This window comes from Pseudemcibacter aquimaris (assembly GCF_028869115.1).
Taxonomy (GTDB): domain Bacteria; phylum Pseudomonadota; class Alphaproteobacteria; order Sphingomonadales; family Emcibacteraceae; genus Pseudemcibacter; species Pseudemcibacter aquimaris.
The window spans coordinates 2,248,003-2,363,345 of sequence record NZ_CP079800.1 but is presented as its reverse complement, the minus strand read 5'-3'; the positions used below and the strand labels follow the sequence as shown (position 1 = coordinate 2,363,345).

The 115,343-nt window shown below is 42.2% G+C and carries 103 protein-coding genes and 2 pseudogenes (2 of these 105 only partly in view); 60 read left to right on the top strand and 45 right to left on the bottom strand.

Annotated elements, in window-relative coordinates:
• Nucleotides 1–616: the 5' portion of a 3-keto-disaccharide hydrolase gene (locus KW060_RS11105; protein ID WP_249034897.1), read on the bottom strand. Its footprint begins 113 nt before the window's first position; 616 of the gene's 729 nt are visible here — the first part of the coding sequence; its start codon is at nucleotides 614–616; its stop codon lies off the left edge, out of view.
• A gap of 114 nt (nucleotides 617–730) precedes the next feature.
• Between KW060_RS11105 and KW060_RS11100 the strand changes: the two genes are divergently transcribed.
• Both KW060_RS11100 and KW060_RS11095 read left to right on the top strand, forming a co-directional pair.
• Nucleotides 731–2,416, top strand: a complete 1,686-nt coding sequence (locus KW060_RS11100) for a GMC family oxidoreductase (RefSeq protein ID WP_249034896.1) — start codon at nucleotides 731–733, stop codon at nucleotides 2,414–2,416.
• Nucleotides 2,409–3,122, top strand: coding sequence for a gluconate 2-dehydrogenase subunit 3 family protein (locus tag KW060_RS11095; protein WP_249034895.1), 714 nt, complete (start codon nucleotides 2,409–2,411; stop codon nucleotides 3,120–3,122). The genes KW060_RS11100 and KW060_RS11095 overlap by 8 nt, the downstream gene beginning before the upstream one ends.
• 72 nt (nucleotides 3,123–3,194) lie before the next feature.
• On the opposite strand, the gene KW060_RS11090 is transcribed toward KW060_RS11095, so the two are convergent.
• From KW060_RS11090 to KW060_RS11080, 3 genes are all read right to left on the bottom strand, one after another.
• Nucleotides 3,195–4,835 (bottom strand): amidohydrolase family protein, encoded by a 1,641-nt coding sequence (locus KW060_RS11090; RefSeq protein WP_249034894.1) that lies wholly within the window; start codon nucleotides 4,833–4,835, stop codon nucleotides 3,195–3,197.
• Nucleotides 4,836–4,996: 161 nt separating this feature from the next.
• Nucleotides 4,997–5,929 carry a carbon-nitrogen hydrolase family protein gene (locus tag KW060_RS11085; RefSeq protein ID WP_249034893.1) on the bottom strand — a complete coding sequence of 311 codons (933 nt, stop codon included), beginning with the start codon at nucleotides 5,927–5,929 and terminating at the stop codon, nucleotides 4,997–4,999.
• Nucleotide 5,930: 1 nt separating this feature from the next.
• Nucleotides 5,931–6,737: a beta-keto acid cleavage family enzyme gene (locus tag KW060_RS11080; protein WP_249034892.1), complete on the bottom strand. Its 807-nt coding sequence runs from the start codon at nucleotides 6,735–6,737 to the stop codon at nucleotides 5,931–5,933.
• A gap of 124 nt (nucleotides 6,738–6,861) precedes the next feature.
• Here KW060_RS11080 and KW060_RS11075 point away from each other — a divergent pair, with 124 nt between their 5' ends.
• Entirely contained in the window at nucleotides 6,862–7,497 is a 636-nt protein-coding gene (locus tag KW060_RS11075) for an OmpW/AlkL family protein (RefSeq protein ID WP_249034891.1), read from the top strand.
• Nucleotides 7,498–7,565: 68 nt separating this feature from the next.
• Here KW060_RS11075 and KW060_RS11070 read toward each other — a convergent pair whose 3' ends face one another.
• Entirely contained in the window at nucleotides 7,566–8,789 is a 1,224-nt protein-coding gene (locus KW060_RS11070; RefSeq protein WP_249034890.1) for a methionine gamma-lyase, read from the bottom strand.
• 119 nt (nucleotides 8,790–8,908) lie between these two features.
• Between KW060_RS11070 and KW060_RS11065 the strand changes: the two genes are divergently transcribed.
• The 3 genes from KW060_RS11065 to KW060_RS11055 all read left to right on the top strand — a co-directional run bounded on the left by KW060_RS11065 (nucleotide 8,909) and on the right by KW060_RS11055 (nucleotide 13,471).
• Nucleotides 8,909–9,364 (top strand): Lrp/AsnC family transcriptional regulator, encoded by a 456-nt coding sequence (locus KW060_RS11065; protein ID WP_249034889.1) that lies wholly within the window; start codon nucleotides 8,909–8,911, stop codon nucleotides 9,362–9,364.
• 121 nt (nucleotides 9,365–9,485) lie between these two features.
• A complete protein-coding gene (locus KW060_RS11060) occupies nucleotides 9,486–11,537 on the top strand; it encodes an alpha/beta hydrolase family protein (protein ID WP_249034888.1) in 2,052 nt (683 codons plus the stop codon).
• A gap of 8 nt (nucleotides 11,538–11,545) precedes the next feature.
• Nucleotides 11,546–13,471, top strand: a complete 1,926-nt coding sequence (locus KW060_RS11055) for an alpha/beta hydrolase family protein (protein WP_249034887.1) — start codon at nucleotides 11,546–11,548, stop codon at nucleotides 13,469–13,471.
• 17 nt (nucleotides 13,472–13,488) lie between these two features.
• Here KW060_RS11055 and KW060_RS11050 read toward each other — a convergent pair whose 3' ends face one another.
• Nucleotides 13,489–14,541, bottom strand: coding sequence for an aromatic ring-hydroxylating oxygenase subunit alpha (locus tag KW060_RS11050; RefSeq protein WP_249034886.1), 1,053 nt, complete (start codon nucleotides 14,539–14,541; stop codon nucleotides 13,489–13,491).
• Nucleotides 14,542–14,630: 89 nt separating this feature from the next.
• Between KW060_RS11050 and KW060_RS11045 the strand changes: the two genes are divergently transcribed.
• The gene (locus tag KW060_RS11045; RefSeq protein WP_249034885.1) at nucleotides 14,631–15,554 is read left to right on the top strand and encodes a DMT family transporter; all 924 of its coding nucleotides are present in this window, start codon (nucleotides 14,631–14,633) and stop codon (nucleotides 15,552–15,554) included.
• Here the strand turns inward: KW060_RS11045 and KW060_RS11040 are convergent, their stop codons facing one another.
• Both KW060_RS11040 and KW060_RS11035 read right to left on the bottom strand, forming a co-directional pair.
• On the bottom strand, nucleotides 15,555–17,441 hold the full coding sequence (locus KW060_RS11040) for a sensor histidine kinase (RefSeq protein ID WP_249034884.1): 1,887 nt from the start codon (nucleotides 17,439–17,441) through the stop codon (nucleotides 15,555–15,557).
• Between the two features lie 125 nt (nucleotides 17,442–17,566).
• Nucleotides 17,567–18,472 (bottom strand): hypothetical protein, encoded by a 906-nt coding sequence (locus tag KW060_RS11035; protein WP_249034883.1) that lies wholly within the window; start codon nucleotides 18,470–18,472, stop codon nucleotides 17,567–17,569.
• Nucleotides 18,473–18,538: 66 nt separating this feature from the next.
• Between KW060_RS11035 and KW060_RS11030 the strand changes: the two genes are divergently transcribed.
• Both KW060_RS11030 and mnmC2 read left to right on the top strand, forming a co-directional pair.
• Nucleotides 18,539–19,045 (top strand): GNAT family N-acetyltransferase, encoded by a 507-nt coding sequence (locus KW060_RS11030; RefSeq protein ID WP_249034882.1) that lies wholly within the window; start codon nucleotides 18,539–18,541, stop codon nucleotides 19,043–19,045.
• Nucleotides 19,042–19,698 (top strand): tRNA (5-methylaminomethyl-2-thiouridine)(34)-methyltransferase MnmC2, encoded by a 657-nt coding sequence (gene mnmC2, locus KW060_RS11025; protein WP_249034881.1) that lies wholly within the window; start codon nucleotides 19,042–19,044, stop codon nucleotides 19,696–19,698. The genes KW060_RS11030 and mnmC2 overlap by 4 nt, the downstream gene beginning before the upstream one ends.
• 28 nt (nucleotides 19,699–19,726) lie before the next feature.
• On the opposite strand, the gene KW060_RS11020 is transcribed toward mnmC2, so the two are convergent.
• Both KW060_RS11020 and pseC read right to left on the bottom strand, forming a co-directional pair.
• Entirely contained in the window at nucleotides 19,727–22,870 is a 3,144-nt protein-coding gene (locus KW060_RS11020; RefSeq protein ID WP_249034880.1) for a WD40/YVTN/BNR-like repeat-containing protein, read from the bottom strand.
• Between the two features lie 85 nt (nucleotides 22,871–22,955).
• Nucleotides 22,956–24,104, bottom strand: a complete 1,149-nt coding sequence (gene pseC, locus KW060_RS11015; RefSeq protein ID WP_420833189.1) for a UDP-4-amino-4,6-dideoxy-N-acetyl-beta-L-altrosamine transaminase — start codon at nucleotides 24,102–24,104, stop codon at nucleotides 22,956–22,958.
• Between the two features lie 122 nt (nucleotides 24,105–24,226).
• Here pseC and KW060_RS11010 point away from each other — a divergent pair, with 122 nt between their 5' ends.
• Entirely contained in the window at nucleotides 24,227–24,526 is a 300-nt protein-coding gene (locus KW060_RS11010; protein ID WP_249034878.1) for a hypothetical protein, read from the top strand.
• Between the two features lie 41 nt (nucleotides 24,527–24,567).
• Here KW060_RS11010 and KW060_RS11005 read toward each other — a convergent pair whose 3' ends face one another.
• Together KW060_RS11005 and KW060_RS11000 are read right to left on the bottom strand one after the other, a co-directional pair.
• Nucleotides 24,568–25,332, bottom strand: coding sequence for a MipA/OmpV family protein (locus KW060_RS11005; protein WP_249034877.1), 765 nt, complete (start codon nucleotides 25,330–25,332; stop codon nucleotides 24,568–24,570).
• 110 nt (nucleotides 25,333–25,442) lie between these two features.
• Nucleotides 25,443–26,510: a helix-turn-helix domain-containing protein gene (locus tag KW060_RS11000; RefSeq protein WP_274757247.1), complete on the bottom strand. Its 1,068-nt coding sequence runs from the start codon at nucleotides 26,508–26,510 to the stop codon at nucleotides 25,443–25,445.
• A gap of 228 nt (nucleotides 26,511–26,738) precedes the next feature.
• Between KW060_RS11000 and KW060_RS10995 the strand changes: the two genes are divergently transcribed.
• A complete protein-coding gene (locus tag KW060_RS10995) occupies nucleotides 26,739–27,131 on the top strand; it encodes a hypothetical protein (protein WP_249034875.1) in 393 nt (130 codons plus the stop codon).
• A 62-nt stretch (nucleotides 27,132–27,193) separates the two neighbouring features.
• On the opposite strand, the gene KW060_RS10990 is transcribed toward KW060_RS10995, so the two are convergent.
• The 5 genes from KW060_RS10990 to KW060_RS10970 all read right to left on the bottom strand — a co-directional run bounded on the left by KW060_RS10990 (nucleotide 27,194) and on the right by KW060_RS10970 (nucleotide 32,702).
• On the bottom strand, nucleotides 27,194–28,363 hold the full coding sequence (locus KW060_RS10990; protein ID WP_249034874.1) for a hypothetical protein: 1,170 nt from the start codon (nucleotides 28,361–28,363) through the stop codon (nucleotides 27,194–27,196).
• Nucleotides 28,364–28,498: 135 nt separating this feature from the next.
• A complete protein-coding gene (locus KW060_RS10985; protein ID WP_249034873.1) occupies nucleotides 28,499–28,642 on the bottom strand; it encodes a hypothetical protein in 144 nt (47 codons plus the stop codon).
• A gap of 5 nt (nucleotides 28,643–28,647) precedes the next feature.
• Nucleotides 28,648–29,634 (bottom strand): FAD binding domain-containing protein, encoded by a 987-nt coding sequence (locus tag KW060_RS10980; RefSeq protein WP_249034872.1) that lies wholly within the window; start codon nucleotides 29,632–29,634, stop codon nucleotides 28,648–28,650.
• A 12-nt stretch (nucleotides 29,635–29,646) separates the two neighbouring features.
• Nucleotides 29,647–32,052, bottom strand: coding sequence for a xanthine dehydrogenase family protein molybdopterin-binding subunit (locus KW060_RS10975; RefSeq protein ID WP_249034871.1), 2,406 nt, complete (start codon nucleotides 32,050–32,052; stop codon nucleotides 29,647–29,649).
• A 2-nt stretch (nucleotides 32,053–32,054) separates the two neighbouring features.
• On the bottom strand, nucleotides 32,055–32,702 hold the full coding sequence (locus KW060_RS10970) for a (2Fe-2S)-binding protein (protein WP_249034870.1): 648 nt from the start codon (nucleotides 32,700–32,702) through the stop codon (nucleotides 32,055–32,057).
• 294 nt (nucleotides 32,703–32,996) lie between these two features.
• Between KW060_RS10970 and KW060_RS10965 the strand changes: the two genes are divergently transcribed.
• The 4 genes from KW060_RS10965 to KW060_RS10950 all read left to right on the top strand — a co-directional run bounded on the left by KW060_RS10965 (nucleotide 32,997) and on the right by KW060_RS10950 (nucleotide 36,344).
• Entirely contained in the window at nucleotides 32,997–33,602 is a 606-nt protein-coding gene (locus KW060_RS10965) for a cytochrome b/b6 domain-containing protein (RefSeq protein ID WP_274757246.1), read from the top strand.
• A 26-nt stretch (nucleotides 33,603–33,628) separates the two neighbouring features.
• Nucleotides 33,629–34,051: a hypothetical protein gene (locus tag KW060_RS10960; protein ID WP_249034868.1), complete on the top strand. Its 423-nt coding sequence runs from the start codon at nucleotides 33,629–33,631 to the stop codon at nucleotides 34,049–34,051.
• 61 nt (nucleotides 34,052–34,112) lie between these two features.
• Nucleotides 34,113–35,426 (top strand): hypothetical protein, encoded by a 1,314-nt coding sequence (locus KW060_RS10955; RefSeq protein WP_249034867.1) that lies wholly within the window; start codon nucleotides 34,113–34,115, stop codon nucleotides 35,424–35,426.
• Between the two features lie 18 nt (nucleotides 35,427–35,444).
• Nucleotides 35,445–36,344, top strand: a complete 900-nt coding sequence (locus tag KW060_RS10950) for an alpha/beta hydrolase (RefSeq protein ID WP_249034866.1) — start codon at nucleotides 35,445–35,447, stop codon at nucleotides 36,342–36,344.
• 1 nt (nucleotide 36,345) lies between these two features.
• On the opposite strand, the gene KW060_RS10945 is transcribed toward KW060_RS10950, so the two are convergent.
• The 3 genes from KW060_RS10945 to KW060_RS10935 are packed head-to-tail and all read right to left on the bottom strand — an operon-like array spanning nucleotide 36,346 to nucleotide 39,061.
• The gene (locus KW060_RS10945; RefSeq protein ID WP_249034865.1) at nucleotides 36,346–37,155 is read right to left on the bottom strand and encodes an undecaprenyl-diphosphate phosphatase; all 810 of its coding nucleotides are present in this window, start codon (nucleotides 37,153–37,155) and stop codon (nucleotides 36,346–36,348) included.
• A 19-nt stretch (nucleotides 37,156–37,174) separates the two neighbouring features.
• Nucleotides 37,175–37,720, bottom strand: a complete 546-nt coding sequence (locus KW060_RS10940; protein WP_249034864.1) for an FMN-binding protein — start codon at nucleotides 37,718–37,720, stop codon at nucleotides 37,175–37,177.
• A 12-nt stretch (nucleotides 37,721–37,732) separates the two neighbouring features.
• Nucleotides 37,733–39,061 carry a hypothetical protein gene (locus tag KW060_RS10935; RefSeq protein WP_249034863.1) on the bottom strand — a complete coding sequence of 443 codons (1,329 nt, stop codon included), beginning with the start codon at nucleotides 39,059–39,061 and terminating at the stop codon, nucleotides 37,733–37,735.
• A gap of 158 nt (nucleotides 39,062–39,219) precedes the next feature.
• Between KW060_RS10935 and KW060_RS10930 the strand changes: the two genes are divergently transcribed.
• The 8 genes from KW060_RS10930 (at nucleotide 39,220) to KW060_RS10895 (ending at nucleotide 48,422) form a co-directional block, all read left to right on the top strand.
• Nucleotides 39,220–40,194: an FAD:protein FMN transferase gene (locus tag KW060_RS10930; RefSeq protein ID WP_249034862.1), complete on the top strand. Its 975-nt coding sequence runs from the start codon at nucleotides 39,220–39,222 to the stop codon at nucleotides 40,192–40,194.
• A 156-nt stretch (nucleotides 40,195–40,350) separates the two neighbouring features.
• Entirely contained in the window at nucleotides 40,351–41,178 is an 828-nt protein-coding gene (locus KW060_RS10925) for a flagellin (protein ID WP_249034861.1), read from the top strand.
• A gap of 116 nt (nucleotides 41,179–41,294) precedes the next feature.
• A complete protein-coding gene (locus KW060_RS10920; RefSeq protein WP_249034860.1) occupies nucleotides 41,295–42,587 on the top strand; it encodes an NTP/NDP exchange transporter in 1,293 nt (430 codons plus the stop codon).
• A 26-nt stretch (nucleotides 42,588–42,613) separates the two neighbouring features.
• A complete protein-coding gene (locus tag KW060_RS10915; protein WP_249034859.1) occupies nucleotides 42,614–43,552 on the top strand; it encodes an aldo/keto reductase in 939 nt (312 codons plus the stop codon).
• A gap of 75 nt (nucleotides 43,553–43,627) precedes the next feature.
• Entirely contained in the window at nucleotides 43,628–45,445 is a 1,818-nt protein-coding gene (pabB, locus tag KW060_RS10910) for an aminodeoxychorismate synthase component I (protein ID WP_249034858.1), read from the top strand.
• A gap of 221 nt (nucleotides 45,446–45,666) precedes the next feature.
• Nucleotides 45,667–46,380 (top strand): ParA family protein, encoded by a 714-nt coding sequence (locus KW060_RS10905; RefSeq protein ID WP_249034857.1) that lies wholly within the window; start codon nucleotides 45,667–45,669, stop codon nucleotides 46,378–46,380.
• A 16-nt stretch (nucleotides 46,381–46,396) separates the two neighbouring features.
• Nucleotides 46,397–46,921 carry a hypothetical protein gene (locus tag KW060_RS10900; protein WP_249034856.1) on the top strand — a complete coding sequence of 175 codons (525 nt, stop codon included), beginning with the start codon at nucleotides 46,397–46,399 and terminating at the stop codon, nucleotides 46,919–46,921.
• Between the two features lie 40 nt (nucleotides 46,922–46,961).
• Nucleotides 46,962–48,422, top strand: coding sequence for an SPOR domain-containing protein (locus tag KW060_RS10895; protein WP_249034855.1), 1,461 nt, complete (start codon nucleotides 46,962–46,964; stop codon nucleotides 48,420–48,422).
• Between the two features lie 82 nt (nucleotides 48,423–48,504).
• Here the strand turns inward: KW060_RS10895 and ptsN are convergent, their stop codons facing one another.
• The 7 genes from ptsN to KW060_RS10860 form a co-directional block, all read right to left on the bottom strand.
• Nucleotides 48,505–48,954 (bottom strand): PTS IIA-like nitrogen regulatory protein PtsN, encoded by a 450-nt coding sequence (gene ptsN, locus KW060_RS10890; RefSeq protein WP_249034854.1) that lies wholly within the window; start codon nucleotides 48,952–48,954, stop codon nucleotides 48,505–48,507.
• A gap of 31 nt (nucleotides 48,955–48,985) precedes the next feature.
• Nucleotides 48,986–49,570 carry a ribosome hibernation-promoting factor, HPF/YfiA family gene (hpf, locus tag KW060_RS10885; protein WP_249034853.1) on the bottom strand — a complete coding sequence of 195 codons (585 nt, stop codon included), beginning with the start codon at nucleotides 49,568–49,570 and terminating at the stop codon, nucleotides 48,986–48,988.
• A gap of 208 nt (nucleotides 49,571–49,778) precedes the next feature.
• Entirely contained in the window at nucleotides 49,779–51,317 is a 1,539-nt protein-coding gene (gene rpoN, locus KW060_RS10880) for an RNA polymerase factor sigma-54 (protein WP_249034852.1), read from the bottom strand.
• Nucleotides 51,318–51,332: 15 nt separating this feature from the next.
• Nucleotides 51,333–52,106, bottom strand: a complete 774-nt coding sequence (gene lptB, locus KW060_RS10875) for an LPS export ABC transporter ATP-binding protein (protein WP_249034851.1) — start codon at nucleotides 52,104–52,106, stop codon at nucleotides 51,333–51,335.
• A gap of 77 nt (nucleotides 52,107–52,183) precedes the next feature.
• Nucleotides 52,184–52,711: an LptA/OstA family protein gene (locus tag KW060_RS10870; protein WP_249034850.1), complete on the bottom strand. Its 528-nt coding sequence runs from the start codon at nucleotides 52,709–52,711 to the stop codon at nucleotides 52,184–52,186.
• A 15-nt stretch (nucleotides 52,712–52,726) separates the two neighbouring features.
• Entirely contained in the window at nucleotides 52,727–53,386 is a 660-nt protein-coding gene (lptC, locus tag KW060_RS10865; protein WP_249034849.1) for an LPS export ABC transporter periplasmic protein LptC, read from the bottom strand.
• A 168-nt stretch (nucleotides 53,387–53,554) separates the two neighbouring features.
• Nucleotides 53,555–54,169: a ribonuclease D gene (locus KW060_RS10860; protein ID WP_249034848.1), complete on the bottom strand. Its 615-nt coding sequence runs from the start codon at nucleotides 54,167–54,169 to the stop codon at nucleotides 53,555–53,557.
• A gap of 144 nt (nucleotides 54,170–54,313) precedes the next feature.
• Here KW060_RS10860 and KW060_RS10855 point away from each other — a divergent pair, with 144 nt between their 5' ends.
• The 6 genes from KW060_RS10855 (at nucleotide 54,314) to glk (ending at nucleotide 60,872) form a co-directional block, all read left to right on the top strand.
• On the top strand, nucleotides 54,314–55,579 hold the full coding sequence (locus KW060_RS10855) for a PQQ-dependent sugar dehydrogenase (protein ID WP_249034847.1): 1,266 nt from the start codon (nucleotides 54,314–54,316) through the stop codon (nucleotides 55,577–55,579).
• A 120-nt stretch (nucleotides 55,580–55,699) separates the two neighbouring features.
• On the top strand, nucleotides 55,700–56,056 hold the full coding sequence (locus KW060_RS10850) for a group I truncated hemoglobin (protein WP_249034846.1): 357 nt from the start codon (nucleotides 55,700–55,702) through the stop codon (nucleotides 56,054–56,056).
• 88 nt (nucleotides 56,057–56,144) lie between these two features.
• Complete coding sequence (locus tag KW060_RS10845) at nucleotides 56,145–57,704, top strand: sodium/sugar symporter (RefSeq protein ID WP_249034845.1); 1,560 nt, start codon at nucleotides 56,145–56,147, stop codon at nucleotides 57,702–57,704.
• A gap of 88 nt (nucleotides 57,705–57,792) precedes the next feature.
• Nucleotides 57,793–59,139, top strand: coding sequence for a glucose-6-phosphate dehydrogenase (NADP(+)) (locus KW060_RS10840; protein ID WP_249034844.1), 1,347 nt, complete (start codon nucleotides 57,793–57,795; stop codon nucleotides 59,137–59,139).
• A gap of 2 nt (nucleotides 59,140–59,141) precedes the next feature.
• Nucleotides 59,142–59,840 (top strand): 6-phosphogluconolactonase, encoded by a 699-nt coding sequence (pgl, locus tag KW060_RS10835; RefSeq protein WP_249034843.1) that lies wholly within the window; start codon nucleotides 59,142–59,144, stop codon nucleotides 59,838–59,840.
• Between the two features lie 69 nt (nucleotides 59,841–59,909).
• Nucleotides 59,910–60,872: a glucokinase gene (gene glk, locus KW060_RS10830; protein ID WP_249034842.1), complete on the top strand. Its 963-nt coding sequence runs from the start codon at nucleotides 59,910–59,912 to the stop codon at nucleotides 60,870–60,872.
• Here the strand turns inward: glk and KW060_RS10825 are convergent.
• Together KW060_RS10825 and KW060_RS10820 are read right to left on the bottom strand one after the other, a co-directional pair.
• Complete coding sequence (locus KW060_RS10825) at nucleotides 60,869–61,645, bottom strand: 3-keto-disaccharide hydrolase (protein WP_249034841.1); 777 nt, start codon at nucleotides 61,643–61,645, stop codon at nucleotides 60,869–60,871. The genes glk and KW060_RS10825 overlap by 4 nt on opposite strands.
• Nucleotides 61,642–62,634: a LacI family DNA-binding transcriptional regulator gene (locus KW060_RS10820; protein ID WP_249034840.1), complete on the bottom strand. Its 993-nt coding sequence runs from the start codon at nucleotides 62,632–62,634 to the stop codon at nucleotides 61,642–61,644. Before KW060_RS10820 ends, KW060_RS10825 begins: the two co-directional genes overlap by 4 nt.
• A gap of 131 nt (nucleotides 62,635–62,765) precedes the next feature.
• Between KW060_RS10820 and KW060_RS10815 the strand changes: the two genes are divergently transcribed.
• The 13 genes from KW060_RS10815 (at nucleotide 62,766) to KW060_RS10755 (ending at nucleotide 78,288) form a co-directional block, all read left to right on the top strand.
• Complete coding sequence (locus tag KW060_RS10815; protein WP_249034839.1) at nucleotides 62,766–63,947, top strand: Gfo/Idh/MocA family protein; 1,182 nt, start codon at nucleotides 62,766–62,768, stop codon at nucleotides 63,945–63,947.
• Nucleotides 63,948–63,951: 4 nt separating this feature from the next.
• A complete protein-coding gene (locus KW060_RS10810) occupies nucleotides 63,952–65,007 on the top strand; it encodes a sugar phosphate isomerase/epimerase family protein (RefSeq protein ID WP_249034838.1) in 1,056 nt (351 codons plus the stop codon).
• A complete protein-coding gene (locus KW060_RS10805; protein WP_249034837.1) occupies nucleotides 65,007–65,546 on the top strand; it encodes a gluconate 2-dehydrogenase subunit 3 family protein in 540 nt (179 codons plus the stop codon). Before KW060_RS10810 ends, KW060_RS10805 begins: the two co-directional genes overlap by 1 nt.
• Nucleotides 65,547–65,555: 9 nt before the next feature.
• Nucleotides 65,556–67,253 carry a GMC oxidoreductase gene (locus tag KW060_RS10800; protein ID WP_249034836.1) on the top strand — a complete coding sequence of 566 codons (1,698 nt, stop codon included), beginning with the start codon at nucleotides 65,556–65,558 and terminating at the stop codon, nucleotides 67,251–67,253.
• The gene (locus tag KW060_RS10795; protein WP_249034835.1) at nucleotides 67,253–68,950 is read left to right on the top strand and encodes a GMC oxidoreductase; all 1,698 of its coding nucleotides are present in this window, start codon (nucleotides 67,253–67,255) and stop codon (nucleotides 68,948–68,950) included. The genes KW060_RS10800 and KW060_RS10795 overlap by 1 nt, the downstream gene beginning before the upstream one ends.
• Nucleotides 68,951–68,961: 11 nt before the next feature.
• A complete protein-coding gene (locus KW060_RS10790; protein WP_249034834.1) occupies nucleotides 68,962–69,792 on the top strand; it encodes a TIM barrel protein in 831 nt (276 codons plus the stop codon).
• Nucleotides 69,793–69,836: 44 nt separating this feature from the next.
• Nucleotides 69,837–70,625, top strand: a complete 789-nt coding sequence (locus KW060_RS10785; RefSeq protein WP_249034833.1) for an enoyl-CoA hydratase/isomerase family protein — start codon at nucleotides 69,837–69,839, stop codon at nucleotides 70,623–70,625.
• Nucleotide 70,626: 1 nt separating this feature from the next.
• Nucleotides 70,627–72,204 carry a class I adenylate-forming enzyme family protein gene (locus KW060_RS10780; RefSeq protein WP_249034832.1) on the top strand — a complete coding sequence of 526 codons (1,578 nt, stop codon included), beginning with the start codon at nucleotides 70,627–70,629 and terminating at the stop codon, nucleotides 72,202–72,204.
• 6 nt (nucleotides 72,205–72,210) lie between these two features.
• Nucleotides 72,211–72,750, top strand: coding sequence for a hypothetical protein (locus KW060_RS10775; protein ID WP_249034831.1), 540 nt, complete (start codon nucleotides 72,211–72,213; stop codon nucleotides 72,748–72,750).
• A gap of 82 nt (nucleotides 72,751–72,832) precedes the next feature.
• Complete coding sequence (locus KW060_RS10770; protein ID WP_249034830.1) at nucleotides 72,833–73,222, top strand: BlaI/MecI/CopY family transcriptional regulator; 390 nt, start codon at nucleotides 72,833–72,835, stop codon at nucleotides 73,220–73,222.
• A gap of 4 nt (nucleotides 73,223–73,226) precedes the next feature.
• Complete coding sequence (locus KW060_RS10765; RefSeq protein ID WP_249034829.1) at nucleotides 73,227–75,077, top strand: M56 family metallopeptidase; 1,851 nt, start codon at nucleotides 73,227–73,229, stop codon at nucleotides 75,075–75,077.
• 96 nt (nucleotides 75,078–75,173) lie between these two features.
• Nucleotides 75,174–76,115: a complex I NDUFA9 subunit family protein gene (locus KW060_RS10760; RefSeq protein WP_249034828.1), complete on the top strand. Its 942-nt coding sequence runs from the start codon at nucleotides 75,174–75,176 to the stop codon at nucleotides 76,113–76,115.
• Nucleotides 76,116–76,209: 94 nt separating this feature from the next.
• Nucleotides 76,210–78,288, top strand: coding sequence for a protein-disulfide reductase DsbD family protein (locus tag KW060_RS10755; protein WP_249034827.1), 2,079 nt, complete (start codon nucleotides 76,210–76,212; stop codon nucleotides 78,286–78,288).
• Here the strand turns inward: KW060_RS10755 and KW060_RS10750 are convergent.
• Complete coding sequence (locus KW060_RS10750; RefSeq protein WP_249034826.1) at nucleotides 78,285–79,715, bottom strand: pyridoxal phosphate-dependent decarboxylase family protein; 1,431 nt, start codon at nucleotides 79,713–79,715, stop codon at nucleotides 78,285–78,287. The genes KW060_RS10755 and KW060_RS10750 overlap by 4 nt on opposite strands.
• A 5-nt stretch (nucleotides 79,716–79,720) precedes the next feature.
• A complete protein-coding gene (locus KW060_RS10745; protein ID WP_249034825.1) occupies nucleotides 79,721–81,148 on the bottom strand; it encodes a pyridoxal phosphate-dependent decarboxylase family protein in 1,428 nt (475 codons plus the stop codon).
• A gap of 288 nt (nucleotides 81,149–81,436) precedes the next feature.
• Here KW060_RS10745 and KW060_RS10740 point away from each other — a divergent pair, with 288 nt between their 5' ends.
• The gene (locus KW060_RS10740; RefSeq protein WP_249034824.1) at nucleotides 81,437–81,910 is read left to right on the top strand and encodes a MarR family winged helix-turn-helix transcriptional regulator; all 474 of its coding nucleotides are present in this window, start codon (nucleotides 81,437–81,439) and stop codon (nucleotides 81,908–81,910) included.
• A gap of 59 nt (nucleotides 81,911–81,969) precedes the next feature.
• Here the strand turns inward: KW060_RS10740 and dnaJ are convergent, their stop codons facing one another.
• Nucleotides 81,970–83,103, bottom strand: a complete 1,134-nt coding sequence (gene dnaJ / locus KW060_RS10735; protein WP_249034823.1) for a molecular chaperone DnaJ — start codon at nucleotides 83,101–83,103, stop codon at nucleotides 81,970–81,972.
• 77 nt (nucleotides 83,104–83,180) lie between these two features.
• Nucleotides 83,181–85,097, bottom strand: a complete 1,917-nt coding sequence (dnaK, locus tag KW060_RS10730) for a molecular chaperone DnaK (protein WP_249034822.1) — start codon at nucleotides 85,095–85,097, stop codon at nucleotides 83,181–83,183.
• Between the two features lie 255 nt (nucleotides 85,098–85,352).
• On the opposite strand from dnaK, the gene KW060_RS10725 reads away from it, so the two are divergent.
• From KW060_RS10725 to hflK, 4 genes are all read left to right on the top strand, one after another.
• Complete coding sequence (locus tag KW060_RS10725; protein ID WP_249034821.1) at nucleotides 85,353–85,787, top strand: copper chaperone PCu(A)C; 435 nt, start codon at nucleotides 85,353–85,355, stop codon at nucleotides 85,785–85,787.
• A 287-nt stretch (nucleotides 85,788–86,074) separates the two neighbouring features.
• Nucleotides 86,075–88,240 carry an SO_0444 family Cu/Zn efflux transporter gene (locus KW060_RS10720; RefSeq protein ID WP_274757244.1) on the top strand — a complete coding sequence of 722 codons (2,166 nt, stop codon included), beginning with the start codon at nucleotides 86,075–86,077 and terminating at the stop codon, nucleotides 88,238–88,240.
• A gap of 16 nt (nucleotides 88,241–88,256) precedes the next feature.
• Nucleotides 88,257–89,180 carry a protease modulator HflC gene (gene hflC, locus KW060_RS10715; protein WP_249034819.1) on the top strand — a complete coding sequence of 308 codons (924 nt, stop codon included), beginning with the start codon at nucleotides 88,257–88,259 and terminating at the stop codon, nucleotides 89,178–89,180.
• Nucleotides 89,180–90,076 (top strand): protease modulator HflK, encoded by an 897-nt coding sequence (hflK, locus tag KW060_RS10710; RefSeq protein WP_249034818.1) that lies wholly within the window; start codon nucleotides 89,180–89,182, stop codon nucleotides 90,074–90,076. Before hflC ends, hflK begins: the two co-directional genes overlap by 1 nt.
• Before the next feature lie 92 nt (nucleotides 90,077–90,168).
• Here the strand turns inward: hflK and grpE are convergent, their stop codons facing one another.
• Together grpE and hrcA are read right to left on the bottom strand one after the other, a co-directional pair.
• Nucleotides 90,169–90,768 (bottom strand): nucleotide exchange factor GrpE, encoded by a 600-nt coding sequence (gene grpE, locus KW060_RS10705; protein WP_249034817.1) that lies wholly within the window; start codon nucleotides 90,766–90,768, stop codon nucleotides 90,169–90,171.
• Nucleotides 90,768–91,811, bottom strand: a complete 1,044-nt coding sequence (gene hrcA, locus KW060_RS10700; RefSeq protein WP_249034816.1) for a heat-inducible transcriptional repressor HrcA — start codon at nucleotides 91,809–91,811, stop codon at nucleotides 90,768–90,770. The genes grpE and hrcA overlap by 1 nt, the downstream gene beginning before the upstream one ends.
• A gap of 127 nt (nucleotides 91,812–91,938) precedes the next feature.
• On the opposite strand from hrcA, the gene rph reads away from it, so the two are divergent.
• Genes rph through hemW form a run of 3 tightly spaced genes read left to right on the top strand, consistent with a single transcriptional unit; the run spans nucleotide 91,939 to nucleotide 94,413 of the window.
• Entirely contained in the window at nucleotides 91,939–92,655 is a 717-nt protein-coding gene (rph, locus tag KW060_RS10695; protein ID WP_249034815.1) for a ribonuclease PH, read from the top strand.
• A gap of 2 nt (nucleotides 92,656–92,657) precedes the next feature.
• Nucleotides 92,658–93,266 carry an RdgB/HAM1 family non-canonical purine NTP pyrophosphatase gene (gene rdgB / locus KW060_RS10690; RefSeq protein WP_420833115.1) on the top strand — a complete coding sequence of 203 codons (609 nt, stop codon included), beginning with the start codon at nucleotides 92,658–92,660 and terminating at the stop codon, nucleotides 93,264–93,266.
• The gene (gene hemW / locus KW060_RS10685) at nucleotides 93,247–94,413 is read left to right on the top strand and encodes a radical SAM family heme chaperone HemW (RefSeq protein ID WP_249034814.1); all 1,167 of its coding nucleotides are present in this window, start codon (nucleotides 93,247–93,249) and stop codon (nucleotides 94,411–94,413) included. Before rdgB ends, hemW begins: the two co-directional genes overlap by 20 nt.
• 736 nt (nucleotides 94,414–95,149) lie before the next feature.
• Here the strand turns inward: hemW and KW060_RS15860 are convergent.
• A pseudogene (locus KW060_RS15860) lies at nucleotides 95,150–95,836 on the bottom strand (penicillin-binding protein activator); the annotation flags it as partial.
• A 93-nt stretch (nucleotides 95,837–95,929) separates the two neighbouring features.
• Between KW060_RS15860 and rsmI the strand changes: the two are divergent.
• From rsmI to gshB, 4 genes are read left to right on the top strand one after another with little or no spacing between them, the layout of a single operon-like run.
• Nucleotides 95,930–96,793, top strand: a complete 864-nt coding sequence (rsmI, locus tag KW060_RS10675; RefSeq protein ID WP_249034813.1) for a 16S rRNA (cytidine(1402)-2'-O)-methyltransferase — start codon at nucleotides 95,930–95,932, stop codon at nucleotides 96,791–96,793.
• Nucleotides 96,777–97,151: a YraN family protein gene (locus tag KW060_RS10670; RefSeq protein ID WP_249034812.1), complete on the top strand. Its 375-nt coding sequence runs from the start codon at nucleotides 96,777–96,779 to the stop codon at nucleotides 97,149–97,151. The genes rsmI and KW060_RS10670 overlap by 17 nt, the downstream gene beginning before the upstream one ends.
• Nucleotides 97,152–97,153: 2 nt before the next feature.
• Nucleotides 97,154–98,053: a SirB1 family protein gene (locus tag KW060_RS10665; RefSeq protein ID WP_249034811.1), complete on the top strand. Its 900-nt coding sequence runs from the start codon at nucleotides 97,154–97,156 to the stop codon at nucleotides 98,051–98,053.
• On the top strand, nucleotides 98,054–98,995 hold the full coding sequence (gene gshB / locus KW060_RS10660) for a glutathione synthase (RefSeq protein ID WP_249034810.1): 942 nt from the start codon (nucleotides 98,054–98,056) through the stop codon (nucleotides 98,993–98,995). It begins immediately after the preceding gene.
• Between the two features lie 71 nt (nucleotides 98,996–99,066).
• Here gshB and KW060_RS10655 read toward each other — a convergent pair.
• The 3 genes and pseudogenes from KW060_RS10655 to KW060_RS10645 form a co-directional block, all read right to left on the bottom strand.
• Nucleotides 99,067–99,894: pseudogene (locus KW060_RS10655) on the bottom strand (HlyD family type I secretion periplasmic adaptor subunit); the annotation flags it as partial.
• A 21-nt stretch (nucleotides 99,895–99,915) separates the two neighbouring features.
• On the bottom strand, nucleotides 99,916–100,527 hold the full coding sequence (locus tag KW060_RS10650) for a putative HlyD family type I secretion protein (RefSeq protein ID WP_249034809.1): 612 nt from the start codon (nucleotides 100,525–100,527) through the stop codon (nucleotides 99,916–99,918).
• Nucleotides 100,527–101,318, bottom strand: coding sequence for an ATP-binding cassette domain-containing protein (locus KW060_RS10645; RefSeq protein ID WP_249034808.1), 792 nt, complete (start codon nucleotides 101,316–101,318; stop codon nucleotides 100,527–100,529). Before KW060_RS10645 ends, KW060_RS10650 begins: the two co-directional genes overlap by 1 nt.
• A 19-nt stretch (nucleotides 101,319–101,337) precedes the next feature.
• Here KW060_RS10645 and KW060_RS10640 point away from each other — a divergent pair, with 19 nt between their 5' ends.
• Nucleotides 101,338–101,994 (top strand): calcium-binding protein, encoded by a 657-nt coding sequence (locus tag KW060_RS10640; protein ID WP_249034807.1) that lies wholly within the window; start codon nucleotides 101,338–101,340, stop codon nucleotides 101,992–101,994.
• 86 nt (nucleotides 101,995–102,080) lie between these two features.
• Here the strand turns inward: KW060_RS10640 and KW060_RS10635 are convergent, their stop codons facing one another.
• The 5 genes from KW060_RS10635 to KW060_RS10615 form a co-directional block, all read right to left on the bottom strand.
• On the bottom strand, nucleotides 102,081–103,928 hold the full coding sequence (locus KW060_RS10635; protein WP_249034806.1) for an FAD-dependent oxidoreductase: 1,848 nt from the start codon (nucleotides 103,926–103,928) through the stop codon (nucleotides 102,081–102,083).
• Nucleotides 103,929–103,993: 65 nt separating this feature from the next.
• The gene (locus tag KW060_RS10630) at nucleotides 103,994–104,812 is read right to left on the bottom strand and encodes a PfkB family carbohydrate kinase (RefSeq protein ID WP_249034805.1); all 819 of its coding nucleotides are present in this window, start codon (nucleotides 104,810–104,812) and stop codon (nucleotides 103,994–103,996) included.
• Nucleotides 104,809–105,597, bottom strand: coding sequence for a BtpA/SgcQ family protein (locus KW060_RS10625; protein WP_249034804.1), 789 nt, complete (start codon nucleotides 105,595–105,597; stop codon nucleotides 104,809–104,811). The genes KW060_RS10630 and KW060_RS10625 overlap by 4 nt, the downstream gene beginning before the upstream one ends.
• Nucleotides 105,594–106,949 carry an APC family permease gene (locus KW060_RS10620; RefSeq protein ID WP_249034803.1) on the bottom strand — a complete coding sequence of 452 codons (1,356 nt, stop codon included), beginning with the start codon at nucleotides 106,947–106,949 and terminating at the stop codon, nucleotides 105,594–105,596. The genes KW060_RS10625 and KW060_RS10620 overlap by 4 nt, the downstream gene beginning before the upstream one ends.
• A gap of 45 nt (nucleotides 106,950–106,994) precedes the next feature.
• Entirely contained in the window at nucleotides 106,995–107,801 is an 807-nt protein-coding gene (locus tag KW060_RS10615) for a phytanoyl-CoA dioxygenase family protein (protein WP_249034802.1), read from the bottom strand.
• A 91-nt stretch (nucleotides 107,802–107,892) separates the two neighbouring features.
• Between KW060_RS10615 and KW060_RS10610 the strand changes: the two genes are divergently transcribed.
• The 5 genes from KW060_RS10610 to KW060_RS10590 all read left to right on the top strand — a co-directional run bounded on the left by KW060_RS10610 (nucleotide 107,893) and on the right by KW060_RS10590 (nucleotide 114,963).
• Nucleotides 107,893–108,789 (top strand): LysR family transcriptional regulator, encoded by an 897-nt coding sequence (locus KW060_RS10610; protein WP_249034801.1) that lies wholly within the window; start codon nucleotides 107,893–107,895, stop codon nucleotides 108,787–108,789.
• Between the two features lie 82 nt (nucleotides 108,790–108,871).
• Nucleotides 108,872–109,858 (top strand): amidohydrolase family protein, encoded by a 987-nt coding sequence (locus KW060_RS10605; RefSeq protein ID WP_249034800.1) that lies wholly within the window; start codon nucleotides 108,872–108,874, stop codon nucleotides 109,856–109,858.
• 11 nt (nucleotides 109,859–109,869) lie between these two features.
• Nucleotides 109,870–110,850, top strand: a complete 981-nt coding sequence (locus KW060_RS10600) for an amidohydrolase family protein (protein WP_249034799.1) — start codon at nucleotides 109,870–109,872, stop codon at nucleotides 110,848–110,850.
• Between the two features lie 96 nt (nucleotides 110,851–110,946).
• A complete protein-coding gene (locus tag KW060_RS10595; RefSeq protein WP_249034798.1) occupies nucleotides 110,947–113,364 on the top strand; it encodes a transporter substrate-binding domain-containing protein in 2,418 nt (805 codons plus the stop codon).
• An 87-nt stretch (nucleotides 113,365–113,451) separates the two neighbouring features.
• Nucleotides 113,452–114,963, top strand: coding sequence for a YifB family Mg chelatase-like AAA ATPase (locus KW060_RS10590; protein ID WP_249034797.1), 1,512 nt, complete (start codon nucleotides 113,452–113,454; stop codon nucleotides 114,961–114,963).
• 6 nt (nucleotides 114,964–114,969) lie between these two features.
• On the opposite strand, the gene KW060_RS10585 is transcribed toward KW060_RS10590, so the two are convergent.
• Nucleotides 114,970–115,343, bottom strand: the final stretch of a protein-coding gene (locus tag KW060_RS10585) for a histidine kinase dimerization/phospho-acceptor domain-containing protein (RefSeq protein WP_249034796.1). 1,159 nt of this gene lie beyond the right edge of the window; the window shows 374 of its 1,533 coding nt (coding positions 1,160–1,533); its start codon lies off the right edge, out of view; it ends in the stop codon at nucleotides 114,970–114,972.

The following is a 115,343-nucleotide window of genomic DNA, read 5'->3' as shown; positions in this document are numbered from 1 at the left end:
GTCCGGTTAATGAGACATTATTTTGGATAAGTACACCATTATGAATAACGGTCATGCGGGCTTGTGAAATCACGTTGCCGTTTTTACCAAAACGTGGTGCTGTGTAAATAATATCGTATGTCTGCCACTGCATTGCTGGTTTGGTGGCGTTAACAAGCGGGATATGTTGTTTATAAAGGGATCCTGCCTGTCCGTTATTATAAGTTTTATTTTCATAACTATCCAAAACCTGCACTTCATAAAATTGCTGCAAGAATACGCCGCTGTTGCCGCGGTCCTGATCAACAAATTTTGCGTCCAGTTCAGGAATGCGCCATTCCACATGAAGCTGCACATCACCAAATGACCTTTTGGTGCGGATATCTTTTGTTCCCGGTTTTACGGTCATAACACCATTTTCATTGGTCCATGGGTTATCCCCGCCCAAAACACTTTCCCATTCAGCATGATTAAGTTTAATTGCATCCGATGGGGCAGCACCTTGTTCACCTGGTGTTACTTTTACCGGTTCTTTTCCCCAAACTTCTGTGGCCTTTGGTTCAGGGACCATTTGGGCGAAAGTTAATGACAAGCTAGTGGACAGAATAGCGGTGATGGTGATGGCGGATCTGATCAATTTAATGCTCCAGAATGATTTGGTTTTGAAGAACAGTAAAGTTTCAAAATAGGGCTGTCAATTAAGTTAAGATCAGTTATAGTTTTTAAAAATTTAGAATAAGGGAAGTAAATAATGGCATCATTTGATGGTTTTGAATATGACGTATTGATCGTCGGTTCGGGGGCAGGGGGCGGCATGGCCGCACATATCCTGACGGAAGCAGGAATTAAAGTATTAATGCTGGAAGCGGGTCGCGATTATGACCCCGTTGAAGAAACCCCGATGTTTCAAATGAACCACGAAGCACCACTTCGCGGCGAAAGCACATCAGATAAAAATTTCGGATATTTCGATGCCACCGTTGATGGCGGCTGGGAAGTGCCGGGTGAGCCATATACAAATGCAGAAGGCACCACATTCAGATGGTGGCGCGCCCGTATGCTTGGCGGTAGAACAAACCATTTCGGCCGTTATGTGCCGCGTTTTAATGATCGTGATTTTAAGCCATTCACGCATGATGGTTTGGGTGTTGATTGGCCGCTTGATTACGATGAAATGCAGCCGTGGTATGATAAAACAGAAAAGTTAGTTGGCGTTTCCGGAAATAATCCGGGCGTTTATGATGTGCCGGATAGCGGTGAAGGGGTATTGCAGCCACATGCAAAACCACGTGTTTATGAATTGCTTGTGGAGGCCGCCTGTAAAAAACTGGGTCTTCCTATTGTGCCGATGCGCCGGGCCGTTTTAACGCGTGCGCAAGATACCCGTGAGGCATGTTTTAACGCGACCGATTGTGGGCGTGGCTGTTCCATTGGGGCGGCGTTTCAAACAACGACATCTGTTATTCCGTGGGCGAAAGACACCGGGAACCTTAAGGTCGTGACTGACGCCATGGTGAAAGAAGTACATCTGAGTGATGATGGAAAAGCATCCGGCGTCACATTCGTGAACCGTAAAAATATGCAAGACGTGCGCGTGGATGCGGATTATGTCATCCTCGCGGCGAGTGCCTGTGAAACGGCGCGTTTGATGCTAAACTCAACCAGTGAAAAATTCCCGAACGGCCTTGCTAATTCCAGTGGGCAAGTTGGTCGAAATCTTATGGATAGTACAGGGGCGGATTTTACCGGATATATCCCTGCGCTGGAAGGGCGACCGAAATATAACGAAGACGGCCTTGCTGGAAATCACCTTTATATCCCGTGGTGGGATTACGAAGGACAGGATGATGGAAGCGTTAAATTTAAGCGTGGTTATCATCTTGAAATTGGTGGTGGTTTTGGTGAACCGGGTATGGGAACCGGAAATGGTGCCGATGGGTACGGCAAATCAGCCAAGGACCAAATCCGTAAAAAATACGGAAGTGGTATTTATTTTGCCCTTCGTGGTGAAATGGTCGTGAATGAAAATTGTTACTGCGAAATTGATCCGGACGTTAAGGACAAATGGGGAATTCCGGTGCTGAAATTCCATTGGAAATGGTCGGATGAAGAATATAATCAAGTTGCCCACGGCATGGAATGGACGGAAAAACTGATCAAGGCCATGGGTGGTTATGTCACATCACCAAAACGCACACCAGAAGAGGCGCTTTTACCCGGTGGATTAATCATTCATGAAGTCGGCACCACAAGAATGGGTGATGATCCGGCAACATCGGTTACCAATAAATGGGGCCAGACATGGGACGTTGATAATTTATACATTATGGATGGTGGCGTGTTTGCATCGAACCCGCATAAAAACTGTACGATTACAATTCTGACCCTTGCGATGAAGAATGCGACAAAACTGGCTGAGGAGATTAAAAATGCATAAGAGTTATTCACCAAAAGTCAGCCGCCGCGACAGTTTAAAATGGATCGGGAAAATGAGCACGACTGTGCTAATTGGTGGCGTCGTTGTTGCCTGTGATACGGCTGATCAACCAATGCCGGAAGTTAAGGGAACCAGTCACTGGCCGAATTTAACCTTTGATCCGATAATGGGACCAAAATATGGTCAGGATCCAGATATGACCAATCCGACAACACCGTGGGCAAGAACGCTTACGCAGGACCAATTAAACTTGATTGCGCATCTATCCGATATCATCTGCCCTGCGGACGAGGGTGGGCCATCAGCCACAGTAGTTGGTGTTCCGGATGTGATTGATGAATGGGTAAGTGCCCCATATGAAGCACAGCAAAATGACCGTGTTTTAATCTTAAACGGCCTTCAATGGCTTGATGATGAAGCGAATATGCGAAATGGTAGTTCATTTATGAACAGCAGCAGTGATCAGCAAATAGCAATCATTGATGATATTGCTTATGAAAAACAGGCAGAAATCGCTGAATTTGAACATGCGGTTATGTTCTTTGCAAGACTTCGTTCATTGGTATTTGGTGCTTATTTCAGTAGTCCGGAAGGCATAGAGGATATTGGCTATATCGGTAACGAACCAATCATTGGCGATTACCCTGGCCCGACAGAAGAAGCCATGGCCCATTTGAATGAGGTCATTGCAAATCTTCCGGCTTGAGGGTAATCGATATTAGGAATAAAAAAGGCCCGGATTTACCGGGCCTTTTCTTTTTAGTTCATCTAAACAGAATTATTCTTCGCCAGTTGTAATAATTGGCATTGGTCCTGGTGGAATACCAAGTTTGTCTTTTTCTGCTTTAACCATTGCGCGAATATCAGCCAGCATTTTTGTTGTGTCATAAATGATGCCATCTTTGATGGTATATTTAATGCCGCCAACACGCTCAACTTCGCGGGTTTCGTCATTCAACCTGATGTGTCCTGTACCAAGTAACACATGAAGGTTGGCAAGCGGATTTTCCTTTGTCACAACAAAGTCGGCTTTTTTTCCAACTTGTATGGAACCAACCTCGTCATCAATGCCGAGTGCTTTTGCGCCAACAAGTGTCGCTGCATGCAGTACTTCAAGTGATGAGAAACCAGCTTCCTGAAGCAGTTCCATTTCCTGAATATAACCAAAACCGTAAAGGTTATAAATATAACCGGCATCAGCACCGACGATTACCTTGCCGCCACGGTTTTTATATTCATTGACGAATGTCATCCACAGACGGTAATTGTTTTTCCACTCGATCTCATCTTCAAGTGTCCAGTCAAACCAGTATGAACCATGCGCGTTTCTGTTAGGGCGGTAAAATTCCCAAAGATTTGGCATGGTGTACTCTTCGTGCCATTTGGCGCGGCTCATGCGCATAAAGTCACGGCTTGTTTGGTAAGCGGTGAATGTTGGTGATAGAACGAAATCACGATCAAGCAGAGTTTGCATGACTTCGTTCCATTTGGCACTGCCTGGTTTTGCAGCCTGTTTCCAAAGACGACCTGCTTCGCTGAAACGATCCTGTTCATCGTGATAAATGTAATCGTTAGGATAGCGTTGAATTTGTTTGTCTTCAAACATCGCTTCCGGAAGGCCATACCAATGTTCCATGGATTTAAGACCGTGTTCTGAAGTTGTCAGTACGTTTGCATGGTTTACGTCAAGCTGGGCATGGTGCATGGTGCTTGAAAGGCTTTGTTTATCGGCCTCGTCAAGTGCTGCCCACATAATTTCGGCAGGGGCACCAAAGAACTTAATACCTGAACCGCCCGCCTTTTTAATTTCGCGGATACGTGCACGTGCTTGTTCTGGCGTGTTAATTGGACCAGCTTCACTTGAATCAAAAACAGGATAAACCAGAATACGAGGTCCGGTAATTTCATTGTTTTCCAATCTTTTCTTCTGTTCCAGTTCCCACATCATACCTTCGCCGCCAAGTGTACGGCCGCTTGTGATGCCATGTGATAACCACAATTTTAGAACATATTCCGGTGGGACATTTTGACCGGATGCCGGTGTATGTAAATGAAGATGTGAATCAACAAAACCCGGCATAATATACATGCCTGTCAGATCAATTTCTGTTCCACCATTTAGCGGTGGACGGTTTTCCGGTTTAATCGGAAGTAATGGATAACCAACCGTTTTAATTTCCGTGATCCGGTCGTTCTCAACAACAATGTCCACTGGGCCGCGTGTTGGCGCGCCAGTTCCATCAATCAAATACGCCCCGCGTAAGATCAGGCGGTTATATGGGCCTTGTCCTTCTTTTCTTGGTTCAATGACCAGACCGTCCTGCGAAAGCGCAGAACTTGCTGTTGCAAACATGAATAATGATAATCCTGTTGCCGCAAGCAGAACATTGGTCATGACCTGCTTTAATCTGAATGCCATGATTTCCTCTCCTTCTTCAGATTTATTGTCCCTATATTTTTTGGATATTTAGCAGAAAAATTCTGCTTTAGAATCCAATATGCATGTGCATGGTAGTATATAATATACAATTTTTAAAATGATAATTTACGTGATATTTGATTAATGCCTAAATGTGATGATTAATCATCTGTTTCAACAAATGTCGTGACACTTTGACGTGGTGTTTCATTAACCCGTAATTCAAAAATATCGGGTCTGCCATAATGACCAATGACATCAAGGTCATATTTCCCGCGCGCAATATCATCCAGATCAATTTCAGCGCTGATCAGCCCTTCTTTTTCATGGAGCGGTCCAGCGAGGACATCACCAAGTGGCCCGATAATCACGCTGCCACCGGGGATCAGCGCATCATCAGAGACCCAATTTTCAACATTTACACCGAGTGCATTTGGTGATGGTTGATATTGGCAAGCGCTTGCGACGAAACAACGGCCTTCTAATGCAATATGTTGCATGGTTGATTGCCAGACGGGGCGGGCATCAACTGTTGGCGCGCACCAAATTTCAACACCTTTGGAATACATGGTTGTGCGTAATAGCGGCATATAATTTTCCCAGCAAATGGCAGCACCTGCCTTACCCGCATTGGTTTCAACGATCGGTAATGTTGATCCATCCCCTTGACCCCAAATCAGCCTTTCTGAACCCGTAGGCATTAATTTGCGGTGCTTATGGGTAAGTCCGTCTTTTGGATCAATGAATATGGCTGTGCAATAAAGCGTACCACCCGCACGTTCAATCACGCCAATAACGATATTGGCATTAATTCGTGAGGATAGGTCACAAAGTGTTTTTACTTCTTTGCCGGAAAGGTCAATTGCTGCATCATAATAATTTTTAAAAGTATCACGGCCGCTTTCCAATCTAAAACCCAATTGTGTTCCAAAGCTTTCGCCCTTCGGATATCCGCCGAGGGTCGCTTCCGGCATCACAAGAATGTCGGGGTTGGCGTCTTTAATTTCATTTTCAAAGGATAATATTTTGTCCAGCGTTGCTTGGGTACCTTCTGGGGATGATCCGATTTGAAGGACCGATACTTTTTTTGTCATGTTAATCTCTTAAATTAAAAATATTTCGCACATCGTCTGCGGATGCAATAGACCTTGTTGAGCGATCCGCGGCATATTTGATCATTTCGCCATTGTTTTCAAGCAATGTGCCATCTTCGCGCCAGATGTTATTTTCAAAACCAATTCTGATATGGCCGCCATTATTGATGCTATGTTCAATGCATTCTTTTTCATTGTCAGCAAAGCCACATGATGCCCATGGACCGTTATGGGATGTTGCACATTCAAATGTTTTTGCAGTTTCCGGTGTTGGCCCGGCATAGCTTCCCATGACGAACAGGATAAATGGATTGTCTTGATGGAAAACGCCTTGTTTCTGGTAACTCATGAACCTTTTATAATCGGCCTCGTTATATAGGATATATTGTGGGAAAATATGTTCTTTTATTAACCATTCATTGAATGCTGCGAATTCTGACATTTCTTGATCAGTCGGGCATAGTTCCCGAAGGGCGAGTGATACGGCCTCTGGCTTTAAATCGTGGACAATTTCCATTTGTTGTTCGCGGTTATATATGCCGACGGCTTCTGTGGTTGCCTGAATGATCATATTCTTGCCCACTCGTTCACGGACCGTTTTTATGGACGCGCGGTACCGGTCCGGATCAAGGGAATGACCACCATTATCATCACGCACATGCAGATGAAGAATGCTTGCGCCATTTTCAAGAATCAGTTCAGCACAATCCGCCATTTCAGAAGGGGTGATGGGGATTTCAGGATGATCTTTTTTAACTCTACGGGCGCCGTTTGGGGCACACATAATAATAAAAGGATGGTCGTTCAAATTAATAAATCTCGTTAATTTTTATTTTGTTTGATTATTGCAACTTCTTTGACCGGGGTCAAAGATTTTTGGCGCTTTCAGGGTGTAAGGATGGGGCATCAAATTAAATTGACAGGAGGAAAACATGTCAAAAAAATTAGTGGCCACATTGGGTCTTTTATCTGCATCACTTTTCGCTGGTGAAGTTGCAAATGCGCAGCAAGCTGGTGATTTACTTGTTCGTGGTCGCGTGCTTTATGTTGCACCGGATGCAAGCGCAACAACAACAATTGGCGGTACTGCTGATATTGACAGTAAAGTCGTACCGGAAATTGATTTCACATACTTTATTGCTGACAATATCGGTCTTGAACTGATTGCAGCGACAACAAAGCATAACGCAACAGCAATCGGCACAGATGTGGGTGACGTTCCACTAGGTAGTGCATGGTTATTACCACCAACACTATCGCTTCAGTATCATATGCCAATGTCTGAAACACTTAAGCCATATTTTGGTGCAGGTGTGAACTACACATTCTTCTATAGCGAAGAAGCAGCCGGTACACCGGTTAATGATTTTAACCTGAATGATACATTTGGTTTCTCATTACAGGCGGGTGTTGATATCGAGCTTAATGAAAGTATGTTCTTGAACGTTGATGTTAAGAAATTGTTCCTAAGCACAGATGCGACAATCCCAACTGATCTTGGTCTTGTAACTGCTGATGTACAAATCGACCCATGGATCATCGGTGTTGGTATCGGTACAAAGTTCTAATTGAATAATTAGAGTTAAGATGAATTTAAGGCCCGCGAAATTCGCGGGCCTTTTTTTGTTTTTTAGATTTAAGCTGCGTTTGCAGGGCTATTTGTTATCTCAAGTGTATTGAGTGCCTCGATCAAATCATCGATCAGGTCTTGCGGTGTTTCAAGACCGATTGAAAGTCTTACCAGTCCGTCAGAAATGCCATGTTCCAGACGTTCTTCTTCGGTGTATGTTGAATGGGTCATACTTGCTGGATGCTGGATGAGCGTGTCCACATCACCAAGGCTTACGGCGCGTTTAATCAGTTTTAATTCATTCATGAAACGAATACCGCTTTCAATGCCGCCTCTTAGTTCAAATGCGATCATGCCGCCCGGTTTTAACATTTGACGCTTGGCAAGTTCATGTTGTTCATAACTTTCAAGACCCGGGAAATAAACCTTTTCGATCATGGCGTGGTCTTCCAGAACCTGTGCGATCATTTCTGCGCTGCTGCAATGACGGTCCATACGAATTTCTAATGTCTTAAGGCCGCGCATGATTTGAAATGCGGTAAGGGGTGCCATCACGGCGCCTGTCATATCCTTTACACCTTCAAGGCGGATACGGGTCAGCAGTTCTTCTGAACCGGCGACCATACCGGCGACAAGATCACCATGACCACCAAGGTATTTTGTCGCAGAATGCACAACAACATCAGCACCCAGGCTGATCGGTTGGCACAGGTACGGTGTTGCATATGTGTTATCAACAACTGTTGTAATATCATGCTCTTTTGCAATGGCGGACACCGCAGCAATATCAACAAGGCGCATGTTCGGGTTTGCCGGTGTTTCGAAATAGATCACTTTGGTTTTGTCGGTAATGGCCGCACGTACATTTTCAGGGTCACGCATATCCACATGTTTGATAGTGACGCCGAATTTGGTAAGGCCGTGGCTGAAGAAAGTAAATGTACAGCCATAAAGCGTTTTATCAACGATCATTTCATCGCCCTGTGCAAGAAGTGTCCACATCGTAGATGTGATCGCGCCCATGCCGGATGCAGTTGCCATGGCTGCTTCTGTGCCTTCTAGATCAGCAATGCGTTCTTCAAGTAATGATAATGTCGGATTTGAAATACGGGTGTAAAAATGACCTTGCTCTTCACCTGCGAATAGGGCGGCGCCCTGTTCCGCATTATCAAATGTGAAGGTTGACGTCATATAAACTGGTGGGACAAGTGCGTTATTTTCTGCGCTTCCCTCTACGCCTTTATGAATGGCGCGGGTGGCGAAACCGTAATCTTTATTTTCTGTGGACATAATCTTACTCCGAATAATTTCAACATATACTAAAATCTTGCCATAAATATGACGCAATGTGCTTGCGTATTTATGCGTTATTTGTTTAAATATTGGCAGAAAATGCTAAGGAAATAATAATGGACGCAATTGATAGGAAAATTATCCGTGCTTTGCAGCAGAATGGACGACTAACCAATCAGGAGCTCGCGGATAATGTCGGCTTGTCGCCATCCCCGTGTTTAAGGCGGGTCAGGAATCTTGAAAAACAAGGTGTTTTGACGGGATATACAGCACTTGTTGATCAGGAACAATATGGATTGCCGCTCACTGTGTTTGTGCATATCCGGCTTGAACGCCATTCCGATGAATGTATCCGTACTTTTGAAGAGGGGATAGGGAGATTGGATCAGGTCATGGAATGTTACCTGATGACCGGACGTTCTGATTATTTACTGCATGTTGTTGCGCGTGATTTAAAAGATTACGAAGGGTTCGTACGCGACAAAATTTCCACGATCCCTGGTATCGCTGGCATCGACAGTAGTTTCGTATTCGGCCGCGTAAAAAGAAAGACCGATTTTCCACTCGTATGATGCACTTTCAGAAAATTTTAAGATATGATTAATGGATGACCTAAGCTTGACAAATGACTAAAGTGTTCATTTAATACGGAATGTAAAAATCTAAAATACAGAACCATTGGGGGAAGGTATATTGTACTTTAAGCATAAAAGTTTTTTATTCATTTTAATTGGTTTACTTACTTCAGTTGGGCTTACAAGCTATGCACAAGAAGTTGCACCTGGAATGGATTATTTTAAATATGACAAAGCCAGCGACATACCAGTTTTACTTTTTGCCCAAGAGCCTGAATTTAATGACATATCCCTTTCGCCAGATGGTCAACATATTCTTTATGTTTATCCAAATGACGATAAATATATTTTTAGAGTTGATCCTGTTGATGATGATGACCTTGAGCAGCATTATGTTGGAGCTGTATCGAAAGGTTTATTAGGTAAAATATTTTGGGTTAATGATACTAGAGTACTTCTAACAATAAATAGTATAGATAATATTGATTTTGGTTTTGATGGTCGAAACCTGACTTTTTCTTTCATTTTGAAAAAGACTGTTTATGGATTTGATGTCAATGGCTCGGGATTAGAAAAAATTTACGAATATAAATATGATTTTAATCCACTGTTTTTGAATAACTTGCAAGCGATTAACAATTTTGAAATCGACATGCTTTGGAACGATGAATCCAAAATACTAATTTCAACAACCGAAAATGAAGAACAATTTCCTACTGTAAAATATCTAAATGTTTATAACGGTGAAACGAGTATAGCGCAGGCAGCTGCTGATAAAATAACACAATGGATTACGGATCATGATGGTAATGTCAGGTTTGGTGTAGGGGCAGAAGATGGGCGATTAATTATGATTGCCAGAAAAGCAGGCGAAACGGATTGGGTAAATTTACACGATCAAGAAATTTTTCAGGATGACAGATTTCGGCCAGTTAATTTTGGTGAAACTGAAAACAGTATTCTTGTGATTTCACCTGCCTCAAACGGCAGATATGCAATTTATGAATTTGACTTAGTAAATGAAGTTCTGACGAATAAACTTTATGAGCATCCGAATGTTGATGTAAATGGTCTGGAGTTTTCTGAAATAAATAAAAAAATTCTAGCAGTGACCTATCAGGAAGATAAGCTTGAAAGATACTATTTAGACGAAGATTATAAAAAACTAATGACTGCGATTAATTCAGCATTACCTGATAGAAACAATCATTTGGTCAGTATTACAAATAATAATAAATTTATGCTTATTAAGTCAGATAGCGATGTTTTTCCCGGCGCTTTTTACAGAATGGATATTGAAAATAAACAGTTACAGTTGCTAGGAGAACTGAATTATAGACTTGATCCAAAATATTTAACCAAACAAGAAAGTATTACTTATTTTTCAAGAGATGGGCTTGAAATTCCAGCGCTTATATCCTTGCCAAAAGATCGTAATGAAAATGATAAGTTACCTTTGATTGTTATGCCTCATACCAATCCAGATGGAAGAGATGTTAATGAGTATAATTACATAATTCAATTTCTAGTCAGTAGAGGTTACGCAGTATTTCAGCCTAATTACAGAGGTTCGTCTGGGTATGGATTGCAATACCAGATGATGGGGTATGGTGAATGGGGCGGTAATATTCAAAACGACATTATTGATGGTATTGAATACTTGGTTTCTGAAGGTATGGTCGATAAAAGCAAAGTATGCATAATGGGAAAAAATTTTGCTGGCTATATTGCTCTAATGGGTAGTATTCAAAATCCTGAACTTTTCAACTGTGTGATTGCTGAAGCTCCAATCGCTGATTTGTATCAATTAGTGAAAAATATAAAATCAGCATTAGGAAAAAATATTGCTGAACGAATGATTGGTAAGAAAAAGAATAAAGCAATTAGAAAAATTTCTCCTCAGCATAATGTAAGAGATATTAAAACTCCTTTGCTATTATTTCATGGAGAACTTAATAATTCGGTGCCGAAAGATTCCACAGATAATTTTGTTGAAGCATTAAATAAGTATAATATTCCGCATAATTATGTTGTGATTGAAGGGGCAGGGAATGATTTCACGACTTATGAGCAACGTAAATCCTTTTTGTTAGAGTTAGAAAAATTTTTACAAGAGCATAATGACGTAGCAACTATAGATAATATTGCGTCAGCAACAGGTATTGAATGAATTTGAGAATGAAGAAACTTGCTCTGATTTTGGTGTTATTAATAATTAGTCCCTGGGTAGTGATAAGTAGTACTTTTTCACAAGAAATCCCTATTGATAATTTAATTGAAACTTCAAAATATAATGCTGTGTCTATTTCACCGGATCAGGAGAAATATTTCATTTTATCGCTATCGTCTGGCCAGCCTAAAGTATGGATAAAAGGAAACCCTTTTAAGACAAATGATATAAACTTGGAATATAGTTTGCCTATTTCATTATTATCCAACATTGCATGGATAAATAATGATCAGTTAATTGTTGCTTATACCGTGCTTGAAAAAAACTCTAGAGGAACGGTTAAAAAATATTTTAGAGAATGGGCGTTAATTGACACTAACATCAATAATATAAATGTTTTTCTTAAATATGAAGTTAATAGGGTGGTTGCTAACCAGCCTGCTACTTTACTTCATGCACTTCCGGAAGATGATGACCACATCTTAATTTCGCATCCGGTAAAAAAGAAACTTTATCCGAGTTTGCATAAGGTTAATATAATTACTGGTGATAGCGAATTGGTTTTAAAAGAACGTGAGCCAGTATTATCTTGGGTCGTAGATAAAGATGGAACGCCGCTTTTGGGTTATGGTAATGATGATGAAAAGCAAGTACTTTTAATATACGATCATGATGCTGAAAAATTTAGAGATTATAGTGACCAACCATTGTTTGAAAGTGGTAATTTTGCGCCATTAACGAATGGTGTAACAAATGAAACAATGTTTGTTAGTTCTTCTGTCAGTCACGGCAGAAAGAAAATTTATCACTATGATTATAAGAGGAAAAGAATTCTCTCCAAAGTATTTGAGCATCCTAAGGTCGATGCTCAGGATATTATATATTCTTATCAGCAAGAAAAAGTTGTCGCTGCATTATATGTAGACAATACAATGCAATATGAATTTTTTGATGAAAATCTTGAGAATCTTCATAATAAATTATCTGAAATGATTAACGGAAAAAATATATTTCTTTCAAGTTATGGTGAAAATCAGGATTATGTTGTTGTTTCAGCTAGTAATGAAGTGTCACCGATTGATTTTTATATTTATGAAAGAAAAACCGAAGGGTTAAAATTAGTAGCTTCAAATTCAATAGCAGTTGAGAATTATGAATTGGCTGACGTCAATCCGATAACCTATTTTTCCCGGGATGGTCTTGAAATACATTCATACTTGACAAGGCCAAAGACAAAAACTGATGAGCTTTTACCTGCTGTAATTTTACCTCATGGAGGACCTTGGGTCAGGGATACTCAAGATTATAATGAATGGGTGCAATTACTCGCAAACCGAGGATATGTTGTTTTGCAGCCAAATTTTAGGGGATCAACAGGCTATGGCAATATTTTTGTCAATATGAGCCAAGGTGAGTGGGGAGGAAAAATGCAAGATGACCTTACTGACGGCGTAAAGTGGTTGGTAAGAAACGAAAATGTTGATCCTGAAAAAATATGTATTGTTGGTGGCAGTTATGGTGGGTATGCAGCATTAATGGGGGTTGTTAAAGATCCAGATCTTTATAAGTGCGCCATTTCATTTGCACCAGTTACTGATCTTAAATCTTATTTTGACACTTTTAAAATATTACCGGAAAAAGGGATGATTAAAAACAGGGTTGTCGGAAACCCTTCTAAAGGCAACATTAATGAAAAATCACCTAATAAGCAGGCAAAAAAAATTAAGGTTCCAATTTTTCTGGTGCATGGAAATAGTGACATTCGAGTAGAGATCAAGCATAGCCATATGATGGACCGCGCCTTAAAGAAAGCAAAGAAAGATTATGAATTTCTCGAACTTGAAAGTGGTACACATTTTTTATTGCAAAAACATCATAAGAAAATATTTTTTGAAAAAATGATCACCTTTTTGCAAACTCATATTGGAGAATGAGATTTAATTCATTTTGATCATTTGCTTACTAAATTCTTAATAATTCGACGCATGGCAATGCCGGGTTTGTCAGCTTTGATGCTGATTTCTTTGTAATCGTGGCCATCACGATCGAATATGCCTTGTAGGTATTTGATAGCATCGCGGTCTTCGTCGAAGCCGTGTTGCACCATGGTGCCTTGTTTTTCACTATATTCTTCATCATCAAGGGCGTAATTGCGGGCAATGAACCAGAAATAATGACAGCGATCTTCGCTTTCTGGTGTCAGATAGTGACTGACGTAATGGCCGGTCGGTTGTTCCGGGTTTCCATTTTCATCTAACGGGAAAAGCAGGCCGTATCCTTTATTGGTCGCTGGGGTCATATAATGACCGCCGGATTTATAAAGTACTTGTTTATTGCCGAAATCCAGTCCCGGATGGAAGAACGGTTTTAACAGGTTCCAATCCCCGAGTTCACGGTAAAAAATAACTTCGTCGCCGTCCTGCTCGATCTTAATCGGGGCGGATGTATATTCCTTCGGGAATTTAAATGTGTCTTCGTGCAGAAACGGTAAGTGGCTTAAATCACATAAATTTTCATGAAGCAGTATGTAACTGCCTTCCATATAATTATATTTGCCAACAACATGGGTCCATTTATCCATATCGTGAACCGGTAATTCGGGGATGTCGTCCTCGTTGGCTTTGTCATCATCACCCATCCAGACCCAAACCACGGGGCCGATTTCCTTGGTGATGTATTTTCTGATTTTGGTTTTCGGGCATTTATCCTGACAAGGCACATCGGTGATATTGCCGTCATGGTCATATTTAATGCCGTGATACCGGCAACGAATGCCACCCTGTTCAAGTTTGCTTTCTGAAAGGGGGAATGATCTGTGTGCACATCGGTTTTGCAGGATAACAACATCGCCGTCTTCGTCACGGTACATCACAATGCTTCTGTTTAAAATTGTGCGCTCTTTTAGATCACGTGTGAATTCCGTGGCAAGACCCGCCACGTACCAGTAATCATACAATAACGGTGTGTGAATATCGGCAAGGTCATCGTTGCAATAAGACTTCATGGATGGCTCATTTTTTTACTATTAAAATTTACAAAAACAGACTATCACAGAAGCGTTATTGTTCAAGTCTCTAATCAGTGGAAAATAGTATGTCAGAGCAAGTCATAGAGGAAAAGCAAGAAAGTCATTTCAATGTTATGGCTTTCACTCTTTTAGTGCTAGGTGGTATTGCAATCGGTACATCGCCCATTTTTATGCGTTTTGCTGATGTGACGCCGTCATCGTCTGCGTTCTGGCGTCTTGCCTTAAGTATTCCATTATTGGTTATATGGCAATTTATCGATATTAAGAAAAATACTGGGCAGCCCATGCCCGGGGCGAATAAAAAAGATATTAAAACATTCATCATCGTTGGGTTTTTATTTGCGCTTGATTTAACGCTTTGGCATTGGTCGGTGCAATTGACATCGGTTACCAATTCAACATTGCTTGCCAATATGGCGGCTGTGTTTACCGCCATTGGTGGCTTTCTGTTTTTCGGGGAAAGGTTTAATAAAACCTTTATTGGTGGTATGGCGCTTGCGTTATTTGGGGCCGTATCCTTAATGGGGCATAGTTTTGAACTGGAACCGGAAAATTTGCCGGGTGATTTATTGTCTCTGGTGACGGCAGTGGCCTACGCCAGCTATATTATATATAGCGCCAATGCGCGCAAGAAATTTTCAACCGTATCCATTATGCTTGCGACCAGCCTTTTTGGGAGTTTGTTTTTAATGCCGATCGCGTTAAGCGAAACGGGTAATTTTATCCCAACGACATTGGTTGATTGGTGGCCACTTTTTGGGCTTGCGTGGTTTACAAATGTCATCGGTCAAAGCATGATTGTTTATGCGCTCGCGCATTTGCCGGCGGCTTTTGGTTCGGTAACATTATTAATTCAGCCGCTCGTCGCCGCAATTCTTGCATGGATACTCTTTAGTGAAATTTTAAGCATGTATCACTTCATTGGTGCAGCACTTATCATCAGTGGCATTATCGTTTGCAAGTCGGGCGTTAAGAAAAAGAAAAAATAATCAAACGACAGCTTTGTAGAATGTCATGATTATTTTTGTGCCTTGGCCAGCTTCTGTTTCGATGCAGAATTTACCATCATTTTTTTGACACAGGCTTTTCGCAAGCGGAAGACCAAGTCCCATACCGCTATTTGCTTTGGTAAGCACGTTTTCACCAATATTAAAGGGGTCAAGCTGGCTTGATGTGATTTCATATGGCATACCAGGGCCGTTATCAAATACGATAATATCCACTTTGGATTTTCTTGTGGTAACTTCTATACCGATGGTGTCGCCGTTAAAGGAAAACTGACAAGCGTTTTTAATCAGTTGCCGCAAGGCATTCTGCAGATCGATTTTATCACAGGCAAGATGCGGCAATTTGCCAGGCAGGCGTGTGACAATTTTTTGTTTCTTTTCCCGTGCGGAATTTTCGGCAAAGGGGATAATATCGGATACCAGCAAATCAATCAGGTCGACTTGGGCATTCTGTTCTTGTTCCAGTGACTGGCTTTTTACCAGTTTTAAGACGTTTTCTACTTTTGATAATAATTCATCACCAGCGTTTCTGATGATATCAAGATTTTCTTCAAGCGCGGGATCGTTATTCATTGATTGCACAATTTCAGTAAACCCAATGATATGGTTTAAAGGGGTTCTTAATTCATGGGACATATTGGCAATGAATTTTGTTTTGGCATCACTGGCGGCAAGTGCCTCGACATATAATTGATCCAGTTTGCTTTGTGTCTCTTTTAATTGGGTGATATCTGTATGCACTGAAATAAATTGTTCGGGTTTACCGGTTTTTCTATTGGTAAAGGGTACAATCGTTGATGAAACCCAATAGTTATCGCCATTTTTCTTAAGGTTGCAGATTTCCCCCTGCCAGGTTTGGCTTGATTTAATTGTGTGCCATAGTTCATCATAAAATGCTTTATCATGGCGACCTGATTTAACGATGTTATGGGTGTTACCGATTAACTCGTCTGTAGAATATCCGCTGATGTCGCAAAATTTTGAATTGGCATATTGGATTTTACCAAATTCATCTGTCGCCGATACAATGGCATGTTCATCAAGCGTGCGGCGAAGGTGTGATGAAATGTTTTTTAAGTTAGACAGATTTTCCCGTGTCTGTTCATGGCTTTCTTCGATAAGTACCGTTTGGGTGCGATCTTTAAATGTGCCGCTAATAGCAATAATATTGTTATCGTTGTCAAATTCCGGTTTACCGATTGATTCAACATATGACGTGTGACTTGATGATGTAATGATCCTAAGTTGTACGGAAAATGGCTCACCAGTTTCAATACATTTTTCGACCCGTTCTGTGATGATGGGAATGTCATCTTCATGATAAAAATTAATGGCCGTTTCCACGGTCGGCGTATATTCCGATTTTTTAACCCCGTGAATGTCATAAATTTCATCAGACCAATATAAGGATTGTTCAATCAAATCCACGCGCCAGAAACCAATTTTTGCGTGATCATTGATTTTTAAAATAATTTGTGCGGCTTGCTCTGACTCCGTGATGTCAAAACCGAATTTTACAGTGTATTTTTGGCCACCGATTTCCGTAGGGTAATTATGCCATTGAACCCAGATATAGCGGCCATCGTTCTTTTGTAAGTTTTGTTTGTCGGTATCTTTATTTTTGGCGAAAAAATATGTGGGCGCATATGACCTGTGTTTAATATCCGCAGACCATTTTTGATCATGATCACTGCTATTTTTAAAATCATCGATAAATTTGCGGTTGGCTTTGATGATATTGTGATCTTCATCGATGATCAGCAAATAAAAATCTTCGGCAATCAGGGATAGGTCGCTTTTATTGATATCGAAAAAGTTACTTCGATTTACAAGGATGTCTAAAATGTCATCATCATTGTCAATTGACATTGAATTCCACTTCTAAATTTTCCCGTACCACCTATTCACTGGATTTTATTTTATGTGTTTAGTAAAAAAATGCAAGCGATTATTTTTCTTAAAAGCCGCTTAAATATTTATATTTATTGCATTATTTATTTTGAAACATGTTCTTTCCAAAGTTTTGCGAAATCTTCATTCGGTAGCCATGTTGTATCTTCTTTGCGTGCTTCTTCGACACGTCCAACGGTATGATTATAAATGTTGCCGACTGTTCCCATTTCTTCGGTGACAGGTTTTAAGGATTTATAACCGATGGCGCCGTCAACCATTCTCATTTCCATAATGGCTTCATAATATGCGACTGCAAGATCTCTGCTGCCGGCGACTTCATGGGCGACACCTTTTTCTTCTGCCAGTGTCCAAAGCGCACCTGCACGACGATTGGTAAGGTACATACCTTTAATCATTAAATTACGTGATGGAAGATCATCAAGGCCAATTGAATAAAGGCCCGGTGTTTTTCGTGTGGCTTCGGGTGGGACGGATGAATAGTAATAACCGCCCTTATTTACAACATAGGCAATAACACGTTCCGGCACCCAGCTGGCGATTTCATGGTTGATTTCACCGCCGGCAGACATGCCCCATAACAGGAATGGTGCGTATGAAAGTTCTTCATGGCCGCTTTCTTTGGCGAAATGATCGATGGCGTTCATGATGGCTTTGCCGCTGTCATCCCATACTTTGATGTAATGTTCAATCATCATGTTTTCATGAAGGTGGTCTTGCAGAAAAGTTGCCATTAATGCGAAATTATGCTTTCTGGCAAAATCACGCCAATAATCATCAGCCACCATGTCGCGACCATCGCTGTTTGATCCGGGATTAAGCATTAAAATACCGCGGTATTTATCCACGCCTTCTGGTGTCCACATACGGAAAGCGGCCATATTATAAACATTGCCGGGTTCAATGGTGACATCATAAGTTTCCGCAGATGCCAAATTTGTGAACGAAAAAGAAAGGCAAACAAGAAGAAATAAATTAAATGCTTTCATAATGATAATCCCTATTTTATTTTAAAATCATAATAACCGCTGATGATAAAATTACCAGATTGATAAATGAAAATTAGAAAAGAAGAAATTCAGGACCACGTCCTTGTTGAAGACATATTGAAAATGGCGTTCGAGAGCGACGGCGAAGCAAGGTTGGTGAAAGCGTTACGTGATCAAGCATCACCAATAATTTCACTTGTTGCGGAAAATGATGAATGCGCCATCGTTGGGCAAATTATGTTTACGCCCGTAACGATTGACGGATGTGAAGATGTTAAAATCATGGGACTTGCGCCCGTATCCGTCACACCAGAAGAACAAGGCAAAGGATATGGCGGCGCCCTTATCAAAGCAGGACTTCATGAATGCCGAAAATTAGGCATGGATGGTGTGGTTCTGCTGGGGCATCCTGATTATTATCCAAAGTTTGGTTTTAAAACATCAACTGAATATGATCTGGCTTGCGAATATGATGTTCCAGCCGAAGCCTTTATGGCGATGGAATTATCCGCAGGGGCGTTTGATAAAGTATCCGGCACGGTAAAGTATCATAAGGTTTTTTCTGAATTATGAGGGAGAAAGCGCCATATTCCACAGAATTTGATGATATTTATTTTTATCCTGAAGATGGCATTGGGGAAAGTACAGCCGTTTTTTTGGATGGAGTGGATGCGCCGGAAATTTGGCAGGGTCAAGACGAATTTATCACCGCGGAACTTGGTTTCGGTACGGGGCTTAATTTTTTGCTGACTGCGAAATTGTGGCTGGAAACGGCGGAGGATGATCAAAAGCTAATTTATTATTCCACAGAAAAATATCCTTTAAAAGCGACGGAAATTGATGACGCCATCCATTGGCCAGAATTGCAGGATGTTAAAGCTGAAATGTTAAATGCTTATCCTGATGGCGGACAGTTATTTGATGGCAGAATTGAGCTTAACATTCTGCTGGGGGATAGCCTTGAAGAATTAAGAAAGCATAGCTTCAAAGCGAATGCGTGGTACCTGGATGGTTTTGCGCCAAGCAAAAACCCTGATATGTGGTTGGATGACATTTTTTCTGAAGTGGCAAGGCTTTCCGCATCTGAAGCAAGGCTCGCGACATTTACCGCGGCGGGCTTTGTCAGAAGAGGGCTGATGGAAAAAGGATATGATATGTCCAAGAGGCCCGGATTTGGCAATAAGCGTGAAATGCTATCGGGGGTTTTTAAAAATAAAGGCGGCTGAATATTTATCCAGCCGCCTTTTGATTTATTTATGGGGAAACAACATGGCGGACACCATTTTGTTCCGCCCATGCGTTAATTGGATCAAGATGATCACGCTTGATCGCATCAAGTTCTGCTTTACGTGCCATCCACTGGCCTTGAAGGTCAGATAGACGATCAAGCGCACCACGTGCAACAGGGGCGCCCGCACCATCCATCACATCAACAACATGTTTTACTTGTACATCAAGCATACTTGGCCATGCGTCCTCGTCTTCAAGAACCTGGAAATAAACCTGATCGATTAATTTTTCCCAAGTATCAATTTGCTCAATAGCCGCATTGCCGCGTGACATTAAATCTGCATGATCTTTCATCAGTGCTTTAACCTGTGCGCGTGCTTTACGGGTGTTATCAAGGGCAACAATGATTTCATTGAATAGGTTGGTTCCTTCAACAAGCTTTGTTTCCAGAAATTCATATTCAGTGGTTGTTGCATTGTCCCTTGGGTCAGGAAGAAGTTCAAATGGAACGGTCTCGCTCGCATCACCTATGGAAATGCGGGCCTGATATTCACCAGGCATAACCTTGGCGCCATTCCAGCCCGAGAACATAAACACGTTATCAATACAAATAAGTCCATGACGACGCATGTCCCAATTCCAAAGGTTCATTCCTTTTTTCTTGGACGGATAGGAAAGTGATCTTTTTTGACGTGGTGACATATTGCCAATCACGCAGCGATCACGATCGCTTTCCTCGCTTGAATAACTGCGAACCAGATTGCCCATTTTATCCATGATGTCGATGGAAAGCGGGCCTTCATGGTCATCCTTAATATGATAACTAAGGATCACACCATTTGGTGGGTTTTTGCCCTCGTTGGCGCCACCACCACGGCGACCCGTGATCATCATAGTTGGGCTTGGTGAAATCACATGGATTTCTTTTTCGGCCTGATCATTTGAAATCTGGCTGAAGATTGAAATGTCATCCATGACATAAAACCCGCGTCCCTGTGTTGCGACCACAAGGTCACCTTGACGGATCATCAAATCAGTGATCGGTACAATCGGTAAATTCATCTTAAGAGATTGCCAATTTTCACCATCATCAAATGAAATAAACATTCCGCCTTCTGTGCCAGCGTATAATAATCCTTGCTTGTTTTTGTCTTCACGGACAACACGAACAAAATTCCCATCCGGAAGGTCGCCATCAAGACGTTCCCAGCTATCGCCATAATTTGATGTTTTATAAATGTATGGCTCAGGATCATTCATTTTGTATGCTGAAACAACCACATACGCCGTCGCCGGATCATGTGGGCTGACCTCAATCGCGTTGATCATGCCTTCTGGTGCATTGCGTGGGGTTACATTTTCCCAATTTGCTGCGTTATCGCGGGTTATATATACAAGCCCGTCATCACTGCCTGACCAAATGACACCGCGTTCATGCGGACTTTCCACAATGGTATAAACATTGCCGTAAAATTCCGCGCCGACATTTTCAACTGTTAATGGGCCACCGTTTAAGCGTTGTTTTTCTTTTTCATTGCGGGTTAGGTCCGGGCTGATCTCTTCCCATGTAACGCCGCGGTCGGAACTGCGTAATATTAGTTGCGCGCCGTAATATATGATGCTCGGATCATGGGGGGATGCTGAAACCGGTGCGTTCCAATTTGCACGGTATTTCAAATCTTCAGCATTTTCACCGAAAACATATTGTGGATACGGTTTAATCGGGCGTGTTCGTCTGTTTTCCGTATCAATTTCAGTGAGTGTCCCGTTAATGGTTGTTGCATAAACATATTTTGGATTGTTTTCATCAAAGGCAACATGGGCACTTTCACCGCCACCAACGGAATAATAATCATCAACACCGATACCACCTGTGAAAGATTCAGATGTGATGGCCACAGTTGAATTGTCCTGCTGACCACCGTAAATGCGATATGGCATCATATTATCCGTATTCACGCGGTAAAATTGCGCGGTTGGCTGGTTCATAATTGATGACCATGATTTGCCGCCGTCGAATGTGATTTCTGCGCCACCATCATCGGCAAGCGCCATGTTTAAGCTATTTTCCGGGTTAATCCATAGGTCGTGCGTATCACCATGTCCAACTTCAACGATTTCATATGAATTACCACCGTCAATGGATTTTAAGAATGGCACATTCATCACATAAATGGTGTTGTCATCATTAGGATCGGCCTTAAGGTGATTGTAATACCATGCACGTGTATGGGTCAGACGGTTTGAATTAATGTTGGTCCAGTTTTTGCCACCATCTTCACTGCGATATACACCACCGTCATCCGTGTACATGTCGCCTTCGACAACAGCGTAAACGCGATCCGGATTTGATGCGGCCACATCAATGCCGACTTTACCGATTTTTTCCGGTAAGCCACCAGCCAGTTTTTCCCATGTGTCCCCACCATCTGATGTTTTCCAGATGCCGCCTTTTACACCGCCGGAAAGGATATACCACGGTGTGCGTCCATTTTCCCACATGGCCGCATACAAAATTCTTGGGTTTGTTGGATCCATCACAAGGTCGCCACCACCGACCTGTGGGTCAATTTTTAATACATGTTCCCACGTTTTACCGCCGTCCTCGGAACGGTAAATGCCGCGTTCTTCGTTCGGGCCCCAGATGTTGCCTTGTGCGGCGACATAAACGATATCAGGGTTGGTCGGATGGACGCGAACCTTTGGGATTTGTCCGGCATTCGGTAAACCGATATGTTTCCATGTTTTACCGGCATCTGTGGATTTATACATACCATCGCCACTTGCAGTGGTTACGCCGCGAATTGGCCCTTCGCCGGTGCCAACATAAACCACATTAGGGTCAGACTGTGATACGGCAATGGCACCGATTGTCCCCGATGTAAAATAACCATCAGAAACGTTGAACCATGATGTGCCGGCATTGGTGGTTTTCCATACACCACCACCAGCAGCGCCCATATAATAAGTCAGGGGATCACCGATAACACCGCTAATGGCTGCGGCGCGTCCACCACGCCATGGGCCGATTAGACGGTATTCTTTTCCGGCATATAATGACGGATTAACCGTTTCGGTGGCCATTGCGCCAGTAAAAAATGAGGTAATAATAAAAGCTGTTCCAACTAATGCGGAAACAATCATTTTATGAATGCGAGATATGGTCATTTAATCTCCCCTTATGTTTATTTTGTGAAAGGAATAGCCTGCCTGATAAAGGATGATTTGTACAGGGTTAAATAGGTTTTTGCCCCTATTTTAGGGCGTTTAGTAAGGTCTCAACCACATGATCTTGATCGTCTTCAGAAAGCGTTGGGTAAAGTGGTAATGTGATCGCTTTGCTGTAATAATCTTCTGCCGCGGGGAAGTCACCCTGATTAAATCCAAGATTTTGATAATAGGGTTGTAAGTGAACCGGAATATAATGAAGATTTACGCCAATACCGCCATCACGCATTTTTTCAAATATTTTGCGGTGATCATAGCCATCTTTTAATTTGATGATGTAAAGATGTCTTGCTGAATAACAATCGTCATGCTGCAATGGAATTGTCACATCTTCGCTGAGCAATAACCGGTCATACCTAGCTGCAAGCTGGTTACGTTTTTTAACAAAATCATCAATGCGCTTCATTTGGCTGGTGCCAAGGGCAGCTTGGATATCCGTCATGCGGTAATTGTAGCCAAGATCAATTTGCTGATAATACCATGGGCCGTGACTATCCCCTTGCATTAGATTTTCGTCACGGGTAATGCCGTGGCTTCTTAATAATTCCATCTTTTTTGCCAGATTTTCATCATTGGTCATGCATGCGCCGCCCTCTGCGGTGGTGACGATTTTAACCGGATGAAAACTGAAAACCGTAATATCTGAATAGGTTGAGTTACCAATAGGCTCGTTTTTATATTTTCCGCCAATTGCGTGTGATGCGTCCTCAATTATCTTGAAATCATATTTTTCGGCCAGTTCGGAAATGGCGGCCATATCACAGCTTTGGCCGCAAAGGTGCACGGGGATCACCACTTTGGGCAGGCGGCCGATTGATTTGGCCTCAATCAATTTACGGTTAAGGCGGTCAATTGAAATATTGTATGACGTTTCATCAATATCAACAAAATCTACATCCGCCCCAAGATAAAGTGCCGCATTTGAGCTTGCCGCAAATGTAATCGGTGACGTCCAGACGATATCCCCTTTGCCGACTTCAAGTGCCTGACAAGCAATATGAAGGGCGGATGTACCGCTATTGACCGCAACAGCATAGCTGGCACCAGTGTAATATTTTAATGATTGTTCAAATTCGGGGACTTTTGGTCCTTGGGTAACAAAGTCTGATTTTAACACATCAATAACAGCGTTGATGTCATCATCATTTATGTCTTGCTTCCCGTACGGTATTATTTTTTTTATTGTCATAAAAGGATGGTACTCAATGATTGTGATTATTGCAATGTTCCCTTGACGTTAAAGTGGAATATAATAATACTTCCAAAGTATAACGATCAATTAATTGGGGTTCCAAAATGCGCAATATAATTATTTTAGTTTTCGTGTTATTTCTTTCGAATTGCGGGGGGCAGGATGGTAGCTCTGCTGATATTCCAAAGATGTCAGACAATCCACAACTTCAAAATGCATATGAAAAATGCGTCGTGGAAACACAAGATGGATTGGAAAAAGATAACCCGGATACAGAAGCGGATGTCATGGAAATGATGAAAAAGATGGCGTTTGATACATGCAATTCATTGGTTGTTGTCACATGTACCAAAAATATAAACAGCAATGGTTGCCAGTTAATGTTGGATCAGTTCGGCGGATGAAATGATGCCCCACGCGAAGACGCAGGGCATATAAAAATGTTTTAAAATGTATATGTGATGCCGATGCCGCCGCGTAAGGTGTATTCTTTATCAACGACGGGGCTTAGTACCACAGATTCAGACAGATTTTCACCAGCCGCGGTCAAAAGTAATGACCAATTGTCTTTTAAATGGATGCTTGCAGTCAGACGCGCAAACCCAAACCAGCCGGAATCCAGTTCAACCACAGGGAAAAGAGGTGCACCTTTTTGACCCGTGGTACCATAAAGATAATTCACAAGTTCACTTGAACGGTAACGTACACCACTGTTAAGCGATAAATGTACGCGGTCTATCATTTTGCGTGCGATTACGCCGATTGTGATTTCATCACCCTCATGGGCGTTGGTTACATCCGTTAGGTATTGACCATATACGGAAAAATTACGGTATCTATATTCTGCGTGGCCGCCAGCTTCGAATGCGAAATCGCGTTCAAAATCATCGAAACGGTCGTCGGATGACATTTCAATATCGGAAACCCTGAATGCGCCGATTGCTGATAATTGAAACGGGCCTGTTTCAACCGGATGGATCATTAATGAATTTGTTGCGTATGTTACATACTTATTTTGATAATAGATAAAAGGCATCGGAAAAAGTCTTTCTTTTCCGATCAGGGCATTGGTGCCTGCTTCAAATAAAACGCCCATTGTTAAAATACTTTGATCTTTATTTGGTGCATCATCAGGTTCAGATTGTGCCCAAGAAAAAGTGGGTGCAATTAAACTGAAGAAAAAAGCAAATAATATGATAATTCGGTTCATCTGTAAGTTACTCCGTTTATGTCAATATGATGAACGGCATATACCGCGTTAATGCGGTTACATATGAAATTTGCGAAATTGATGTTACCTAATCGTCCGATTAGGTCATTTTACGCACCTTTTCTATAGGCGGCAGGGGTGGTGTTTTGATGTTTTTTGAAGGCAGTGCTAAAGGTTGAGCGGGAATTGAAACCGACCTCAAATGCAATATCAATCGTAGGCGTGTCGGTGGATATTAACAGGTCACATGCTTCATTGATGCGGCACTTATTAACATAATCATAGAAATTCATGTTAATGTCATCGCGTAGCGCTTCGGAAATATGGTGTGTGGAAAAACCGACTGCATCGCTTAATTTTCTTAATGTTAAATCAGGGTCACGGTAAAGGTGATCTTTTTCAAATGCCGTTCTTAATTTTCCGGCAATGAGGGCGCGTCTTTCGGGGCTTAAATGTTTCTTCTTAGCCTTTTCAGTTGTTTCAACTTGTTCAGTTGTGATCTTTTCATTGGAAATTTCGAAAACAGGTTTCTGTCGTAGGCTCATGATGCTGAAACCGGTGACACAAATAATATGTAGGATCCAATTGTATTGATCGGAATATTGAAGAAGATTGCTGATCCCTAACGCGAGTAAGGATACAACAAAAAGCACATACACTTGTATCCATTTTAAGGTACGATCACCAAGATTTGAATATACATGCTGAATTCTGTCACCATGTTGATGCAGCCTTTTTATCGTTAAAACTAGATAAAACCCGAAAAGCAACACTGTACACACGTTAGAATAATACGATAGTTCGGCAATTACCGGATCAAGACTGTGTGGTTGATCCGTTATCATGTGCAGATTGGCGAGTTTACTTTCCGCTGGCGATAATACATGGGGAAGGTCCATCAATATGACGGCTAAACCCGCAATCCAATGGAAATAAGAATGATTTTTAAAATGCCATTTTCGTGTGGTGCTTAATGTATGGATGTAGAAAAAAATGGTTGGTGCAAATAACGGCACCAAAAATGTCGGCCAACCAATAAGCGCAGGGTAGTTTTCAAAAAAGCCAGTTTTTGTAAGCGTTAAATTTAAATACCACATCGCCGTCGTGACAAAAACCCCACTTAAAAATATTAAATGATCGCGGCGTTCGTCATCCTTTGTGACCAGTAATATGATCATAAATACGGCATGGAAAAATAAAGCAGAATAGGCAAATGTGCTGATAACAGAGGGCAAGGATTGCTTCCGGTTTTAATATTTTGGTTTATTAAAGAGTAATCAAAGCAGTTGTTCAATGCAATGTTGCTGGAAAATATTCGCCAAATATGGTAATAAAATGTCCTGTTTTTCCCTAGTTGCATTTGTTGCGTACGCGTAAACACTTTTCATTCTAACAGGGGATACCTTATGAACTTTCGTAAATTATCGAAGGTGAAAACTCTTTTTACAATTCTGGTTTTCTACCTTTTTGGGGTTGTCGCGACAAGCGCTGCAGCCGTAAGTCAAGTCACTGTCGTTCAAACTAAAGATACAGCAGCCTATGTTGAAAAATTAAAAGAAGGGCAGGCACTATTAAACAGTATGAATTCTTCGGGAACTTTAAAAGCATGGCAAGCGACTATTGCTGGATCCAGTTCAGGCGCAATTGCGGTTGTGGTTGAATGGGAAAATATGTCGGCATTTGCTATGGATTCCGAAAAAATTCAAAATAGCGAAGAATGGGCAAACTGGCTCGCGAGCCTCGGTAAAATCAGAAAGATTTTATCGGTAAGTCTTTATTCAGAACTTGAACTGGATTAGTGCAAATTCAAACAAAAAGTCCCGCTATTTTTAGTGGGGCTTTTATTCTTTGAGCTTAGTAATTACTCAGTATTAAGACTTAAGTATTCATCAATTATATATTGTTTGTTTATGAAGATAGCGTTGCATGCATCGGATTTGTCTTTGTTGACTGTACCTTCAATTGAAAAATATTCTAATCCAAATAATCCGGTTGCTGTTTGTAATTGATAGCATTGATTATTGGGGCGAACAAAAATATGTTCTTCACTTTTGATATCTATTTTATAAATTATCGGTTTGTCGTTGGGCCATATTACAATTGCTTTATATAAAGTCGCTTTGTTACGTCGCCCTGTTCTTTTGATAGATTTTTTATCGATGATTGGAGCATATAGTATTGGTGACGGGTTTATTGTTGCTATACGGTTAATGTTTGCTGCTAACGGGTATCCAAAAATATGAATTATTGGCCATCCAATTAGAAACAGTAAAAAAGCAGCCCTATGTGTGGATGACTTAATAGGAAAGGTGTAAATATAAAAAGAGACACTTAAAAAAGTTAAAAAGAAGGATATAAAAATCCAATTATTCATTGCTTCTTCTAATGGGGACAAGTTTCCTAAAATTTCATTATCTGTGAAAATGCCGACGATTAATAAAATAAAAAGTTTAAAGATGGTATATCCGAGATACCATAACCATTCTGTCATATTTGCACTTGTATCGATTGATTTCTTCAAGGGTTTCGCAATAATTGTTGTATAGTCTAAGATCGTCTTGAAGGTATCTTCCGATACTTTATTATTATGCATAATTTCAGTATTTGTAGTGTTTACTAGTTTTTCAAAGTTTAAGGATGATTTTTTGAAAAATATTCTCGCTCCTCTAGAATTTATTTTTAAAAATAACATTCCCATGGATTTTAATTGAAATAATGCATGCTTTTGTTCATAGGAGCCGCATATTTTTTCAATTGTAGAAGCAGATTCACAATTAATAAAAAATGATTTATCAAATTGATCATGATTTAATTGATGTTCATTGGAAAGCCCAATAAATCGTGCGAGTGTATCATACCACCTTTGGGTGCTTATTTTAATAGGGTGATCAGAGGAAAAATGAAATTCAAATTCAATATGATCAAATTTTCTTGGAAATAACCTTACTATGATATTGTTCCTGTAGTGATCAATTTTTTTATGAACTTTAAATTTTAGATTACCATCAGTACTATGCCAGGATTCAATCATTATACTACCCCCAAGAAAATTGATTAGAATTGATTATTAACAAAATTCAAAATCTTATGAAATATAAATTAATTTTAATAATAAGAAAGCCCCGCTATTTCTAGCAGGGCTTTCTTTATTTATATCTAGCAAAGATTATTTTTTGGCGACCAAGCTATATGCTAGATGGCCTACGATCACGATGGCAGCTGCGCCAGCGAACAGGGGGAGGAGATCCCATGACACGCCAAGCAGTGTTTCCTGACCATACATATCTCTGCTGTAACGGAATAATTCCATTTCAATTATCCTCTAATCACTTTCTTAACCAGATTTTCCATTAGTGGAATTTTAAAGTGGTTATAGTTAAGCGGTGATGCACCACGTGAAGCAGCACCAGCGGCAAGCTCGGCTGTTTCTTCGTTTGTTGCACTACCCTTAACGATATCTTCAACAACATTAAGACGCTTCGGAACACATTCAACAGCACCACAAGTGATTGTGATGTCTTCGATCACGCCACCTGATACTTTCATGGCTGATGCCATGTTCACAAGTGGGAAATCCCATGTGTTACGATCCGCAACCTTTTCAAAGAAGAACTGTGCACCAGCCCATTTCCCAGGAATACGGATTGTTGTCAGAACTTCACCTGGCTCAAGAACAGTCATGCGTGTGATATCAATGGCTGGGCCAATGAAAAAGTCACTTGCTGGAACCGTACGTTCACCGCCCGGACCTGCAATAACCATTTCTGCTTCCAGTGTTGCAACCGCAACCGCTGTATCAGATGGTGTTACCGCAACACAGCGTGATGCACCGAACAAGCAATGCTCGCGGTTCATACCTTCCGGTGTGTCAGCGTAACATGTGTTACCACCTGCGCGGTAACAATCAAGACCACTACGGTAATACCAGCAGCGTGCATCTTGGCTGATGTTGCCGCCAAGTGTACCTTGGTTACGGATTTGTGGGCTGGCCACACGTCCTGCTGCCATGGCAAGTACACCGAATTTTGATTTGATTATGTCGTTGTTTTCAACGTCAGTCAGTGTTGTCATCGCACCGATTTCAACACCGCCGTCCGCTGTTTCCGTAATACCGGTTAGGCCCGGTACGCCAGAAAGATCAACAACAGTTGATGGACGTTTAATGCGATCTTTAAACCAATCAAGGCTATCTTGACCACCGGCCATCGCCCAACCATTTTCACCAGCATCAGCAAGCGTACTGATTGCACTCGCAAGATCAGTAGGTTGAACAAGATTAAAGTTTGGCATCATATCTCTCATAATCTAACCCTCCTATACGTTTACTTGTAGTGGTTTAATGGATTGCGCACGGCCGCTTAGCGCATTGATGATCATGTCCGGATCAACCGGTGTACGGTTGAAGTATGTTCCGGTTGCATCACTAATCGCACTTAGAAGCGCTGCTGCAGCACTACCCATGGCCGGCTCACCAATACCCTTAACACCAAATGGGTTTTGTGGGTCTGGTTGGTTAACAGCATCCGTTTCAATTGTTGACGGAACGTCAAGAATGCTCGGTGGCTTAGTCTGATAAAGACCAACTGTCGCACAAAGTCCGTTTTGTGGATCGTAAACCATACGGTCAAATACCGCTTCACCGATACCCATTACGGCACCACCACGAAGCTGTTGCTGAAGTCCTTGCGGATGAAGAACAGTACCGCAATCGGCAATGTTTTGCATTTCAAGAAGTTCGTATTTACCAGTATCCGTATCAAGTTCGATCATACAGAAGCATGCGGCCATACCGGCAGCACTTCCTTCTTTTGGCATTTCATCTTTTGCCGCAGCAACAAGACCAACACCTTTAACGATTTTCATGGCTGATTTTGTAACATCATGCAGATTATCAGGATATTCAGAACCATCCCACTTACCGCCAAGCTCAATAGCGCGTTGTCCAGCTTGTGCGAATGTCATGGATTTTGAACTGTCCGATGTGTTGAATACTTTTTCATCAGCAACATCATAATCACCCGGCTCACCGCCAAGATCCATTGCTGCGAGTTCCTGAAGCATTGCTTTTGCTTTATTCGCTGCTGCATAGTTGGTACGTGTGTTGGTGAATGTTGAGTTACTACCGAACTGAGCAAGTGTCCACGGAAGACCGTGACGGCTGTCACCACGAAGAACAACTGTATTTTCCCATGATGAACCAAGAACTTCTGATGCTGCACGACATGTGCCCGCATATGAATAAGTACCAAGGTTACCAACACCAGAGTGAACATAAAGTTTGCCATCCGGACGGATCGAAACCAGACCATCAAAGCCGTTTGAACCGGCAGAGTGATAAGCAGAACCGACACCAATACCGATAACTTTATTACCGTTACGTTGTCCTGACATTGCCTTTTTGGCATCCCAGTTGAAGCGTTCCGCACCAAGTTTGTATGCTTCTTTTAAGTATACACTTGTTACAGTACTGTTTCTGTTTGAGAATTTAACGTCATGACCCGGAGCGTTAATGTCACGAATTGCAACACGGTCAACACCAAGTTCTTTCGCGGCACGGTCCATGAGTGGCTCAACAACTGTTGCAAGTTGGTTTTGACCAGGACCACGCTGTGATACGTGCCAAGGTTTGTTGGTTACAACCGCTGCACCACGGAAACGCATGTTTGTTGGTGTATAAACAAGTGCAAGTGCACCCGCCGCTGATGAATAGTCACCAGAACCGCGAAGTGGACCACCTGATTGTACGATATATAGGTCAGCAGCTGTCATTTTACCGTTTGCATCAAAGGCAAGCTTAACTTGTCCTTGGAAGCCTGGACGCGTACCACCAAGATGATATTCTTCGGCGCGTGTAACACGAAGCATAACAGGACGACCAAGTTTCTTCGCCATATAAGCCGTCATACCCTGTACTGGATATGGGGATGCTTTGGCGCCGAAACCACCGCCGCAATATTCAGCGATATAAACAATGTCATCCACTGGAACCTGCATCATACGTGCAAGGCCAGGCATCATCCAACTTTGTGATTGTGATGAACCGTGGATAAAGCATTTTCCATTTTCCCAGTAAGAAAGAACACTACGTGGCTCAAGTGCCGCGTGTGATGAACTTGCGGTTACGAATGGTTCGTCAATGACAAGTGCAGCGTTTGCAAATGCTGCGTCAACGTCACCTACTGCCCATTCAACAGGTGCTTCACCCATTGGTAATTTATCTTCACCAGCTTCGGCGAAATCGCGTGCTGTCCATTTACGTGTGTGGATCGGCTTGTTTCCTTCACCGCCACCAGTCACGTTACCGCTTTCAAGTGCGTTTGGACCGCCCGGATATAAACTTTCCAGTGGGTCAAGTACAAATGGTTGTGGTTCATATGAAACACGGATTTTTTCAAGTGCTTCAGCGGCGATTGCTTCTGATTCAGCGGCGATCGCACAAATCGGCATGCCAAGTTGGCGTGGCTTCATTGTTAGCATCGGATATGATGGCTCTTCCACCTGAGGCACTTCGTCCGCAGTAAGAATGCCAAGAACGCCTGGCATCGCCAGTGCTTCTGATGCATCAAGATTTGTTACGTTTGCACTTGGCATCGGACAAAGCAACATTTTCATGTAGCACATGCCATCTTTACTGAAATCTTCGGTATATTTACCGGTTCCCATTACTTTCGGGCGCACATCTTGTGGCTCGAAATCTTTACCTATTAGTTTCTCAGCCATTTTTATGCTCTCCCTGCTGCTTTAACAATTGCGTTAACATAGTTGTTATAAGCACCACAACGACATAGGTTGCCGGCAAGCGCCTGACGAACATCTTCGCGTGATGGGTTTGGATTACGGTTAAGAAGAGCCACACCGGAAACAACCTGACCAGGTGTACAGAAACCACACTGTGGCGCAAGTTCTTCGATCATGGCTTCCTGCACTGCGTGAAGCTGGCCATTACCGCCGCCGACACCTTCTACTGTTGTGACTTCATCGTTACGAACTGTGTGTGTAAGTACAGAACAGCTGTTCACTGTTGTGCCATCGATCATAACAGTACAAGCGCCGCATGAACCGCGGTCACAACCGATTTTTGTGCCAGTCAGACCAAGTTTGTTACGAAGTGTATGTGAAAGTGTTTCGTTAGGGGCAACATCCACATTACGGGCCATGCCATTCACGTTTAAGGTAATAAGTCTTTCCACTGATCCGGCGGCACTGCCACCTGAACTGTCACCGCTGCCTCCACAGCCGGTGACCATGGTCGCTGTGCCCGCAACAGCACCAGCGGCAATTACGCCTTTGATGAAATGACGTCTTGAAACATCATCCCTTTCGGTGCTACCCGTCGGATCATAGCGATCTGATCTGAATTTATTTTGCATAAAAGTGTGCTCCTCCACATTAGTATTTCTACACAGTTTGTTGAAAAATATTCAACAGAGATAAAAAATGCCCCGACAAAGACAATCTCACCAACCTGAGGATATTGGTGTAAGAGCCCTTGTAAATGCGATGTTTTCATATCTCTTGAATATTTTTATATTTTTCCTTGAGATATTTTTCGCCTCCCGTTATGAGGTAAATGTAACTATATAACTTGAATTCTAGTAAGTCTAGATGCAAAATAACGGGACAACACAAAAAAAAGGCGCTATTTTTATAGCGAAAATTAACCTATGGAAGACAATAACGAAAGAGTCATTCGCCATAGTGGAATAAGCCGACTATTTCACTGGATTATGGCAGCGAGTATACTGGTGCTTTTATTTACCGGATTATCACCTGTGCTGGGTATTCAATTTGAATGGATTGAACCGCACTGGATTTCGGGCGTTGCACTAACGATTGCTGTCCTTATTCATATTGTGCGTTCGTTATCGCTTCCAAAATTAAAAGCCATGAAAATCAGCCCTTCTGATTTTAAAGAATTTATTGAAAATGGTGGCAAGGTTCGTGGTGGAAAATATTCGCTGGAACAAAAGCTTATGCATTTTGCGATCATGGTTTTAAGTCTTGTGTCACTTATTACAGGATGGTTGATGCTTCTTAAAATAGATACGCCGTTTTGGGAACGTGATCCGTTTATTTTTAGCGCTGATACATGGGGTGTTTTATATGTGCTTCACGGCTTTTCAACGCTTGTGTTTGTCAGTACGGTAATGATGCATGTTTATTTCTCACTTCGTCCAGAAAAAGCAATGTACCTAAGGTCAATGATTAAGGGTTGGATGACAAAAGAAGAATATGAAAAGAACCATGATCCAGACCGCTGGAATGTATAATTAATTATATAGATTGAAAGAATATTATGAGTGTAGAACTAAACGAAAAACTACGTACATCCATTAATGACATCGAAGCGGGCTATGAATTTTTGCTTGCCTATGCGGCGCAGGGCCGTGATGTCGAATATACAGGTGGTGGTACGGTTTCAATTCGTGATTACCTGACGCAAATGCAATCTGGTCTTGCCAGTGTTGCTGATGATTTCGAAGCAATTATTGATGATCTCGCAAAAGAAAGTGCACCGCTTTACCGCGAATATATTGATGTTCTTAGAGCAGATGCCAAAAAATCAAAAATGGCGGTTGATATTGTTCTTTCGTTACCATCAATCGGTTCGCAGGTTGTTGATAATCTGAATGCGACGATCCATATTCGTGCGCTGCTTACAGATATTTTCCTTCTGGATGAGGCATTAACATCACTTTCCCGCGCGATGAAGTGCTAATTCATTTTTGCCACATTTGATCTTTAAGCTTGCTGAGTTCAATAATTTTAAGGTTCGTTTGATGAATATTGCAAAATATAAAAATATGGTTTCCGCTATGATTGCGGGAACGATTATGACCGGGGCAGTTTCATCATATGCGCAAAATGCAGAGCAGGCGCAACTTTTCCAAAATTATCAGGCAATGGTCATCGTTGAAGAATATAATCAACATTGTCCCATGCTTTCTAGATTAGAGGCAGAGGCCCTAAACGGCCAGATCGTTTTTGCGAACAATAGTTTTGCCGGCAACATGGATCAGGTGGAAAAATTTAAAAAAGAAGCCCGTATTTTTGCACGTCGCATGTCCTGTAATGCACCCGAGCTTGAAGCGTACGTTAATATCGCCCAGCAACAAGCAATGGATAACATGGTCAATCACATCCTGCTTGCCAGACAAATTCATTTGCTTGATGAGCAAAGCCGCGGTGAAGGCAAAATTCAAGCGGGTCTTTTATTGAATTATCTGTCTGCGGATGATTGGGCGCTACTTGATAATATGTACGAGGAAGTAAAAGAAAATTACTTAAATCAAGCAACCGAGGAAGAATGGGACGAATATGAAAGTTCAATTCTTAAGGTCGCTGAAGAAAACAAAACTATTCAATATCTTGAAAGTTCTGCCGTGATCAACAGCGGCGCGCCGGATAATCTTGGTGGTGTTCAGGCAAAAATAAGACTGCGTGATATCACATCATATTATTTTAATCTGGAAAAAACGGTCGTAGCTTTTATTGAAGGGGCAGACGCGGATGAACGTGGGTTTCCGTATAGTCGCCCTGCCAATGATTTTACCCATTGGACGGCCTATAGACCGCGTAATGATAAACCGCTTAATTGGGCAATATCATATCCAGGGTGTGGCGGGAACGCTGGAACGTTTGCCTGCACTTTATTTACCAGTGTTGATGGTGATGTCGGTGTATCAATTGGTGAAGAATTAGATGTTAAATCAATATCACTGACTTATAGAAATCCGGATGACGGTGATTTAAAACAGAATAATAAAGCCGTTGAAGGGCCGATCGGCAGCAACCTTGCTAATCAGGATAATCTTAATGACAATATTCAGTCTTTAAAAGATTCTAATGAAAAAATGATTGTCCAGGCGGCGCTTAGTTCATCAAATGATAACCAGAAAATGCAAACTGGAGATCAGGGTATGGAAAATGCGAAAGTGTTCGTATTTGAAAAAGGAACACTTGCCAATATCGATAAACTGCATAAAAATGATGTGCTGATACTGAATATTGATACGGGCGAAGATGTCGTTGAAAATATAATGCCCATTCATAATTATATGAGAGCCAGAAACTGGGCATACACCACAGAATAAAAAGATGAGAGGGAAACCATGAAACTGCTGAGAATTTTATTAATATTACCATTTTTAATTACATACTCAGCAGTGGCGGCGGATTATGCCAAAAAGCATACGGTTATGGCTGATGGTCATCCAATTGCTGTATGGGAAAAATCGGTTGATAACCCAAAGGGTGTGATTCTGCTTCATCATGGTAGGACGTGGAGCTCTTTACCAGATTTCGATTTACAGGTGGACGGTGAAGATCTTTCCTTAATGGACGGATTTAATGAACGCGGCTATAGCGTATGGGCGATGGATGCGCGTGGATACGGTGAAACCCCACGTGATGATACAGGCTGGAATACGCCGAACAGATCATCAAAAGATATCTCGCTTGTTATTAAATGGTTAAAAGACCGTACTGGTGATGATATCCATTTATGGGGTTGGTCAATGGGGTCAATGCTTGGACATTTATCAGCGCAACAATACCCCGATAATATCAAAAGCCTGACATTATTTGGATACCCATTCCCGCTTGGTGCAACATATCCTGAAGATATTCCGGGAACAGAACCACCACGTGAAAAAACAACCGCAGAAGCAGCAGCAAGTGATTTCATCGTGCCGGGTTCAATCAGCCAAAAAGCAATTGATGAATATGTAAGACATTCACTTGAGGCCGACCCGGTTCGTATGGATTGGCATTACCAGCATCAATATAATCAGGTTGACGGTACAAAACTTCCGATGCCTGTGTTGTTACTGGACGGGGAACATGACCCATTAACCCATGATGATGCGCATGCGGATTTATTCCTTAAATTGCCAAATGCCCATAAACAATGGGTGGTATTAAAAGGTGGTGATCATGCAGCGCTTCTGGAAAAATCACGTAACAGACTGATTGATGCATCCGTTAATTTTATGCAGTGGATCGATAAATAATTTATCCGTATACGAAAGCAAGCAAGCCAATACCAAGCAGCACGCGGTAGATAACAAACGGTGTCATTGATGAACTCTCTAGCCATTTCAGTAATCCTGCAATGGCAAGTAGGGCTGCGACGAATGAAAGCGCCGCACCAAGAAGCAGGTCCGTACCGATGGTCACATTGCCAACTTCGATCAGGTCTTTAATCTGTAAGATTGCCGCAGCAAGTATAGTCGGGATGGATAGCAACATTGAAAATCTTGCTGCATCTGTTCTGTTAAAGCCAATCGCACGTGCCGCTGTCATGGTAATGCCTGAACGGCTGGTTCCCGGGATTATGGCAAGTACTTGTGCAAATCCGATAATTAAAGCATGACCGAAACAGATTTTATCAAGGTTTAATTTGTCCGCACATTTCGTGTCGGCAAAATATAGAGCCACACCAAATATAATTGATGTCCAACCGATGATTTCAATAGTACGCCAAACATCGGTTAATCCGAGCGCGGATGCAGCACCGCCAAAAACAACAATTGGAATGGTCGCAAGAATGATCATCCACATAAGATTACGATCAAGTGCATCATATTCTTTATTGAAAGTAATCAGTTTGAAAAATGATTTAAAAAGTCGTCCGACCTCGTTTCGGAAATAAAGGATCACGGCGCCGAGTGTTCCCACATGAACTCCCACATCCATCATTAAACCTTGATCAGGCCAGTTGGTGAGTTCAGGTACCAAAATCAAATGACCGGATGAACTGATCGGTAAAAATTCTGTAATTCCCTGTACGATGGCAAGGACTATGATTTGCAGCAGGCTCAAAAAATTCCCCCCGTGCTCATTAACTATCTGATGTTACATCATTATGAAGCAGAAGGGCAATTCGTGCCATACGTTTCATGGAATTAACCGATAGTGTCGAGCCGGAAATTCCGTTAATCGGATTAGAAAGAGTATTGCTGTCTTTAAGTACTGCGCCAACATATTGGACGCGGTGGTTTCGGGCTTGCACTTCATAACCGCGGTTCTCACGATATACCAGTACACTAATATCTAAGATTTCCCCGTTTTCAACAACGACACCGGCGGTAATCGGCATTGTACGGGCAACGCTCTCTAACACCCAAAGCGTTCTGCCACCATCGCGCCAATAACGGTACCGAACAGGTGTACTGTCGGCACCGTTAAGGACTTCTGTAATATTATCGCGAAGATCCCCGATCACCCAGACGGTGGCTTTTTTCGGGGTTTCGCCATTAAAAAAGCTTTTTACATAATCACTCGTTTTTGTGTAAACGCGTTCAGCGGGTTTGAATGTCCCTTGTGCACTAGCGTTAACTGTACCGAGTACGACGAAAATTGCTGCAATTATGCCTAACTTTTTCATGTTTTTCCTTTATTAGAATTGGAAACCAACACCAAGGTTAAAGCGGTTGTCTTCGCTATCAACATTGGCATAGTTGTCAATCTGATAGTCTGCTTTTAACACAACGCGTTGATGAGGCCAATAGTTAACACCGAATGATGTCTGTTTGTTGGCAGTATCAATATCGCTTCCAGCTGTGTTATCCCACATGCTGTAACGCACGAAGAAACCAATAGACTGATCAGCGTTGATATGGTGGCGAAGTGATGGTTCTATATACCAACCGCGTTGGATGTCTTTACCCATAAGTTCTGCTTCGTCGCTGTTCAGGTTCCATTGTGCGTATAGGGCACGTAGACCAAATTCGTTCTTATCAGAAATCATGCGTTTGATATCAGCATGTGTTTCAAACAGTGTTGCTGATGTTGGTGTGATTGAGCTTTGTGTCAGATCGCTTTGGTATTGAAGTGTTGCGGCAAGGATAACACCAGATGCAGGCATCCAAGTCATGCGGCCTGTGTATGCTGCGTTTTTCCAGTTTGCTTCTGCCACTTTTTGACGACCGCTACGGATTTTAAAGCTGTCAATTGGTGTTTCAAGACCAGAGTGAAGCATTGCTTCAAAACGTAGGTTGTCACCAACATTCTGTGTATATTTAATACCAGCTTCCCACCATGTGGTCGGGATGATGTTTTTCTCAACGTTGTTACGTTCTACACCATAAAATGTGTTTGGTTCATGTGTTTCGTTAAGAATACCAACAGGGACAAGTTGAAGACCAATATCAACATATGAATTATCTGTAACATCGATTTCGATGAAGGCTTGTTCCATTTCCACTTCACCTGGTTTTCCGTCACCAGCAAGGGAATGTTCAATTTCAACTTCACTGAATAGGCGAATACGATCGTTAAATTCATGATTGAAGAACATTACATAACGGTGGAAATCGATTTGGTCCGCGTTTCCCCCATTCCAATGTAATTCACCATAACCACCAACAGATGTGCCTGTTGGGAATGTGAAACGACCCGTTCTTCTAGGGCCCATTGTGCTTAATCCGGCATTGTTTGTTACTGGTGCGCCTGTTGCTGCTGGTGCGGCAACCATGCCTTCTTCCATGGCAACGACTGTTGCTTCAAGGGCTTGTTCTGTCTCTTCGACTTTTTCATTTGTTTCAGCGACAACTTGCTCTGTTTCACCAAGTTTCTTTTGCAGTGCTTCGATCTGGGCTTGCTGTCTTTTGATCATTTCCCACATTTCGGCTTGGCTTGGCATTTCCTGCGCAAATGATGGGGAGGCAGTCATCATAAGTGACATCGCAAGAAGTGAAGATGCGGATTTTAAAGAGCGGATTTTCATTTTATGTCCAATTAGTTTTTAAAATTAATTCAGTTGTTGTAAAAGATGTATAATTAATATTGATAATGATTCTCAATAATTGCGATACTAATAATCATTATTAAAAACTTTGGCAATGGTTTTTTAACGAAAAAGTACATTTTTTTGGTGTTTTTGATATGGATCAAACAAGAAGAGACATTTTTAAAGCTTTTGGTGTGACTATGGGGGTGTTTTTGCTTCATGGATGTGACAGAAAAAGTACGACTCAGGAGCTTTTTATCTGGGAAGGATATGCCCTTGGTGCAGACAGCAGTATTCAGCTATATGGGAATGACAAATTCGAATTTGATGCTGTTATTCAGGATGCTGTAGAATTAATAAAAAGACTGGAAAAAATATTCAGTCTTTATGATCCTACTTCAGAAATTTCAAGGTTGAATGAGGCTGGTAAAATTGATCATGCATCACCGGAAATGATCGATCTTATTAATGCATCAAAAGAAATGAGCAGGATTACCAAAGGCGCATTTGATATTACAGTGCAACCATTATGGAATTTCTATGATAGATATTTCGCGGGCGATAGATCAAGTGATTTTGATGTGGAAGTTTCTAACATATTGCCCCTGATTGGATCAGACAAAATACATATTGAGGGATCATCCGTATCATTCGAACGTAAAGGTATGGCAATTTCATCAAATGGAATAGCACAAGGATATATTACCGATCAGGTGTTAAGTTTACTGAATGATCGTGGGTATAACCATGCGCTGGTGGATATTGGCGAATATGGGGCCACTGGGGCGCAATATGACGGTTCCCCATGGCGCATTGGTCTGCTTGATCCATTTGATCAGATATCTGTGGCGGATGTTGTGGATTTTCATAAAGGAGGGCTTGCCACATCAGGGGGGTATGGCACCGTGTTTGAAGACAGCGGCGAAAACCATCATATCTTTAATCCTGCAACGGGGTTAAGCACAAGAAGTTATGCTTCTGTTACGGTTCTGGCTGATGATGCAACGACTGCAGATGCACTTTCAACGGCGTTTTCCGCTATGACTATGGATGATATCAAACGTGTTTCTGAATTGGTACATGCAAAAGTCAGATTAACCATGCGTGATGGTGAAGTAGTCTGGATTTGACCACCAAGGCAATAAATGCCCTGTAATTTTTATCTTGAAAAAATAAAAAATTATTATAATACAAAGAGTTAGGTGATAATGGTGTTTGGTACATATCTTGCATGGTTTGTTTATTGATTATAACGATAAACAAACTTAACAAGAAATGGACATGATATGGCTTTTTCCGTTAACACAAATGCGAGTGCGTTAAGCGCGCTTCAAAACTTAAATCATTCCACGATGGAGCTAGAACAAATTCAAACCAGAATTAATACTGGTTTAAAAGTAGCCAGTGCAAAAGATAACGCTGCCGTATATTCAATTGCACAGAAACTACGTGGTGATTTACGGGGCTATAATGCCGTAAAGCAAAGTATTGACCGTTCAATTAGTACGGCGGATATTGCGCTTGCGGCCGCAAGTTCCATTTCGGATTTACTTATTGAAATGAAGGAAAAAGCAGTTGCCGCCGCTGATGCTGGTCTGGATTCAGAAAGCCGTACAGCATTATCACAGGATTTTAACGCTTTACGTGATCAGATTACGACAATTGTTGCCAATGCAGAATTTAACGGAACCAACCTTATTGACAGTGGGACAGATGAACTTGTGGCCATTACAAGTCCGGATGGGCAGCAAAAAGTGACTATTGCTCACGAAAACCTCACTTTAGGTGGCGCGAATGTAGTAATCAGTGCGACCCAATCAATCACGACAATCACGGATGCTACGGCGGCGGTTACCGATGTTGACGATTCACTTGCCAATGTGAATGCAGTGCTGACACGCTTTGGTGCGGGCAGTAAAACGCTTGAATCCCAGAAAGTATTCGCTGAAAAAATTGCCGATACAATTGAAGTAGGTATCGGAAATCTGGTGGATGCTGATTTGGCAAGGGAAAGTGCGAACTTACAATCGACGCAGGTGAAACAGAACCTTGGCGTTCAGGCGTTATCAATTGCAAATTCGGCACCGCAGTCCATTTTGAACTTGTTTGGATAGTATTGATCACAAAGCCGTTATTTGATCTTTTTAGCCTTTTGTAATAACGTAACATCATTATGCGCAAGGTTCGGGGAGGTTCCTGCGTATAAAATAAAAATACAAAGGGAGATCAAATGGGTGGACAGGGACGTGTTGCAACAACGATTAATAATTTTAAATCTGTCTTCGAAAAAGAAGGCGCGGCGTTCATTTGGTCGTTTTTATACTTCTTTTCCATTCTAACCGCTTATTTTATTTTAAGACCCATTCGTGATGCAATGGGTATCGCGAGTGGTGTTGGTTTCCTTCCGTGGTTATTCACAGGAACCTTTTTTGTGATGCTTGGTGTGATGCCGATTTATGGTGCGTTGGTATCACGGTTTCCGCGGCATAAATTTATCCCTTATGTATATATTTTCTTTGTCCTGAACATATTGTTGTTTTGGTATTTTTTTGCAAATGACATTCGCATGGATGTTGTTGCACAAGTGTTTTTTGTATGGCTTAGTGTATTTAATGTGTTTGTAGTGTCCGTATTCTGGAGCTTCATGGTTGATATTTACAAATCCGGTGACAGTAAAATGTTATTCGGCATGATTGCATCAGGCGGGACGATCGGCGGAATTGTCGGGCCGATTATAGTAACCTTTTTAACCGGCACAGTGGGGACGGATAGTCTTTTACTGATATCTGCAGGTGTTCTGGTATTTTCGGTTTTTTGTGTTCTTAAGCTTGTCGGCTTGCGTAAGGATGACTTGGCAGGGACGCAAACTGATAGTGAGAAAGCTATTGGTGGGGGCATGCTTGGCGGGGTCACAGAAATCCTAAAATCCAGATACCTGATGGGTGTTGCGACAATGGTGTTTATATTGTCGTTAACGGCGACGATCGCTTATTTTCAACAAGGCGATCTTATCTATAATGCATATTCGGATACCGATGAACGGGTGAAAATATTTGGAATGATTGATTTATATGTATCAATCGGTGCCTTGGTTTTTCAGCTTTTTATATCAGGTCCATTGCTTTCCAATTATGGGGTTAAAGCAGGGATCATCATTTTACCGATTATAACGGTTGTGGGATTTGCACTACTGGCTATTTCACCGACTATTGGTACTTTTATTATCTTCCAAATATTTAGACGTGCATCTGAATATGGTATGTTTGTTCCAAGCCGTGAAAATATGTTTAGCGTGGTGACAAGAGAACAAAAATATAAATCAAAAAATTTCATCGACACAGTGGTTTTTCGTGGCGGGGATGTGGCCAATGGATGGGTATATAATTTGTTGAATTCCGGCATGGGAATGTCAATTGCGAAAATAGCAGCCATCGGCGTGCCAATAGCGGCTCTTTGGGGTATACTCGGTTGGAAGCTTGGCCGGTCTCATGAAGAACAAGAAACAAAGCAGATGACAGAATAAAAAATTCAAAATGTATGGAGAGAACAATGACTGACTTAACAAGAAAAGAATTTCTTAAATTGACGGGTGCAGCGGCAGCAACGGGTGCGCTTGCGGCAACGGGACTTGGTGCATCTGTTGCAAATGCGCAAAGTTCTGACCTTTTACACCGTCCGATCCATTCAAGTGGTGAAATGATCCCAGCCGTTGGCCTTGGGACAGCGATGACGTTCGGGGATTTAAGTCAGGATTTTAATCAGCGCAAAAATGCGATTGCGGCATTATTCCGTGAAGGGGCAACTGTTATTGATACATCACCAACTTATAGCAATGCAGAACAAGTTGTTGGTCGTGCGCTTGATGAACTGGGCGCGCGTGATAAATGCTTCCTTGCCACAAAAATAAGTATCATGGGCAAGCAAGAGGGGATTGATCAAAATAATAAATCATTCGAGGACTTGAGAACCAATAAAATGGAACTATTGCAGGTTCATAACTTAAAAGATACGGATGCACATCTTGATACCATCAATGGCCTTCGTGAAGAGGGGAAAGTCAAATATGTCGGGATTACTCATTTCAGGGATAGTTTAAATGATGAGGCTGCAAAGGTTATTGAAAACAATAAAATTGATTTCATTCAATGCCATTATAACCTGCTTAATCAATCCATCGAAAATCGTGTGCTTCCTGCGGCGCGTGAACATGGGGTGGCGGTTATGGTCAATGTTCCGTTTGCCCGTGGCAGATTATTTGGCCCAACCGCTGGCGCAGGTATTGAAATTCCGGAATGGTCAAAAGATTTCGGGGTAGATAGTTGGGGCAAGTTCTTCCTTAAATATATTCTGGGCCGAGAAGAAGTAACGGTGATTATTCCGGGGACTGTCAATGATTATCACGTAGTTGATAATGTTGGCGCTTTACGTGGCCGTCTTCCGACAGAGACAGAACGCAAAAGAATGGTTGATTTCATCGAAGCACTTTAATTTAAAAGAAAACAGTTGTAAGAATGGAAAGGCGTGGTTTATCCCACGCCTTTTTTAATGAATAAGAGCAGGGTAATGAAAAACCAAGGTAAATTTTCCATAAGGCTGGAAAATAATAAATACGGTGTAAAAGGTAAAGCATCGTATGTATTTGACAATCCTATTGATATTATCACTGCGAAAACACCTGAAGAACTTAAAGCGTCACTCAAAAAAATAAAATCATTATTATCTGATGGGTTTTATGTGGCCGGATTTATCAGTTATGAAGCGGGACTTTGTTTTGAAGATAAATTGAATGCGTTGTTGCCTAGCAATCTTAAAACCCCATTATTGCAGATGGGGGTGTTTAAAGTACCTGAAATATTGAATGCTAAAGACACAGATGATTATTGGAAACAGTATGACGATGGTTTTTATTCATTGCAGGAATTATCATTAAGCAAAAACCGGGATGCCTATAAAACAGATTTTGACCAAATACAAAATTACTTGAAATCCGGTGATATTTATCAGGTTAATTATACCCAAAAAGCAGATTTTAAGTTTGAAGGGAATGCCAGGTCATTTTTCGCTGCTCTTAGAAAGGCGCAGCAAGTTGAATATGGAGCCTTTATTGAAACGGATGATTTAACTGTTCTTTCGTTAAGTCCTGAACTGTTTATTCGTAAAGATGGTAATGAATTAACCGCAAAACCAATGAAGGGAACTGGGCCGCGAGGCAGGAACGCCGAAGAGGATATTATTTTCAAAGACAGGCTTTCTAATTCAGAAAAGGATAAAGCAGAAAACCTGATGATCGTTGATTTGTTACGCAATGATTTATCCAAAACGGCGAAAGCGGGAAGCGTTAATGTTCCCAAATTATTCGAAGTAGAAAAATACAGAACGTTATTTACAATGACATCCACGGTTAAAGCGGTGGTTGCTGATAATGTTCATCCAGTTGACGTCATGACATCAGTTTTCCCGTGCGGATCGGTTACCGGGGCGCCGAAAATAAGGTCGCAGGAAATAATTGCCGAACTGGAAAAACGAGAGCGCGGTATTTATACAGGTGCGATTGGATACTTTTCACCAGACGGTGATATGTGCTTTAGCGTACCCATTAGAACATTAACAATTGATGCAGACGGGTGCGGGGAACTCGGAATCGGGGGCGGCATTGTCGCGGATTCAGAGGCGGAAAAAGAATATGATGAATGTTTGTTAAAGGCATCATTCGTCACCAAAGAGCATCCTGATTTTGATTTGATAGAAAGTCTTAAATGGTCCCCGAATGAAGGGTATCCTTTTATTGAGCAACATTTAACCAGATTACAGAAATCGGCTGATTATTTTTCGTATCAAATTAATATTGAACAAATACGACAAGAATTAATGGAACATGCCGAGTTTTTATCATGTGAGGATGATGAATATTTTAAAGTTCGTCTGTTAGTATCATCAAGTGGCAATATATCGATAGAATCTCGGATGATGAATTCCTGTGTTGATACCGACCTGATAGTCGTTCTTTCTGATGAAAGGATAAATAGCAATAACACTTTGCTGCAACATAAAACCACTCTGCGTGATTTTTACCAAAAGCAGCTTTTGAAATATAAAGAAAAATATGGCTGTCATGATGTGATTTTTCAAAATGAAAATGGTGAAATCACGGAAGGAAGCTATACGAATATCTTTGTGAAAAAGGGCGAAATATTATATACTCCCCCCGTTAATTGCGGGTTGCTCGGTGGTGTTTACCGTGACTATTTGCTGAAAAGTCAGCAATTTAAATGTATTGAAAAACCGCTTTACATCACTGATATAGAATCGGCGGATGAGGTTTATGTCGCAAATGCGGTTAGAGGGCTTCAAAGGGTTAATTTTCAATTAATGATGGATTAAATTTAATCGAAATGGTTAAAATTTGATCAATTTTCAAAATTTTTATTCTTTATTTTCAAATACTTATATATTTTATTGAAATTAATCATTTTACGAAATGTTAATATGTTTTGTGCATAATTACATCTAATCGTAGCAATTGATTTTAGTTGTTTTTTTAGTATTCAGTTTTGGGCATTTCAATCGTTACATGAACATAAACCGTATCGCGGGGTAAAATTATGCGTGTATTAGCAGTGACATCACAAAAAGGTGGTTCAGGAAAAACAACATTAAGTGGCCATTTGGCTGTTCAGGCGGAACTTGCGGGTCCAGGTCCGGTAGTACTTGTTGATACTGATCCACAGGGAAGTTTAACAGCATGGTGGAATGAGCGTGAAGAGCCGACACCTGCATTTGCGCAGACAAATGTTTCAAGACTTTTGTCGGATCTTGATCAATTGCGTGAACAGGGTTTTAAATTGGCGATTATTGATACGCCACCGGCCATTACCCTCGCTATTCAAAGCGTTATTGCGGTTTCAGATTTAATTGTTATCCCGACGCGTCCAAGCCCGCATGATCTTCGTGCTGCTGGTGCAACGGTTGAACTTGCGGATAGAAGCGACAAGCCATTTATGTTTGTTGTTAACTCTGCTACCCCTCGTGCAAGAATTACTAGCGATGCTGCAATCGCGCTTTCACAGCACGGAACAGTCGCACCGTCTGTTATTCACCAACGTACGGATTTTGCATCAAGCATGATTGACGGCAGAACCGTTATGGAAATCAATCCCAAATCAAAATCATCGCAAGAGATCGAAGGTCTTTGGGAATATGTCAATGACCGTCTGGAAAAGAATTTCAGAAGAATTGTATTCCAGCATCAAGCAAGTCAATTAAGACGTGCACCTGCACAAGCAGCAGGATTTGGTCGTCGTCAAGTAGAAGCATAAGTAAAGGAATAGGCAAATGGGTACAGTAAAAAGAGAAGCACGCCTTTCTGGAATGTTATTGGCACGTAAAGGTACGGCAAAACCGGCGCATATTGATCATCATTTAAATGTTCAAGTAATGGATCAGTTTAAACAGGCGACTGAAAAGAAAACACCGGCAAGTGATATTAAGCAACATCAACCACTTGACCAAAATGAACGCTTGGCTGATGCGGTAAAAGAAATCAATAATTTAACGCAAAGACAGTATAACAAAGCTGTTCAAAGCGTTAGTAAAAAGCCACAGGCACTTGAAAGGGTCGCTGAACCTGTAAAGGCAGAAGTGGTAAAAGACGATAAAACAGTTTCTGCGGAATCTGCAAAAGCGTCAAAAAGAATTGCAATGACACTGCGGATGGAACACGAAGAACATCTAAAGCTTAAGATTTTTGCGGCTCACACGCGTAAAAGCTGCCAGGAAGTTATCTCAGAAGCTTTACAAAAATATTTGTGTCAAAGCGAAAAAATGTGTAATATGAGTGATTGTAACTGTTTAAAGTAAAAACAAAAATTAATATCAGTTAACTCGATTGGAATTTGATATGTTAAATGTCAAGGGATTTGGAAATACAAACTCAATCGGTAAGGGGGCAAAAATCAGTCGCCCGCTTGCTTTGGTTTCAATGTCATTTTTGATGTCTGCCTGTTCATACATGGGCTTCGATAGCGATAAAACAAGTGTATATAACGCAAGTGATGAATATACACCTGTTGAACGTGTTGAGGCTGGTTCTTCTTACGAAGGAACGGGATCGGTTCAAGTGGCAAATGCCAATAACAGCTTTCTAGTGCTTGCGCATGAAATGGCCGATAAGGGTGATCATTCAGCGGCTATTCCGCTTTATCGACGTGCCCATAGAATTCAACCTGATTCAGCGGCGCCGCTTGTCGGACTTGGTGATAGCCTTGCTGGTATTGGCCAATATAATGATGCGATTGAAGCGTATGAAATGGCCGTTAGCAAAAATGGCCAAAACACTGCCGCGTTAAAGGGACTTGGTTCTGCTTACCTTGCACTGAATAGACCGACACGTGCGCTTCCATATTTGCAACAAGCTAACCGCGTTAGCCCAGGTGATGTAGAAGCCATGAGCTCACTTGCGATTGCGCTTGATATTCAAGGGCACCGCGATGCATCACTCGAAGTTTATAAAGATGGTCTTGCACTTGACCCGGACAATCTGAAGCTATTGAATAATTATGGTTTATCTCTTGCTTTGCAATCACGTCATGACGAAGCCATTTCAGTATTGAAACAGGCTGCGCAGCACCGTGATGCTGGTGCGAGTCATCGTCAAAACCTGGCTATGGCATATGCGCTATCCGGTAACGAAATAATGTCTGCGCGTCTTCTATCCATTGATAGTGGGCCTGAGCTTACAAATGAAAACTTGAATTATTACCGTATGCTGACAGCGATGCCAGCGGATGACAGGTTTGATTCTGTTCTTTCGCAATCTGGTAATGACCAAACAGATCTAACGGATTCAGCAAACGAAGTGTTTAATGATGATGATAATGACCTGACTAAGGCGATTACGGTTGCGCGTCTGATGGAAGTACCACCAGAGCCGGTTGCGGTTATTGAAGAGCCAGAGCCAGAAGATGATGGTGTACCAGCATTATTGGGCCCAGAAGGTTGGGCGCTTCAAATTGCGGCATATCGTACAAAAGAAGAGCTTCGCCCGGGTTGGGAACAGCTTAAGAAGAAATATTTCGACATTATTGGCCACCTTGAGCCAAGACGTTCTGAGATTGATTTTGGTGACCGCGGTACATATCCAAGTGGTTTCTTCTATCGATTGAACGCTGGTCCACTTACAAGTTATGAAGAGGCACGCGTCGCATGTCAGAAAATTCAAGAACTTGGTACAGATTGTTGGGTGCGTCCACCTGAAATTAAAGAAGGTGATGTTCCGGAATCAGAAAGCGATAAGCGTCTTGCGGATCAATTTAAATACCGTGAAGAATTACCGCCACAGCCACAGGATGGCGCGCTTTAATTAGCGAGATTATATTAAAAAATAAGCCCGTATGATTTTCATCATGCGGGCTTTTTTAATGAGCTGTTATTTTATATATGAGTTATTGGCTTGCGTTCAGAATAGCAAAGATGGCGTCACTATTATCAGCACCGCGAAGTTTTTCACAAATGCCTTGATCACGAAAAACACGTGACACTTTTGCCAGTGCCTTTAAATGATCTGCGCCAGCCTCTTCTGGAACCATAAGCAGAAATACAAGATCAACTGGTTGGTCATCCATGCTATCAAAATTAATCGGTTTTTCGAGTTTTGCGAAAACACCGAATATATGGTCGAGTTCACCGAACCTGCCATGCGGAATAGCAACGCCGTGACCAACGCCCGTTGATCCCAAGCGCTCTCTTTCCATCAGGATGCTTGCTATTTCAAATGGTTCTTTTTCAATTTTTGAATTGGCTATAGACCCGAGCTCCTGAAGAAGTTGCTTTTTACTGCTGGCCTTCAGGTTCGGGTATATAGTTTCTAGACTGATTAAATCTGAAATATCCATCCAGATGCATACTCATACGTTGTTAATAGGATTATGATGTCTTAGGGTCGATCCACCCAATATTACCATCCGGACGGCGATAAACGACGTTAATGCCGCCGTGGCCGCTGTTTCGGAACATTAGTGTTTGTAGCTCACCCAGATCCAGACGCATCACAGCATCACTCACTGTTACTTCAGGAATGTCCATATCCATTTCAGCAATAATCATTGGTGTTGCTTCACCATCACCCTCATCAGCAGGAGCGTCATCGTTTACATTAAAGACGTTATATTGCGCTTTAAATACGGCGTTGAGCTCTTCTTTATTGCTGCGTTCTTTGTGATGGTTTGTGATACGGCGCTTGTAACGGCGTAATCTGGTTTCTAACTTGTCTGCTGCTGAATCAAATGCTGCATATATTTCTGTCTCTTCTGCACTTGATTGAAGATATACACCGTGGCCGATGTGGATCTTGCAATCTGCACGGAATAAATGCGCCACTTTTGTCAGTGTTACATCACCTTCAATAGTGTGACTGATATATTTTTTAACACTGCCTTCTAGACGTGCTTCCACGTGCTCAGTAAGTGCTGCGCCAACATCTAATTGTTTTCCAGTAACAGTAATTCTCATTGTAGTCAGTTCCTATCTCAGATAGCTCTGCATTAAGTGTATAAATACACCATCAAGGTCGCGGAAGTTAGTGTGTCATTGCCAATCTGTCAAGTTTTCACGATTTTTCCGCTTCTTCCATCGAGCTATTTCAATCTATAGCTTCGTTTTTCCTGTCCTTTGAGAGTTGTGCTATCTGTAAATGTCCCTCTCAAAAAATTATGAATAATCAAAGGGCAGGGTTTTTTATTCTTCTTCTTTTAACGGAAGATGGGATATTTAATGATTCTCTGTATTTTGCCACGGTTCTCCTTGCTATATCAATGCCTTCGGCCCTGACCAGTTCGACGATTTTATCGTCGGAAAGGATCTTTTTTGGGTCCTCGTCATCAATGAGTTGTTTAATTTTATATTTAATTGAAACGGATGAATGTTGATTGTCACCGTCCACAGATCCAATCGCGGTTGTGAAGAAGAATTTCATTTCAAAAATTCCTCTTGGGGTTGCGATATATTTGTTGGCTGTAACGCGACTCACGGTACTTTCATGCATTTCAATGGCTTCTGCGATGGTTCGCAAATTAATAGGGGCAAGATATTGAATGCCGTCATTTAAGAATTTCTTTTGTAATTTTACAAGCTCACTTGAAACTTTAAGAATGGTTTTCGCGCGTTGATCCAGCGCCTTTACAAGCCAGTTGGCTTTTGAAACACATTCATCAATATAATCTTTGTCTTCTTTCTTAAGCGGGTTTTCGCCCACTTCTTTAAGGTATCTGTTGTTTACAAGTACTTTCGGTAACGTGTCATTATTCAGCTCGACAAACCATTTTCCTTTTGGGGTTTGTTTGACAAACACATCTGGCACGACTGTGTAAACAATATCCTCGCCGTATTCTAAACCTGGTTTCGGGTTAAGAGATTTAATCTCTTCAACCATATCCAGGAAATCTTCCTTACTGACATCGCATAATTTACGAAGTTCACTAAGTTTCCCGTCACCAAGCATTTCAAGATTATCAAGGAATGTTTCCATTGCAGGGTCATATCGGTCAGCTTGTATTTGCTGAATTTTTAAGCATTCACTTAAACTACGGGCAAAAACCCCTAACGGTTCCATTGTCTGTGCGATTTTGAAAATGCGCTCGATATCGTCTTCTGAACAACCACATCTTTCCGCAATTAACGGTGTTTCTTCAGTGATATAGCCTGCTTCATCAGTCAACCCGATCAGATATTGAATGATAACCTTTTCATAGGGGGCGGCTTGTAATAATAAAAGCTGTTCTTCAAGATGCGATTTTAACGAAAGCTTGTCGGATTGTTTTTCATCAATACCTGTGTCACTAAAATCAAAACTTCCAGCGCCGCCAGTAATCATATTACTGCCGTTTAGACCCAGGTTTTGTTCCGGCACAGTGCCCATATTATCTGAAGAACTGTTGTCATCATACATTCCGCTAAAATCGGTATCCAGCGGTGTGTCACCATCAGTGCCAACAGGGGCGTGTTCCTGTAAGAAATCATCTGCAGTTTTTGGGGTTTGTTCCTGTCCGGCTGTTTCATCCGGATTGTTTTCGGGGGCTGGGGTATCACTGCCGTCAGATTTTTCCCCATATTCTAGGATCGGGTTTTGCGCAACTTCATCTGCGACAAAATCAACCAGTTCGGTACTGGAAAGTTGTAGCATTTTGATCGCTTGCTGCAATTGTGGGGTTAGCACAAGCGACTGTGTTTGTTTAATGTCAAGGCGTGGCGTTAATGCCATATATTAATTTTCCTCTTATAAACTGAAGTTTTCACCCAGGTAAACGCGTTTTACGTCTTCGTTTTCGACGATTTCTTCTGGTGTACCAGACATCAATACCTGACCATCATGAATGATATAGGCGCGGTCAATGATATCCAATGTTTCTCTTACGTTATGATCGGTAATCAGTACACCAATGTCCCTGTCTTTAAGGTGTGATACCAAATTACGAATGTCTGCGATAGCAATCGGGTCAATCCCCGCGAATGGTTCATCCAAGAGCATATATGACGGCCCTGATGCCAGTGCACGTGCGATTTCTGCACGTCTACGCTCACCACCGGATAATGCAAGCGCAGGTGATGTTCTGATATGCTGAATGGCAAATTCATCAAGCAAGCTTTCAAGTTTTTCAGCACGCTTTGCAGGATCAGATTCACAAATTTCAAGGACTGACCAGATGTTTTCTTCGACGGTCATGCCGCGGAAAATTGATGACTCTTGTGGAAGATATCCGATGCCAAGACGAGAGCGGCGATACATCGGCATTGGTGTAATATCATGACCATCAAGAAGAATACGTCCTGAATCAGGAAGCACCAAACCAACCATAGTATAAAAGCTTGTTGTTTTACCGGCGCCATTAGGGCCGAGAAGGCCGACGACTTCGCCTTTTCTGATTTGCATGGAAATGCCGCGCAGAACTGTTTTTTTGCGGTATTTTTTTTCGACTGCATCAACCACCAACCCTTCTTCAAGAGAAGACGAGTGATGTTCCGGTGTTGAAAGCTTTATTATTTTTTCCATATTTTTATTTTACTCATCAACTGATTAATAATATGTAAGCGTTAATCATATTTTTTCAATATCAGAAAATAAATTTTTTATTCACTCGGTGGGGTAAATTGTCCACTGACGCGGCCTTCACCTTGTCCCTCAACGCGGCCGCCATCCATTGTAATCTGACCAGTGGTTAAATTTACCTGTAATCGTGGGCTTTTTATTTGCCCTTCCGAATTATTAAATTCAACCTGACCGCCAAGCGTTATGATTTTTTCTGCAAAATCATAAACACCCCATGTGCTGCGAATTGTTTCTGTTGGTGAGGTAAGGACAACGTTTCCAGATGCATCAAGTCTTGAAATGGATGATGTACTTTCAGCATTGCTTTCCCCTTCATAGAAAACAGTAATACGGTCAGATACAAGTGACATATCAGACTGACTGACAACCACATTTCCCGTAAATAATGCAATATTTTCCTTTTGTTTTACTTCAAGGCGGTCCGCACTAATATCAACGGGGTTTTCAACATCATGTTCTTTTAATGCTGAAACCTGTGCGTATGATGCCATGGTCATCAATGCCGTTAACAATATGCTTTTAAGCCCCAAAAAAATATAACTGTTCATTCTAAAATAACTTTCTTAATTCCCAAAAAGATCAAGTGGTTTATTGGGATCAAAATTAATCTTTACATTACCGTTTAGTGTAATAATTTCTTCCCCCACATTGGCTTCGAAATTATTAGCGCTGAAACGGCCAAAAGATGCGATACCGGTAACCCCGTTTTTACCCGTCGCAATCTTATCTGAAATTATAAATGTTGCTTCTGTTGATCTTAATAGCAGCCCTTTTTCAGAAAGGATGGTGATTTCACCGCCAAGATCCATAATTTGTGTGCCCGTATTCAATGCACCACGCACGGCGTTGATTTCAATACCTTCGCCGGATGGTAGTGACATTTCAGCGATTAAATTGGTAAAGAAATAATCCGTATGTTCGTTCTCTTCACGGTATGCGCTTTCAGCGGAAATATTGACGGGATTATTATTCCTATCGACGTCAACATAGCTGGGTTTAATTAGTTTTGCTTTTTCATCGCGTTGCTCAAGGCGGTCAATAGCCAGTGTGAAGCTGTTTTCACGTGATGCAAGGATCGGGTAAAGGATCAAGCAAAGAAGCGCGATCAGGGTTAAAACCGGGATGGTTTTCTTTAAATTGTCAGCCCGATGTACCTGACGGTCGTTTTCATCGAATGAAACCGTTTCATTTGATTTAAGTATTTGATCCGGGTGTGTGCTCACTATATTTCAATGTCCAATATTATTTTGTCATAAAACCTGATGATTCTGCATTGTTAACGGGTAAATTTGGCAAAATCATGGAGCCCAAATAACATCCTTTAAATGTAGACCTTCTGAAGCCTTGCTTCAAGGTAAAAGCAATGATTTTTAGTTCGGAAAAAGCGTTTTTTAGCTATGGGCGAAAATATCTGTATTATCCCAACCCTTTAGGTCAAGTTCACAGCGTGTAGGCAAAAATTCAAAACATTTATATGCCATCTCTTTTCTACCGCTGACTTCGAGCATTTTATCAAGTTTTTCCATCATTTTATGTAAGTGATAAACGTCTGATGCCGCATATTCGAGCTGTGCTTGACTAAGTTCATCGGCGCCCCAGTTTGAACTTTGTTGCTGTTTTGAAATATCGATATTTAAGAGTTCACGCGTTAAATCTTTTAATCCGTGACGGTCGGTATAGGTTCTGACCAGTTTTGATGCGATTTTTGTGCAATAAACAGGGGCGACGTCCGCGTTAAGATATTTCTTTAATATGGCAACATCAAAACGAGCAAAATGGAATATTTTTGTGACCGATTGGTCTTCTAATAATTTAAGCAGATTTGGTGCTTCCGTTTGACCTGCGGCAATTTGTACAAGATGCGCATTGCCGTCACCGGATGATAATTGCACCAGACATAACCTGTCGCGATGTGGATTAAGCCCCATTGTTTCTGTGTCGATGGCGACTGCACCCGTGAACTTTACGTCTTCAGGCAGGTCGCCTTTGTGTAATGAAATTGCCATTGTTTTTCTCTTTTTTTATTTAAGTATCTATTATCAATATATTATTCGCAAGTGCAATATAGAAAAGATTTGTGATCATATTTGATTTGATGGGGGACTTCACCTATACTTTCGCTAGTTTATAATATTACAGGGAGAAATTTAATGAATTCGTTTGGTAAAAAAACTGTAATGATGCTTGGGGTGGTAGCGGCATCGGCAATGGCGTTTTCTGCTTCGGCGCAGCAGCAAAGGCCAAATTACGAAGGAAAAGCGGCCTTTGATGGCCAAACCCGTGCCCCAATAGCGAAGAAAAGTGCAAGATATGAACTCACCGATTTCGTAGTTGGACTTAACAGACCTTGGACGATGGCCCATATGCCTAATGGCAATATGCTTGTTACTGAAGTGCCGGGACGTATTCGCGTTGTTTCTCCAGATGGAAGTGTATCCGATCCAATTGAAGGAATGCCAGCCGTTCGCGCCTGGGGATCGCGCGGTTTAAATGATATCATTCTTGATCCGGATTTTGAAAATAATCGCATGATTTATTTTAGCTATCTTGCGGCACCAGATGGCTATGAAACGGATAATTCCGATGAGGCATACCAAAAATCAGGGCAGGAACGCCAAGAATGGAATGCGCTTTCCCGTGAAGATAAGGCCGCTAATCCATGGGGGAGTTGGCGTGTGGCGAGTGCAATGCTTACTGCTGATGAGAAAAGCCTGTCAGATGTAAAAGTAATTCTTGAAACTGTTCCTAGCCGAATGGCATTCGATGATGACGGTAAGCTATTGATCACGACACAACGTAAAAGCCCAATGGGATCACCAAATTTAAAAGATACCCTAGGCATGGTTCTTCGTCTTAATACAGATGGTTCGGTACCAAGCGATAATCCATTCATTGGCAATGATGATGTAAATGATATGGCGTACGTTATCGGCCTTCGTAATTCAAACAGTCTTGCGAAGAACCCAAACACTGGCGATTTCTGGGTGGCTGATCAAGGTGGAACGACAGGCGATGAAATTAACGTATTGGCCGCCGGTAAAGATTATGGATGGCCGTATGTTGCATATAGTCCGATGCCACGTGAGAGGGAAGAAGGTGAAAGTGGCACAATGAAAGATGGCACAGAGCAACCCATTTATTTCTGGGATCCGTCACTCGCACCGTCGTCTATGATGTTTTATACAGGCGACATGTTCCCGCAGTGGAAAGGAAACCTGTTTTTGACGGGGCTGTCATCCATGCATCTGTCACGTTTGGTGTTAGTAGGTGACCATGTAGCCGGGGAAGAACGCCTTCTTGATGAGCCGGGTCACCGTCTTCGTCATGTAAGTCAGGGTGCTGATGGTGCGATTTATGTTTTACAAGATGTGCCGAATAGAAAAATTTTAAAAATCACAGCACCAGTAGAAGAATAAAATCTCTTTAGAATAATTCAGAAAAGGCATTTTGCGGATTATGCAAGATGCCTTTTTTGTTTTTAGGTTGAGAATCATATATACTCTTTCTCGTAATAATCTAAGGAAGGAGGAATTATTATGACATCATTATTTGAGAGATTAGGTGGTGAAGACGGTATAGTAAAAATTTCCAATGACATTGTTGAAAACCATAATGTTAACCCATTGATTAAGGCGCGATTTGAAAGCAGTGACCATGATAAGTTAAAAAAGATGGTTTCTGATTTTTTCATTACAGGTTCAGGTGGCCCTGCTTGTTACGAAGGCGAAGGGATGCTCGCGGTTCATAAAGGAATGAACATCAGCGATAATGAATATATGGCTGCTGTGGATGATGTGATGAAAGCATTGGATAGCAATGGTATCGGGGACCAGGAAAAATCTGAAGTCCTTTATATTTTTTATCAGTTAAGACCGGAAGTGGTCGCTGTTTAGAGACGTATTCTCGTTAATAAAGCTTCTTTAATGTTTTTGTAATTCATGTTAGTGCTTAATGAATTAAAAAAGAAATTAGGGAAGAAAAATGAATTTGTCGACGCTGGATATTGGAATCTTTGTCGCTTATGTCGTTGGATTAATATTGATAGCGACACTGGTTTCCAGAGAAAAAGTAGGCCACGAAAAAGATACCAAAGATTATTTCCTTGCGGGTAATTCATTAACATGGTGGGCGATCGGTGCGTCATTGATTGCTGCCAATATTTCGGCTGAACAAATCATTGGAATGTCGGGGTCTGGCTATGCGCTTGGGCTTGGGATCGCTTCCTATGAATGGTTGGCGGCGATTACACTCATGATCGTTGGTAAGTTCTTTTTGCCAATTTTCCTTAAACATCGCATTTATACAATGCCGCAGTATCTGGAAAGTAGATACAATCATGATGTTCGCTTGGTAATGGCGATTTTCTGGATTGGGGTTTATATTTTTGTCAATCTGACATCTGTCTTATGGCTTGGGTCACTTGCCATTAATACGGTGGCGGGTGTCGATATTTTCTATGGGCTTTTATTTCTTGGTGCATTTGCGGCTGCATACTCATTATATGGCGGGCTAAAAGCAGTGGCTTTTACTGATATCATTCAAGTGGTATTGCTTGTGATTGGTGGTCTATATTTATCCTACACGACATTGAATATGATATCTGATGGCAATGGCGTGATCGCAGGTTTTGTTTCGTTGACGGAAACGGCGCCGGAAAAATTCGACATGATCCTGTCTAAAGATAATCCGTATTATAAAGACTTGCCGGGCATTACTGCCTTGATTGGTGCAGTGTGGGTGTTGCATTTTGGTTATTGGGGATTTAACCAGTTTATTATTCAGCGGGCGTTAGCGGCCAAAAGCATTCAGGAAGCGCAAAAGGGGATTGCTTTTGCGGCAGTTTTAAAAGTTATTATGCCGATTATCGTCGTTTTGCCGGGTATAGCAGCATTTTCATTGTTCCCTGGTCTTGATACTTCGGATCAGGCGTACCCACAATTAATGACCTTGATGCCGGCTGGTATGCTTGGGCTTGTATTTGCGGCATTGGTGGCGGCGATTGTATCGTCACTGGGTTCCATGACAAACAGCATTTCGACCATTTTTACCATGGATATTTATAGTTATTATAAGCCGGAAAAAAGCCAACATCATTATGTGTTGGTTGGGCGTTTGGTCAGTTTTTCATCGCTGATTATTGCGATGATTGCGGCAAAACCACTTCTTGGAAATTTTGATCAGGCGTTTCAGTATATTCAGGAATATACCGGTTTCTTTACACCGGGGATCGTGGTGATTTTCTTGCTTGGTATGTTCTGGAACAGAACGACACCTGCAGGTGCGTTAGCGGCGGCGATTGGATCATTCGTCGCTTCCGTCGTCTTTAAAGTGTTATGGCCGACAGTGCCGTTCCTGGATCGGATGAATTTTGTGTTTTTCATTTGTTTGGGGCTTGCTGTTCTAACATCATTGATGGTGAAAGAAGAAAGTGATCAAGTCCATACAATGGAAAAAGCAGATTTTCATACATTAAAAAGTTATAATATTGTCGCTGTGGCGGTCTTAATCGTTATATCGGTTATTTATATTACCTGGTGGTAAAAAGCTAATGTTTAAAGGCATAAATAAAATGGTTGCCAACAACAATGTAACCGATTACATTTCGGGAAATTGTTAAGGATTGAAATTAATGAAACTTGATTTTGTGATATTTGGTGGTGTGGGTGATTTATCGCTCAGAAAATTACTGCCGTCGCTTTATTATTTATATCGCGATGGCAATATGCCTTCCGAATTTCGCATTTCCTGTGTTTCAAGAGCCGCGAAATCACATGAAGAGTTCATAGGGCTTGTTAAGTCCAAGCTTAAGGAATTTGTCGGGGATGATTTTGATGAGGTTGTCTATGCTGATTTTGCAAATAACCTGATTTATAAAAAAGTCGATCTTTCAAGCGATGAGGATTGGGTAGGATTAGCAGATTGTCTAAATATTCAAGCTGATACTGACAGAGAAATAATCTATTACCTATCTGTACCGCCAACAATGTTTGCGCCAGTTTGTGAACAAATTAAATCGCTTGAATTAAACCCTTCATTTTCAAGATTGGTTGTTGAAAAACCGCTTGGTGAAGACGTAAAAAGCGCGCAAGAAATCAATGATCTGCTAAGCCGCACATTCGATGAAAAACAAATTTTTAGAATTGATCATTATCTGGGTAAACCTGCCTTGCAAAAAATACTGGAAATCAGAAATAATTATCCAGCATTGGAACGCAGATGGAATAAAGATCATATTAAACGCGTTAATATCACCGTTTCTGAAAAAGTCGGTGTTGAAGGGCGTGTTGAGTTTCTTGATCGTGCCGGTGTGCTGCGTGATATGGTGCAAAACCACTTAATGCAGATTTTGTCATTGGTTGCCATGGATTTGCCAGATGAAATGCAGGCGGATTTGATCAGGGATCAAAAGGTTGCAGCGGTTAAAAGGCTTTCCGTCATTGATGAAACGAACGTCAATCAGTTAACCGTTAAAGGGCAATACATCGCGGGTGAATTGGATGGGGGAAGTGTGCCAGGATACCTCGATGAAATAAAAATGAAAAATGAGAGTGCAGCGGGAACTGGTGAAACATTCGTTGCCATCAAAGCATACATCGAAAATGATCGATGGCAGAATGTGCCGTTTTATTTGCGTACGGGTAAAAGGTTATCCGAAAGAAAAGCTGAAGTGGAAATTATTCTTGAAAATGATCAAAAACTTTTCATTGAAATTCAGCCGGAAATTCGGTTTAGAAATTTATCACATATTAATGATCTTCAAATAAATGAAAAACTGGTCGCGGACGATATTCGGGTGCCGGAGGCTTATGAATTTTTAATTCATCAAATCATCAAGGGGGATCAGACCTATTTTGTACGTGATGATGAAATCATGGCGTCATGGAAGTGGATTGATGCCGTTAGAGCTGGATGGGCCACAACAAATCAACAGATTGAAAATTATAAAGCAGGCTCAAATGGGCCAACACTGGATTAACAATGAAAAATATATCAGTAAAAAAATATGAAAATCGTGAAAGCCTGATTAATGATTTAAACGACGAAATTATTCAGTCTTTGAATAATGGTGTTTCTGAAAATAACAAGGCATCAATGCTGCTATCTGGTGGCACTACACCGGGCCCATTATATGAGAAATTGTCAAAAGAAACCCTCGATTGGGATAAGGTTTGGTTTGCGCCAACCGATGAACGATGGGTTGCACCTGATCATGATGATAGTAATGAAAAATTGATCAGAAATATGCTTTTGCAAAATAATGCATCATCCGCAAATTATGTCGGGTTAAAATCATCACCCGATAACCCGCGTGATGGACAGCCGAAAACAGAAAACAAACTGGCCACATTTCCTGCGCCAATTGATGTTGTATTAATTGGCATGGGTACTGACGGGCATATGGCATCACTTTTTCCGGGTGTTCATGACACCATAGTTGCAATGGACGAGGGGAATGCTAATAGGTGTGCGCCGATTGTTCGTGGAAACGGCGAAGTAGACCGTATTTCAATGACGTTAAACTGTATCCTGAATTCAAAACAAGTTATTTTGTTTTTCTATGGTGATGAAAAATTAAAAGTATTTGAAAAGGCAAGTTTGGGTAAAACTGATGAACTGCCTGTTAGTTATTTACTTAATCAGGATAAAGTGCCAGTTACACTATATTGGGCGGAATGAATTGTCATATTGACATCATCAATGGTTAGTGTTGAACTGGAATAAAAGAAATAAAATGGGGAAGATTGAATGACTTCTGAATTATTGGTTGCAGATATTGGCGGCACAAATGTCCGTTTCGCGATTGCATCAATCAATGACGAAAATGACATAAGTTTGAATAATATCAACATGTGTCCAACGGAAAACTGGTTATACCTTGAAGATGCGGTGAATGATTATTTGTCGCATGTTGGTAAAAGGCCTGCGCGTGCATCCATTGCTTTTGCAGGGCCGGTAAACAGTGATCTTGTAACCATGACCAATGGAACATGGGAATTTAAACAATCGGAATTGGCAAGTTATCTGAACATGGAAGAAGTTAAGGTCATGAATGATTATTGTGCTCATGCCTGTTCTATGCCGCTTTTAAAAGGGGATCAACTTGTTCAAATCGGTGGTGGTGAGGTTGCCGAAAACGGTAATATGGTTGTGCTTGGCCCCGGAACAGGGGTCGGTGTTGGTGCACTTGTTTCAGTTGGTGATAAATGGAAGGCCGTCGCTAGTGAAGGTGGTCATGTAGGCTTTTCAGCAAGTGGTGACCTTGAAAAAGAAATTAACAGAATTATTGCTGATGAATATCACCGTGTCTCTATTGAAGAAATGGTTTCCGGGCGTGGGATCAGCAATATTTATTATGCGCTTGGCATCATAAACGGCACTCATAATTTAAGGCTGCATCCTGCTGAAATTAACAAGATGGCGTCGGATGACAATGACCCCGATAGTGTGCAGGCGATCAAGATATTTTCAGGTATGCTCGGTAGTTTTGCAAGCGATATGGCAGGGACCTTTAATGCGACCGGTGGCGTTTATCTCGCTGGCGGCGTTTTGCCCAAGCTTAAAGATTTCTTCCTCGACAGCAACTTTAGAGAAAAATTCGAAGAAAATGAAAAGCTGCCATTTGTAAAGGATATTGAAACACACCTGATTATGGAAGAATATCCGGCGCTATTCGGTGCGGCGGCATATTATTCCGGTATGTTCCTTTAATCGCTGCTTAAATCCAGAAGCATAATATTTCTAAATTCTGTCGGATGGCTTTCTGCTTGTAATGCGATGTAGCCCTCTGTAACAGGCATGCCATCTTTCATCGGGTGTGCTGGTTGTTCACCGTCATTTCCATCGGCAACCGGTTTGAAATATTCCAGCACCAATTCACCGTTAATATATTGGCGGATATATTCATCGCCTTTTACCTCTAACTCAGCTGTAACCCATTGATCACCATGGTATGTTTTTGATGTTGAATCAAGGCAATGTTCTTTTTCAAACTTACCATGAATTGTGATGTGGGTGCCTGGTGTACATACATTTCCTGTATGGCGTTCTTTACCATCATTTAAACCACCAAGTAGTTGGAATTCTAATGATACCGGCCAGCCATGATCAATTTCCATGCTTTCTGGTGATTGGGTGTGGAACATAATGCCGTTGTTGCGTTTTGCCCAGTTTGGCGCACCTTTTATTTGTTCACCAACAAAACGATATTCAAGTTTGATTTTATAATGGGAATATTTTTCTTTATAGAAAATATGGCCGTATTCACCGTTAAATTCGTCATATTCATCATAACTTGCGACCAGTTTGCCGTCTTCTACGCGGAATGTATTTTTATAATTTTCACCGACCTTTGATCCACTGAATTTTACGGTCCAGCCATCAAGGTTTTCACCATTAAAAAGTGAAATCCAGTTTTCATCAGCCTGTGCGGTTAATGCCATCGATGATGAAAGAGCTGCAGTTAAAATTAAGTTTCTGATCATTTCGCGGGTCCTGTACTTTGTCTTGTTATTAGCTCAAACGGGAGCAGTTTATATTTTTGTTTTAATTCTTCTTCACGCATGACTTTATAAAGCATGGTCATGGCCGTTGTGCCGAACTCTTCGGCAGGTTGTGAAATCGTAGTAAGGGGCGGGTCACAAAATTCTGCAAAGCTGATATTGTCAAACCCTGTTATGGAAATATCATCGGGCACGGAAAAGCCGATTTGCTTGGCCCGATGAATAGCGCCGATAGCCATTTCATCATTCATGCAAAAAATAGCGGATGGGCGCGGGAACATATTAAATATTTTTTCTGCGGCCTCGACACCGGATTGGATTGAATAATCACCATAGGTTACTTTTGAAGTGTCAAAATGAATGCCTGCTTTTTCCATTGCCTTTATATGACCTGATAGACGATCATTGGTAATTGAATGTTCTTCCGGTCCGGAAATGACAGCAATGTTTTTATGACCCAATGAAATCAGGTGATCGGTCATATCTTCGGCGGCGGAAATGTTATCAAGCTGCACTGAGGGTAGATCTGTGCCGCGCACGCAATCACATGCATTTACAATCGGGGCTGTGATTTTATTCTGGTCTTCGAACGGAATATGACTATCCAGTTGAATGATCCCGTCAGCCTGTGACGTGTTTACCATTTTGGTATATGTGATTTCACGTTCCCGCATGCCTTGGGTGTCGCCAAGAAGAACGGAATAACCCAGTATCTGCGCCTGTTTTTCAATGCCGCGAATAACACGTGAAAAGAACGGGTTTGCAATGTCGGGCACAAGTACAACGATGCTTGATGACCTGCGGGTGCGGAAATTCCGCGCCAGAACATCCGGTTTATAATCTGTTTCTTCGATTGCTGCGTGAACTTTTTTGCGGGTTTTTTCGGTTACTTTATCAGGGTGGCTTAACGTACGAGAGACCGTAGCGACAGACACCCCAGCCAATTTTGATACGTCACGAATTGTTGCCATTTTTATAAGTCCTGAATTATCAGTTTCCAGATTTAATTTCATTATAGCATACAATTATAAATTTGGCTTGCCAATTAAAATGTAATTGATTACATTTTTTTATCACACAAAATATAGAATCGAGAAAAAACATGGCTGAAAAAAGTGTATCCAGACATCGTCGAATAAAAATGGGTATGGTCGGTGGCGGCCCGGGTGCCTTTATCGGTGAAATACACCGAATGGCAGCACGACTTGATAACCAAATTGAATTGGTCTGCGGTGCATTCAGCAGTAACCCCGAAAAATCAAAACAGGCTGGTGCTGACTTATTTCTTGATCCTGCGCGTGTATATGATGACTTTCATCAAATGATGGAAAAAGAAGCCGCCCTTCCGGAAGGGGAACGCATGGATTTCGTCGCCATCGTTACACCAAATCATATGCATTTTCCACCTGCAGAAGCCGCATTAAAAGCTGGCTTCCATGTTATGAGCGATAAGCCTGCGACATTAAGTTTGGAAGAGGCGGTAAAATTACGGGGTATCGTTCATGAAACAGGACTGCTTTATGGCTTAACCCATACCTATCTTGGTTATCCGATGGTCAAACAAGCGCGCGCAATGGTGAAAGACGGAAAACTTGGTGAGATCAGAAAAATCCTGGTGGAATATCCGCAAGGATGGCTTTCACAATTTGAAGAGGGTAACGAAGATAATAAACAAGCCGGTTGGCGTACTGATCCGTCCCGTTCTGGTGTTGCAGGTGCGATGGGGGATATTGGAACCCATGCTCATAATTTGGCGGAATATATTTCCAACCTAACGATGACACATGTGTGTGCCGATTTGAATATTTATGTGGACGGTAGAAAACTTGATGATGATGGTTCGCTCTTATTCAGAATGGATAACGGTGCATCGGGCACGTTAACCGCAAGTCAGGTTTGCGCTGGCGAGGAAAATGCACTTAAAATTAAGCTCTTCGGTGAAAAAGGTGGGCTTGAGTGGGAACAAATGAAACCGTTTGAACTTAAGTACAAGCCATATGGTGATGTGATGCAAATCATCACGGCGGGGGTTGATAAATCCAATTTATATGCGGAGGCACATGCCGCATGCCGCACACCGTCCGGTCACCCGGAGGGATATCTTGAGGCATTCGCAAATCTATATACCGGGTTTGCAGAAGCCATTCGCGCCTATGACGGTGAATATCGTGGTGCTGACCTTATCGGTATTGATGAAGGGGTTCGCGGCATGGCGTTTATTGAAGCCGTTGTTGGTAATTCCAATTCGAATGAAAAATGGTCGGAAATAAAGGTTCAGGGATAACAATATGAAACAAATTAAAGGACCTGCATTATTCTTGGCGCAATTTGTGGGTGACGAAGCACCATTTAATTCACTTGAATCAATCGTCGAATGGGCCGCGTCCATTGGATATAAAGGGGTTCAAATTCCGACTTGGGATAGCAGACTTTTTGATTTGGAAAAGGCGGCGTCAAGCAAAGATTATTGTGATAATGTTAAGGCAACCTGCGCTAAATATGGTGTGGAGGTCACAGAACTTTCGACACACCTTCAAGGGCAACTTGTAGCTTGCCACCCTGCGTACGATACACTTTTTAATGATTTTGGGCCCGAGCATGCTCGTGGTGATCATCAGGCCAAAGAAAAATGGGCGACTGAGCAGTTAATGATGGCGGCCAAGGCAAGCGGACACATGGGGTTAACGGCGCATGCGACATTCCCCGGCGCGCTATTATGGCATACGGTTTACCCGTGGCCGCAAAGACCAAAGGGGCTAGTGGAAGAAGGTTTTAAAGAACTGGCTCGACGCTGGAAACCTATTCTTGATGCCTTTGATGGGGTTGGTTGTGACGTTTGTTATGAACTTCACCCAGGTGAAGACTTGCATGATGGTGTCAGCTTTGAAAGATTTCTTGCAGCGGTTGATGATCATCCACGCGCCAATATTCTTTATGATCCAAGCCACCTCATTTTACAGGGTATGGATTATGTTGAATTTATCCATATTTACCATGACCGTATCAAAATGATGCATGTTAAGGATGCGGAACTAAACTGTGACGGACGCAGTGGCGTTTATGGTGGTTATCAGGATTGGATTGATCGTCCGGGGCGTTTCCGCTCATTAGGGGACGGACAGGTTGATTTTAAAGGGATATTCAGCGCACTTACCCAACATGACTTTGATGGCTGGGCTGTGGTAGAATGGGAATGCTGCATGAAGCATCCGGAAGATGGTGCCCGCGAAGGGGCAGTGTTCGTGAATGAACATATCATCCGCCCAAGTGAATATAGTTTTGATGATTTTGCCGGTGGCGGATCAGATGAGAATTTAAACAAAAAACTGATTGGAATTTTATGATGTCAGAAATTGATAGAAGACAGCTTCTTAAAAATATTGCGATTATGACGGGTGGAGCGTTGTCTGCATCTGTTGTATCTGGTGTGATGTCCGGCGCATTCGCGCAGGAACGAATTGACGTCGATAATCCGGTCTTTAGTGACGCGGAACTTAATCTTGTAGCGGAAATGGCCGACATGATTATTCCTGATACGGATACACCGGGGGCAAAGGCCGCAAAAGTACATCAATATATCCACGCCATTGTCGGTGATTGGTATTATGATGATGAACGCGCCACATTCATGAAAGGGCTCCATGCAGTTGATAGCGGATTTATGAACGGATCAGCATCAGAACGTCATGCCATTATGACCAAGCTAGATAACGAAGAAGCAGAAGAGGGCAAAACATTCTTCCAGACGTTTAAAGAATTGACGCTCGTTGGTTATTTCTCATCACAGATCGGCGCGGAACAAGAACTTAGGTACGAACAATATCCTGGACCATACGAAGGATGCGTGCCGTTTGAAAAAGTCGGCAGAACCTGGGCGACTTAAGGAATTATTATGGCCGAAGATTTTGATGTAATCGTCGTTGGTTCCGGTATTTCCGGCGGGTGGGCAGCCAAAGAATTTTGTGAAAAAGGTTTTAAAACCCTTGTGATTGAACGTGGCCGTCATGTGGAGCACGGCGAAGATTACATTGGTGAAAATAAAGACCCGTGGGAAATGAAGTTTCGTGACCGGGTTGACCGCAAACTTGCGGATCAAAGATATCCAAGACAGAAACGTTGTTATGCTTTTAAGGATAGCACGAAGCATTTCTTTAATGACGATGTGGATTATCCATATTCCGTGCCGGAAGGGCGCAATTTCGAATGGATCAGGGGACATCATCTTGGGGGGCGTTCGTTATTATGGCACCGTCAAAGCTATCGTTGGAGCGACATGGATTTTTCATCCAACGCCCGTGATGGTTACGGCACGGACTGGCCGGTTCGTTATAAAGACATGGCACCGTGGTATGATTATGTTGAAGAATTCGTTGGCATCAGTGGCACCATGGAAGGCATGGACCAATTGCCGGATGGCAAGTTCTTGCCGCCGATTGGTTTTAACTGCGCGGAAGAAGAATTCGCAAAACGTATTGAAAAAGCGTTTGATGACAGACGTTTGATACCGGGGCGTTGTGCGCATCTTACGGAACCGACGGAAGTTCATATGGAACTGGGGCGCGGGACATGTCAATCACGCAACCAATGTCAGCGCGGTTGTTCGCTTGGTGCTTATTTCTCAAGCCAGTCGGCAACCCTGCCAGCGGCGGATAGAACAGGCAATATGACAATTGCCACTGATAGTATTGTTCACAGTATTATTTATGATGATGAAACCAAACGTGCATCGGGTGTTCGCGTTGTTGATGCCAACACCATGGAAGGCAGAACATATTCCGCAAAGGTTATTTTCCTTTGTGCGTCGACACTTGGCACGGCGCAAGTGCTGCTGAATTCAACAAGTGAACATTTCCAAAATGGTTTCGCCAACAGTAGTGATGCGGTTGGTCGTTATTTGATGGATCATCTTGCATTTACGGGTGCGACTGGTGAACTTCATGGTTTTCAGGATCATTATTATATTGGCAGAAAACCAAACAGTATTTATTTGCCACGCTTTACCAACCTTGAACGCGATGAAGAGGATTTCTTACGCGGTTATGCTTATCAGGGTGGCAGTAGTCGACTTGGCTGGAGCAGCAGATTGTCTGATAAAGGGTTCGGTGCGGACTTTAAAGAAAGCTTTAAAACGCCTGGCGTGTGGGAAATCGGCCTTGAAGGATATGGTGAAATGCTGCCAATGGCGGATAACCGTGTGACCTTGCATAAAACCAAAGTGGATAAATGGGGAATGCCGCAGCTTCATATTGATGCGAAGTTTGGTGAAAATGATAAGAAAATCAGAAAAGCCATGCGCGAAGAAGCAGTGAAAATCATGCAGGCAGCAGGCCTTAAAAATATCACAACTTATAATACCGAAGACAGCCTTGGCTTAAGTATCCATGAAATGGGTACGGCGCGTATGGGCAATGATCCGCGTGAAGCGGTCGTAAACGGTTACAACCAATGCCATGACGTGGAGAATGTGTTTATCACGGACGGTGCAGCGATGGCGTCATCAGCTTGCCAAAATCCGTCATTAACATACATGGCATTTACGGCACGTGCAGCGGATTACGCGGCAAAACAAATGAAAATAGGGAAGCTCTAATGACTGAAGAATTTGATGTAATCGTTGTTGGCTCCGGTATTTCCGGTGGCTGGGCCGTGAAGGAATTTACGGAAAGAGGGTTTAAAACCCTGCTTTTGGAACGCGGTAGGCATGTTGAACATGGTGAAGATTACCTTGGCGAAAATAAAGACCCGTGGGAATTAAAATATCGTGACCGTGTTGACCGGAAATATGCCGATAAACATCATCCAATTCAAAAGCAATGTTATGCGTTACGCGACGGCACAAAACATTTTTTTGTGAAAGATCACGAACATCCATATTCCCATCCGGAAGATAAACCGTTTACGTGGATCCGTGGCGACCACCTTGGTGGTAAATCATTGCAATGGGCCCGTCAAAGTTACCGTTTGAGCGACCTTGATTTTGAAGCCAATAAAAAAGATGGCCATGGTGTTGATTGGCCGATCCGTTATAAGGATTTAAAGCCATATTATGACCATGTAGAAGAATTCGCAGGTATTAGTGGCTCTATGGAAGGGCTGTCGCAATTGCCGGATGGTGTTTTCCAGCCGCCAATGGAACTTAATTGCGGTGAAAAAGAGGTTAAAAAGCGCGTTGAAGCAAAAATGGAAGATGTGAAATTAATCATTGGCCGTTGTGCGCATTTAACGAAACCAACAGAACTGCAACAATCATTGGGGCGTAGCACGTGTCAGTCACGTAACCAATGTTACCGTGGCTGTTCGCTTGGTGCATATTTCTCTAGTCAGTCTGCAACATTACCAGCGGCGAATTTGACGGGTAATCTAACCACATTAACGGATAGAATTGTTGAACGTGTTCTTTATGATCCGGCAACAAAGAAAGCTACAGGCGTACGCGTTATTAATTCAAAAACAAAAGAAGTTACCGACCATACGGCTAAAGTTGTTTTCTTATGCGCGTCCACATTGGGCACGACGAAAATTATGCTTCAGTCGACCAGCGAAGATTTCCAAAATGGTTTCGCCAATGGAAGTGGCGCGCTTGGTCATTATTTGATGGATCATCTTTATGCGACGGGCGCGTCCGGTGATTTGGACGGCTTCGAAGACAAATATTACATTGGCCGTCGCGGCACAGGAATTTATATCCCGCGTTTCAAAAACCTGCATGGTCAGGAAGAAAAATATGTTCGTGGCTTTGGTTGGCAAGGTGGCGCGCGTCGTTATGGCTGGCGTGATGACCTTGATAAAAAAGGGTTCGGTGCTGATTTTAAGGAAAGCTTTAAAACACCAGGCGGATGGAGAATGTCCATCGGTGCATTTGGTGAAATGCTGCCGCGTTATGACAATAAAGTGGAACTCCATAAAACGAAAGTTGACCAATGGGGGCTGCCGCAGCTTGAAATTGAATGTACATACGGCCCTAACGAAGAAGCCATGCGTGAAGATATGTTGAAAACATCCATTGAAATTCTGGAAGCGGCGGGGCTTAAGAACGTCCGCGGTTATCAGGGCAGCATGACGCCGGGTATTGCTATTCATGAAATGGGAACGGCGCGTATGGGACATGATCCAAAAACAAGCGTGCTTAATAAACATAACCAAACCCATGAAGTGGATAATGTTTTTGTCACCGATGGCTCCAGTATGACATCATCGGCCTGTCAAAACCCGTCATTGACATATATGGCGTTGACCGCACGTGCTGTTGATTATGCCGCAACGCAGCTTAAGGCTGGAAAATTATAGAAAGTGATTTCATGAACAGAAGAAACTTTTTAGCCACAACTGCCGCCTTTGGCGCAGTAAGTTTGTTTGGAATGACACCCGCAAATGCGGCAAAAATTACAAACCCGGGCATTCAGCAATATGGTATTCGCGGTATGGTCCGTGAAAACATGGAACGTTCTTTCGAACAACTTGCTGCCCTTGGGTATAAAGAGGTCGAGCTTTATCGCTTATTGGGAAAAAGTGCTTCTGAAGTAAGAACGATATTAGATCAAACGGGCCTTGTATCGCCATCTATGCATGTAATATTGGATCAATTGATCGGTGATAAATTAAAAACTGAAATTGAAAATGCCCATACCTTGGGACAGCAATATATAACGCTTGCGTGGCTACAACCAAATGAAAGAGAAACGCTTGATCAATATAAACACCATATTGAACAATTCCAAAAAATTGGGGAAGAATGCAATAAAGCGGGTTTGAAATTTGCCTATCATAATCATGAGTTTGAATTTATTGAAATTGATGGTGTAGTTCCGTTTGAAATGATGATGGATCAGCTATCAAGCGATGTTTTTGCATCGGAACTTGATCTTTATTGGCTGATTGATGCTGGAAAAGATCCGCTTGATTATATTGCGAAATATCCTGGACGTTTCCCGATGTGTCATTTAAAGGACCGCAGGAATGACGGTAAAATGATGAATGTGGGTAAGGGGGATGTTGATTTTGATGCGATCCTTTCCCAAGCATCAAAAGCGGGGCTTAAACATTTCTTTGCAGAGCATGATAAAGCGGATGATGAAGCGGTCTTTATGGCAGAAAGTCTGACCGCTATAAAGAGCTTTGAAATTCGGTAATTCATCATGTAAGCTCATCCCTATGTAAAAATAGGGAGACCATAGTGAGCGAACAAGCCGTTAAAATTGCAATATCGGATGACAACCCTGGTATTGCAATTGTTTCATTTAACCGTCCTGACCAATTTAATTCCATAACGATCGATGTGCTTGACGGCATGATCCAGGCCGCCGAACAAATCGCGGCGGATCAGAATATTCGTGCTGTTATTTTAACGGGTGAGGGGCAGTTTTTTTCAAGCGGTGCAGATTTCTCTTTGTTCGCGGGGGCGATGGCAGAAAAAGACACGACCAAATCACGTTTTCTGGGGGGCAAGGGTGCAAAGATGTGTGATGTGTGGGAAGCACTTCCGCAACCAACCATTTGCGCCATAGAAGGGGGTGTTGTTGGAGGTGGTCTTGCGCTTGCGATGGCATGTGATTGGCGGATTATGGGTGCATCATCATATGCATATGTTCCCGAAGTAAAAATGGGCGTTAATTTTGGCTGGGGATCGCTTCCGCGTTTAACGGGTCTTGTTGGTGCACCAAAGGCAAAATATATGTCGATCCTTTGTGAAAAACATGGGGTGGATGAATGTCTGGAATGGGGGCTTGCTGATTTTAAATCGGATGATGGTGGCGCTTTGTCAAAGGCCATGGAACTAGCCGGAAAAATTGCTGAATTTCCAGCTTTACCCGTACAACTGATTAAGCGAGGCGTCAATATAAGAGCAGGCGCAATCGCGAAAGTTTCCGGTTATGCGGATACGGAAGATTTACTTTTATGCATGAAGGATGAAGAGGCCGGACTTTACCGCATGGAAACCATCAAAAAATTACAGGGGAAATGATTTGGCAAATTTTGAAGATACATTACTTCTTGGGGATTTTTTAGAAAGACGCGTACAAGATCACCCGGACAGGGTTGTGTTTTATTCACGGGGCAGGGAAACAACATATAAGGAGCTATCTGAACAGGTGGATATTTGCGCCCGGGCGATGCTTGCTTCTGGCCTTAAAAAAGGGGACGGGGTCGCCGTTTTATCATCACAAAGAACCGAAATTTTCGTTACGTTTTTTGCGGCGGCTAAAATCGGGCTTCTTTGGATGGGGATTAACCCAAAATATCAACTGCGTGAAATGTCGCATGTTGTTTCGGATGCGAAACCAAAAATGATTATCGGTATTCAGGAACTTGATGGTCGAAATTATCATGATGAATTATCAAACATTCGCGAAACATTCCCGTTCGTTGAGCAATTCATTGGGTTTGATGGTGATGACAGTTACGATAGGTCCTTTGATGACTGGATGTCCGGCGAATTAGCATCAAATGATGAACTTGATGCGGCGATAAGTCAGGTTAACAGTGATATTGATACCATGCTTATTTATACATCAGGATCAAGCGGCACACCAAAAGGAGTATTGTTACCACAAAAGGCAATCTTGAAACGCGCCATATATGAATGGGATGTGTTTAATTTGGATGATGATTATCCACGCGGAATGTGTCCGTTACCGATTACCCATGTGGGCGGGATTATCGTATTACCACTTTATGCCATGGTTGGCGGTGGCAATATGATCCTGATGGAAACGTTCGATTTAAATGAATATGTCGGCAACATCATTAATGACAGGGTCAATATGCTGGGCGCTGTGCCAGCCATGCATATGTTGATGTTTAAACATCCGCAGTTCACGCTTGATCTGCTAAATGAAAAAATTAAATGGATTTTATGGTCCGGCGCAAAAATGCCTGATGAGGCCGTAAAAGTTTTTTATAGCACCAGTTGCAAATTGGGTTCCACATATGGAACGACAGAAAGCTGCGCGTCGGTGACATTCGCCATAAATGACACATCATCGCTTGAGGTCATGACAAATACAATCGGTAAAGGCATGCCGGATGGCGAAGTGAGGATTGCCAATGATGATAAAATTTGTGCTGTGGGTGAAGAAGGTGAAATTCAAGTAAAACCCGATTTTTCAATGTCAGGTTATCTGAATAATGAAAAAGCCACACGCGAAGCATTCACAAGTGATGGATGGTACCGCACGGGTGATATCGGTGCCATGCGCGAAGACGGCAACTTCACATTCACCAGCCGTATGAGCGAAATGTACGTATCTGGCGGATATAATGTTTACCCGTTAGAGGTCGAACAAACATTGGAAAGTCATGAGAAAATAGCTCTTGTCGCAGTGATTGATGTGCCGGATGAAATATATGGCCATGTAGGATGGGCATATATCATGCCGAAACCGGGCATGGAACTATCCGAAGAAGAAATCGATGAATTTGCCCGTGGGCAGCTTGCCAATTACAAAGTGCCACGTAAATATTTCATTGAACCTATGCTGCCAATGTTGCCAATTGGAAAGATTGATAAGGTTACGTTAAAGAAGAAAGTAAGTGAAGGATAAGAGTATATGTATAAGGTTGAAGTTGGTAAGTCAGTAAAAGAGGCAATTGAAAATGTGGTTGAGTGCTACAAATCAGGTGGTATGGAAAAGGCCGTTTCCTTTTTAAATCGAATAGTCGAAAATCCGGATGCCTTAAAAAAAGATATGCCAGATTTTGATTGTGACGAGGTGCTTTTATACGTTGATGAAAATGTGACGGCTTATTATATCGCAACGACACCGGGCTTTAACTATCCACCCCATGAACATGGCATGGAAGCCGTCGCAGCCATTTACGGCGGTGCAGAAACCCATGACTTTTTTGATCGGGACGGGGATAATGTTAAATGGCGTTCACAGGTATCATTCCCGGCGCCAGCGGTCGTTGATCTTAAGACAGATGCGGTTCATTCTATTTGCAATTTGGGTGATAAGCCCAATGAAACATTGCACTTTTATTTTGGTGATCTTGAATGTGCGACGCGAAATATGTGGGATATGGATGGTAATAACCCACAGCAATATGAACACGAAACATACCTGTCATTTGCAACGCCAATAAATTAAATCCTAAAAAATTAGGAATTAAGTGTTGACACTTTTGATCATATCTCCTAAATAATTAGGATGTAATGATAAGGAGTCGTAAATGGCGCGTAAAACATCGAATACTTTAACGGATGCGGAAAGTCGCATTATGGACGTCCTCTGGCAACAGAAAGAGGCAAGCGTACGTGATGTGATGGATGGCATTTCCGGCGAAACCAATCAAGCCTATAATACGATCCAAACCATACTCGGGATTTTAAAAGAAAAAGGGTTCGTGGACACAAGGAAAGAAGGTAGGGCCTTTCTTTATCGTCCATTAATCAGCAGAGGCGAGGCGAGAAATCAAGCCTTGAAACAGTTGATTGGAAATGCGTTTGGTGGTTCAACGGCCGCACTCGCACAACATTTATTTAAAGACAGTGATATTCACGAAGGGGAAATATCCGCACTCGAACAGGTCCTTGAAAAGGCCATTCAGGAAAAGGAATAACGAGATGAATATGATAAATTTCCCTCTTCTAGAGCTAGCAGGTAATAATATTTGGCAAAGCCTTATCATTCTTGGGGTTGTTCTGGTCGTTTTTAAAATGATCAGTAAATCAAGTGCAGAAGAAAGATCTTGGAGCTTAAGCGCGACATTATTCGTACTTGCGATATTGCCGTTTGCAGCATTCCTACCTGGTGAAGGTCTAAAAATGATCAAGGAACCGGCACCCGCGAATTATTCTGCATATGAATATTCGGTCATTAATACTGTAGATTCAGATAGTAGTTTTATTCCCAGAACACCGGTGCCAGAGAAAAAGACATTAAAAGAACTACCACTTGAAAAGGTAGAATTACCGACAATTGGGAAAGATGAACTTGTTATCGCTGCGCTTGCATTGTGGTTTGTTGGTTCTTTAATCGCCCTCATTAAATTGGGTGGTGCTGCGCTTAATGCATCGCGTATTAAATCAAGTGCTTATCCATATGTTCTTGATGATAGTCTTTCTAAAAACTGGCCGGATGATATTGAGGTGGCCGTCAGCGATGATGTGACAAGTCCAATTGTAATCGGTTTTGTAAAACCGCTTATTATTTTACCAAGCCGTTTTGTGAATTCTATGACGGCGGATCAGTTAAAACCACTGCTTTATCATGAACTTGCGCACATTAAGCGCTTTGATAATTGTTTCTATCTGATTGAACGTGTCATTCTGGCCTTATATTGGTGGAACCCTGTGATGCATTATCTTGCAGCAAGACTTGCGGAAGAGCGCGAACTTGCTTGTGATGATCGCGCGGCCCTTGAATGTGGTGATCAGGTTGAATTTGCAAAATCCTTGCTTACTGGTGCAAAGCATTTGATTGGTCATAATAAAAGCGTACTTGGTCTTGCTGCACTTCGTCGGGAAAGCGTGCTTAGCAAAAGAGTAAAACGCATGACCGAGGGCATGACATTGAAAGGCGTTGATATGACGCGACTTGCAAAGAATGTAATCGCCATTTGTTTTACCATCGCTATTATTGGATTAATCACACCAAGGTTTAATGAAAGTTTTGCGCAAGATAGTGATTATAGCGACCGCATTGAAGCTTTATTAAAAATTGAAAGTGGTGATGGTTTTACGGTTGGTCTTGATGAACTGCCGGATGAAGCAATGCCGGAATTCACAGCTGAATTTATGGCAAAGGATGATCTATCACGTGAGCAATTGAAACGCCTTGCGATTAGAATTCATAATATTGAAGATGAAGATCTTCAAAGTGATGCCCTAAATCATATTTTGGCAGCTGATGATGATGAGCTAGATCTTGAAACACGTAAACTTGTTATCGCTTCTGTATTAGGCAGAGCTCGTGTGCAGGAAATTCGTGAAAGTATTAAAGAAGGTATTCGTAATATTCCTTCTAATATTGAAATTGAAGCTATTCGCGAAGATATAAGACAAGCGATTAAAGATCTGCCTACGGAAGAGATGATCCTTGAAATTCAAACGGATATTGCAGAAGAAATAAAGAACTTGCCGACAGAAAGGATCATTGCCGAGGCCCACGCAGAGGTGGAAAAAGCATTGGCAGATTTACCAAAAACGCTTGAAGGTGAAATTGATATGGATGCAATTATCGCTGAAGTGGAAACTGAATTAAGAAACATCGAAATAGATATTGATGTTGATGAAATTCGCGCTGAAATTGAAATGAGCCTGGAAGAACTTCCGACACAAGAAGAGATCGAAGAAATGAAAAAAGATCTTGAAGAAAGCCTTTCCGAAGTGTTGACGGAAGAAGAGGCAGAAGAAATGCGTAGAGAGCTTGAAAAAGAGCTAGAGCGTTTCCCAACAGGCGACGAAACCGAATAATTGAAAAATAGCAAATTATTTTATTAAAGATACTGGACGAGAGACCCCAAAAGCGTATAAATAGGTCACATATAGTAATACTTATGGAGACTGAATATGAGCGGTGAATTGGTAACAATTTTTGGTGGCTCTGGATTTATCGGCAGAGTGCTCGTCCAGCATCTTGCAAAAGCGGGATACCGCGTTCGTGTTGCAGTGCGTCGTCCGAATAGCGCACTTGATGTAAAAACATTCGGTGATCTTGGCCAAGTTCATCTTTCACAAGCAAATGTCAGAAACAAAGCATCCGTTGAAGCAGCGATTAAAGGGGCGGATCATGTGATTAACCTTGTGGGGTTATTATCAGAAAGCGGTGCGCAGACATTTAATAAAATCCATGAAAAAGGTGCCGGCATTATTGCAGAGGTGGCCGCAGCAGAAAATGTTCAGTCTCTTATCCATATGTCAGCGATTGGTGCAGATGCAGAATCAGAATCAAAATATGGTCGTTCGAAAGCAGCTGGTGAAAAACTGGTAAAAGAAAATTTCCCTAATGCAACAATCATTCGCCCAAGTGTTGTTTTTGGCGCGGATGACAATTTCTTTAATAAATTTGCCGCAATGGCGAAATTGTTCCGTATTCTTCCTGTGATTTGTGGTGAAACAAAATTCCAGCCTGTTTATGTGGCTGATGTTGCTGACGCCATCATTGCGGCTTTAGGAAACGAGGACGCGGCAGGCAAAACATATGAAATTGGTGGGCCTAAAGAATACACATTCCGTGAACTGCTTGAGCTCGTCAATGAAGTGACAGACCAGAATGTTCCGCTTATTACCATTCCATTAAAGATGGCATATTTCCAAGCGTTCTTCCTTGGTATGTTGCCAAATCCAATGGTGACAATTGATCAATTGCGCTTGATGGAAAATGACAATGTGCCGGCGGATGGTGCATTAACCATTTCGGATTTGGGTGTTGAACCAATCCCGGCAGAGGCGGTCATACCAAATTATCTGGTGCATCACCGTCCAATGGGACAGTTTAAAACGGTATCATAAAATTTATGTTATGAGTTGTGATGAGCATTGCCAATAAATTGAAATATAGTGTTGGCGATGTTAAAGTCGTGCGCGAATTTAAGTTAGGAATTTTATGATCCGCTCCTTTTTAAGAATACTGTTTTTTGGTCTTGTCGCCTTAACGGCGATGCTTGGTGTTTCAAATGCAACTTCTGTCAGAACGGATCTGGCAAATCTTGAATTAACGGCGGATAAAACAAGCATTTCACCCGGATCAGAATTTACCGTTATCATTGAAATGACGCCAGACGAGGGGTGGCATGGTTACTGGGAAAACCCGGGTGATGCGGGTTTGAAGCTGGAAATGGATTGGAAATTACCGGATGGCGTTGAAATTGGGGATTTCCAATTCACCACACCTCATCTTATTCCATTTGAAGAGATCGTATCATATGGTTACGAAGGCACAGTCACCATTATTGCGGATGGCAAGCTTTCCGAAGACTTTAATCAGGATCAATTAATCTTAAGCGGCAATGCATTCTGGCTTATTTGTTCAGATGCGTTATGTGTGCCGCAGGATGCACCAATTAGCCATACAATTGATATTGGTGACGATGTAACGGATAACGCCCGCGTCGCGACCGTAGAGACCGTAAAAGCTGATATGCCGGTTCATATTGACTGGCCAAGTAGTTTTCACACAGACGGTGAAAATTTCACCGTTAAAAGCATTCTTCCTGATGAAATAGCCGTCATTGAAAGCGCATATTTATTCCCCTTTTCAGATGGAATGATGGAAAATGTTTATAGACAAAACCTGTCATTCATTAATGGGGAAATCATCGGCCGTTTTAATAACGCCTTCAGATACGAAGATAATGATACATTCGAATTTGTACTGACCTTTAAAACCGGGGAAGGCGTGGATCACGCATATTTCCTATCGGCTTCGAAATCGATGGCACCTATTGCACCAGTTTTTGAAATGGAAAGCAGCGAAGCAGCACCCACATTACCATCACTTGATTTTGGTACGGCACTGTTATTTGCGTTTCTTGGTGGTGTGATCTTGAATTTGATGCCATGCGTGTTCCCGATTTTAAGCCTTAAAGCGATGAGTGTTGTTGAGCTTTCCAAAAAAGATCCGACAGAAGTTCGCATAAGTGGTCTGCTTTATACAGGTGGGGTAGTTTTAAGTTTCGGCCTTCTTGGTGTCATCGTAAGCCTGTTTTCGCTTGGTTGGGGTTTTCACATGCAAATGCCACTTGTGAATTTCTCGCTTGGTTTATTGATGGTGCTTATTGGGCTTAATCTGCTCGGCGTTTTTGAAATTGGCAGCAGCCTGATGGGGGTTGGTCAAAATCTGGTTGCATCAAATAACAGCCGCAAATCAACCTTCTTCACGGGCGTTCTTGCAGTGGTGGTTGCAACGCCATGTACTGCGCCATTTATGGCGGGTGCGCTTGGGTATGCATTTTTATCGGGCGGTGTAACTGGAATTATCATTTTCCTTGCGCTGGGGTTTGGTCTTGCGTTTCCATATTTATTGCTTTGTTTTGTTCCTGCGTTCAGGCGAGCTTTACCGCGTCCGGGTGCATGGATGGAAAATTTACGTAAAATACTTGGTATTCCAATGTTTGCCACGGCGTTATGGCTGTTCTGGATTTTGGGGAATCAATTGGGCGTTAATGCCATGACAATTGCAATTGCCGCTGGATTATTATTATCGTTATCAATTTGGGCGCTTAATAAGAACGAAACATTATGGAAAGCGGTATCAATAATCAGCGCCATCGGTGTATTATTTACGGGGTATTATCTATCGAACCTCGATACTCAGAAATCAGTCATCGAAGCGGACGAAAGCGGATTACAAGCGATTGCGTTTAGTTCAAATGAATTGAATGCCATGCTTGATCGTGGAGAGCCCGTATTCGTGTATTTTACGGCAGATTGGTGCGTGACGTGTAAATTAAATGAACGTGTGGCCCTTTCGCAGGATAATGTGCATCAGGCATTTGCCGAAAAAGACATCACGGTCATGGTTGGTGACTGGACCAATCAAAACCCGGATATCACACGCACGCTGCAGCGTTATGGCCGCATTGGTGTGCCGCTTTACCTATATTTCCCAGTGGGACGCACAATGGATAACCCTGATATCCTGCCGCAAATTTTAACGCCGGATATTGTTATCGATGCCCTTTAAAGGGATTTATTAATTTCCCGAATTTCATCTATCAATTTTTTGAAATGTCTAAGTTCAGATGCGGTGCTGATGAAGACGCGTCTTAACCACCAGCGGTTTTTATACTTCGTCGTGGTGATGTAAAAATCGCCCTTGTTTAAAAGTTTCTTTCTGATGTCCAGCTGTCGTTGGTCGTCGCCATCAATTCTGAAACAGATAATGTTTGTTTCCGGTGTTACGCCGCATTCAAAATCATTCAGTGAATTTATGTATTCTGCGGCATCTTGGGTGAGCTTTGTTCTGCCGGAAATATAATCCGCTAATTTTTGTTCACCCATGGCGGCTACAGTCATAAACATTTTTACACCAAGGGCCGATTTGGTGCATTCTAGGGTTCTTAAGGCAAGATCAACGCCGGGCTGGTCTTTTTCATGGAACATGTAACTGGCGTCCTGGCTAAAGGCGCTATTAATATGGCGGTGATCTTTCACCAGTATCGTTGCGCATAAGGCAGGGGTTCTGAACATCTTATGCGCATCCCAAATCACGCTGTCGGCCAGCTCAATACCTTCAACAAGATATCTTAATTCATCACAAATAATCGCGCCTGCACCGTGGGCCGCGTCCACATGGAACCAGATGTCGTGCTTTTGACATATTTCACCCATTTCCTTAAGCGGGTCATAAAGACCGGCAGCTGTGCCGCAAGCATTTCCGACGATTGCTAAAACCTGTTTGTTTTCGTCTTTTAAAGTTTCTAACATTGCCGGGATTTCTGATGGAAGTACCCGACCATCTTGATCAGCAGGCAGTGCGATGCAATTTCTTTCACCAAGCCCCATAATACCCGCAGTTCGTTTAAGTGAATAATGGGACTGTTCAGGCACAAGAATGACCATATTGCCCGGTGTACCATCACGCCAAAGGTTCGGGAATTTTGCACTTCTTGCGGCAAGCATGGCCGTTAAGTTGGCAAGTGACCCACCGTGGGTCATCACCCCGCCCGCATATTCTGTCATTGTTTCTGCCTCTACCGATCCGGGTAGCGGTGATGGCGTCCATCCGATTTTTTCAAGCATCCAATTGATCATTATATATTCGATGGTCGTTGTTGCTGGCCCCATTTCATATATGGATGTTTCATTGTTGGTTAAGCCATCAATCATCGCCGCATAGGCACCGTTACTATGCGGTGCGCTGATTTGATGCGCGAGGCACTGTGGATGATGAAGCTTTGTTGTTAGATTTAAATAGTCATGGGTGAATTTTTGTAATCTTTCCCCCTCGAGCCCGCCATTTTCAAGTAAATCCAATAATGAAAGATCATTAATGATATCTTTCATCGGAACCTGATCGATAACGGTTGTATTTTCGTCTGCGGACGTGTCCAAATAATCTGACAGCTCATTTAATACTAACGTGCCGTCATCAATAAATTTATTCGCCATGGGGGTTATCCTAATTCTGCGTTAATCTGTCTTACTTTTTCAATTAATCCCTTGATTACCCCCATGTCGGTGTCAGGATTAATCAGCACACATCGAAGCCAACGTGCCTTTTTATATTCTGTCGTGGAAATATAATATTCACCCGTTTTTAAAAGCTCTTTTCGAATGTCCAATTGTCTTTGGTTATCATTCCCAATTCTGAAGCACAATATGCTTGTTTCCGGTGTGACCGGGCATTCAAAATCATCCAATGAATTTATATATTCCGATGCTTCGATTGCAAGGTCGGTACGGCTTTCGATATAATCATAAATACCGTTTTCACCCATTGCCGCGATCGTCATGAACATTTTTAATCCAAGCCCGGATTTGGTGCATTCAACGGCGCGCATCATTTGATCAACACCGGGTTGTTCCTTATCATGCACCAGATAGCTTGCTTCCTGTGAAAAGGCACCATCAAGGTGGATTGCTTTTTTAACAAGTAACGCCGCACATAATACTGGCGTTCTGAACATTTTATGGGCATCCCAAATGATACTGTCTGCTTTACGGATACCCTTTACCAAATGGCGATATTTTTCACTGACGATAGCACCTGCACCGTGGGCAGCATCCACATGGAACCAGATATTATGTTCTGCGCAAATATCACCGATTTTATCAAGTGGATCATAAAGTCCCGCCGCAGTGCCGCATGCATTGCCGACAATTGCCAGAATATCTTTCCCTTTTGATTTTAAGTCATTGATTAATTCAGGAATTTCTTCCGGTAAAACGCGACCATCATCATCCGCAGGCATTTTGATGCAGTTCTTTTCCCCGATGCCAAGAATGCCAACAGTGCGTTTTAAGGAATAATGGGATTGTTCCGGCACCAACACCACTAGATTAGCTGGCGTTCCATTTTCCCAAATATCAGGAAACTTGGCGCTGCGTGCGGTTACGAGGGCGGTGAGGTTCGCAAGTGAACCACCATGGGTCATGACACCACTGGCATATTCATTTGCATCATATTCTTCGTTAATTGGTGCCGGTGTCCAGCCGATATGTTCAAGCATCCAGTTGATCATAAAAACTTCAAGGGCAGTGGCGGCAGGACCCATTTCATAAATCGCCATCGCATTATTGGTGAAACCATCAATATAAGAACCAAGCGCACCAGTTGGGTGTGGCACACTAACCTGATGGCCCATATAGTTTTTATGATGAAGCTTTGTTGAATTTGATAAGTAGCTTTCCAGGAACTGTTCCAGGTTCCCGTCTTTAAGGTTTCCTTTTTTAATAAGGTCTGACGCATTTAGGTTCGATAAAATTTCGGACATTGGTCGCTGTACAATGACGGATGATTTTTGATTGGCACAGACATCAAGATAATTATTGAGTGCGTTTGTGACCGTTTTAATATCGTTTTCGAAATTTGGATTTTTCATTAAGGAAACTCTTATATAATATTATTATCAGTGACTTTAGTTATATAATTAGAATGATTCAATCATATATCTCACTTGCTTGTTTTATCTGTCGATTTTATTGATCTATGTCAATGACGCAACTGTTTTATTGGTGTATTTCATGGCAAAATAAAAGTTAATATATAGTTAATTTGATTTGAGGGGTCAGATTTTTTCCATGTGAATTATAACAATATGGAATTGGTTTGGTGAATTTTTTAATAATTTTAGTTGTTAGTATTTAGTGTAGTATCAGGAGTAAATATTATGGGTGAAGATAGAATTGATAATGAGGCTTGCAATAAAACAAGGCTTATGAATCGAATGATTGGCAACAGCAGCCGATTAACACAAGAACTTAACAAGCGTATGAAACAAGAATTTTCGCTTTCTTTGGCGAAATATGATGTTCTTATGGCAATTGAACGTGCGGAGGATGGTGAGATTACCATGAGCAATCTGTCGCGTGAACTTTTGGTTTCAAACGCCAATATGACGGGCATGACTTCGAGATTACAAGCCGACGGCTTGGTCGAAAAGAAAACAATGCCGTCAGACAGGCGTATTTATAGTGTCGCTTTAACAGAAGAGGGACGCACGCGCCTTGAACAGGCAATTGAAAAACATGGTATCTGGATTAGAGAGCTGATGGATTGCATCGACAGTGATGAAGTTAATTTTATGAATAGCTTTCTTGATAAAATGGATAAGCAGACAGATAGTTTTTCAGAAAATGATTAATATGTAATCCGCGTAGAATTAAAAAAGGAGACTTGTTTAAGTCTCCTTTTTTTTATTTATTAATCCGTAAGGTCTTCCCAAAGTTCTTTTGCTTTATTGATAAAGCCGGAAGCTTCCGGGCTGACGTCATCACCGCATTCTTCGGCGAATGCTCTTAACAGTTCTTTTTGTTTCTTACTTAGGTTTACTGGTGTTTCAACATTGGTTTCGATAAACATATCACCATATGTGCCACGGTTCAGAACAGGCATGCCTTTACCGGAAATTTTATAACGCTTGCCAGTTTGGGTGCCTTTTGAAATTTTTACTGTGGTTTTATCGCCGCCGATTGTCGGTACTTCGATTTCACCGCCGAGGGCTGCTGTTGTCATCGGAATTGGAATTTCACAGAATACGGTTGATCCATCGCGCTGGAAAATCGGGTGATATTCAATATCAATGAAAATATATAGATCACCACTCGGTCCGCCGCGTGTCCCTGCTTTGCCTTCACCGCTTAAGCGAATGCGGGTACCTTCTTCAACACCAGCAGGGATTTTAACGTCGAGCGTTTTATTTTTATTCTTTTTACCTGTGCCGGAACAGTCACCACATGGGTTTTCGATGGTCATGCCTTGTCCCTGACAAGATGGACATGTGCGTTCCACCATAAAGAAACCTTGCTGGCTCCTGACCTTGCCGATACCGTTACATGTGGTACATGCGCTTGGTTTTGTACCGTCTTCTGCACCGCTACCGTCACAGGTATCACAAGCAACGGATGTCGGGATTTTAATCTTTTCAGATTTACCAGTGAACGCATCTTCTAATGTGATTGTTAAATTGTAACGAAGGTCAGATCCACGTCTTGATGCGTTAGGATCACGGCGTCTGCCGCCGCCCATTCCGAATAAATCTTCGAAAATATCGGAAAAACCGGATGCTTCAAAACCGTGGAAACCGCCACCGCCGCCGCCCATACCGCCGTTTTCAAAGGCAGCATGTCCATATTGATCATAGGCAGAACGTTTTTGATCATCCTTTAGGATGTCATATGCTTCGCTGACTTCTTTGAATTTTGCTTCTGCTTCCGCATCACCGGGGTTTCTGTCAGGATGATATTTCATCGCGAGTTTTCGGTATGCTGATTTTAATCCCGCAGCATCCGCGCTTCGATCGACACCAAGTGTTTCGTAATAATCCTGTTTAGACATGTTGTATCCGGTTCATCTCTAATAACAATTGCGCCACTTTAAAAGCGGCGCAATTTTACTTTTACATTTACATCCGATTATTTTTTGTCGTCTTCAACTTCTTCGAAGTCGGCGTCAACAATGTCATCATCTGCGCTCGCAGCGTCGTCTGCTGCTGCGTCATCACCACCTGGTGCTTCGCCGCCAGCTTGTTGATCTTGGTATAGAACCTCACCAAGTTTCATCGCTGCTTGCTCTAGTGCCTCTGTTGAAGATGTAATCGCATCAATGTCGTCGCCTTCAACCGCTGTTTTAACGGCTGCTACGGCATCTTCAATCGCTTGCTTGTCGTCATCGCCAAGCTTTTCGCCATGCTCTTTAAGTTGGCCTTCGATTGTGTGTGCCAGTGATTCACCTTTGTTTTTAGCGTCCACAAGCGCACGACGTTTTTTGTCTTCTTCTGCGTTTGCTTCGGCTTGTTTGATCATATCTTCGATATCATCATCGCTTAGGCCACCTGATGCTTGAATACGGATGGCGTGCTCTTTGCCTGTGCCTTTATCTTTCGCAGAAACATTCACGATACCGTTCGCGTCAATGTCGAATGTAACTTCGATTTGTGGAACGCCGCGTGGGGCAGCCGGAATACCAACAAGGTCAAATTGACCAAGAATTTTGTTATCCGCTGCCATTTCGCGCTCACCCTGGAATACACGAATTGTCACAGCAGATTGGTTGTCTTCGGCTGTTGAGAATGTTTGTGATTTCTTTGTTGGGATTGTTGTGTTGCGATCAATCAAACGTGTAAACGCACCACCCAGTGTTTCAATACCAAGTGAAAGCGGTGTAACGTCAAGAAGTAGCACGTCTTTAACATCACCCTGAAGAACACCTGCCTGAATCGCAGCACCCATTGCCACAACTTCGTCAGGGTTCACGCCTTGGTGAGGATCTTTGCCAAAGAATTCTTTCACTGTTTCGATTACTTTTGGCATACGTGTCATACCGCCAACAAGAACCACTTCATCAATTTCAGCGGCTGAAACGCCTGCATCTTTTAGTGCTGCCTGACATGGCTTAACTGTACGCTTAAGAAGATCGTCAACAAGTGCTTCTAACTTCGCACGAGTAAGCTTAAGTGTTAAATGCTTTGGTCCAGATGCATCAGCCGTAATAAACGGAAGGTTGATTTCTGTTTGCTGTGCAGATGAAAGTTCGATCTTCGCTTTTTCAGCGGCTTCTTTAAGGCGTTGAAGCGCCATATTGTCATTAGTCAGGTCAATGCCGTTCTCTTTTTTGAACTCGTCTGCAAGATATTCAACAAGACGCATGTCAAAGTCTTCACCACCAAGGAAAGTGTCACCGTTTGTTGATTTTACTTCGAATACGCCATCACCGATTTCAAGGATCGATACGTCAAATGTACCACCACCAAGGTCATAAACAGCGATTGTTTTACCGTCGTTCTTTTCAAGACCATATGCAAGAGCCGCTGCTGTTGGCTCGTTGATAATACGAAGTACTTCAAGACCAGCAATCTTACCGGCGTCTTTTGTTGCTTGACGCTGTGCATCGTTAAAGTAAGCAGGAACGGTGATAACAGCCTGTGATACTGGCTCACCAAGATACTGTTCTGCTGTTTCTTTCATTTTTTGAAGGATCAACGCAGAAACCTGTGATGGGCTCATTTTGTCGCCGCGGGCTTCAACCCATGCGTCGTTGCTGTCTGATTTAATAATTTTATAAGGCACCATTTCGATGTCTTTTTTCGTGGCAGGATCATCAAATGAACGACCGATCAAACGCTTAATTGCGAAAAGTGTGTTTTCCGCGTTTGTTACTGCCTGACGTTTTGCTGCCATACCGACTAGTTTTTCACCGTCTTCTGTGAATGCAACCATCGAAGGGGTTGTGCGACCGCCTTCTGCATTTTCAATAACTTTTGGTTTTGAACCATCCATGATGGAAACACATGAGTTTGTTGTTCCCAAATCAATACCAATAACTTTTGCCATACTATCCTCGTTTTCTTAAATCACTTGTTACGGGTCTTAATTTAAAGCCCCACGTAAAAGTATTTTATTAAAATATATGTTTGCTGCGCTTTGCGCTCTTCTCATGGTGCTTATATAGGGCCATTTTTTTTGATCGCAAGGGTTTTTATCGAAGTTTTTCATTTTTTTGTTAGAATGGCTGTAATCGTTTGTCCTGATTATGATTTAAGACTATCGATTTAATGAAAATTTGAACAATTAAATGAGTGTGACGCTATGAAAAAACTGATTGTTATTTTATCTATTTTGGTGACTTTCCCGTTTGCTGCAAATGCTGCGGATGGTGATATAATTGTATCTGGTGAATGGGCACGTCCGATACTGATCGCGGGCCGTCCGGGTGGGGCTTTTTTAACAATAAAAAATAATGGCGCGGATACTGACAAGCTGGTCGGGGCAACGTCATCCATTTCACCGCGTGTTGAAATCCACAATCATTTAATGGAAGACGGTGTAATGAAAATGCGTCAAGTGGATGGTGGTATCGAAATTCCGGCGGGTGGTTCTGTGGAATTAAAACCAGGCAGTTATCATATCATGATGTTTGAAACGGATAACAAATACGGACCGGGTGATACCATTGATCTAAAGCTTGAATTTGAAAAAGCGGGCGAGATTGAAAAGAAAGTAGAAATTCGTGCGAGACAATAAGAAATTTTAATTTATTTTATGTGTTGAATAATTGAAAAATTTAAAGGCTGATATTGATTTTGCGATAAGTATTTTTGTCATAGATTCAAGGCGTTAGAAAATACATTAAAATACGGACCGCTTTGAATGTTTTAAACGTATTCTGATATAGCTCATAATGTGATCTCAATTGCGCATAAATAGTTTGTTTTTATTGCCATAAATGCTTTATTGTTACATTGTTACAGCCTATAGTCCGGCTTGCTGTAAATTATTCGCTTTGAATAGTAAGAAATAGAGGGAACACAATGGAGATTTTGTTAGACCTGTATGGCGTAATAGCCAGCATCTTTAACGAGATTGTCGGGGTATTTTATCAGAGCTCAATATTTATCCTTTTTGGATTATTTTTTGCTGGGATAATGCATGAATTTATCCCAATTAAACTGATTACAAAAAATCTTGGCCAAAAGGGGATTAAAGGAATCTTCTGGGCGACCATTTTGGGTGCGCCACTTCCGCTTTGTTCTTGTAGTGTGCTTCCTGCTGCGGCAACGCTTCGTAAAAAAGGGGCGTCAAAATCCGCCACGGCTTCATTCATTGTGTCCGTTCCTGAAACAGGTGTTGATTCAGTAATCGTATCTTATGGTCTTCTTGGGCCAGTGATGGCTGTTTACCGCCCTATTGCTGCTATTGTGAGTGCTATTGCTGCGGGGCTTGCGTGTGCGTTTTTAACGCGCAATGAAAAAGATGATAAAGAAAGTTCAGAACAAGATGCAAAAAACATAGAAGAAGTTGCGCATCATCACCATCATCATGACCACCATCATGGTCACGACCATGATCACGATCACCACCACCATCACCATCATCATCATCACGATCACGGGGATCTTGCAGAATCTAAAAATATTGACATTAAGCAAAAAGCCAAAGGCGTATTTCGCTATGGGTTTGGGCCAATGCTTGATGATATTGCTTTTTGGATCGTTGTCGGCTTGGTTATTACCGGCGTGATGCTGGCTGTATTGCCGGATAATTTCTTTTCTTTTGGTGATGGGTTTCTTGCGGGCATTCTGACGATGCTGCTTATGGTCGTTATCAGTGTGCCGCTTTATACGTGTGCAAGTATGTCGACGCCTGTTGCAGCGGGCCTTATCGTTAGCGGATTATCCCCTGGTGCGGCGTTGGTGTATCTATTGACAGGGCCAGCCACAAGTATTGCGACAATTAACATAGTTGGCAAAATGCTTGGATACAGGGTCATGTGGGCGTATTTGTCTTCTATCATTGTTGTTGCGATCTGTTTTGGTTTAACGTTGGATTATTTTGCAGCGGATATTGTTCGTGTGGATGCTATCCTTGCCCTAAATAGCGCTGATAATACTTTCTGGATGGTTGTAAAATCGGCTTCTGCGGTTATCTTCTTAGGGTTGGTGATTGCGAGCTTTAGTCGTAAAAGCTACATGGAGCCAGTACATGATCTTAAAAAACAGGGTGCTGTAGTCGTTGAGGTTTTAAGAAACCATCAACAAAAATTAATGGGCGCAGCAGCAGCAATTTTCGTTGTAATGCTTAATCCATTATATACGGTTCAAGTGCCACCGGGCAGCCAGGGTATGATCCTAAGGTTTGGAGAAGTGGTGGATCAGAATTTAACACCTGGCCTTTATTTTAGATTACCGTCACCGATCACGGAAGCCGTGGTTATTGATACGGGCAATGTTCGCCAAATTACAATTGATGAAAGCCTTAGTAATTCAACAGCCGCTGGCGTAAGGCTAAATTCATATGAAAATTTCAATACGTATCTGACCGCTGATGAAAATGTTCTTTTGATAAAGTCGGTTATTACCTATGAAATTGATGATATTTATAATTATCACTTTTATAGCGAACAAAATGATCAGTTGCTGTTGGATATCGCAAGACAGGTTCTTGTGACGGAAACAGTGCAGCTTCCGATTGATGCCGTTTTCACAACAGAAAGGCATAATCTTGAAAGTCGTTTTCGCGATCAGCTAAAAGGCAAGGTGGATACTCTTGATCAAGGTTTTAAAGTACTTGATGCGCGTCTTGTTTATGTTCATGCTCCGAACCGTGTCCATGATGCATTTCGTGATGTGGCCAGTTCACTTGAAGATATGCAAAGGTCATTGTTCCTTGCGGATGGTGATGCGATCCGCGTATTGAATGATGCACGCGGTAATGCAGAGGACATAAAAGCGAACGCCAGTGTCGAAGCAACACGTGAACTTGCAAATGCCAAGGGGCAGGCGGCTGCATTTAAGCCGCTAGCCGATGTGCATGGGCAATATCCATATATTACAGAAAAAAGATTGCAGCTTGAATCTCAGGAAATAAGGCTGGTGCCGCCAAAATTATATTTAAATGGTTTGAAAAATTCAGAAGGGGTCGATTTGTGGCTTGATCCTAACGCCGAAGACGTTGTCAGGTTCAAATTTAAGGATTAATGGGAAGAGTTTAATAATGTTGAAGAAGAAATTACCGCTGATAATAGGATCGCTTTTGGTTGTCGCATATTTGATGACATCCTTTTTTGTGGTTAATGAAGCAGAATATAGCATCGTGACGCGTTTCGGTCGCACGGTTGCTGTTCATGATGAACCAGGTCTGCGTGTTAAGCTCCCTATGCCATTTGAACGGGTCGTTAGGTTTGATAAAAGAAACATGTATCAAATCATCCCAGAAGAAGAATTTCTTACATCAGATAAGAAGAACATCGTTGTATCCTCTTTCTTAACATGGCGAATTGTTGATCCTGAAAAATTCCTTACGGCACTAAGAACGCGTGATGCGGCGGAAGCACGTATTGAAAACTTAATGAAATCGTTATTTGGTGCCGCGTTAGGGCAAAAACCTTTCACTGATTATATTCCTGCGGATATTACGCAAGCAAGCGACATGAGAGCGGCGGAAAATATCTCTATCATGGAAGAAAAAATATATAATGAGGCTTCTGCCTTAGCGAGCCGTGATTATGGTATTGAGCTTACGAATATTGGTGTTTCAAAATTTAATTTCCCGGCACAGAACCTGATTAGTGTTTATGCACGTATGCGTGCGGAACGTGAACGTATCGCCAAATCGTATCGTTCCGAAGGGGACGCAGAAGCAAGAAAAGTAATTGCAGATGCCAATAGAAGAAGTGCTGAAATCATTTCTGCTGCTGAAGCAGAAGCGGAAATCGCCCGTGGTGAAGCCGAAGCCGAAGCCGCGCGAATTTATGCGGAAGCCTATAAGGATAAAGAAGGTTTTTATGAATTCCTAAGAACGTTAGAAGTTTACGGAAGCATCATTGATAATGATACAACCTTGATCCTTCCGGAAGATTCCCCGCTTCTTGATCTGTTGACCAATCCACCGCTTGAAAATAGAAAGGCGGACAGATAATGGTCAAGAAAATCTTATATGGTTTAGGAGCATTGTTATTGCCGTTATACGCAGTATCCGGCTTTTATGCTGTAGAACCAGAAGAAACGGCGGTTACCTATATTTTTGGAAAGATGATTGATAAAAATGTAGAGGCCGGCATTCACTGGAATGTCCCTTATCCATTCGGTAGCCAGACCGTAAAAACAACCAAAGCGAATCTTATTCTTTCTGTTGGTGAAACTGCACCACCACTTGAAAGTTTTACATATGGTGCGCAAAATCTTTGGATGACGGGCGGTGCCAGTCTTGTGGAAATTCAGGTTGATATCCAATATACGATCACACGGTTGGATCTTTTTGAAACATCACATGACAGACCGGAAGTGTTCCTTGATTTTATGGCGCAAAAAATGCTGACCCGTTCATTGGTGGAAAAAAGCGTCGATGATATTCTGACGACAGGAAGACAGCTTCTAGGCAGTCAAATTCGCCAAGCCATGCAGGTAGAGCTTGATAACGCAAATACCGGCATTCAGGTGCAGGATGTGATTGTAAAATCGCTTTCCCCACCCAGTAATGATGGTGTTGCCGATTCATTTCAATTGGTACAAAATGCTAATTCGGACCGTTATAGACGTATTGAACTTGCGGAATCCCAGAAAAACCAAGTTTTATTTGATGCAGAGGTGGAAGCTACCCGCATCAGAAACGAAGGAATGGCTGCAAAATTTGCAAGATTAGAAAGTGCAAAAGGGGATGTCGCGAGATTTAACGGTCTTGCCGCAGAATGGCAAAAATCACCAGAGGCAATGGAAAGACGCATTTATCTTGAAGAAATGGCAGATATTTTAAGGGATGTAAAAGTGTATGTCGTGCCGAACAATAGTGCGTCAAATGTTATTGGGAACAGATAACCGTTCATAAAAAATCTTAAGTCATAAAAAAACACTCACCAAATTATTTTGATGAGTGTTTTTTTTATTAGTGGCTCAATAACCTTAAGCGATTAGGCCTTGGTATCAACGCCTTCTTTGTCTTTGTTACCGCCTTTGGAAACACCAACCATCGCAGGACGTAATAGGCGGTCTTTGATTTTATAACCAACCTGCATTACCTGCATCACTGTACCGTGTGGATGCTCATCTGTTTCTGCTTCGAACATTGCTTGGTGATGATTGTGATCGAAAGCTTCGCCATGTGGATTAATTTTATTAATGCCGTGGCGTTCAAAGATATTGTGAAGCTCGCGGTCAGTCATTTTAACACCTTCAAGCAGGTTCTTAACATGATCGGGAATATTGTCTTCTTCCGGCAAGGATTCTAGCGCACGGTGAAGGTTGTCCGCAACGGCAAGGATGTCACGGGCAAAATTTGTCACCGCGTAATTTGCTGCGTCTGCTTTTTCTTTTTCAGCGCGGCGACGTACGTTTTCTGCCTCTGCAACTGCGCGTAAAAGCTTGTCACGCAGATCATTGATCTCTGCTTCAGCAACGCTTAATGGCGTTACTTCTTCGCCTGCTTCTTCCGTCTTTTCCGGTTGTTCGTTATTTTCTTCTTCAGAAATGTTTTCTTCGTTCATTTCTTCATTTTCTGTGTTTTCAGTCATTATATTATTTTTCCAATAATTTTTGCTGTGTAATCTACCATCGGAATGATCCTTGCATAATTTAACCGTGTTGGTCCAATAACGCCAATCACACCGAGTAAGTTGTTTTTTTCATCCATATAGGGTGCAGCGATAACAGATGAACCCGAAAGAGAAAAGAGATTATTTTCAGAACCAATGAAAATTCTTACTCCATCGGCATTTTTTGCGAGCCCAAGCAGCTCAATCAAGTCTTTTTTGCGCTCAAGATCACTAAAAAGTAGTCTGATACGTTCCAGATCCTCTTTCGCATCCAAATCATCGAGCAGATTTGCCTGTCCACGGACAATAAGTGATTCTTTTGATATTTGCCCCGCGTCTCGGGTTCCTGCCCAGACAGCAAGGCCTTGTTCAACAATATTCTGGGCGAGCAGATCAAGTTCTGCTTCATGTACGCTGATTTCTTTTTCAATCTGTGCTTTGGCCTCAGAAAAGTCATGGCCATGTAATTTCGAATTGATGTAATTGGCCGCTTGAATAAGTGCGGACGGGGTAATGCCCGGTGGCACATCAATAATACGGTTTTCAACATCATCACCGTCACTAACCATCACCACAAGGGCACGCCCGGGTGATAAATGCACAAATTCAACATGTTTTAACGGGCGGTCTTTCTTTGGGGCCATAACGACGCTGGCACATTGGGAAAGACCGGAAAGCATGCTTCCGGCTTTGGTCAGCACATCTTCCATATTGTGGCCGGAATTATTGCACTGAATTTTAATGTCATTACGTTCTTGTTTGGTCAGATTGCCCAGTTCCAGCATGCCATCGACAAATAACCTTAATCCCATTTCCGTTGGAATGCGTCCCGCGGATGTGTGTGGGGAATAAATAAGACCGCTTTCTTCCAAATCTGCCATTACATTACGAACCGTAGCCGGGGAAAGGGATACTTCAAGCTGTTTTGAAAGCGTTGCAGAACCAACCGGGTCGCCCGTTAAAATATAGGCGTCCACAATCTGGCGGAATATTTCCCGTGATCTGTCGTTCAAAATGCTCATGCTAGGTAATGTAGGTACGCCTTTGGCCAAGGTCAACGCTAGGGCGTAAATAAAATATAATTGAGTGGCATTGCGTTTGATTTAACGTTAAAACCGATAATTATATTCTTTAAAGGGAGAAGGTTTTATGCGCCCATCCGGCAGAAGCGCTGATCAAATGCGTGAAATTTCAATGGAACTCGGTTTTTCAAAATATGCAGAAGGATCATGCCTGATTAAATTCGGTGATACCCATGTGTTATGCACTGCTACACTCGAAGAAAAAGCGCCGCCATTTTTACGTGGTTCTGGAAAAGGGTGGGTAACCGGTGAATATGGGATGCTTCCGCGTTCCACACATGGTCGTATGCCGCGCGAAGCTGCAAAAGGAAAACAATCTGGTCGCACACAAGAAATTCAACGTCTAGTGGGGCGTTCATTACGCGCGGCCGTTGATCTTGAAAAGCTTGGTGAATGTCAAATTCGTGTGGATTGTGATGTGATACAGGCAGACGGAGGAACACGAACAGCGTCAATTTCTGGCGGTTATGTCGCGCTTTATCAATGCCTTCAGAAAATGGTAGCGAACGGTACATTATCAGAAGTCCCGATTATTCACGAAGTGGCGGCGATTTCATGTGGTGTTTATAAAGGCACACCAGTTCTTGATCTTGACTATGATGAGGATAGCGCCGCGGAAACAGATGCGAACTTCGTGATGACTGGTGCTGGTAAAATTATCGAAATCCAAGGAACCGCAGAGGAAGAACCATTCAGCGAAGAAGAGCTGCTTCGTATGATGCGTCTTGCCAGATTTGGTGTGGATCAAATCACGAAAATGCAACGTAAGACATTGGGAATTTAGACATGTCACGTAAGTTTGATGAAAAAAAACTGGTGGTCGCGAGCCATAACGCGGGCAAGGTGCGTGAAATTCGTGAGCTACTTGAACCATATGGTGTTGAGGTTTTTTCATCAAAGGAACTTGAATTATCCGAACCTGTTGAGGACGGGGAAACATTTATTGCTAATGCAGAAATTAAATCGAAAAGTGCCACATCTGAATCCGGTCTTGTGGCATTAGCGGATGACAGCGGGCTTGTCGTGCCGTCAATTGGCGGCATACCTGGTATTCATTCAGCACGTTATGCGGTTAACCCGGAAACGAATGAACGTGATTTTTCATATGGAATGGCGCGTCTAAATAATGAACTGGGTGATCATGACCGCGGTGCATATTTTGCATGTGCTTTGTCACTTGCGTGGCCGGATGGGCATGTCGAAACATTCGAAGGGCGCGTGCATGGCTGTCTTACATGGCCAATTCGTGGTGAGAATGGATTTGGTTATGACCCGATGTTTATTGCGGATGGTTATGATGACACATTTGGTGAAATGGAACCGAATGAAAAACATTCAATCAGTCACCGCGCGGATGCGTTTAAGAAATTAATCGATGCCTGCTTCAAATCATAATGAGATTTCAATTTACGTACATTGGCCATTTTGTCTGGCCAAATGTCCATATTGCGATTTCAATAGTCATGTTCGTGAAACGATTAACGAAGATGACATGCGAGATGCGCTCTTAAGCGAGGTCGAGCATTACGCGAACCTAGTCGGTAAACGTACAGTAAAAAGCATATTCTTTGGCGGTGGTACGCCATCGTTGATGAGCGCGAATACGGTTGAAACGGTTATCAGACATATCGATAGAACCTTTGGGTTATCAGACGATATTGAAATCACACTAGAAGCCAATCCAACCAGTGTTGAAGCCGCAAAGTTTGCTGATTTTGCCAGTGTCGGCGTTAATCGTGTTTCTATTGGTATTCAGGCATTAAATGACAGTGATCTTAAGGCGCTAGGGCGCGAGCATAGTGTGAATGAGGCACTTGGGGCGATCGAACTATCACAGAAATATTTTTCGCGTTCCAATTTTGATCTTATTTATGCGCGGATGGGGCAAACCACAGCCGAATGGGAACAGGAACTCTCGCAAGCGATTAAAATGGCAAATGGGCATTTATCGCTATATCAATTGACCATTGAGCAAGGCACACCATTTTACGGCAGTTGGCGTAAAGGTGATTTGGTGATACCGGAAGAAAATGTGTCTGCGGAAATGTATGACCTGACCAATCAGATATGTTCTGATCAAGGCTATCCCGCCTATGAAGTATCTAATTATGCGCGAAAGGGCGAGGAAAGCCGACATAACCTGACCTATTGGCGTTATGGCGATTATATTGGTGTAGGGGCAGGGGCACATGGGAGGATAAGCTATGACGGTAATACATACGCGACCATGCAGAATAAAAAGCCGGAAACGTGGCTTAAAAACACGCAAATGAATGGCCATGCAACCAAAGATCATATTCAGCTATCAGCCACCGAAATGGCAGAAGAGATGATCATGATGGGGCTAAGGCTTACGGACGGTATTGACCTTAACACCTTTGAAAATCGAATTGGTAAGAAGATAAGTGACTTTACGGGATCGGATCAGGTGGATTTGATGATAACTCAAGGGTTTCTTGCGCCAGTTTTTCCAGATCGACTTCAATTGACAGAGAAGGGGCGCCCCCTTCTAAACCAAATACTGGGTCAAATTTTGGTGTAAAATCCATTGGGACTTCTACGTAAAGCGGTCTGTTTTCCTGAATAAAGCTTTTTGGGGCGTCTTCGATCTTTATAAACTCGTCTTCAGATACTTCAAATACGGCAAGACCGCGTTCAACAAGTCCTGTTCTATGGAAACGGAAAATGCCATCAAGACCGACAAAGCCGCTTGGGTCGGTTAGGATTTTCTTGGAAAATGTTGGGGTACGTTGGCTTCTGACTATGTTGGATACAAGGGCCATGGCATCATATCCAAGCGTTACCAAACGTGGTGGCATGACGCCATATGCATCGTTATAGCGATCAAGGAATGCGTTTGATTTTTCTTCTTCTGGTGCGGCGAACCATCCACCTTGAAGCTGTGGTTCATTAAACAGCATAGGGTCTTGCCACAGACCGGTTCCAAGGACTTTCACCTTTGTCAGGTCAATTTCATAATAGGACAGAAGTGGCGCCAGTGATCCAAGCATTGAGCCACCTTCCGGCAGAAGGATGGCATCAAATTCAACATCGCCCAATGTTTCAAGGTTTCTAAGTTCAGTTAAAAATTCCCTGCCCATGTCATCGTCATTACCAAGGGAACGTAAGAATTGGCGTTCATCGAGGAATTCCTGACGTCTATAATCATAATTGGCAATGCGTTTTACCGGTTCATCAAGCATGGATGGATCATTCGGGTAAACTTCCATCGCGACCAGTTCATTAAAATCTGTGGCAATCAGTGGTTCAAGCACATCAACAACGCGGCCACCATATAGAGTTTCCGGGATTAAAGCGGCGAATTTTTCATGTTGCTGTTTTGATGCATATTTGATGATACGACCAACCTGTTCTTCAGGGCGGAAGCTTAAAAGAAAGACATTGTCCCCGGCGACATCTTGATCGGTTGAAAAGCTGATCATGTTAAGACCTGCTTCTTTCGCGATTGGCTTTGCGGCACGGATGCTGCCAGCAAATAAGGGGCCGATGATGATATCTGCGTTTCTCGCGATCAGTTCGGTTGTGGCTGCTTCTGCGCCTTCTGGTGTGCCGCGTGTATCAACAGGGATGAGGTTTAGCCTTTTATCCCCGGCATCAAACATTGCCATTGTGATGGCGTTTAACATGGCTTGTCCGACTTGGCCGGTGTCACCACTTAACGGTAACATTACTCCTACGTTGATTTTTAAACGCGCGGGGCGGTTATCTATAATTTCTTCTTGTTTGTCGTCGCGTCTTAAAATGGGGGTAAGAATATTTGTCGGTTCATCCGGAATGGTTTCCGGTTTTGTATCAAAAACAATTTCTTGTTCCGGCGCGGGTGGCGCGCTTTGTGCAAATGGCGCATTGTCACTATCCGGTCCACATGCGGCAAGTGTTAATAATGCAGGAACCACTAAGGTCGTTTTATATATTTTTTTAATCAGCAAACTGATTGATCCCATTTTCATTGCAATGACAATATTTCATTAGTTATACCAAAGGAATTCAGTTAGGCTAGTCCTGAAATATGGCAATGGTGTGGAAAATAAAGAAAAATGGAAAAAAAACAACGAAACAAATTTGAAAGCGGTCTTTATGTCACCGCGACACCCATTGGAAACCTGGGGGATATCACGTTAAGGGCGATCGATTTGTTAAAGGCGGCCGATTTTATCGCCTGCGAAGATAAGCGCGTTAGCGGCAAGCTGCTTTCTTATTATGAAATTGATACGCCTATGATTTCTTATCATGACCACAATGCGCAGGAAGTTATGCCACGTATTCTGGATGAACTTGGATCAGGAAAAATCATTGCACTTATCAGCGATGCGGGTACGCCACTTATTTCTGATCCGGGGTATAGGCTCGTTAATGAATGCAGGGCCAATGATATTATGGTCACGAGCTTACCTGGTGCTAGTGCTATTTTGTGTGCTTTAACAAATGCCGGTATGCCGACCAATAATTTTTTATTTCAAGGTTTTTTGCCGCCAAAAATGCAGGCGAGACAAAATGAAATTAAAAAATTTAAAAGTGTTGATGCGAGCATCATTTATTATGAATCACCGAAAAGATTACTGGCCTGCTTAAAGGATTTAAATACGGTCCTCGGAAACCGTGAAGCAGCCGTTTGTCGGGAACTGACAAAATTATACGAGGAAACACGTAAAGGCAGTTTAGAGAGTTTAATCGAACATTATGAAGATAGCCCAACACCAAAGGGCGAAATCGTAATCATCGTATCCCCGCCGGAAAAGACAGAAGGGGCGGTGAATGATCTTGATGACGCATTAAAAAATGCGCTAGAAAAATTATCAGTGAAAGAGGCCGTTGCCGCAGTTACCTATATGACAGGGCGAAAGCGCAAGGAAGTTTATAAAAGGGCATTGGAATTATCGGATAATGGGCGCGGGGAATAAGAAAAAAGCCTATAGATGGGGGCATGTCGCAGAATGGCTTGGGGTGATATTCCTTACCCTTAAGGGGTATTCTATTCAAGAAAGACGATATAAAACATCGGTTGGTGAAATTGATATTATTGCCCGAAAACAAAACATAACCGTTTTTTGCGAAGTTAAAGCGAGAAAAGATTATGATGCAGCAGCACATTCATTATCCGAAAAACAGAAAAATCGTATCAGAAACGCAGCAGAAATTTATCTGTCCCGCTTGAAAAACAAAAATGATAACAATAATCTAAAGACCGAAATAATCAGATGTGATATGATCATGATCATTCCCTGGAAATGGCCAATACATATTGAAAACGCGTGGTAATAATGATTCCTACCCTTGATAAACAAATTGAATTTTTAAAAGACGTTGGCAAAATGCCGGAAGATGAAATTGATCTTGCTGAAACGGCGTTAATGCTCGCTAGCCTTGATCGTCCCGGTGTGTCATTACAAAAATATCATCATCATCTGGAAATTTTAAAACTGGACCTTAACAGCGAAGCCCATAATTCAAACACGGCAGCGGAAAAGGCGGAAAGCTTGATCGAGGTAATGTATGGCCGTCATGAATATAATGGTAATGATAAATTTTATGATGATTTGCAAAATAGCAATATCATGTCAGTTATCGACCGCAGATTAGGCATTCCGATCAGCCTTGGTATTTTATACATGCATGCAGCCGAAAGCCAAGGATGGCGTGTTGAAGGTGTTAATTTCCCAGCCCATTTTTTAATCCGTCTTTTTGGGGAAAATGATCAGGTGATCATGGACCCATTTCATAAAGGCAGAATAATGGATGCCCACGACTTGCGTGATTTGGTCGGTACTATTTCGGGCGGCAGTAAAAGCCTTGAACAATGGCATCACGCGCCACTTGGAAAGCGTGATATTTTGGTAAGGTTGCTTAATAATATTAAGATCCGTTGCCTGAATGTCAGTGACTTTGAATTAGCGATGAATGCATTAAATCGCACCATATATATTGACCCTGACAAAATCGTACATAAATTTGAACTTGGTATGCTTCAAATCCATACCAGAAGCATGGAAGCAGGAAAACAAAACCTGCTCGATTGTTTGGATTATATGGATGATAATGTGGATGCCGAAGATAAAGAAATGCGAAAGCAGATTTTAAATACGCTAAAGGAAATGCGTGCCTATAACAGGCCAAATGTGTTTGAGCTGATAAAAGGCGATATTGATAAGGATAAAGAATAAATGAGTTTAAATGTAGCGCTTCAAATGGACCCCGTTGAAACTATTGATATTAACGGGGATAGTACCTTTGCCATGGGGCTGGAAGCTCAGAACAGAGGATATAACCTGTTTCATTATATGGTTGATGATATGTCCTATGTGAATGATAAAGTTAAAGCCCATGTCAGGCCGCTTGAATTAAGACGAGAAGAAGGAAACCATTATACGCTTGGTGAAAGCAAACATATGGACCTTGGTGAAGACATAGACGTTATTCTTATGCGTCAGGATCCACCATTTCATATGGGCTACATCACAGCGACACATATTCTTGAGCATATCCACCCAAAAACATTGGTTGTGAATGATCCGGCATCGGTCAGAAATGCACCGGAAAAGATTTTCCTTACCCGTTTTCCGGAATTAATGCCGCCAACAATGATTACTTCCAACGCGAATGATGTGCGGTCATTCCGCGATGAATATAAAGATATTATTGTAAAGCCATTATACGGTAATGGCGGTGCAGGTGTTTTCCGCATTAGCGAAGGCGATCAAAATTTAGCAAGCCTGATTGAAATGTTTCAGGAATTTTATACCGAACCATTTATCGTTCAGCAGTATCTGCCGGACGTCCGTAAGGGCGATAAGCGCATTATACTTGTGGACGGTGAACCTGTTGGCGCCATCAACCGTGTACCAGACGAGGGCGAAGTGCGTTCAAACATGCATGTGGGTGGCGAAGCACGTAAAACGGACCTGACAGACCGTGAACGTGAAATATGCGATAAAATCGGCCCAGTGCTAAAAGAGCAGGGGCAAATATTCGTTGGCATTGATGTGATTGGTGATTATCTAACGGAAATCAACGTAACATCGCCAACCGGAATTCAGGAAATCAAACGATTTGATGGTACTGATATTGCGGCGCTCATTTGGGATGCGATTGAAAAGAAGCTATAGAGAATATTTTTAGGTAACAAAAAAAAGCCCCCTGAATTTCAGGGGGCTTTCTTTTTGCAATTTTGAAACTCTTATCTTTCACCGAATGAGTTATCAATACCTCTGCTGATTGGTTTCATAAGATATTTAAATAGTGATTTTTCACCCGTTTTAATATCAGCAACCAATGTCATACCCGGTGTTATGCGGTTTGCAGCAGTATCTGCACCAACATAGTTTCTAGGCAGGTCGATATAGCCTTTGAAGTATGAATCGCCTTGTTCATCAATGAATGATGATGCAGACACGGTGGTCAGTTTTGCTTCAATCGAACCATATACCGAATAGTCATATGTATCGACCTTTAGCGTCACTTCGTTACCAGCTGTTACATGACCAACGTCGCGTGGAGAAATGCGAACTTCTGCAACAAGCTCATCTTCGTTAGGGACGATCTGCGCAATCATATCACCTGGTGGAATAACACTTGCATATGCACGGTACTTAAGGCCCTTTACAATGCCGTCTACTGGTGAAAGAACGCTTAAGCGGGCAAGTTTGTCATTCAAGCGTTTTAGCTCTGATTGAAGGCCAACACTTTCTTCGATCATAACAGCTAACTGGTCAAGAGCATCGCTGTTTAGGCGCTCTCTTAATTCAACCAGGTTGCCTTCTGCTTCGTTGATACCTGCGATAACACCAGTTTTTTGTTCAACAGTTGTGTCATACGCGCTTTTTGCATTTACATATTCACGTTGAATTTCAAGAAGACGGATTTTTGATCCAAGACCTTTTTCAGTAAGTTCTTCACGAATAGCTAATTCTTCAGCAACAATATCCATTGCTTCTTTTTGTGCCGCTTCTTGTTGTTCAAGTACAGAAAGCTGGTTTCTGGAATTTGCGATTTTTGAAATGTAAACACGTTCCTGCGCAGTACGCGATTATTTCTGTTGATTAAGAAGTTTTTCCTGATCCAGTGCAATTACCGGATACTCGTCTTCGTAATCAGAGAAATCAGCACGCTCGTTAAGGGCAAAATCGCGTAATCTGCGCATTTGCATATCGAGTGATACATAACGTGTGCGTGCACGGTTAAGTTCAGCGAGTGTTGATGTATCATCAAGCTGCATCAATGGCTCGCCTTTTTTAATCACGTCACCGTCTTTTACAAAGACTTCATTAACGATACCGCCTTCAAGATGTTGAACTGGCTGTACAGAAATGGATGGAACCACTTCACCTTGTGCAACGCTCGTTTCGTTAAGGCTGATAAAAGGAGAAGCTAATATACAGCCAATAACAATCAGGCCGATCACACGAATAGTACTGACAGATGAAGCAGGTGGTCCTGATTCTTCAAGTAATGTCGCGCGTGACAAAAATTTTGCATAATATTCTGTCGGCTTATTTGTATTTTTACCTAAGAAGCTGTTCACACCTTTTTGAACAGGGTTCCCTGAAGAAGCGGCTACGGCTGTAGATTGTTCAGCAGTCTCTTCGATTGCGTTTTCTTCAGTGTTTTCTTCGTTTTCGTTTTTGTTTTCTTCAGTCATTATGAACGGTTCCCATCTTCTACTTGGGGTGTTTGATTGTCTGTTGATTGATAAATTTCGTCTGGTGTACCCAAATTAACCACCATACCATTTTCCATTGAAAGTACCTTGTCACATAGTTTTACATGGCTAGGGCGATGCGAAACCATGATGATTGTACAAGTACCTTTTAATTTCTTAAGTGAATCGATAAATGCTTTATCCGCTTCAAAGTCAAGTGTCTGTCCTGGCTCATCCAATAACAAAATAGGGGCTTTCTTAAGGAAAGCACGTGCCAGAGATAGGCGTTGTTTAAAACCGGACGGAAGACCATGAACGGTATGATCACCAATTCTTGTTTCTAACTTTTCCGGAAGTTGTTCGATATCATTCGTCAAGTTTGCAAGATCGCACGCTTCCATAAGTTCTTCATCACTCGCAGTTGGGTGAGAAAGTCTTAAGTTCTGTGCAATCGTGCCATGGAAGAAACGTGATTCTTGCGGTACGTAAGCAATGTTTTGACGCAGCACCAATGGATTTATTTGTCTGATATCCATACCGTCCAAAATAACCTGACCAGCCTGATTTTGGTACATTGCCAAAATCACCTTAAGGATTGTCGATTTACCGGATGCGTTTGGACCGACAACAGCCATCATTTCATTTGGTAATACTTCAAAACTTGTACCAAGCAGCGCAGGTTCTGCGCCCTGACGGTAACGGAAACTGACACGGTCCATAAGAATGTGGCCGCCAAATTCGCGTTGACTTAGGTTATCCGGGTTCGGGTTAACTTCTGTCTTAAGTTTCATCAGGCTGTTGATTTGCTTAATGCTGCTGATTGTATATTCCAGTCTTGAAAGTGTCAGGAATAGATTTTGCAGCGGTGATAATAACAACGCTGAAAATGCTGGTGGCGGTGAAGAAGTTCAAGCCGGTGCAAATGCGGGCGGTGAAAACTTCATTAATGGTGGTAACGGTAAGGACAATATTACTGGAACATCAGAGAATGACACCATCGACGGTGGCAACGGTAAAGACACAATCTCTGGCGGAGAAGGTGATGACCTGATCACAGGTGGTACAGGTAAAGATACTATTCACGGTGACGAAGGAAACGATAACCTTTCCGGTGGAAGTTCAGGCGATGTGATTTACGGCGGTGCCGGTAATGATCTTATTGACGGCGGCAGTGATGACGATGAACTATTCGGTGGTGAAGGAAGTGATACGCTTACGTTCCTAGCACAACAAGGTAATGATGTTGTTGATGGCGGCGCAGGTGGTGATTGGACAGATACCATTGAGCTTTCCGGTTTTGAAGGAAACGCAGCACAAGACGGTTGGACGTTATCATTAAATGATGGCAGCACAATTGAATCAACTGGCGACGGTGAACTTGTACTTTCCGGTGATGCTGGTGGTACAATTACATTTGATGAGGGGGGATCCATCGATTTTGAAAACGTGGAAAAAATTGTCTGGTAAACTTTGAGTACAGACACTCTCCGGCAAAAAAGGCGCTTTGAGTACAAGCGCCTTTTTTCTTACATAATGAATTTAATTCGGTTTATTTAACCAAGAATTTCTTTTGCGACAGCTCGGTAAGCTTCCTTAATTGCTGTTTGTGTGTCTGCTTTGGCACCCGCGTCACTATTGGCAATATGAATGTTACCAAATGGTTTGCGTCCGATAACCCATGGCTTGTCTTCTTCCGCGTAATCCTTACCCCATAATAGGGCGTTACTGGTTGAATATCCATGCGGCCAGCGGTTGACGGTAATACCTGCAATGTCACGGTCCGCATCAAAGCCAGCTTCGCCAAGAGCCTGTGTTAATTGGTCTTTTGCATGCTGTTCAAATTCTTCGAATGTGGTGGTTAGAATTTGCCTTCTGCCCTCACGCCATTGGTCTGTGCCTTTGATGTCGCGGAACAGTGGGACATGACACATATGAACAACCATTGGTTCATCCGGTGTTTGTGAACGTTTATATTCACCAACCGATACAGGATAAGCAAGCTCGGCCTGTTTATAAAACCCGCCTGTATAATAAACAAAGCTTGTTTTTAGTTTATCAAAGGCTTCCCAGTTGCGAAGCAGCACTTTCGTATAAACAAGCGGCACTTTTACGTTAAACGCAAGACCCGCCTTTTGTTCATCGGACATTTCCGGACAAAGGTAAGGAATCGCGCTATTGTAACAGGCCATTACAGTTTTCTTCGCACGTACTTTTCTGGCTTCATCATCACGAACATAGGTAATATCAACATTTTTGCCATCATCAGTGTTTTTAACATGAACAACAGTACTATTTAGACGGATGTTGATGTTCTGGTCCTTTTGATCCAGCTTCGTATAATCGGCCTTGGCTGTCACGATGTCTTCCATAGTGCTGCCCGGCATGGCTTCAGGGATCATTTTACGAACTAGCAAGCGCGCGATAGAGGCATTACCATCTGGAAAATGGAAGATATAGGGATCAACACCACGTCCAGTACGAATTGGTAAGGTATGATCAACTCCGGGAATGCCGCCGTCATAATATTGAACGGCCGTTGTTGGCACTTCTTCCATATCCACGCACCAGAAACTCATACCCCAGTTTTGATAGATGTTGATAACTTGTTCATCGACCTTCACATAATCACGCAGGAATGCGGAATAACCGGTTTTACCGAGGATTTTAAATTTCTCTTCGGTTGGTGTTCCTTCAAGGTAATCAACTTCCGCAGTTTGCACGCGAATAAAATCTTCGCGTGCCTTATCGGAAAGCGGTGCTTCTTTGGCGAAATCTTCCCATGATTTTTCACCGTATCCAACCACATGTTTTGTTTCGCCAAATTGCTTTTCATCAAACACGATGGAAAAACCCATGCCGCGACGGGAATATAATTCCTGATCAAATGCTTCATAGAAGTAATCAAGATCAATACCAAGGTCGACTAACAAGTCCATTGCTTCTTTGGAAAATGATGATGGTGTTTCGATGGCTTCTGTGCCGCCATATCCAAGTCTTGTTTCACCATTGATTTCAAATTCATTACGCTTGGCATGACCCCCAAAATCGTCATGGTTATCAAGAATTAGAATTTTGGCATCTGGTTTTCTTTGTTTGTAAAAGTAAGCCGATGAAAGTCCACTGATGCCGCCCCCAACAACAACAAGATCATATTCTTCGTCGTGCTTTTCAACATTCCATTCTTCCCCAAGTACGCGTGTGTGCATGGTTTCCCACGAACCATCATGGCTACCGCGCATGCCTGATTTTGCTGGCGGATAATAACCCTTTTCCAGCGTAAATTCATTAGGCGCACCGAATGCTTCTACCCATGGGGTTAGAAGTGATGCTGTGGCAGCAGTTGTAATGGCAATTTGGGTGCCGTTTAGGAAATCACGGCGGGTAATATTGTCTTTTGTCATTTGGGGGGGCCTTTGTATTCAATTATCAATACGGTATAGATTTGACAGATGAATGTCAAGGATGATTATTCGGGAACGGACCCTAAATGTTGAATGGTTTCAGCGGCAATTTCTGAGCCTTTTTCAAGGGATGCCTGAATGTCATTGTCAATTGATAATCTTGAAAGGAATCCAGCGGCAAATGCATCACCCGCGCCGGTTGTATCAATGACTGTTGGTACTGGTTTTGCGTCTTGGGAAATCATGGCGCCGTCGTAAAATGCGATGCTTCCATCCTCACCAAGTGTGATGACCACAAGAATGTTTTTATCAAGCGCAAACTGTTCCAGTTTCTCGATCAGGTCAGTTTGTGATTTTTTTAAACCGAAAAAACCAATGTCGAAATGTTCGCTTGCGTCTTCTAATAATTCGAAATCGGGATCGGTTGAAAAATCTGAAAAATCGACGGCAATTATAGCATCTGTTTGAATGGATAAAACTTCCGCGAACACATTGGTGATTTGATGGTAAACGGGGGTCATCACCAGATCGGCCTCATAAATAAGTTCTTCTTGCGCGGCATTTATTTCAAAATTTTCCAGCACCCCTTTTTCATATTTGGTGAAGTTTTTTTCACCATCGTCATGAATTTCAATGTATTGGACAGGGGTTTTGCCTTCATAAAACGTGATGTGACTTTCGATGCCGGGTTGATTAACGGCGGCAAGGGCAACGGCCGCTTCCTCTTCGTCGGTGCCAATGGCAGAAATTAATTGTATTTGATCATCCGGTTTAAATACACGTCTCGCTTGTCTTGTAAAATTGCCGGTGATACCACCAGGCAGCAACTTATTTTCCGGCATATAACGATCAACACCAAGGTCACCAACGCATACAATTTTCATTGTAATCTCCCAAGCGCCGTAAGTAATTTACGTGACTTTTCAGTATTGACCACCTTATCTTTCATAAGGGCTGTGCCAACGATGGCGCCGTCACAATGATTAAGTAACATCTGTCCGTTTTCTGCATCAAATCCGCTGCCGATGATCACCGGGATTTCGGTTGCCGCTTTTGATTGATCAAGGTCGTTAATCACGGGGGCATCACCAGTTGCATCGCCACTGATGATTATGGCATCGGCGTGATGTTGTTCAGCAAGTTTTGCAGACTGGGCAATGGTGCGGTCTATCAGCATGGTCGCGTATTTTACTTGAATATCTGCCATGATCAGGATGTGTTCTGATCCGGTATCTTTTCGATATTTAATCAATCCTTCTGGATCGATATCAAATTCACCGTATCCCGGTCGTGTCATGGGGTCGACGAAATAATCGGTTCTGATGAAATCAGCATTTGCTGTCTTTGCCACATCCAGTGATGCTTTTGGATCATTCAAAAGAATTTCAACGCCAATTTTGCAATTCTTTCGGGCATTAACAACGGCCTTGGTGACAAGGATCATTGCATCGATCGTTTCTTGTGTTGCTTTTACGCGGTGGGGTTGGTCATATTCATTTTCAATCAATGCCCCATCAAAGCTAAGTTCTTCCAAAATACGCAAATCATTAAGAGCGCTTTTAATGACGGCATCAATACCCGGGGAACCGTCATAATCCGGCAAGGGGGGTAAATGGATCATGCCGATTAACGGGTTTTCCGATTTAAACATTTTCTGGAAATTGTTCATTTTCCGTCTCTCGCTTTTTTAATGATCAGGTAAGCCGGAATGGATGTTAGTGATAAAATGATGCCGTATAGGCTTTGTTCGGTATTATAAATTAATGCGCTGATGATTAATATCGACATGGTCAATATAAAGATGCATGGAACCAATGGATAAAGTGGCGTTTTAAAATCATCTTGTGAACCAAGTCGAGGGCGCAGCTTAAAGATGCTTGAAACGACCAATATGTTGATGAATTGAAGAGGCACCATCAAGAAGGTAACAATTTCAGAAAATGTACCGAAAAACAGCAAGAAAAATACTGCCATAGCCGCAGAATATATAATCGATCCCGAAGGAACCCCGGTTTTTGGAGATAAATAGGAAAGTGCCTTAAAAAATGGTTTTAAAAATGTTTTTGATGCATCATCATTAAAATCAGAAACGGTCGCATAAAAAAGACGTGGGATCGATAACACAAGACCACCAAGGGCGCCAAAAATTGATACACCGATCAATATTTGAAAAATATTAACACCGATACTGCCAAATGCAGCTTCAGCAGCGGTGGTGGCGATGATTGTCGGGTTGTCACGCATATATTCAAGCGACATTACATTTAAGAACGCATAATTAATCAGTAAATAAATGGCTGTAACGCCAACCACGCCCAGAATTAAACCCGATGGCAAATTGCGTCTTGGGTTTTTAACTTCACCCGCAAGGTGTGATGCATCGGCCCATCCGTCATAAGTGAATAGAACAATACCAACCCCTAGTCCGATAAATTGCATTGTGCTCCATAAATCAATTTCACTATTTTGATTTGTAGTGGAGGGTGTCCACTCAACGGGATTGGCGAAGAATATCGCACCAATAATAAGGGCCAAAATACCGATTGTTTTTGCCGCTGTAATGATGATTTGAGTATTACCGCCTTGTTCAATTCCTCTTAAATTTATAAGAGCGAAAAAGGCAATGGCCATCACACCCCAAGCCAGCATCAGTATGTTACTTTCAATGCCAAAGACTTGATTGGCCAGTTCCCCGAAAAAGATCGCCGTCCCTGCGATAGAAGCAGGGCCAACAACCAAAATCTGTATCCACCCTTGAAAGAAACCGGCGAATGGGCCATATGCTTCGTTTAATGAATGATACATAACGCCGGGGCGCGGCAATAGAATGGATAATTCAGCGAATGTTAGTGAACCGCATAGCACGATAAATCCGCATAGGGCCCAAAAGAAATAAACCTGCCATTCTGCCTCGGCGACTGCGGCAAGTTCACCAGGCGTAAAAAATATTCCAGAGCCAATGATGTTTCCCAGTACAATTGAAAATATACTGACAAAGCCTAGCTTACGTTTAAGGCTCATGTTTTTCCCTTTTGTTTTTATTATGGCAGGACAGTAACATGGAATTTATGCTTTGTAAATAACGGGGAATAATTCTTTGTCTAATTGGTCGCCTTCGCTCATTCCATGCCCAGTGAATGGTGGTGAGCAAGGGCCAGGACGTTCGACATATTTTGCATCATCACCGAATAACCTTAATGAAAATGCGCGTCTTCTGTTTTTGGATGTGTTGCCTCGTGAACCATGTAAGGTTTTATAATTAAAGGCAATAACGTCACCCGGTTCCATTTCCCATTCCAGCACTTTGTATTTTTCTGGATCACTATCGGGATCCGGTACGGGGATATAATCCTCCTCGTTTGGGAAAAAACCATCGCCCGATGTCCAACGCATCGGCATCACCGGCTTTTCCCATTTATGGGAACCTGCAACACATCTAAGTGCGGCTTCTTTTACAGGGTCAAGCGGGCACCAGAAACTAACCGTTTGATTGCCTTCAATGAAATAATAGGGGCTGTCCTGATGCCATGGGGTTGCCATGGATGTGCCGGGTTCCTTAACAAGCACATGTTCATGAAATACTTGGATATTTTTGGATCTTAAAAGATTTGCCGCAGCCATGCCAGCATTGGACTGTTCAATTGCTTTGGTATATTCCGGTATTCTTTGCCAATTACAGTAATCACCAAAGAAACCACCTTGTTCATCATCAGAAATATACTGGTGATGTTCCGGTCCTGGATTATTCATATTACGTTCTATGCCAGCCCTTAATACATCGACCCAATCGGCAAATAATCCTTTAATTAAAACAACACCATCATCAGCAAAATTTTTTATGTGTTGTTCAGTTATTATATCTTTTTTACTCATCTAATAAATCCTCGTGATTTTAATTTCTAGACAATATGGATAAAGTAAAATATAAAATCAAATAATATAAATTTATAAAAGTTATAAAAATATGTTATCAATTAGTGTGCGCCAAATTGAATACGCAGTTGCGGTTCTTGAGTGTGGCGGAGTGTCTGCTGCTGCGAAAAAACTCAATGTAACGCAACCCGCACTCTCGGTTGCCATTTCACAATTGGAACAGCACTTGGGAAAACCTTTATTTCTGAGAAAAAAAGGCTCTGCTGCGATTGTAACAGCCTTCGGACAAGATTTTCTTTCTCAAGGTCGTGTCATCTTAAGCCAGTTTAAAGGGCTTTTAGAGGGTGAAGCGGTTGAACTTAATAGAACAGTTAATTTGGGGTGTTTCGTAGATTTAGCTCCATTGGTTCTTGCTCCAATATTAAAGCACATCAAGCAATCATATCCAAAAGTTATGATTACACCACAAGTGGGTGATTTTGACTTTCTTAAAACAGAATTGGAAATGGGAAGGCTTGATTTCGCCGTAACTTATAATCTTGGACTTAATCAGGAATTTGAGTTTCAGGAATTAACCCAGTTGAAACCATACTTACTTGTTGAAGCTAATCATAGATTGGCGAATAAGGAAAAAATTAAATTAAAGGATATTCAAGAAGAAAACTTTGTCCTTACTGATCAGGAGCATAGCGTTAATCATATGATTAGTTTGTTTCATAATTTTGAAGCAAAAATGAATATTTCTCACCGCGTTACTTCTTTTGAAATAATGCGCAGTTTTGTTGCAAACGGACTGGGTGTTGGCATCTCCTATACAAAACCAAAATCAAATGTCAGTTATGATGGAAAACCAATAATAATGAAGGAAATTTTGGATTATACAGCAATTGAACCAGTTATAATTGTACGTAATAAATACCATCGACCAAATATTCAGATAAAAAATATAATGGACGATATTGCGAAGCTTATTCATGATTTAGTGTGAGAATGGATAATGTGATTGCCATTCAGTAATTAATACTGGTAATGTCGCGCCAAATATTATTTGCAAAATCAATGAGGGAATAATGAGCAAGGTTATTGATGTCCATACGCATATGTACACGGCCGGGTGGCTTGATCTGTTAAAAAGAAAAGGCGGGCCTGACTTAACGGTTGAAGCTGGCCTCGATAGTCCGGAAACCGTTTGTTATAAGGGCGCGAGTTTTTGTGTGCTTGACCCCCCTCATTTTGATTTTGAGCTCCGTGTAAAAAATATGGAAAAAGCGGGTGTTGATATGGCCGTTGTTTCCATGCCACCACCAGGTGTTATTTGGGGGAAAGGTGAAGTATGCCTAGAAGCCGCACAAATGACCAACAATGAATTTTCACAGGCACAAAAAGATCATCCCGAACATATTCGTTGGATGGCGGTTTTGCCGTGGGAATATCCAGAAATGGCCGTTGAGGAAATAAAACGCGCCTGTGATCTTGGCGCTGTTGCGGCGATTGTGCACGGCAGTATAAATGGCCGTCATTTGACGGATCCAGATTTTGCCCCTGTTTGGCAGGAACTGGATGATCGAGCCCTTCCGGTTTTAGTGCATCCAACATATCCGATTGGTACGGAACTTATGGAACTGGACCGATATGCTCTCATTGCTTCCACTGGATTTATGATCGATACGACACTTGCCATTTCCAAAATGATTTTTGACGGTTTCTTTGACCGTTATCCGAACCTAAAAATTATTGCGTCACATGCGGGTGCGACGCTTCCTTATCTTGCAGGGCGTTTTGACCGTGTATATGACACAACCGAACGTGCGAAAGTTAAAATCAGCAAGCATCCAAGCGAATATTTAAAGCATATTTATTATGATAGCGTCACATATGCGCAAGAGTCATTAGAACTCTGTGTCAATGTGGCGACACCGGAACATGTATTATACGGTTCTGATTATCCGTTTAACCTTGGGGATATGGAAGGTTGTCTTGCACGCGTAAATAACCTGCCAGAAGATGTAAAACATAAAGTACGTGGCGATAACGCAGAACGTATCTTTAATTTGTAGGAGTTTTTTTCATGACAGTCATCGATGTCCATACCCATGCTTATACCCGTGATTGGTACGAGATTTTAAGAAAACAAGGCGGCGAATATAACATTCAACTGCGCCCGGATGGTAAAGAGGAAATCTTTAAAAAAGATACGCCGGTTGCTTTCCCGCAGCCCGGACATTTCGATTATGACTTACGCATTAAACAAATGGATGCAACAGGAATTGATGTTTCTATTGTGTCCTTAACATGTCCGAATGTTTATTGGGGTGGCGAAGAAATAAGCTGCGCTGCGGCGGTCGCATCAAATGACAGTATGGTCGAAGCACAAAATAAATATCCTGACCGTATTCGTTGGTATACATCGCTGCCATGGGAATATCCGGAAAAGGCGGTGGCGGAGTTAGAACGCACCGTGGCGCTTGGCGCCAGTGGTGTGATGGTGCTGGCTAATATTGCAGGGCGTAGTTTGACAGATCCGTTTTTTGCACCAATTTGGCAGGCGATTGATGATAAAGCACTTCCTGTGCTTGTTCACCCAACCGATCCACCGGGTGCACTTGATATGGATATGGGATCATATGACCTAAGCTGGTCAGTTGGATTTATGTTTGATACGACACTATGTTTTACGCGTATGATATTTGATGGTTTTTTTGATAAATACCCGAATATGAAACTAATCGCGTCCCATGGCGGTGGAACGCTTCCATATCTGGTTGGGCGCTTTGAAAAAGGTGATGAGGTCGAGCTTCCCGAACGCCGCATGATGAAACGAAAACCAACGGATTATCTCAAACATATTTATTATGATTGCATCAATTATGACGCGCGTGCCATGCATTATTTAATGTCCATTGTTGGCCATGACAGGGTGATGTTTGGAACCGATTGGCCCCATCAGGTGTTTGACACACCAGGTGCCATGATACATACGGCTGACCTACCTGCGGATCAGTGTAAAGCGATCCGTTCTGAAACAGCGATGAAAGTCTTTAATTTATAATTTTTATTCCTTTAAGGGTTAATGAAAATTAAAGTATTTTTTGTGTATCTTATAATTTAACATATTAATAATTTTTAGAAATTATGAGGGGCACAGTTGGGAAGTCGTCGATTTTTATACGCTTTTGCCTCTTTGGCAAAATTGATAATCGCCATGTTGGGTGCGATATGCATTTCCAATAATGCTGCATTTTCACAAACAACAATAGAATTTACGGATGAAGAACGACAATGGATCGAAAATAATCCCGTTCTTACTGTAACGAATGGCATGGATTTGAAACCATTTGATTTCGTTGAAAATGGCGAACCCAAGGGGTTTGCCATTGATTATATGGAATTGATTGCTAAGAAGACGGGATTAACGTTTGAATATGTGAGCGGTTATCCATGGCATCAATTGTTAAGTAAAGTGAGAAATGGTGAAATTGACATTGCACAAAGCCTTGTTCAAACGGAAGAGCGATTAGAATATTTATTATTTACCCCATCATATATTGATGAACCCATTGTAAATTTTGGCCGTATCGATAGCGATCGGATAAATAGTGTCGATGATTTGAAAGATAAAAAAATTGGCGCGGTAACAGGATGGGCAATTCATGAGATTTACAGACGACTTTACCCTGAATTTGAACTTATTGAATATGACACACTTGAAGAGGTTCTAAGAGCGCTTTCGGTTGGTGATATTGATGTTTTTACAAGTTCACAATATACGGTTGAGTTTTATATATCGCAAAATTTTATCCCCAACATTGAAATGATCGGCCATGACGTCCTGTTTGAAGATGATACTGACAGTGTTGTTAGTCATAGGATTGCGACGCAAATAGATAAACCCATTTTGCTAAGTATTTTGAATAAGGGTATCGCGGCCATATCATTTCAGGAATATGATGATATTTCGCGCAAATGGCGCACCGGGTATAATTATGATAACAGCATTAATTTAACCACTGAAGAGCTTCAGTGGTTATCGGAAAATCCAGTGATCAATGTTGCCGTTGATGCGAACCTTGCACCACTGGAATATATTGATGAAAACGGTGATATACAGGGCATTGCGGGCGAATATCTATCCATTTTATCAGATAAGTTAAATGTTGAATTTATCTGGAGCGGTAGTCAGGATTTTTCACAAGCACTAGAACATATCCGTGATTCAAAAGCGCATATCATCACTGCAATGGGACCAACGCCAGAACGGGAAAGAGAATTTTTTATTTCAGATAATTATATGTCCGCGCGACATATGATATTTGCCCGCGAAGGCGCACCCATTTACGGCACATTGGATGCTTTAAACGGGAAAACTTTAGTGCAGATTAAAGACCACACCATTAATCGCCGCCTCAGGAGAGAATATCCGGGCATAAATTTAATTACTGCAGAAAATATTGATGAAGCGTTCAAAATGATTTCCCTTGGGCAGGCAGATGCCCATGTGGCCAGTCTATTAACATCATCATATTATATTATGAAAGGCGGGTATTTAAACATCGCTGTTGTTGGGGAAACCGATATTAACGCAAATACGGCCATGGCTATTAATAAAGAATATCCATTACTTGCGAGTGCGATTAATAAGGCGATGCGTTCAGTTACCGACCTTGAGAAAACGATGATTACCAATAAATGGTTTTCTATTAGGGTCGAAAATCAGGTGGACAGGACGATTATCTGGCAGATTGTTGCTGTATCCGCTTTTGGCTTTTTAATCATTTTATTATGGAATAATAGCCTTAGACGTGAAGTCAAACGCCGAAAAAAAACGGAAGCAGAGCTTATTGAAGCGCGTGTCGTTGCCGATACAGCCAATAAGGCGAAATCAACATTTCTTGCGAACATGAGCCATGAAATCAGGACCCCATTAAATGCGATTATCGGTTTTTCTGAAGCGATGATCATGGGGGTCGGCGGTAAATTAAGCACTAGTACCCATAAAGAATATCTGACCGATATTAAAAACAGTGGTGAACATCTTGCCATTGTGATCCGTGATATCCTTGATCTTTCGAAAATTGAAGCCGGTAAATGGAAACTTTCAGAAGAAGATGTAAGACTTGATAATCTGATTGAAGATTCCGTGAAAATGTTAAAACAAAACGCAGACCGGAAGAATGTGAAATTATCTGTTACTGGGAAAATGGATATCAAGCTATTCATCGATGCCCATGCCATTCGCCGTGCATTAATTAATTTGTTAAGCAATGCCATTAAATTTGTTGCTGAAGGCGGCAGTGTCACTGTAAATACAGATTATGATGACAAACATATTGTTATTGAAATCATTGATAATGGGATAGGAATTCCTGCTGACAGGTTAAGTCAGGTCCTTAGCCCTTTTGAGCAATATGGTGGTGATCATTTAATTAATGAAGAAGGAACCGGACTGGGGCTACCGATCGTTAAAAAACTTGTTGACCTTCATGGGGGTGATTTCATTCTTGAAAGTGAAGTTGACATCGGCACCAAAGCCAGAATATTACTCCCTATATCGCGGATGAGATAAAACAATTCATTTCAAAAATTTACTAGACATTGTTCTTTGTTTGTTCTAGTTTTTTGAATGAGTTGATTTATTGGGGGATATCCTTAAATGGTTGCGCATATTGAAACGGTTGCATTTGTTGGAATTGATGCCAAACCCGTGGATGTTCAGGTTCATGTTGCATCTGGATTACCAGCTTTTGCCATAGTCGGTCTGCCGGATAAGGCGGTGGCGGAAAGTAAAGAACGTGTGCGCGCTGCACTGGCGGCCATTGGGCTTGCGTTACCGCCAAAACGGATTACCGTTAATCTTGCACCTGCTGACCTGCCGAAAGAAGGGTCACATTTCGATCTTCCTATTGCGCTTGGGATACTTGTGGCGATGGAAGCGCTTCCCAGCGATATTTTAGAAGGGTATTTGGTTCTTGGGGAATTGGGCCTTGATGGTGGTATTGGTGCAGTACCGGGGGTGCTGCCCGCCGCATTATCGGCAAGTGCATCGGACCTTGGTTTAATTTGTCCTGCTGCTTGTGGGGGCGAGGCCGCATGGGCACAGGATATTGAAATAATCGCTGCGGAAAATCTATTGTCACTGATTAATCATTTAAAAGGTACTTCACAAATCCCTGCGCCAGATGCAGTGCTTGAACCACTCCAAGAAACGTATCTAGATTTAAAGGATATCAAGGGGCAGGAAAGCGCAAAACGCGCGCTTGAGGTTGCGGCGGCTGGCGGTCATAATTTATGTATGGTTGGTCCACCGGGATCAGGTAAATCGATGTTAGCAGCAAGATTGCCGGGAATATTGCCGCCAATGTCACCGCATGAAGTTCTGGAAAGCAGTATGATTGACAGTATTGCAGGGAACCTGACGGAGCATAAAATATCCCGCACACGTCCATATCGTAATCCGCATCATTCTGCATCCATGGCGGCCCTTACAGGCGGTGGGATAAAGGCAAGGCCGGGTGAAGTATCGCTCGCGCATCATGGTGTGTTGTTCCTTGATGAACTTCCTGAATTTAATCGGCAGGCACTCGATAGTTTGCGTCAACCGCTTGAAACCGGTGAAGTCGTGGTGGCACGCGCGAATAAGCATGTGACTTATCCGGCAAGGTTCCAATTGATTGCGGCGATGAACCCTTGCCGTTGCGGTCATCTGGATGATCCTGCGCTTGCCTGCAGTCGCGTTCCTAAGTGCGCGGTGGATTATCAATCAAAAGTATCAGGGCCGTTAATGGACCGGATCGATATTCATATTGAGGTTCCAGCCGTTTCTGCCGCCGATCTTGCGTTACCAAGTGCGACAGAGGGCAGTGAAGAAGTTGCGATACGCGTCGCCAATGCCAGAGAAATTCAACAGGAAAGATACGCAGGTCTTGATGGTGTTTCCTGTAATGCAGAGGTGGACGGCGAAGAGCTTGAAAAAGTAACCGTGCTTGATGAAGAAAGTAGAGAAATTTTAATGCGAGCTGTGGAAATGATGAAATTAACCGCGCGTGGTTATCACCGTGTATTAAGGGTAGCGCGCACGATTGCCGATCTGGATAATGCAAAAAATATTGGGAAAACCCATATTTCAGAAGCTATTAACTTCAGACAAAAACGTCAGATGCGTTAAAGGTTTTTATTTCATAGGGAAGAAAAGCGACACGGTGGTGCCAAGGCCTTTTTCTGTGGTGATTTCCATACGACCATCAAGAAGTTCCATGAATTTAGTAACGAGCGTAAGACCAAGCCCTGTGCCAGTGTTGCTTCTTGCATATCCTGATTGTACCTGCCCAAAATGAACAAGGGCTGTTTGTAGTTCTTCTGGGGTCATTCCAAGACCGTCATCTTTTATATCGATAACGACAAAATTATCGACGTAATGGCTTTTCACATGGATATTACCGTCAGGAGGGGTAAATTTAATCGCATTGGATAAAATATTGATGATCGATTGAACGAATAATTTTTTGTCACATTCAATTGTAGTTTCAGTGAGGTTTTTGTGAATTT

Excerpts from the sequence above, each read along its gene's own strand:
- KW060_RS10985 (WP_249034873.1), bottom strand. The coding sequence starts at position 28,642 with ATGGAATTATTCCGTTACAGCAGAGATATGTATGGTCAGGAAACACTG.
- KW060_RS11100 (WP_249034896.1), top strand. The coding sequence starts at position 731 with ATGGCATCATTTGATGGTTTTGAATATGACGTATTGATCGTCGGTTCG.
- KW060_RS10925 (WP_249034861.1), top strand. The coding sequence starts at position 40,351 with ATGGCTTTTTCCGTTAACACAAATGCGAGTGCGTTAAGCGCGCTTCAA.
- KW060_RS10905 (WP_249034857.1), top strand. The coding sequence starts at position 45,667 with ATGCGTGTATTAGCAGTGACATCACAAAAAGGTGGTTCAGGAAAAACA.
- KW060_RS11045 (WP_249034885.1), top strand. The coding sequence starts at position 14,631 with ATGTCAGAGCAAGTCATAGAGGAAAAGCAAGAAAGTCATTTCAATGTT.
- KW060_RS10650 (WP_249034809.1), bottom strand. The coding sequence starts at position 100,527 with ATGACTGAAGAAAACAAAAACGAAAACGAAGAAAACACTGAAGAAAAC.
- KW060_RS10915 (WP_249034859.1), top strand. The coding sequence starts at position 42,614 with ATGACTGACTTAACAAGAAAAGAATTTCTTAAATTGACGGGTGCAGCG.
- rdgB (WP_420833115.1), top strand. The coding sequence starts at position 92,658 with ATGTCACGTAAGTTTGATGAAAAAAAACTGGTGGTCGCGAGCCATAAC.
- KW060_RS10960 (WP_249034868.1), top strand. The coding sequence starts at position 33,629 with ATGAGTGTAGAACTAAACGAAAAACTACGTACATCCATTAATGACATC.
- KW060_RS11095 (WP_249034895.1), top strand. The coding sequence starts at position 2,409 with ATGCATAAGAGTTATTCACCAAAAGTCAGCCGCCGCGACAGTTTAAAA.
- KW060_RS10620 (WP_249034803.1), bottom strand. The coding sequence starts at position 106,949 with ATGAGCCTTAAACGTAAGCTAGGCTTTGTCAGTATATTTTCAATTGTA.
- KW060_RS10630 (WP_249034805.1), bottom strand. The coding sequence starts at position 104,812 with ATGAAAATTGTATGCGTTGGTGACCTTGGTGTTGATCGTTATATGCCG.
- KW060_RS11085 (WP_249034893.1), bottom strand. The coding sequence starts at position 5,929 with ATGACAAAAAAAGTATCGGTCCTTCAAATCGGATCATCCCCAGAAGGT.
- hrcA (WP_249034816.1), bottom strand. The coding sequence starts at position 91,811 with ATGAGCATTTTGAACGACAGATCACGGGAAATATTCCGCCAGATTGTG.
- KW060_RS11005 (WP_249034877.1), bottom strand. The coding sequence starts at position 25,332 with ATGAACCGAATTATCATATTATTTGCTTTTTTCTTCAGTTTAATTGCA.
- KW060_RS10980 (WP_249034872.1), bottom strand. The coding sequence starts at position 29,634 with ATGAGAGATATGATGCCAAACTTTAATCTTGTTCAACCTACTGATCTT.
- KW060_RS10765 (WP_249034829.1), top strand. The coding sequence starts at position 73,227 with ATGAATATGATAAATTTCCCTCTTCTAGAGCTAGCAGGTAATAATATT.
- KW060_RS10970 (WP_249034870.1), bottom strand. The coding sequence starts at position 32,702 with ATGCAAAATAAATTCAGATCAGATCGCTATGATCCGACGGGTAGCACC.
- mnmC2 (WP_249034881.1), top strand. The coding sequence starts at position 19,042 with ATGAGGGAGAAAGCGCCATATTCCACAGAATTTGATGATATTTATTTT.
- KW060_RS11000 (WP_274757247.1), bottom strand. The coding sequence starts at position 26,510 with ATGATCATATTACTGGTCACAAAGGATGACGAACGCCGCGATCATTTA.
- KW060_RS10950 (WP_249034866.1), top strand. The coding sequence starts at position 35,445 with ATGAAACTGCTGAGAATTTTATTAATATTACCATTTTTAATTACATAC.
- KW060_RS10725 (WP_249034821.1), top strand. The coding sequence starts at position 85,353 with ATGAAAAAACTGATTGTTATTTTATCTATTTTGGTGACTTTCCCGTTT.
- KW060_RS10990 (WP_249034874.1), bottom strand. The coding sequence starts at position 28,363 with ATGATTGAATCCTGGCATAGTACTGATGGTAATCTAAAATTTAAAGTT.
- KW060_RS11050 (WP_249034886.1), bottom strand. The coding sequence starts at position 14,541 with ATGAAGTCTTATTGCAACGATGACCTTGCCGATATTCACACACCGTTA.
- KW060_RS10810 (WP_249034838.1), top strand. The coding sequence starts at position 63,952 with ATGAAACAAATTAAAGGACCTGCATTATTCTTGGCGCAATTTGTGGGT.
- rsmI (WP_249034813.1), top strand. The coding sequence starts at position 95,930 with ATGGAAAAAAAACAACGAAACAAATTTGAAAGCGGTCTTTATGTCACC.
- KW060_RS10840 (WP_249034844.1), top strand. The coding sequence starts at position 57,793 with ATGAAACTTGATTTTGTGATATTTGGTGGTGTGGGTGATTTATCGCTC.
- KW060_RS10850 (WP_249034846.1), top strand. The coding sequence starts at position 55,700 with ATGACATCATTATTTGAGAGATTAGGTGGTGAAGACGGTATAGTAAAA.
- KW060_RS11090 (WP_249034894.1), bottom strand. The coding sequence starts at position 4,835 with ATGGCATTCAGATTAAAGCAGGTCATGACCAATGTTCTGCTTGCGGCA.
- KW060_RS10995 (WP_249034875.1), top strand. The coding sequence starts at position 26,739 with ATGAACTTTCGTAAATTATCGAAGGTGAAAACTCTTTTTACAATTCTG.
- KW060_RS10825 (WP_249034841.1), bottom strand. The coding sequence starts at position 61,645 with ATGATCAGAAACTTAATTTTAACTGCAGCTCTTTCATCATCGATGGCA.
- KW060_RS11030 (WP_249034882.1), top strand. The coding sequence starts at position 18,539 with ATGAAAATTAGAAAAGAAGAAATTCAGGACCACGTCCTTGTTGAAGAC.
- KW060_RS10935 (WP_249034863.1), bottom strand. The coding sequence starts at position 39,061 with ATGAAAATCCGCTCTTTAAAATCCGCATCTTCACTTCTTGCGATGTCA.
- pabB (WP_249034858.1), top strand. The coding sequence starts at position 43,628 with ATGAAAAACCAAGGTAAATTTTCCATAAGGCTGGAAAATAATAAATAC.
- hflC (WP_249034819.1), top strand. The coding sequence starts at position 88,257 with ATGTTGAAGAAGAAATTACCGCTGATAATAGGATCGCTTTTGGTTGTC.
- KW060_RS11010 (WP_249034878.1), top strand. The coding sequence starts at position 24,227 with ATGCGCAATATAATTATTTTAGTTTTCGTGTTATTTCTTTCGAATTGC.
- KW060_RS10930 (WP_249034862.1), top strand. The coding sequence starts at position 39,220 with ATGGATCAAACAAGAAGAGACATTTTTAAAGCTTTTGGTGTGACTATG.
- KW060_RS10815 (WP_249034839.1), top strand. The coding sequence starts at position 62,766 with ATGGCTGAAAAAAGTGTATCCAGACATCGTCGAATAAAAATGGGTATG.
- KW060_RS10895 (WP_249034855.1), top strand. The coding sequence starts at position 46,962 with ATGTTAAATGTCAAGGGATTTGGAAATACAAACTCAATCGGTAAGGGG.
- gshB (WP_249034810.1), top strand. The coding sequence starts at position 98,054 with ATGAGTTTAAATGTAGCGCTTCAAATGGACCCCGTTGAAACTATTGAT.
- KW060_RS10775 (WP_249034831.1), top strand. The coding sequence starts at position 72,211 with ATGTATAAGGTTGAAGTTGGTAAGTCAGTAAAAGAGGCAATTGAAAAT.
- hemW (WP_249034814.1), top strand. The coding sequence starts at position 93,247 with ATGCCTGCTTCAAATCATAATGAGATTTCAATTTACGTACATTGGCCA.
- KW060_RS10860 (WP_249034848.1), bottom strand. The coding sequence starts at position 54,169 with ATGGCAATTTCATTACACAAAGGCGACCTGCCTGAAGACGTAAAGTTC.
- KW060_RS11075 (WP_249034891.1), top strand. The coding sequence starts at position 6,862 with ATGTCAAAAAAATTAGTGGCCACATTGGGTCTTTTATCTGCATCACTT.
- KW060_RS10855 (WP_249034847.1), top strand. The coding sequence starts at position 54,314 with ATGAATTCGTTTGGTAAAAAAACTGTAATGATGCTTGGGGTGGTAGCG.
- KW060_RS10605 (WP_249034800.1), top strand. The coding sequence starts at position 108,872 with ATGAGCAAGGTTATTGATGTCCATACGCATATGTACACGGCCGGGTGG.
- rph (WP_249034815.1), top strand. The coding sequence starts at position 91,939 with ATGCGCCCATCCGGCAGAAGCGCTGATCAAATGCGTGAAATTTCAATG.
- KW060_RS10795 (WP_249034835.1), top strand. The coding sequence starts at position 67,253 with ATGACTGAAGAATTTGATGTAATCGTTGTTGGCTCCGGTATTTCCGGT.
- dnaK (WP_249034822.1), bottom strand. The coding sequence starts at position 85,097 with ATGGCAAAAGTTATTGGTATTGATTTGGGAACAACAAACTCATGTGTT.
- KW060_RS10740 (WP_249034824.1), top strand. The coding sequence starts at position 81,437 with ATGGGTGAAGATAGAATTGATAATGAGGCTTGCAATAAAACAAGGCTT.
- rpoN (WP_249034852.1), bottom strand. The coding sequence starts at position 51,317 with ATGGCATTAACGCCACGCCTTGACATTAAACAAACACAGTCGCTTGTG.
- lptB (WP_249034851.1), bottom strand. The coding sequence starts at position 52,106 with ATGGAAAAAATAATAAAGCTTTCAACACCGGAACATCACTCGTCTTCT.
- glk (WP_249034842.1), top strand. The coding sequence starts at position 59,910 with ATGACTTCTGAATTATTGGTTGCAGATATTGGCGGCACAAATGTCCGT.
- KW060_RS10805 (WP_249034837.1), top strand. The coding sequence starts at position 65,007 with ATGTCAGAAATTGATAGAAGACAGCTTCTTAAAAATATTGCGATTATG.
- KW060_RS10845 (WP_249034845.1), top strand. The coding sequence starts at position 56,145 with ATGAATTTGTCGACGCTGGATATTGGAATCTTTGTCGCTTATGTCGTT.
- KW060_RS10640 (WP_249034807.1), top strand. The coding sequence starts at position 101,338 with ATGCTGCTGATTGTATATTCCAGTCTTGAAAGTGTCAGGAATAGATTT.
- KW060_RS10670 (WP_249034812.1), top strand. The coding sequence starts at position 96,777 with ATGGGCGCGGGGAATAAGAAAAAAGCCTATAGATGGGGGCATGTCGCA.
- KW060_RS10790 (WP_249034834.1), top strand. The coding sequence starts at position 68,962 with ATGAACAGAAGAAACTTTTTAGCCACAACTGCCGCCTTTGGCGCAGTA.
- KW060_RS10665 (WP_249034811.1), top strand. The coding sequence starts at position 97,154 with ATGATTCCTACCCTTGATAAACAAATTGAATTTTTAAAAGACGTTGGC.
- KW060_RS10600 (WP_249034799.1), top strand. The coding sequence starts at position 109,870 with ATGACAGTCATCGATGTCCATACCCATGCTTATACCCGTGATTGGTAC.
- dnaJ (WP_249034823.1), bottom strand. The coding sequence starts at position 83,103 with ATGTCTAAACAGGATTATTACGAAACACTTGGTGTCGATCGAAGCGCG.
- KW060_RS10920 (WP_249034860.1), top strand. The coding sequence starts at position 41,295 with ATGGGTGGACAGGGACGTGTTGCAACAACGATTAATAATTTTAAATCT.
- KW060_RS10745 (WP_249034825.1), bottom strand. The coding sequence starts at position 81,148 with ATGAAAAATCCAAATTTCGAAAACGATATTAAAACGGTCACAAACGCA.
- grpE (WP_249034817.1), bottom strand. The coding sequence starts at position 90,768 with ATGACTGAAAACACAGAAAATGAAGAAATGAACGAAGAAAACATTTCT.
- ptsN (WP_249034854.1), bottom strand. The coding sequence starts at position 48,954 with ATGGATATTTCAGATTTAATCAGTCTAGAAACTATATACCCGAACCTG.
- KW060_RS10590 (WP_249034797.1), top strand. The coding sequence starts at position 113,452 with ATGGTTGCGCATATTGAAACGGTTGCATTTGTTGGAATTGATGCCAAA.
- KW060_RS10800 (WP_249034836.1), top strand. The coding sequence starts at position 65,556 with ATGGCCGAAGATTTTGATGTAATCGTCGTTGGTTCCGGTATTTCCGGC.
- KW060_RS10820 (WP_249034840.1), bottom strand. The coding sequence starts at position 62,634 with ATGGCAACAATTCGTGACGTATCAAAATTGGCTGGGGTGTCTGTCGCT.
- KW060_RS10645 (WP_249034808.1), bottom strand. The coding sequence starts at position 101,318 with ATGAAACTTAAGACAGAAGTTAACCCGAACCCGGATAACCTAAGTCAA.
- KW060_RS10940 (WP_249034864.1), bottom strand. The coding sequence starts at position 37,720 with ATGAAAAAGTTAGGCATAATTGCAGCAATTTTCGTCGTACTCGGTACA.
- KW060_RS10900 (WP_249034856.1), top strand. The coding sequence starts at position 46,397 with ATGGGTACAGTAAAAAGAGAAGCACGCCTTTCTGGAATGTTATTGGCA.
- KW060_RS10965 (WP_274757246.1), top strand. The coding sequence starts at position 32,997 with ATGGAAGACAATAACGAAAGAGTCATTCGCCATAGTGGAATAAGCCGA.
- KW060_RS10870 (WP_249034850.1), bottom strand. The coding sequence starts at position 52,711 with ATGAACAGTTATATTTTTTTGGGGCTTAAAAGCATATTGTTAACGGCA.
- KW060_RS10955 (WP_249034867.1), top strand. The coding sequence starts at position 34,113 with ATGAATATTGCAAAATATAAAAATATGGTTTCCGCTATGATTGCGGGA.
- KW060_RS11020 (WP_249034880.1), bottom strand. The coding sequence starts at position 22,870 with ATGACCATATCTCGCATTCATAAAATGATTGTTTCCGCATTAGTTGGA.
- KW060_RS11065 (WP_249034889.1), top strand. The coding sequence starts at position 8,909 with ATGGACGCAATTGATAGGAAAATTATCCGTGCTTTGCAGCAGAATGGA.
- KW060_RS10635 (WP_249034806.1), bottom strand. The coding sequence starts at position 103,928 with ATGACAAAAGACAATATTACCCGCCGTGATTTCCTAAACGGCACCCAA.
- KW060_RS11035 (WP_249034883.1), bottom strand. The coding sequence starts at position 18,472 with ATGAAAGCATTTAATTTATTTCTTCTTGTTTGCCTTTCTTTTTCGTTC.
- pgl (WP_249034843.1), top strand. The coding sequence starts at position 59,142 with ATGAAAAATATATCAGTAAAAAAATATGAAAATCGTGAAAGCCTGATT.
- KW060_RS10755 (WP_249034827.1), top strand. The coding sequence starts at position 76,210 with ATGATCCGCTCCTTTTTAAGAATACTGTTTTTTGGTCTTGTCGCCTTA.
- KW060_RS10615 (WP_249034802.1), bottom strand. The coding sequence starts at position 107,801 with ATGAGTAAAAAAGATATAATAACTGAACAACACATAAAAAATTTTGCT.
- KW060_RS11055 (WP_249034887.1), top strand. The coding sequence starts at position 11,546 with ATGAAGAAACTTGCTCTGATTTTGGTGTTATTAATAATTAGTCCCTGG.
- hflK (WP_249034818.1), top strand. The coding sequence starts at position 89,180 with ATGGTCAAGAAAATCTTATATGGTTTAGGAGCATTGTTATTGCCGTTA.
- KW060_RS10975 (WP_249034871.1), bottom strand. The coding sequence starts at position 32,052 with ATGGCTGAGAAACTAATAGGTAAAGATTTCGAGCCACAAGATGTGCGC.
- KW060_RS10720 (WP_274757244.1), top strand. The coding sequence starts at position 86,075 with ATGGAGATTTTGTTAGACCTGTATGGCGTAATAGCCAGCATCTTTAAC.
- KW060_RS10760 (WP_249034828.1), top strand. The coding sequence starts at position 75,174 with ATGAGCGGTGAATTGGTAACAATTTTTGGTGGCTCTGGATTTATCGGC.
- KW060_RS11040 (WP_249034884.1), bottom strand. The coding sequence starts at position 17,441 with ATGTCAATTGACAATGATGATGACATTTTAGACATCCTTGTAAATCGA.
- KW060_RS10750 (WP_249034826.1), bottom strand. The coding sequence starts at position 79,715 with ATGGCGAATAAATTTATTGATGACGGCACGTTAGTATTAAATGAGCTG.
- KW060_RS10625 (WP_249034804.1), bottom strand. The coding sequence starts at position 105,597 with ATGAACAATTTCCAGAAAATGTTTAAATCGGAAAACCCGTTAATCGGC.
- KW060_RS10770 (WP_249034830.1), top strand. The coding sequence starts at position 72,833 with ATGGCGCGTAAAACATCGAATACTTTAACGGATGCGGAAAGTCGCATT.
- KW060_RS11070 (WP_249034890.1), bottom strand. The coding sequence starts at position 8,789 with ATGTCCACAGAAAATAAAGATTACGGTTTCGCCACCCGCGCCATTCAT.
- hpf (WP_249034853.1), bottom strand. The coding sequence starts at position 49,570 with ATGAGAATTACTGTTACTGGAAAACAATTAGATGTTGGCGCAGCACTT.
- KW060_RS10610 (WP_249034801.1), top strand. The coding sequence starts at position 107,893 with ATGTTATCAATTAGTGTGCGCCAAATTGAATACGCAGTTGCGGTTCTT.